General features: G+C 65.0%; 110 protein-coding genes and 7 tRNA genes (2 of these 117 only partly in view). 29 read left to right on the forward strand and 88 right to left on the reverse strand.

The features are described from left to right. On the forward strand, positions 1–638 hold the 3' portion of the coding sequence (locus ICJ04_RS14480) for an integrase (protein ID WP_223202909.1). The gene continues 547 nt to the left of window position 1, outside the view; 638 of the gene's 1,185 nt are visible here — the last part of the coding sequence; its start codon lies beyond the left edge, outside the window; its stop codon occupies positions 636–638. Positions 639–646: 8 nt separating this feature from the next. Here ICJ04_RS14480 and ICJ04_RS14485 read toward each other — a convergent pair whose 3' ends face one another. From ICJ04_RS14485 to ICJ04_RS14500, 4 genes are all read right to left on the reverse strand, one after another. Continuing rightward, positions 647–1,114: a hypothetical protein gene (locus tag ICJ04_RS14485; protein ID WP_188324897.1), complete on the reverse strand. Its 468-nt coding sequence runs from the start codon at positions 1,112–1,114 to the stop codon at positions 647–649. A gap of 105 nt (positions 1,115–1,219) precedes the next feature. Next, positions 1,220–1,993: a hypothetical protein gene (locus ICJ04_RS14490; RefSeq protein WP_188324898.1), complete on the reverse strand. Its 774-nt coding sequence runs from the start codon at positions 1,991–1,993 to the stop codon at positions 1,220–1,222. A 396-nt stretch (positions 1,994–2,389) separates the two neighbouring features. Further along, a tRNA-Arg gene (locus ICJ04_RS14495) sits at positions 2,390–2,466 on the reverse strand. A 41-nt stretch (positions 2,467–2,507) separates the two neighbouring features. Further along, positions 2,508–2,584: transfer RNA gene (locus tag ICJ04_RS14500), tRNA-Pro, on the reverse strand. A gap of 203 nt (positions 2,585–2,787) precedes the next feature. On the opposite strand from ICJ04_RS14500, the gene ICJ04_RS14505 reads away from it, so the two are divergent. Then, on the forward strand, positions 2,788–3,558 hold the full coding sequence (locus tag ICJ04_RS14505; protein ID WP_188324899.1) for a Bax inhibitor-1/YccA family protein: 771 nt from the start codon (positions 2,788–2,790) through the stop codon (positions 3,556–3,558). 664 nt (positions 3,559–4,222) lie between these two features. On the opposite strand, the gene ICJ04_RS14510 is transcribed toward ICJ04_RS14505, so the two are convergent. The 5 genes from ICJ04_RS14510 to grxC form a co-directional block, all read right to left on the reverse strand. Continuing rightward, positions 4,223–5,137, reverse strand: coding sequence for a LysR family transcriptional regulator (locus ICJ04_RS14510; RefSeq protein ID WP_188324900.1), 915 nt, complete (start codon positions 5,135–5,137; stop codon positions 4,223–4,225). A gap of 50 nt (positions 5,138–5,187) precedes the next feature. Then, on the reverse strand, positions 5,188–5,907 hold the full coding sequence (locus tag ICJ04_RS14515; protein ID WP_188324901.1) for an isochorismatase family protein: 720 nt from the start codon (positions 5,905–5,907) through the stop codon (positions 5,188–5,190). A 181-nt stretch (positions 5,908–6,088) separates the two neighbouring features. After that, on the reverse strand, positions 6,089–7,093 hold the full coding sequence (locus ICJ04_RS14520) for an isocitrate dehydrogenase (protein WP_188324902.1): 1,005 nt from the start codon (positions 7,091–7,093) through the stop codon (positions 6,089–6,091). 272 nt (positions 7,094–7,365) lie between these two features. Next, positions 7,366–7,755, reverse strand: coding sequence for a carboxymuconolactone decarboxylase family protein (locus ICJ04_RS14525; RefSeq protein WP_188324903.1), 390 nt, complete (start codon positions 7,753–7,755; stop codon positions 7,366–7,368). Beyond that, positions 7,752–8,048, reverse strand: a complete 297-nt coding sequence (gene grxC / locus ICJ04_RS14530; RefSeq protein WP_188324904.1) for a glutaredoxin 3 — start codon at positions 8,046–8,048, stop codon at positions 7,752–7,754. Before grxC ends, ICJ04_RS14525 begins: the two co-directional genes overlap by 4 nt. Before the next feature lie 141 nt (positions 8,049–8,189). Here grxC and ICJ04_RS14535 point away from each other — a divergent pair, with 141 nt between their 5' ends. The 9 genes from ICJ04_RS14535 to ICJ04_RS14575 all read left to right on the forward strand — a co-directional run bounded on the left by ICJ04_RS14535 (position 8,190) and on the right by ICJ04_RS14575 (position 20,140). Further along, positions 8,190–9,833 (forward strand): M48 family metalloprotease, encoded by a 1,644-nt coding sequence (locus ICJ04_RS14535; protein WP_188324905.1) that lies wholly within the window; start codon positions 8,190–8,192, stop codon positions 9,831–9,833. Between the two features lie 182 nt (positions 9,834–10,015). Next, complete coding sequence (gene phoB / locus ICJ04_RS14540) at positions 10,016–10,705, forward strand: phosphate regulon transcriptional regulator PhoB (RefSeq protein WP_188324906.1); 690 nt, start codon at positions 10,016–10,018, stop codon at positions 10,703–10,705. Between the two features lie 72 nt (positions 10,706–10,777). Further along, positions 10,778–12,106: a phosphate regulon sensor histidine kinase PhoR gene (gene phoR, locus ICJ04_RS14545; RefSeq protein ID WP_188324907.1), complete on the forward strand. Its 1,329-nt coding sequence runs from the start codon at positions 10,778–10,780 to the stop codon at positions 12,104–12,106. Positions 12,107–12,110: 4 nt separating this feature from the next. Beyond that, on the forward strand, positions 12,111–14,198 hold the full coding sequence (ppk1, locus tag ICJ04_RS14550) for a polyphosphate kinase 1 (protein ID WP_188324908.1): 2,088 nt from the start codon (positions 12,111–12,113) through the stop codon (positions 14,196–14,198). Positions 14,199–14,270: 72 nt separating this feature from the next. Beyond that, complete coding sequence (gene ppx, locus ICJ04_RS14555) at positions 14,271–15,794, forward strand: exopolyphosphatase (RefSeq protein WP_188324909.1); 1,524 nt, start codon at positions 14,271–14,273, stop codon at positions 15,792–15,794. Positions 15,795–16,152: 358 nt separating this feature from the next. Next, the gene (locus tag ICJ04_RS14560; RefSeq protein ID WP_188324910.1) at positions 16,153–17,292 is read left to right on the forward strand and encodes a glycosyltransferase family 1 protein; all 1,140 of its coding nucleotides are present in this window, start codon (positions 16,153–16,155) and stop codon (positions 17,290–17,292) included. Beyond that, a complete protein-coding gene (locus ICJ04_RS14565; protein WP_188324911.1) occupies positions 17,273–17,812 on the forward strand; it encodes a phosphatase PAP2 family protein in 540 nt (179 codons plus the stop codon). Before ICJ04_RS14560 ends, ICJ04_RS14565 begins: the two co-directional genes overlap by 20 nt. A gap of 62 nt (positions 17,813–17,874) precedes the next feature. Further along, positions 17,875–18,612 (forward strand): UDP-2,3-diacylglucosamine diphosphatase, encoded by a 738-nt coding sequence (gene lpxH, locus ICJ04_RS14570; protein WP_188324912.1) that lies wholly within the window; start codon positions 17,875–17,877, stop codon positions 18,610–18,612. Between the two features lie 64 nt (positions 18,613–18,676). Continuing rightward, positions 18,677–20,140: a DUF2235 domain-containing protein gene (locus tag ICJ04_RS14575; RefSeq protein ID WP_188324913.1), complete on the forward strand. Its 1,464-nt coding sequence runs from the start codon at positions 18,677–18,679 to the stop codon at positions 20,138–20,140. Positions 20,141–20,201: 61 nt separating this feature from the next. Here the strand turns inward: ICJ04_RS14575 and ICJ04_RS14580 are convergent, their stop codons facing one another. The 7 genes from ICJ04_RS14580 to ICJ04_RS14610 all read right to left on the reverse strand — a co-directional run bounded on the left by ICJ04_RS14580 (position 20,202) and on the right by ICJ04_RS14610 (position 28,827). Further along, on the reverse strand, positions 20,202–21,080 hold the full coding sequence (locus tag ICJ04_RS14580; RefSeq protein WP_188324914.1) for a ferritin-like domain-containing protein: 879 nt from the start codon (positions 21,078–21,080) through the stop codon (positions 20,202–20,204). A 32-nt stretch (positions 21,081–21,112) separates the two neighbouring features. Beyond that, entirely contained in the window at positions 21,113–22,579 is a 1,467-nt protein-coding gene (purF, locus tag ICJ04_RS14585) for an amidophosphoribosyltransferase (RefSeq protein ID WP_188324915.1), read from the reverse strand. A 68-nt stretch (positions 22,580–22,647) separates the two neighbouring features. Further along, entirely contained in the window at positions 22,648–23,412 is a 765-nt protein-coding gene (locus tag ICJ04_RS14590) for a CvpA family protein (RefSeq protein WP_188324916.1), read from the reverse strand. A gap of 40 nt (positions 23,413–23,452) precedes the next feature. After that, positions 23,453–24,484, reverse strand: coding sequence for an SPOR domain-containing protein (locus ICJ04_RS14595; RefSeq protein WP_188324917.1), 1,032 nt, complete (start codon positions 24,482–24,484; stop codon positions 23,453–23,455). A gap of 61 nt (positions 24,485–24,545) precedes the next feature. Beyond that, positions 24,546–25,847, reverse strand: coding sequence for a bifunctional tetrahydrofolate synthase/dihydrofolate synthase (gene folC, locus ICJ04_RS14600; protein ID WP_188324918.1), 1,302 nt, complete (start codon positions 25,845–25,847; stop codon positions 24,546–24,548). 27 nt (positions 25,848–25,874) lie between these two features. Further along, on the reverse strand, positions 25,875–26,516 hold the full coding sequence (locus ICJ04_RS14605; protein ID WP_188324919.1) for a histidine phosphatase family protein: 642 nt from the start codon (positions 26,514–26,516) through the stop codon (positions 25,875–25,877). Positions 26,517–26,664: 148 nt separating this feature from the next. Next, a complete protein-coding gene (locus tag ICJ04_RS14610) occupies positions 26,665–28,827 on the reverse strand; it encodes a S46 family peptidase (protein ID WP_188324920.1) in 2,163 nt (720 codons plus the stop codon). Positions 28,828–29,005: 178 nt separating this feature from the next. On the opposite strand from ICJ04_RS14610, the gene tdh reads away from it, so the two are divergent. Further along, complete coding sequence (gene tdh / locus ICJ04_RS14615; RefSeq protein ID WP_188324921.1) at positions 29,006–30,040, forward strand: L-threonine 3-dehydrogenase; 1,035 nt, start codon at positions 29,006–29,008, stop codon at positions 30,038–30,040. A 114-nt stretch (positions 30,041–30,154) separates the two neighbouring features. On the opposite strand, the gene ICJ04_RS14620 is transcribed toward tdh, so the two are convergent. Further along, positions 30,155–30,847 carry a TorF family putative porin gene (locus ICJ04_RS14620; protein ID WP_188324922.1) on the reverse strand — a complete coding sequence of 231 codons (693 nt, stop codon included), beginning with the start codon at positions 30,845–30,847 and terminating at the stop codon, positions 30,155–30,157. 198 nt (positions 30,848–31,045) lie between these two features. Here ICJ04_RS14620 and kbl point away from each other — a divergent pair, with 198 nt between their 5' ends. Beyond that, positions 31,046–32,248: a glycine C-acetyltransferase gene (kbl, locus tag ICJ04_RS14625; RefSeq protein ID WP_188324923.1), complete on the forward strand. Its 1,203-nt coding sequence runs from the start codon at positions 31,046–31,048 to the stop codon at positions 32,246–32,248. Between the two features lie 86 nt (positions 32,249–32,334). Here the strand turns inward: kbl and ICJ04_RS14630 are convergent, their stop codons facing one another. The 4 genes from ICJ04_RS14630 to ICJ04_RS14645 all read right to left on the reverse strand — a co-directional run bounded on the left by ICJ04_RS14630 (position 32,335) and on the right by ICJ04_RS14645 (position 35,354). Next, the gene (locus ICJ04_RS14630; RefSeq protein ID WP_188324924.1) at positions 32,335–32,589 is read right to left on the reverse strand and encodes a hypothetical protein; all 255 of its coding nucleotides are present in this window, start codon (positions 32,587–32,589) and stop codon (positions 32,335–32,337) included. A gap of 87 nt (positions 32,590–32,676) precedes the next feature. Beyond that, on the reverse strand, positions 32,677–33,489 hold the full coding sequence (locus tag ICJ04_RS14635; protein WP_188324925.1) for a pseudouridine synthase: 813 nt from the start codon (positions 33,487–33,489) through the stop codon (positions 32,677–32,679). 19 nt (positions 33,490–33,508) lie between these two features. After that, on the reverse strand, positions 33,509–34,024 hold the full coding sequence (locus ICJ04_RS14640) for a hypothetical protein (RefSeq protein ID WP_188324926.1): 516 nt from the start codon (positions 34,022–34,024) through the stop codon (positions 33,509–33,511). 229 nt (positions 34,025–34,253) lie between these two features. Next, a complete protein-coding gene (locus ICJ04_RS14645; RefSeq protein ID WP_188324927.1) occupies positions 34,254–35,354 on the reverse strand; it encodes an OmpA family protein in 1,101 nt (366 codons plus the stop codon). A 566-nt stretch (positions 35,355–35,920) separates the two neighbouring features. Here ICJ04_RS14645 and ICJ04_RS14650 point away from each other — a divergent pair. The 4 genes from ICJ04_RS14650 (at position 35,921) to ICJ04_RS14665 (ending at position 40,258) form a co-directional block, all read left to right on the forward strand. Next, a complete protein-coding gene (locus tag ICJ04_RS14650; protein WP_188327356.1) occupies positions 35,921–36,535 on the forward strand; it encodes a hypothetical protein in 615 nt (204 codons plus the stop codon). 226 nt (positions 36,536–36,761) lie between these two features. Beyond that, a complete protein-coding gene (locus ICJ04_RS14655; protein ID WP_188324928.1) occupies positions 36,762–38,792 on the forward strand; it encodes an NADPH-dependent 2,4-dienoyl-CoA reductase in 2,031 nt (676 codons plus the stop codon). Positions 38,793–39,096: 304 nt separating this feature from the next. Then, positions 39,097–39,555, forward strand: a complete 459-nt coding sequence (locus ICJ04_RS14660) for a cell wall hydrolase (protein WP_188324929.1) — start codon at positions 39,097–39,099, stop codon at positions 39,553–39,555. 91 nt (positions 39,556–39,646) lie between these two features. Next, the gene (locus ICJ04_RS14665) at positions 39,647–40,258 is read left to right on the forward strand and encodes a glutathione S-transferase N-terminal domain-containing protein (RefSeq protein WP_188324930.1); all 612 of its coding nucleotides are present in this window, start codon (positions 39,647–39,649) and stop codon (positions 40,256–40,258) included. A 37-nt stretch (positions 40,259–40,295) separates the two neighbouring features. Here the strand turns inward: ICJ04_RS14665 and ICJ04_RS14670 are convergent, their stop codons facing one another. The 4 genes from ICJ04_RS14670 to ICJ04_RS14685 all read right to left on the reverse strand — a co-directional run bounded on the left by ICJ04_RS14670 (position 40,296) and on the right by ICJ04_RS14685 (position 45,698). Then, positions 40,296–41,381, reverse strand: coding sequence for a suppressor of fused domain protein (locus tag ICJ04_RS14670; protein ID WP_223202910.1), 1,086 nt, complete (start codon positions 41,379–41,381; stop codon positions 40,296–40,298). A 156-nt stretch (positions 41,382–41,537) separates the two neighbouring features. Beyond that, complete coding sequence (gene prpE, locus ICJ04_RS14675) at positions 41,538–43,418, reverse strand: propionate--CoA ligase (protein WP_188324931.1); 1,881 nt, start codon at positions 43,416–43,418, stop codon at positions 41,538–41,540. A gap of 677 nt (positions 43,419–44,095) precedes the next feature. Continuing rightward, positions 44,096–45,082, reverse strand: a complete 987-nt coding sequence (locus tag ICJ04_RS14680) for a malate dehydrogenase (RefSeq protein WP_188324932.1) — start codon at positions 45,080–45,082, stop codon at positions 44,096–44,098. 118 nt (positions 45,083–45,200) lie between these two features. Continuing rightward, a complete protein-coding gene (locus ICJ04_RS14685; RefSeq protein ID WP_057687625.1) occupies positions 45,201–45,698 on the reverse strand; it encodes a peptidylprolyl isomerase in 498 nt (165 codons plus the stop codon). Between the two features lie 463 nt (positions 45,699–46,161). On the opposite strand from ICJ04_RS14685, the gene typA reads away from it, so the two are divergent. The 3 genes from typA to ICJ04_RS14700 are packed head-to-tail and all read left to right on the forward strand — an operon-like array spanning position 46,162 to position 50,113. Continuing rightward, positions 46,162–48,009: a translational GTPase TypA gene (gene typA / locus ICJ04_RS14690; RefSeq protein WP_188324933.1), complete on the forward strand. Its 1,848-nt coding sequence runs from the start codon at positions 46,162–46,164 to the stop codon at positions 48,007–48,009. Positions 48,010–48,017: 8 nt separating this feature from the next. Continuing rightward, a complete protein-coding gene (locus tag ICJ04_RS14695) occupies positions 48,018–48,485 on the forward strand; it encodes a DUF2127 domain-containing protein (RefSeq protein ID WP_188324934.1) in 468 nt (155 codons plus the stop codon). Between the two features lie 41 nt (positions 48,486–48,526). After that, positions 48,527–50,113, forward strand: a complete 1,587-nt coding sequence (locus ICJ04_RS14700) for an amidase (protein ID WP_188324935.1) — start codon at positions 48,527–48,529, stop codon at positions 50,111–50,113. Between the two features lie 67 nt (positions 50,114–50,180). Here ICJ04_RS14700 and ICJ04_RS14705 read toward each other — a convergent pair whose 3' ends face one another. From ICJ04_RS14705 to ICJ04_RS14940, 48 genes are all read right to left on the reverse strand, one after another. Then, positions 50,181–51,314 (reverse strand): mechanosensitive ion channel family protein, encoded by a 1,134-nt coding sequence (locus ICJ04_RS14705; protein WP_188324936.1) that lies wholly within the window; start codon positions 51,312–51,314, stop codon positions 50,181–50,183. Between the two features lie 135 nt (positions 51,315–51,449). Beyond that, a complete protein-coding gene (locus tag ICJ04_RS14710) occupies positions 51,450–52,808 on the reverse strand; it encodes a 3-deoxy-7-phosphoheptulonate synthase class II (RefSeq protein ID WP_188324937.1) in 1,359 nt (452 codons plus the stop codon). Between the two features lie 66 nt (positions 52,809–52,874). Continuing rightward, positions 52,875–53,378, reverse strand: a complete 504-nt coding sequence (locus ICJ04_RS14715; protein ID WP_188324938.1) for a disulfide bond formation protein B — start codon at positions 53,376–53,378, stop codon at positions 52,875–52,877. Between the two features lie 134 nt (positions 53,379–53,512). Then, entirely contained in the window at positions 53,513–53,899 is a 387-nt protein-coding gene (rplQ, locus tag ICJ04_RS14720) for a 50S ribosomal protein L17 (protein WP_042614208.1), read from the reverse strand. Between the two features lie 242 nt (positions 53,900–54,141). Next, positions 54,142–55,140 (reverse strand): DNA-directed RNA polymerase subunit alpha, encoded by a 999-nt coding sequence (gene rpoA / locus ICJ04_RS14725; protein WP_188324939.1) that lies wholly within the window; start codon positions 55,138–55,140, stop codon positions 54,142–54,144. Positions 55,141–55,195: 55 nt separating this feature from the next. Then, positions 55,196–55,825, reverse strand: coding sequence for a 30S ribosomal protein S4 (gene rpsD, locus ICJ04_RS14730; RefSeq protein ID WP_042614210.1), 630 nt, complete (start codon positions 55,823–55,825; stop codon positions 55,196–55,198). A 14-nt stretch (positions 55,826–55,839) separates the two neighbouring features. Continuing rightward, positions 55,840–56,229: a 30S ribosomal protein S11 gene (gene rpsK, locus ICJ04_RS14735; protein WP_042614211.1), complete on the reverse strand. Its 390-nt coding sequence runs from the start codon at positions 56,227–56,229 to the stop codon at positions 55,840–55,842. A gap of 9 nt (positions 56,230–56,238) precedes the next feature. Then, on the reverse strand, positions 56,239–56,595 hold the full coding sequence (rpsM, locus tag ICJ04_RS14740) for a 30S ribosomal protein S13 (RefSeq protein WP_188324940.1): 357 nt from the start codon (positions 56,593–56,595) through the stop codon (positions 56,239–56,241). A 360-nt stretch (positions 56,596–56,955) separates the two neighbouring features. Continuing rightward, on the reverse strand, positions 56,956–58,323 hold the full coding sequence (gene secY / locus ICJ04_RS14745; protein ID WP_188324941.1) for a preprotein translocase subunit SecY: 1,368 nt from the start codon (positions 58,321–58,323) through the stop codon (positions 56,956–56,958). 7 nt (positions 58,324–58,330) lie between these two features. Next, entirely contained in the window at positions 58,331–58,774 is a 444-nt protein-coding gene (gene rplO, locus ICJ04_RS14750; protein WP_188324942.1) for a 50S ribosomal protein L15, read from the reverse strand. A gap of 4 nt (positions 58,775–58,778) precedes the next feature. Further along, positions 58,779–58,970 (reverse strand): 50S ribosomal protein L30, encoded by a 192-nt coding sequence (gene rpmD / locus ICJ04_RS14755; RefSeq protein ID WP_188324943.1) that lies wholly within the window; start codon positions 58,968–58,970, stop codon positions 58,779–58,781. Beyond that, on the reverse strand, positions 58,963–59,505 hold the full coding sequence (gene rpsE, locus ICJ04_RS14760) for a 30S ribosomal protein S5 (protein WP_188324944.1): 543 nt from the start codon (positions 59,503–59,505) through the stop codon (positions 58,963–58,965). Before rpsE ends, rpmD begins: the two co-directional genes overlap by 8 nt. Before the next feature lie 160 nt (positions 59,506–59,665). Then, positions 59,666–60,019: a 50S ribosomal protein L18 gene (gene rplR, locus ICJ04_RS14765; protein ID WP_188324945.1), complete on the reverse strand. Its 354-nt coding sequence runs from the start codon at positions 60,017–60,019 to the stop codon at positions 59,666–59,668. An 86-nt stretch (positions 60,020–60,105) separates the two neighbouring features. Further along, positions 60,106–60,630, reverse strand: coding sequence for a 50S ribosomal protein L6 (gene rplF / locus ICJ04_RS14770; RefSeq protein ID WP_188324946.1), 525 nt, complete (start codon positions 60,628–60,630; stop codon positions 60,106–60,108). 17 nt (positions 60,631–60,647) lie between these two features. Beyond that, positions 60,648–61,046 carry a 30S ribosomal protein S8 gene (gene rpsH, locus ICJ04_RS14775; RefSeq protein WP_004145387.1) on the reverse strand — a complete coding sequence of 133 codons (399 nt, stop codon included), beginning with the start codon at positions 61,044–61,046 and terminating at the stop codon, positions 60,648–60,650. Between the two features lie 227 nt (positions 61,047–61,273). Then, complete coding sequence (gene rpsN, locus ICJ04_RS14780) at positions 61,274–61,579, reverse strand: 30S ribosomal protein S14 (protein ID WP_188324947.1); 306 nt, start codon at positions 61,577–61,579, stop codon at positions 61,274–61,276. A gap of 21 nt (positions 61,580–61,600) precedes the next feature. Next, entirely contained in the window at positions 61,601–62,143 is a 543-nt protein-coding gene (gene rplE, locus ICJ04_RS14785; RefSeq protein WP_188324948.1) for a 50S ribosomal protein L5, read from the reverse strand. A 10-nt stretch (positions 62,144–62,153) separates the two neighbouring features. Beyond that, complete coding sequence (gene rplX / locus ICJ04_RS14790; protein WP_188324949.1) at positions 62,154–62,471, reverse strand: 50S ribosomal protein L24; 318 nt, start codon at positions 62,469–62,471, stop codon at positions 62,154–62,156. A gap of 16 nt (positions 62,472–62,487) precedes the next feature. Next, on the reverse strand, positions 62,488–62,856 hold the full coding sequence (gene rplN / locus ICJ04_RS14795; protein WP_042614221.1) for a 50S ribosomal protein L14: 369 nt from the start codon (positions 62,854–62,856) through the stop codon (positions 62,488–62,490). A 13-nt stretch (positions 62,857–62,869) separates the two neighbouring features. Then, complete coding sequence (rpsQ, locus tag ICJ04_RS14800; RefSeq protein ID WP_188324950.1) at positions 62,870–63,139, reverse strand: 30S ribosomal protein S17; 270 nt, start codon at positions 63,137–63,139, stop codon at positions 62,870–62,872. 11 nt (positions 63,140–63,150) lie between these two features. Continuing rightward, positions 63,151–63,336, reverse strand: coding sequence for a 50S ribosomal protein L29 (rpmC, locus tag ICJ04_RS14805; protein ID WP_101098576.1), 186 nt, complete (start codon positions 63,334–63,336; stop codon positions 63,151–63,153). After that, positions 63,336–63,749 (reverse strand): 50S ribosomal protein L16, encoded by a 414-nt coding sequence (gene rplP / locus ICJ04_RS14810; RefSeq protein WP_042614224.1) that lies wholly within the window; start codon positions 63,747–63,749, stop codon positions 63,336–63,338. The genes rpmC and rplP overlap by 1 nt, the downstream gene beginning before the upstream one ends. Before the next feature lie 5 nt (positions 63,750–63,754). Beyond that, positions 63,755–64,486 (reverse strand): 30S ribosomal protein S3, encoded by a 732-nt coding sequence (rpsC, locus tag ICJ04_RS14815; RefSeq protein ID WP_038690288.1) that lies wholly within the window; start codon positions 64,484–64,486, stop codon positions 63,755–63,757. A 17-nt stretch (positions 64,487–64,503) separates the two neighbouring features. Continuing rightward, the gene (gene rplV / locus ICJ04_RS14820) at positions 64,504–64,839 is read right to left on the reverse strand and encodes a 50S ribosomal protein L22 (protein WP_017355410.1); all 336 of its coding nucleotides are present in this window, start codon (positions 64,837–64,839) and stop codon (positions 64,504–64,506) included. Positions 64,840–64,851: 12 nt separating this feature from the next. After that, a complete protein-coding gene (gene rpsS, locus ICJ04_RS14825; protein WP_188324951.1) occupies positions 64,852–65,121 on the reverse strand; it encodes a 30S ribosomal protein S19 in 270 nt (89 codons plus the stop codon). 6 nt (positions 65,122–65,127) lie between these two features. After that, positions 65,128–65,955, reverse strand: a complete 828-nt coding sequence (rplB, locus tag ICJ04_RS14830; protein WP_188324952.1) for a 50S ribosomal protein L2 — start codon at positions 65,953–65,955, stop codon at positions 65,128–65,130. Between the two features lie 10 nt (positions 65,956–65,965). Continuing rightward, on the reverse strand, positions 65,966–66,265 hold the full coding sequence (gene rplW / locus ICJ04_RS14835) for a 50S ribosomal protein L23 (RefSeq protein ID WP_042614228.1): 300 nt from the start codon (positions 66,263–66,265) through the stop codon (positions 65,966–65,968). Beyond that, positions 66,262–66,867, reverse strand: coding sequence for a 50S ribosomal protein L4 (rplD, locus tag ICJ04_RS14840; RefSeq protein ID WP_188324953.1), 606 nt, complete (start codon positions 66,865–66,867; stop codon positions 66,262–66,264). The genes rplW and rplD overlap by 4 nt, the downstream gene beginning before the upstream one ends. A gap of 12 nt (positions 66,868–66,879) precedes the next feature. Beyond that, positions 66,880–67,530 (reverse strand): 50S ribosomal protein L3, encoded by a 651-nt coding sequence (gene rplC, locus ICJ04_RS14845; protein ID WP_188324954.1) that lies wholly within the window; start codon positions 67,528–67,530, stop codon positions 66,880–66,882. 11 nt (positions 67,531–67,541) lie between these two features. Beyond that, entirely contained in the window at positions 67,542–67,853 is a 312-nt protein-coding gene (rpsJ, locus tag ICJ04_RS14850) for a 30S ribosomal protein S10 (RefSeq protein WP_010341589.1), read from the reverse strand. 331 nt (positions 67,854–68,184) lie between these two features. Next, positions 68,185–69,375, reverse strand: coding sequence for an elongation factor Tu (gene tuf, locus ICJ04_RS14855; RefSeq protein ID WP_188324955.1), 1,191 nt, complete (start codon positions 69,373–69,375; stop codon positions 68,185–68,187). Between the two features lie 51 nt (positions 69,376–69,426). Beyond that, entirely contained in the window at positions 69,427–71,568 is a 2,142-nt protein-coding gene (gene fusA / locus ICJ04_RS14860) for an elongation factor G (RefSeq protein ID WP_188324956.1), read from the reverse strand. Positions 71,569–71,705: 137 nt separating this feature from the next. Beyond that, a complete protein-coding gene (rpsG, locus tag ICJ04_RS14865) occupies positions 71,706–72,179 on the reverse strand; it encodes a 30S ribosomal protein S7 (protein ID WP_188324957.1) in 474 nt (157 codons plus the stop codon). 11 nt (positions 72,180–72,190) lie between these two features. Continuing rightward, entirely contained in the window at positions 72,191–72,565 is a 375-nt protein-coding gene (gene rpsL, locus ICJ04_RS14870) for a 30S ribosomal protein S12 (RefSeq protein ID WP_042615316.1), read from the reverse strand. Between the two features lie 260 nt (positions 72,566–72,825). Then, a complete protein-coding gene (gene rpoC, locus ICJ04_RS14875; protein WP_188324958.1) occupies positions 72,826–77,073 on the reverse strand; it encodes a DNA-directed RNA polymerase subunit beta' in 4,248 nt (1,415 codons plus the stop codon). Positions 77,074–77,161: 88 nt separating this feature from the next. Continuing rightward, on the reverse strand, positions 77,162–81,316 hold the full coding sequence (gene rpoB / locus ICJ04_RS14880; protein WP_188324959.1) for a DNA-directed RNA polymerase subunit beta: 4,155 nt from the start codon (positions 81,314–81,316) through the stop codon (positions 77,162–77,164). 329 nt (positions 81,317–81,645) lie between these two features. Next, a complete protein-coding gene (gene rplL, locus ICJ04_RS14885; RefSeq protein ID WP_188324960.1) occupies positions 81,646–82,014 on the reverse strand; it encodes a 50S ribosomal protein L7/L12 in 369 nt (122 codons plus the stop codon). A gap of 63 nt (positions 82,015–82,077) precedes the next feature. Next, on the reverse strand, positions 82,078–82,611 hold the full coding sequence (gene rplJ / locus ICJ04_RS14890) for a 50S ribosomal protein L10 (protein WP_188324961.1): 534 nt from the start codon (positions 82,609–82,611) through the stop codon (positions 82,078–82,080). 385 nt (positions 82,612–82,996) lie between these two features. Continuing rightward, positions 82,997–83,695, reverse strand: coding sequence for a 50S ribosomal protein L1 (rplA, locus tag ICJ04_RS14895; protein WP_188324962.1), 699 nt, complete (start codon positions 83,693–83,695; stop codon positions 82,997–82,999). 4 nt (positions 83,696–83,699) lie between these two features. Further along, on the reverse strand, positions 83,700–84,128 hold the full coding sequence (gene rplK / locus ICJ04_RS14900) for a 50S ribosomal protein L11 (protein WP_042615322.1): 429 nt from the start codon (positions 84,126–84,128) through the stop codon (positions 83,700–83,702). Positions 84,129–84,349: 221 nt separating this feature from the next. After that, complete coding sequence (gene nusG / locus ICJ04_RS14905; protein WP_188324963.1) at positions 84,350–84,913, reverse strand: transcription termination/antitermination protein NusG; 564 nt, start codon at positions 84,911–84,913, stop codon at positions 84,350–84,352. 10 nt (positions 84,914–84,923) lie between these two features. Then, complete coding sequence (secE, locus tag ICJ04_RS14910) at positions 84,924–85,337, reverse strand: preprotein translocase subunit SecE (protein WP_188324964.1); 414 nt, start codon at positions 85,335–85,337, stop codon at positions 84,924–84,926. Between the two features lie 46 nt (positions 85,338–85,383). Beyond that, a tRNA-Trp gene (locus tag ICJ04_RS14915) sits at positions 85,384–85,459 on the reverse strand. A gap of 105 nt (positions 85,460–85,564) precedes the next feature. Continuing rightward, a complete protein-coding gene (tuf, locus tag ICJ04_RS14920) occupies positions 85,565–86,755 on the reverse strand; it encodes an elongation factor Tu (RefSeq protein ID WP_188324965.1) in 1,191 nt (396 codons plus the stop codon). A gap of 40 nt (positions 86,756–86,795) precedes the next feature. Then, positions 86,796–86,871 (reverse strand) — tRNA-Thr (locus tag ICJ04_RS14925). Positions 86,872–86,924: 53 nt separating this feature from the next. Then, positions 86,925–86,998 (reverse strand) — tRNA-Gly (locus ICJ04_RS14930). Between the two features lie 35 nt (positions 86,999–87,033). After that, a tRNA-Tyr gene (locus ICJ04_RS14935) sits at positions 87,034–87,119 on the reverse strand. 136 nt (positions 87,120–87,255) lie between these two features. After that, entirely contained in the window at positions 87,256–88,311 is a 1,056-nt protein-coding gene (locus ICJ04_RS14940) for an isoaspartyl peptidase/L-asparaginase (protein ID WP_188324966.1), read from the reverse strand. A 194-nt stretch (positions 88,312–88,505) separates the two neighbouring features. Here ICJ04_RS14940 and ICJ04_RS14945 point away from each other — a divergent pair, with 194 nt between their 5' ends. Next, a complete protein-coding gene (locus ICJ04_RS14945) occupies positions 88,506–91,598 on the forward strand; it encodes an autotransporter outer membrane beta-barrel domain-containing protein (RefSeq protein ID WP_188324967.1) in 3,093 nt (1,030 codons plus the stop codon). A gap of 310 nt (positions 91,599–91,908) precedes the next feature. Here the strand turns inward: ICJ04_RS14945 and ychF are convergent, their stop codons facing one another. From ychF to ICJ04_RS14985, 8 genes are all read right to left on the reverse strand, one after another. Beyond that, on the reverse strand, positions 91,909–93,000 hold the full coding sequence (gene ychF, locus ICJ04_RS14950; RefSeq protein WP_188324968.1) for a redox-regulated ATPase YchF: 1,092 nt from the start codon (positions 92,998–93,000) through the stop codon (positions 91,909–91,911). Positions 93,001–93,126: 126 nt separating this feature from the next. Further along, positions 93,127–93,705: an aminoacyl-tRNA hydrolase gene (gene pth, locus ICJ04_RS14955; protein WP_188324969.1), complete on the reverse strand. Its 579-nt coding sequence runs from the start codon at positions 93,703–93,705 to the stop codon at positions 93,127–93,129. Between the two features lie 81 nt (positions 93,706–93,786). Then, positions 93,787–94,410, reverse strand: coding sequence for a 50S ribosomal protein L25/general stress protein Ctc (locus tag ICJ04_RS14960; protein WP_188324970.1), 624 nt, complete (start codon positions 94,408–94,410; stop codon positions 93,787–93,789). Positions 94,411–94,519: 109 nt separating this feature from the next. Continuing rightward, entirely contained in the window at positions 94,520–95,479 is a 960-nt protein-coding gene (locus ICJ04_RS14965) for a ribose-phosphate diphosphokinase (RefSeq protein WP_188327358.1), read from the reverse strand. A gap of 139 nt (positions 95,480–95,618) precedes the next feature. Continuing rightward, positions 95,619–95,695, reverse strand: a tRNA-Gln gene (locus ICJ04_RS14970). Positions 95,696–95,707: 12 nt separating this feature from the next. Further along, a complete protein-coding gene (gene ispE, locus ICJ04_RS14975; protein WP_188324971.1) occupies positions 95,708–96,580 on the reverse strand; it encodes a 4-(cytidine 5'-diphospho)-2-C-methyl-D-erythritol kinase in 873 nt (290 codons plus the stop codon). Continuing rightward, positions 96,577–97,233: a lipoprotein insertase outer membrane protein LolB gene (gene lolB, locus ICJ04_RS14980; RefSeq protein WP_188324972.1), complete on the reverse strand. Its 657-nt coding sequence runs from the start codon at positions 97,231–97,233 to the stop codon at positions 96,577–96,579. The genes ispE and lolB overlap by 4 nt, the downstream gene beginning before the upstream one ends. Continuing rightward, entirely contained in the window at positions 97,230–98,918 is a 1,689-nt protein-coding gene (locus tag ICJ04_RS14985) for a tetratricopeptide repeat protein (RefSeq protein WP_188324973.1), read from the reverse strand. The genes lolB and ICJ04_RS14985 overlap by 4 nt, the downstream gene beginning before the upstream one ends. 63 nt (positions 98,919–98,981) lie before the next feature. On the opposite strand from ICJ04_RS14985, the gene hemA reads away from it, so the two are divergent. Genes hemA through ppk2 form a run of 4 tightly spaced genes read left to right on the forward strand, consistent with a single transcriptional unit; the run spans position 98,982 to position 103,859 of the window. Further along, positions 98,982–100,265 carry a glutamyl-tRNA reductase gene (hemA, locus tag ICJ04_RS14990; protein WP_188324974.1) on the forward strand — a complete coding sequence of 428 codons (1,284 nt, stop codon included), beginning with the start codon at positions 98,982–98,984 and terminating at the stop codon, positions 100,263–100,265. Then, positions 100,243–101,328, forward strand: a complete 1,086-nt coding sequence (gene prfA / locus ICJ04_RS14995) for a peptide chain release factor 1 (protein ID WP_188324975.1) — start codon at positions 100,243–100,245, stop codon at positions 101,326–101,328. Before hemA ends, prfA begins: the two co-directional genes overlap by 23 nt. A gap of 3 nt (positions 101,329–101,331) precedes the next feature. Beyond that, positions 101,332–103,038 (forward strand): tetratricopeptide repeat protein, encoded by a 1,707-nt coding sequence (locus tag ICJ04_RS15000; protein ID WP_188324976.1) that lies wholly within the window; start codon positions 101,332–101,334, stop codon positions 103,036–103,038. A 47-nt stretch (positions 103,039–103,085) separates the two neighbouring features. Further along, positions 103,086–103,859 (forward strand): polyphosphate kinase 2, encoded by a 774-nt coding sequence (gene ppk2 / locus ICJ04_RS15005; protein ID WP_188324977.1) that lies wholly within the window; start codon positions 103,086–103,088, stop codon positions 103,857–103,859. Positions 103,860–103,918: 59 nt separating this feature from the next. Here the strand turns inward: ppk2 and ICJ04_RS15010 are convergent, their stop codons facing one another. Both ICJ04_RS15010 and ICJ04_RS15015 read right to left on the reverse strand, forming a co-directional pair. Then, a complete protein-coding gene (locus ICJ04_RS15010) occupies positions 103,919–104,515 on the reverse strand; it encodes a TlpA disulfide reductase family protein (RefSeq protein WP_188324978.1) in 597 nt (198 codons plus the stop codon). Then, on the reverse strand, positions 104,512–105,783 hold the full coding sequence (locus tag ICJ04_RS15015; protein ID WP_188324979.1) for a YihY family inner membrane protein: 1,272 nt from the start codon (positions 105,781–105,783) through the stop codon (positions 104,512–104,514). The genes ICJ04_RS15010 and ICJ04_RS15015 overlap by 4 nt, the downstream gene beginning before the upstream one ends. A gap of 77 nt (positions 105,784–105,860) precedes the next feature. On the opposite strand from ICJ04_RS15015, the gene wrbA reads away from it, so the two are divergent. The 3 genes from wrbA to ICJ04_RS15030 all read left to right on the forward strand — a co-directional run bounded on the left by wrbA (position 105,861) and on the right by ICJ04_RS15030 (position 107,354). After that, complete coding sequence (gene wrbA, locus ICJ04_RS15020; protein WP_188327359.1) at positions 105,861–106,451, forward strand: NAD(P)H:quinone oxidoreductase; 591 nt, start codon at positions 105,861–105,863, stop codon at positions 106,449–106,451. Next, entirely contained in the window at positions 106,451–106,792 is a 342-nt protein-coding gene (locus ICJ04_RS15025; protein WP_188324980.1) for a DUF2069 domain-containing protein, read from the forward strand. The genes wrbA and ICJ04_RS15025 overlap by 1 nt, the downstream gene beginning before the upstream one ends. 76 nt (positions 106,793–106,868) lie before the next feature. After that, positions 106,869–107,354: an asparaginase domain-containing protein gene (locus ICJ04_RS15030; protein WP_188327360.1), complete on the forward strand. Its 486-nt coding sequence runs from the start codon at positions 106,869–106,871 to the stop codon at positions 107,352–107,354. A gap of 85 nt (positions 107,355–107,439) precedes the next feature. Here ICJ04_RS15030 and ICJ04_RS15035 read toward each other — a convergent pair whose 3' ends face one another. The 4 genes from ICJ04_RS15035 to sufT all read right to left on the reverse strand — a co-directional run bounded on the left by ICJ04_RS15035 (position 107,440) and on the right by sufT (position 112,889). Further along, entirely contained in the window at positions 107,440–108,822 is a 1,383-nt protein-coding gene (locus tag ICJ04_RS15035) for a S8 family peptidase (RefSeq protein WP_188324981.1), read from the reverse strand. Between the two features lie 179 nt (positions 108,823–109,001). Continuing rightward, a complete protein-coding gene (locus ICJ04_RS15040; RefSeq protein ID WP_188324982.1) occupies positions 109,002–110,753 on the reverse strand; it encodes a S8 family peptidase in 1,752 nt (583 codons plus the stop codon). A gap of 423 nt (positions 110,754–111,176) precedes the next feature. Beyond that, complete coding sequence (locus ICJ04_RS15045) at positions 111,177–112,271, reverse strand: branched-chain amino acid aminotransferase (protein ID WP_188324983.1); 1,095 nt, start codon at positions 112,269–112,271, stop codon at positions 111,177–111,179. 66 nt (positions 112,272–112,337) lie between these two features. Then, the gene (gene sufT, locus ICJ04_RS15050) at positions 112,338–112,889 is read right to left on the reverse strand and encodes a putative Fe-S cluster assembly protein SufT (RefSeq protein ID WP_188324984.1); all 552 of its coding nucleotides are present in this window, start codon (positions 112,887–112,889) and stop codon (positions 112,338–112,340) included. Between the two features lie 121 nt (positions 112,890–113,010). Between sufT and ICJ04_RS15055 the strand changes: the two genes are divergently transcribed. After that, on the forward strand, positions 113,011–113,442 hold the full coding sequence (locus ICJ04_RS15055; RefSeq protein WP_188324985.1) for a hypothetical protein: 432 nt from the start codon (positions 113,011–113,013) through the stop codon (positions 113,440–113,442). 212 nt (positions 113,443–113,654) lie between these two features. On the opposite strand, the gene ICJ04_RS15060 is transcribed toward ICJ04_RS15055, so the two are convergent. Then, positions 113,655–114,085: the 3' portion of an NAD(P)(+) transhydrogenase (Re/Si-specific) subunit beta gene (locus tag ICJ04_RS15060; RefSeq protein WP_188324986.1), read on the reverse strand. 1,030 nt of this gene lie beyond the right edge of the window; 431 of the gene's 1,461 nt are visible here — the last part of the coding sequence; the start codon falls outside the window, past its right edge; its stop codon occupies positions 113,655–113,657.

Below are 114,085 nucleotides of genomic sequence, written 5' to 3' on the forward strand. Positions count from 1 at the left end.
ACCCGGCCACCGGCATCAAGCAGGTCAAAGAGAAGGGTGATCACCGCATGCCAGCGATCGACGTGTTCCGCAAGGTCCAAGCATATGCGAAGGAGTGCAGCGCGCGCGGACCTCGCGCTAGGGTCGCAGTGCCGGCGTACCTGTGGGCAGCAATGGAACTGGCGTATCAGGCGCGCCTACGCGGCATTGAGGTGCTGACGCTGACGGACGCTCACGTCGACGGCGAGGTTTCGCGCACGAACCGCCGGAAGGGCAGCCGAGACAATCTGGTGCGGAAGGGTGTCGAAACCGAGGAAGCTATCGACATGCTGCGGGCGCGTCGGGCGGCTATTTGGGGGCGAAACGGGGGAGTGATTCCGATCCGGGCCGAGGACCGCTATCTGTTCGTCAGCGAGGGCGGTGAGCGGTTGACCGAGGATGGTTGGCAGACCGCATGGGGGCGCATGATGCGCAATGCGGTGAAGGATGGAATTCTGAGCCAGGACGACCGCTTCGGCCTACACAGTCTGAAACATCGCGGAGTGACCGACACCAAGGGCGACAAGAAGGAAGCCAGCGGGCACAAGACGGACGCCATGATGCACGTCTACGAGCACTCGCTCCCTACAGTCGCTGAGTCTGGCTCCAACGACCGGTAACCCTGCCGTCAGTACTCTGGGCGATTTAGACGGTCCCCAAGATAATAAAGACCGAGACCCGTCGCAAAAACCAACTGCCAGAAAAGGCAAAGCAAGCCAAAAATAAACACCCACTTGCCATAAGACGCTAGCGAACCAAGAACGCTAAATAACCCCTGCGCAGTTAGACCCGCAAAAACGCAAAGTATTAGCAGAGCAAAGCTTTCCCAGCACAAGAAAGCAAACAAGTAGGCAAGAAACCGACGACGGGTCAGTTCTATTTTGTTTTCATGACCGCCGATGTCAACGTTCAAAGTTGGCGACGGCGAAGGCATCACAGTGTCAATGTCAGGTCGATTAAAGGTGGCGATTGCCGCGAGAGCTGCGATGTAAAATCCCGGCAAAACGGAAAAAACAATGATCAGCCTATCCAACAATCCCGACGTACCGGCGATCATACCAGGGCGCCCCAGCACCCATAACAGGAGGCTGGTCACGGCCGAAAAAAATCCTGGATAGAACCAGTCGAATACCCACTTCGACTGGTGCTTGATCTTGAGATAGGCGAGCGGCGAGAATATTAAAGAAAACACACCAAGACCTCACACCAGTTTTCGCATCAATCCAATGATAACCGGGTTAATTTGCGCAAACGCGGTAGGCAAATTACCAAGACCGGTCAACCTTTCTTTTCTAACATACAAGCCAGTAGACAAGAGCCCGTAGTTCTTAGACATCACGCTCACGGTGCGATTCACATCTGAATCAGTCTTAAATTTGATTCTGGCAAACTCGTAATCATTCGCCTTACCGGGAAGCACCGAATCCAAGAGAGCCTTTGCCTTTCCCAGAATTTTATTCGGATTGGGCTTGAGGATCACAGAGGCGCGATCTTCAATAATTTTGTCAGCCGCATCCCAGCTCGCTCCCTTCTTTTTCTGGGTGTACAACTCAACCTGTTGGAGCTCACCGCTTTTCAGATCCTTGATAAATTCAGAAGAAGGGTGACCTAGCAGTTCAATGCTTGGATACGCCTTCACCTTCAAAAAGTTTCCTGCGGCGTCCTTCTTTCCAACGGGGTCATCCACCCAGAAATCCTTGAACAACTTGCTGTAAGCACGAAACATTTTGTTCAAGAACACGACAACTTTGGATGCAGGAACGCCCGTCGCGGACTCAAGCAGGAAGGGGCATGGCGCGGAGTTTTTAGCGTTGCCATACTGCCAAACGATGTGGGCGGTGTGTTCAAGCCCTTCGTCGCCAACCTTGTTCTCAACCCGCCTAGCGCCCTTTAGCCAATCTGTGAACGTGGGGTCTGCCGCCTCGGGATCAGCAAAGCCAATCAGCATCTCGCAGCGGCTTGCACTGACTGTCATATCGGCAATGTAGAAGACCTGCTTTTTCGAATTAACGACGTAAGCTTTTTTGCATTGAAGAACTTAAGGACAGTCTGCGCCAGCTTTTCGTGCGGAAACGGCGCCAGTCCCTTGTAGCTTCTGCTCTTCGTCTCCGTCACAACATCAAAGAAGAAGACGTCCCGCTCATCCTTCTGCATCGCACTACCCCTGTCCCTAGATCATCTCGCACGATTTTCGCACAGGGCGAGACGGATATGAACAAAACGTAACTTCGTTATCGCGACCATTCCTTTGCAGCCTGCCGTCAGCTGGTCGTCGTCGCGCAAAGGATGGTCGGCAACCGCGTATTTCCGGAGCAATTTCCGGAGGGCGGGAGCGATGAACAAAAAAATAGCCTTAACCCATTGATTTCAATGGTGCGCCCGACAGGAATCGAACCTGTAACCGCCGGCTTAGAAGGCCGGTGCTCTATCCAGTTGAGCTACGGGCGCCCGAACCGGTTAACCAAACCGCTCTATCGAGGGCGATGGGTTGGTCGGGGTAGAGGGATTCGAACCCCCGACATCCTGCTCCCAAAGCAGGCGCGCTACCAGACTGCGCTATACCCCGGCGATGCATCCTGCCTGGGGCCGGGCCCACGAGCAGACGGGGATTGTGAACAACCGTGCGTTGTTCTGTCAAACAGAACGGTCGGTTCAGCCCCTTATCTGCAAGGCGCCGGGGCCCCTCAACGCCGTGGGCGCAGCGTGTCCGTTATGATCGTGCGCAGCGGCCGGATGGCCCCCTACCCCCTTCACGCACGGAGAACGCACATGCGCAGCGGCAACCCGGCTCTTTCCGAGTCCACCTTCCTCGACCTTGGCAGCGGCACCGTTTCGGCGCGCGGCGATCAGGTGATGACCCTCAATGGCACGGTCAACAAGACCGGCGTGCTGCTGCTGCTGACCGTGCTGACCGCGTCGTTTGCGTGGAGCCAGGCGCTGGTCACCAGCGGCGAGATGGCCGGCACGCTGTCGTCGGCGGGCATGGGCTACGCCATCGGCGGCGCGGTCGGTGGCCTGATCCTGGCCTTGATCACCGTGTTCAAGAAGACCTGGGCGCCGGTGACCGCGCCGATGTATGCGCTGGTGGAGGGTCTGTTCCTGGGCGCCATCTCCGCCGTGTTCGAGCAGCGCTTCCCGGGCATCGTGTTCCAGGCTGTGCTGGCGACGTTCGGCACGCTGGTTGCGCTGCTGGTCGCGTATCGCAGTGGGCTGATCAAGGCCACCGAGAACTTCAAGCTGGGCGTGGTGGCCGCAACCGGCGGTATCGCGCTGCTGTATCTGGCGTCGATCGTGCTGGGCCTGTTCGGCATCAACGTGCCGGTGATTCATGAAGCCAGCGGCCTGGGCATCGCGTTCAGCGTGTTCGTGGTGATCGTGGCGGCGTTGAACCTGGTGCTGGATTTCGACTTCATTGAAAGCGGTGTTGAGCAGGGCGCACCGAAGTTCATGGAGTGGTACGGCGCGTTTGGCCTGATGGTGACGCTGGTGTGGCTGTACGTGGAATTCCTGCGCCTGCTGTCGAAGATCCAGCAGCGCTGATCGCGCGCGTTGGGTTCTGCGTGATGCTGCTTTTGTAACGCCGAGCTGTGCTCGGCGGAACGGCAAAGGCGCCGCGCCGTGCGCTCGCCGAGCGTGGCTCGGCGCTACCCGGCTTCGGGTGTTCGTGATGCTGCTTTTGTAGCGCCGAGCCGTGCTCGGCGGAAAGGCAGAGGCGCCGCGCTGCGCGCTCGCCGAGCGTGGCTCGGCGCTACCCGGCTTCGGGTGTTCGTGATGCTGCTTTTGTAGCGCCGAGCCGTGCTCGGCGGAAAGGCAGAGGCGCCGCGCTGCGCGCTCGCCGAGCGCGGCTCGGCGCTACCCGGCTTCGGGTGTTCGTGATGCTGCTTTTGTAGCGCCGAGCCGTGCTCGGCGGAAAGGCAGAGGCGCCGCGCTGCGCGCTCGCCGAGCGCGGCTCGGCGCTACCCGGTTTCGGGTGTTCGTGATGCTGCTTTTGTAACGCCGAGCCGTGCTCGGCGGAAAGGCAGAGGCGCCGCGCTGCGCGCTCGCCGAGCGCGGCTCGGCGCTACCCGGCTTCGGGTCTGCGTGATGCTGCTTTTGTAGCGCCGAGCCGTGCTCGGCGGAAAGGCAGAGGCGCCGCGCTGCGCGCTCGCCGAGAGTGGATCGGCGCTACCCGCCCATTCACCGTCAATGTCGACCTGCCCATTCGTCAACGGGCGTCGAGGGAGGCCTGCAGTGCGGCGTAGTGGGTCTGCAGGTGCTCTACCAGGACGCGCACTTTGGCGGCCATGGCGCGTGCATGGGGATACAGTGCGAAGTAGTGGCGGCGGCCGCCGTTCCAGGCGGGCAGGATGCGGATCAGCCGTCCGGCGCGCAGGTCTTCCTGCACGGTCAGGGCGGTGAGCAGGGTGATGCCCATACCCGCCAACGTGGCGGCATACAGGGCCGGGGTGGCATCCACGCACAGCCGTTGGCCGGGTTCAACCGTCAGCGACACGCCGCGCGGTCCGTGCAGGTGCCACGCCGCACGCGCCGCGGTCGGGCTGAACGCCAACAGGGCATGCTGGTGCAGTTCGGCAGCCTGCCGCGGCAGTCCGTGCCGTGCGATATACGCCGGTGCGGCGACCAGCACGAGATCGCACCGCGCCAGCTCGCGCGCCACCATTTGGCTGTCGGGCAGTTCGTGGGCAATGCGCAGGGCAAGATCGAAGCCACCGCCCACCACATCCACCAGTTGGTCATCGGCGCACAGGTCCAGCGCGACATCCGGATAGCGGGTGAGGAACGCGGGCAGCCAGTGCGGCAATTCCTGGCTGGCCACCACCTGGGGCACGCTGATGCGCAGGCGTCCACTGGGCTGTACCTGGCCGGCCCGCGCCCGATTGTCGGCAAGTTCCAGTCGATCAAGCAGCTCGACCGCCTCGGCGTAATACTGCCGGCCGGCCTCGGTCAACGAGAAACGGCGGCTGTTGCGATCCAGCAGGCGGGCCTGCAGGTGCTCTTCCAACTGCCGCAGCTGCCGTGACATCGCCGAATGGGTGGTGCCCAGGCGCTCGGCGGCGGAAGTGAAGCTGCCCGCTTCCACGATCGAACGCAGCGCGCGCAGGGCAGCGAAATGGTCCATCTCAGCCAAGCTCCGGCCAGCGCCCGCGTGCTGCGGGCGCGGCCAGCTTATCAGCGCGCGACGGCGCTGGCCTTGTTGACCAGACCGATGATGGCGTCGGTGGTCATGACGTCGCCATAGGTATCTTCCAGCGTGGCCAGACTGGCTGCGTGCAGGGTCTTGTGGTCCACCTTGGCGCCGGTGGCCAGCTCCAGGTCACGGGTGGCCGTGGCGTCGGACGACACGATCGCGCGGTAACCGCGCGGGGCGGCCGCGGCATCACGGGCAGCGCCAGACACACAGGCGTGGGTCATCAGGCCGGTGATGATCAGGGTGTCGATGCCGGCATCCTTCAGAGTCTTGTCCATTACCGCGGCCGAATGGCCGGCGAACACGCTGACGTTGTCCTTCTGCACGACCGTTTCGCCCGCGCGCGGCTGCATGTCGGGGTGGAACTGCACGGTCTTGCCGCCTTCAGCGAACAACGGCGCACCGGCCGGCAACACATGCTGTACGTGGATCACCCGGATGCCTTTGGCATCGGCGGCGTCGATCAGGCGGCGGGTGTTCTTCAGGGCAGTGGTGCCGTCCGGGATGACCATCCGGCCGCCCGGAAAATATTCGTTCTGGAAATCGATGACGATGATGGCCGTCTTGTCAGCCTGCAGGGCATCAATGGCGGTGGCACCGGCCATCTGGCGGATGGTGGGGTGGGCCGGCTCGGCGGCGGCGACCGGGGCGACGGCGGCCATGCCGATCAGGCTGGCCAAGCCGAGTGCTGCAATGTTCATGAGGGTGTACCTGGATGGGGAGGAAGTGCGGCCATGGTGACCCTGCGGCCACGCACCAACCAGCCCCTTGGACGCACCCCATCTGTGCGAGATGCGCACAGATGGGCGCCCTGCCCTGCAAACGCAGCGAGGCGCCCGAAGGCGCCCCGCTGATCCCGCTCGACCCGATGACGCAGACCGCTTACAGGCGGCTGGCGATGGCCTGGGCGAAGCCCATGGTGTTGCCGGTGCCGCCGAGGTCGCCGGTCAGCGAATCCTTGGCTTCCATCGTGGCGACGATGGCCTTGCGCAGGCGCTCGGCATTTTCGGGCTGGCCGATATGGTCGAGCATCTGAGCCGCTGCCAGCAGCAGGGCGCAGGGATTGGCCTTGCCCTGGCCGGCGATGTCCGGCGCGGTGCCGTGCACGGCTTCGAAGATCGCCGCGTTCTCACCGATGTTGGCGCCCGGGGCCAGGCCCAGGCCGCCGACCAGACCGGCGCACAGGTCGGAAATGATGTCGCCGAACAGGTTGGTGGTGACGATCACATCGAACTGTTCCGGACGCATCACCAACTGCATGCAGCAGTTGTCGACGATCATTTCCTGGAACTCGATGTCCGGGTACTTGGCCGCCACTTCGCGCGCCACGGCCAGGAACAGGCCCGAGGTCGACTTGATGATGTTGGCCTTGTGCACCGCGGTGACCTTCTTGCGGCCGGTCGCGCGGGCCAGCTCGAAGGCGTAGCGCACGATGCGCTCGGAGCCCTTGCGGGTAATGCGGGTGCCCGAGAACGCGGTCTCGCCATCGGCCGACACTTCCTGGCCTTCGGCCAGGTAGGCGCCTTCGGTGTTCTCGCGCACGGTCACCAGGTTGACGTTCTCGAAACGCGACTTGGTGTTCGGGAAGGTATGCGCCGGGCGGACGTTCGCGTACAGGTCGAAGTGGCGGCGCAGGCTGACATTGATCGAGGTGAAGCCACCACCGATCGGCGTGCTGAGCGGGCTCTTCAGGGCGATCTTGTTGCGCGCGATCGACTCCAGCGTGGACGCCGGCATCAGGTCGCCGTGCTTCTCCAGCGCGACCAGGCCTGCGTCGGCGTCTTCGTATTCCAGGCCGGCGTTGAGCTTGTCCAGGACGTACAGCGTAGCGTCCATGATCTCCGGGCCGATGCCATCGCCGCGGATGACCGTGATTTTCTGCGTCATTGATCGATATTCCGAACTGGGGGAAAAACGCCGTCCGGGGGTGCCCGGTGCACCGGCGCAGGTAAGTTTCACCCGCAATTATGCCTCAGCCGGGTCGAAGGCCCCAAATAGACCAAAGTGTGAGCTGCCCCGGGTAGCGCCGATCCGTGATCGGCGAGCGCAGCGGAAAGCCGCCGAGCATGGCTCGGCGCTACCGGATCGAACGGAATGACGCGGCCTTGGTAGCGCCGATCCGTGATCGGCGAGCGCAGCGGAAAGCCGCCGAGCGTGGCTCAGTGCTCGTGCGCGGCGGGGGCGTCGGCGCCGGCTTCCAGCTGGTCCAGGAAGTCCACCGCGCGGCGCAGGTGCGGGATCACGATCGATCCACCCACCACCAGGCCCACCGAGAAGGTCTCGAAAAACTCTTCGCGACTGACACCGGCTTCCTTGCACTGGGCGACGTGGTAGCTGATGCAGTCATCGCATCGCAGCACCATCGAGGCCACCAGACCCAGCAGCTCCTTGGTCTTCACATCCAATGCGCCGGCCTGGTAGGTCTGCGTGTCCAGCGCGAAGAAGCGGCGCACCACCTGGTTGGGTTCGGCCAGGATGCGCTCGTTCATCTTCTTGCGGTAGGCGGTGAACTCGGCCAGCTTGTCCGCGCTGTCGTCGGCCGTGCTCATGCCTGCGCCTGCCCGGCCAGCAGCGGTTCCAGCTTGCCTGCACGGTGCAGGGCCATCATGTCGTCGTAGCCGCCCACGTGGACGTCGCCGACGAAGATCTGCGGCACGCTGGTGCGGCGGGTCTTGGCCATCATCTTCTCGCGCTCGACTGAATCGAGGTCGATGCGCACCTCGGTCCACTGCGCGCCCTTGCTCTTGAGGAAGTTCTTGGCGGCCACGCAGTACGGGCACACGGCGGTGGAATAAATGGTGATGGTGGGCGCGCCACCGGTAGGCTGTTCAACTTGGCTCACGGGAAACTCCACGACGGTTCGACTGTCTGTATATGGTAGCGGCCTGATGGAAAATCCACGCCACGGCCGCAACACTGTGGATTAACGATAGGTTTCCCCCCGGCCTGCCACGCTGTGGGACGCTGCCCGAGGACTGACCGCTTGCGACTGTTGCTGCTTTCCGCCGCCCTGACCCTCGCGCTGGCCGTGCCGCTGGCCCAGGCCCAGGAATCGCTGCCCGACATCGGCTCGTCGGCGGGTGAACTGCTGACCCCTGCACGGCAGGCCGAGTACGGCGGAATGATGCTGCGGGAGCTGCGCAACTACGGCTACCTGCTGGACGACCCGCTGGTCACCGAGTGGCTGCAGACCATGGGCACCCGGCTGGGCTCCAACAGCGCGCAGCCGCGGCAGTCCTACACGTTCTTCATGATGAAAGACCGGCAGATCAATGCCTTCGCCACGTTGGGCGGCTATATCGGGGTCAACGCGGGGCTGGTGCTGACCGCCGAGCGCGAGGATGAAGTGGCGGCCGTGCTGTCCCACGAAATCGCTCATGTGACCCAGCAGCACGTGCTGCGCGGTGTTGAACGGGCCCAGCGCGACCAGATCCCGATCCTGCTGGGCATGTTGGCCGCCGTGGTGGCCGCGCAGCAGGCCGGCGGCAATTCGGCCGGCAACGCAACCATGGCCAGTATCGCCTCGGGCATGGGCCTGATGCAGCAGCGGCAGATCGACTACACGCGCTCCAATGAATCCGAAGCTGATCGCCTGGGCATCCGCACCCTGGCCCGCAGTGGCTACGACGTGGATGCGATGGCCGGCTTCTTCGAGCGCATGAGCGCTTCGATGCGCGGCAACGACGGCGGCTACACCGTGCCGGACTTCCTGCGCACCCACCCGGTCAACACCACCCGCATCAGCGAGGCCAAGCTGCGCGCCGAGCAGATGAAGAAGGACACGGTGGTGCTGACCACCGAAGTCCCCGGTGGCGTGCGCCAGGAACGGGTGAATCCCAGCGACCCGGGGCTGTCTGATCCGATCTCGCGCCGGCAGAACCTGCTGCTGCCGCCAGGCATGCAGGTAGCGGTCGGCTCGCTCAGCCGCGGTGCCAGCGGCCAGTTCGACTGGGCCCGCGAGCGCCTGCGGGTGCTCAGTGCGCCCACGCCTTCCGAGCTGACGCGGGAGTACGAATCGCTGTCACGCAGCCAGAAAGGCGGCCTGACCCCGGCGCAGCGGTATGGGCAGGCGCTGGCCCAGCTGACCACCGGGACCGGTGGGGCGGCCGGCGCAGCGCGCGCCCTGGCTGAGCTGCACGATGCCGACCCGGCCAATCTGTGGGTGAGCCTGGCGCTGGGCGAAGCCGAATCGCGCTCGGGGCACCCGGCCCAGGCCAACGAGCGGTTCGAACAGTTGCTGCGGCAGCATCCGGGCAGCCGTCCGGTCGCCCTGACCTTCGCGCAGATCCTCAATGAACAGGGCGGCCAGGTCGCGGGCCAGCGTGCACAGGCGATGCTGCGGCCGCTGCTGTCACAAAGCGGCAACGATCCGGTCTTCCAGCAGCGTTTCGCGCGGGCCAGTGAATTGGCGGGCGATGGCCACCGGGCCAGTGAGGCGTATGCGGAGGCGGCCTATCTCAATGGCCGTCCGGAGCAGGCGCTGATGCAACTGCAGGCACTGAAGCGACAGCCGGAGCTGGACTATGTCAGCCGGGCGCGGGTGGATGCGCGTATCGAGACGATCACCCCCACGGTGCTGGAGATGCGGCGGCAGGGGGTGAATGACCCGGAGCTGGAACGGCGCTGAGTAGGTGGATTGGGGCGGAGATTGGGGCGGGGATTTGGGTAGCCGACTGAAGTCGGCTCTACCGTTCGGCTCTACCTCGCAGGGGGTTTTGTATGACATCTGCGCGCCGTGGGTCACAAACCTGTCATCAAATCGTAGTCTACTGACGTCATTCCCGATCTGATGAGCATTACGGTGGCCTTGTGCAGAAACGCATCCTGATCGTCGACGACGAACCCGCGATCCGCGAAATGGTCGCCTTTGCGCTGCGCAAAGGGGATTACGAGCCGATCCATGCGGGCGATGCCCGCGAAGCACAGACGGCCATTGCCGACCGTGTGCCGGACCTGATCCTGCTGGACTGGATGCTACCCGGCACCAGCGGCCTGGACCTTGCCCGCCGCTGGCGCAAAGAAGCGCTGACCCGCGAAGTACCGATCATCATGCTGACCGCGCGCGGTGAGGAAAATGATCGGGTGGGTGGGCTGGAAGCCGGCGTCGATGACTATGTGGTCAAGCCGTTCTCCGCGCGCGAGCTGCTGGCGCGTATCCGGGCCGTGATGCGCCGGGCCCGCGACGATGACGAAGACGGCAGCGTGGCGGTCGGGGTGATCCGTATCGACGGCGCCGCGCACCGCGTGTTCGCCAACGACCAGCCGGTGCCGATCGGCCCGACCGAATACCGCCTGCTGCACTTCTTCATGACCCACCCTGAGCGCGTGTATACCCGCACCCAGCTGCTGGACCATGTGTGGGGCGGCAGCGTGTATGTGGAGGAGCGCACCATCGACGTGCACATCCGCCGCCTGCGCAAGACGCTGGAACCGTTCAACGCGGAGAACATGGTGCAGACCGTGCGCGGCGCCGGTTATCGTTTTTCCACCTCTACCTGATCGCCTGTCGCGCCACCCCGCTACAGTGCGGGGCTGGGCGACCTTCTTCATTCACTTTCACTGGTACCTGCAATGCCGCGTCACATCCGTTCTGCCTGGTTGAAGACCCTGGCCACCCTGGCCACGGTGCTGGTGTTGGCCGGCGTGGTGGGTGCGTTGCTGGGCGATGTCTGGATGGGGCTCGCCGTGGCGGCGATCGGCGCACTGGGCTGGCATTACTGGCGTCTGCGCCGGGTGCTGGGCCGGTTGACCGCGCGCCAGCGCTGGGAGATCGCCGAGGGTGCCGGCGTTTGGAACGAGCTGGACCGCGTGGTATCGCGCAACCAGCACGAAATGCGCGTGCGCAAGCGCCGCCTGCTGGACATGCTGCGCAGCTACCGCGCCGCCGCCGCCGCCCTGCCCGACGCGGTGGTGGTGCTGGACCGCAACAGCCAGCGCGTGCAGTGGTTCAACGAAGCCGCCACCACGCTGCTCGGCCTGCACCATCCCGGCGATCTGGGCCAGGCGCTGGTGCAGCGCCTGCAACCGATGCCGCTGGCACATTGGCTGGCCGGCGGCCGCAATGCCGAACCCATTCTGGACGTCGCTTCGCCGGTCGATCCGGCGATCCGCCTCAACCTGCGCCTGATTCCGTATTCGTCCGACCACTGGCTGCTGATTGCCCGCGATGTCAGCAAGCTGCTGCGGCTGGAACAGGTGCGCCGTGACTTCGTGGCCAACGTGTCGCACGAGCTGCGCACCCCCCTGACCGTGGTGCACGGTTACCTGGACATGATGGACCCGGAGGATTTCCCGGGCACCGGGCCGATGCTGGAAGAAATGCGCAAGCAGAGCCAGCGCATGGCCCAACTGGTGGAAGACCTGCTGACCCTGTCACGGCTGGAATCGCAGGAAACCGGCGAGGCCGAGACCGTGGCCATGCTGCCGATGCTGGCCACCCTGCGGCGCGAAGCCGAAGCGCACAGCCAGGGCCGGCACAAGATCACCGTGGAAGACCTGGCTGGCGTGGACCTGAGCGGATCCATCAAGGAACTGCACAGTGCGTTCTCCAACCTGGTCACCAATGCCGTGCGCTACACCCCTGTGGACGGCCAGGTGCGGGTGACCTTCAGCCGCGAAGGCGACGGGGTGATGCTGGCGGTGCGTGACACCGGCTACGGCATCCCGGCCAACCACCTGCCGCGCCTGACCGAGCGGTTCTACCGCGTGTCCAGCAGCCGTTCGCGCGAAAGCGGCGGCACCGGCCTGGGCCTGTCCATCGTCAAGCACATCCTCGGCCTGCACCACGCCCGCCTGGAAATCCAAAGCGAGGTCGGCAAGGGCTCGACGTTTTCCTGCCATTTCGACGCCGAGCACGTACGCGTGCGTGAGACGGCTCCCCATCACCACGCCGAAGATTGACATCATGAGCAGCCTTGGATCCCTCCCCGTTCCCCTGAATCCGGAAGCCGATCCACTGCGGGATCCGGCGCTTTACATCAACCGTGAGCTGTCCCAGCTGGACTTCAACTTCCGCGTGCTGGCGCAGGCGCTGGACGCCCAGGTGCCGCTGCTGGAGCGTCTGCGCTTCATGTGCATTTCCTGCACGAACCTGGACGAATTCTTCGAGATCCGTGCTGCCGCCGTGCGCCACGCCCAGGAGTTCGGCCTGCCGCCGGCGCCGGACGGCATGAGCCCGCAGGCGATTCTCAACGCCATCCATGACCGCGCCGCCGAGCTGGTGGACCAGCAGTACCGTTGCTGGAACGACGTGCTGCGCCCTGCCCTGCAGGACGCCGGCATCGGCGTGCTGGGCCGCCACTCGTGGACGCACCGGCAGAAACGCTGGCTGCGCGCCTATTTCCGCAACGAGATCATGCCGGTGCTGTCGCCGCTCGGCCTGGATCCGGTGCATCCGTTCCCGAAGATCCTCAACAAGTCGCTGAACATCGTGGTGGTGCTCAAGGGCGTGGATGCGTTCGGCCGCAGTGGCCACCTGGCCATCGTGCGCGCTCCGCGCTCGCTGCCGCGCATCATCCAGCTGCCGGAGCGGCTGGGCGGTGGGCAGAACTTCGTGTTCCTGTCCTCGATGCTGTCGGCGTTCGTCGATGAGCTGTTCCCGGGGATGGAGGTCGAGGGCGCGTACCAGTTCCGCGTCACCCGCAATTCCGAGCTGGTGGTGGACGAAGAAGAAGTGGAGAACCTGGCACTGGCACTGCGCGATGAGCTGGTGGACCGCGGCTACCGGCCGGCGGTGCGCCTGGAGATCGCCCAGGACACGCCACGTGACATCGTGCGCACCCTGCTGCAGAACTTCGGCCTGACCGAGAACGCGGTCTATTACATCGATGGCCCGGTCAACCTCAACCGCGTCATCCAGTTGTATGACGTGCTGGCACGCCCGGACCTGAAGTACCCGCCGATGTCCCCGCGCACCACGCGCGAAGGGGACGGCATCTTCGAAACCGTGGCCCGCCAGGATGTGCTGCTGCACCACCCGTTCGACTCGTTCGGCACGGTGCTGGACCTGATCAAGCAGGCCGCGGTGGATCCGAACGTCCTGGCGATCAAGCAGACGCTGTACCGCACCGGCAAGGACTCGCTGATCGTGGAGGCGCTGATCCAGGCCGCGCACAACGGCAAGGACGTCACCGTGGTGGTGGAACTGCGTGCGCGCTTCGACGAAGAGGCCAACCTGGGCCTGGCCGATCGCCTGCAGGAAGCCGGCGTGCAGGTGGTGTACGGCGTGGTCGGCTTCAAGACCCACGCCAAGATGCTGCTGATCGTGCGTCGCGAAGGCCGCAAGCTGCGCCGCTACGTACATCTGGGCACCGGCAATTATCACAGTGGCACCGCACGCGCCTACACCGACATCAGCCTGATCACCGCCGATGCGGACATCGGCAATGACGTGCACCTGCTGTTCCAGCAGCTGTCCGGACTGGCCTCCAAGGCCAAGCTGAAGCACCTGCTGCAGTCTCCCTTCACCCTGCATACCGGCGTGCTCAAGCGCATCGAACGCGAGACCGCCATCGCCAAGGCCGGCCATCCCGCGCGCATCATCGCCAAGATGAATGCCCTCAACGAACCGCAGGTGGTGCGTGCGCTGTATGCCGCCTCGCAGGCGGGCGTGCAGATCGACCTGATCATCCGCGGTGCGTGCACGTTGCGGCCGGGCGTCCCGGGGGTGTCCGACACCATCCGCGTGCGCTCGATCGTCGGCCGTTTCCTGGAACACAGCCGGGTGTACTGGTTCGGCAACGACGGCGCGCCGGAACTGTATTGCGCCAGTGCGGACTGGCTGGAACGCAACCTGCTGCGGCGGGTGGAAACCGGCTTCCCGATCCTGGATCCGGCGCTGGCCCGCCGCGTGTACCGCGAGGTGCTGCAGAACTACCTGGATGACAACCTCAATGCCTGGGAACTACAGGCCGACGGGCGCTACGTGAAACTGGCACCGGCGCACGATGAGGCACCGCATTCGGCACAGATGGGGCTGATGCAGGGGCTTTGACGGCCGCTGCAGTGCAATGACGTGAAGGCGGTGCGGTGACGAGCAGCACCCGCCTTCGGCTACTATCTGCGCATGCCGCATACCACGACTTCCCCCGCGCTCAACGATGGTGACCTGCTGGCCGCCATCGACCTTGGCTCCAACAGTTTCCACATGGTCATCGCCCGTTACACGCTGGGGCAACTGCGTGTAGTGGATCGCCTGCGCGAGACCGTGCGCATGGCCGATGGCCTGGACGGAAAGGGCGGACTGTCCAGCGAGGCGCGCCAGCGCGCGCTGGAATGCCTGGCCCGTTTCGGCCAGCGCATCCGCGATGTACCACCGCACCGCGTGCGTGCACTGGCCACCAACACCGTGCGCCAACTGCGCTCGCCGCAGGCGTTCCTGATGCCGGCCGAGACCGCGCTGGGCCATTCCATCGAGGTGGTCAGCGGTCGCGAAGAAGCGCGCCTGATCTACCTGGGCGTGGCCCACGCACAGCCGCCGAAAGAAGGCCAGCGCCGCCTGGTGATCGACATCGGCGGCGGCTCCACCGAGTTCATCATCGGATCGGGCATGCAGACCCTGGAGCGCGAAAGCCTGCAGGCGGGCTGCATTGCCAGTACGCGGCGTTTCTTCCCCGGTGGCAAGCTCAGCCGCAAGCGCTGGAAAGACGCGCTGGCCGAGATCGGCCGGGAGTTCCAGCCCTTTGCCAGCAAGTACCGGGCGCTGGGCTGGGACGAGGCACTGGGATCGTCGGGTACGCACAAGGCGATCAGTGAAATCTGCGCGACGATGAAACTGAGCAAGGGCGCGATCACGGCCGAGGCCCTGCCGCAGTTGCGCGACGAACTGCTGAAGGCGAAGAAGATCGAGGACATCGTGCTGCCCGGACTGGGTGGCGATCGTCGGCCGATCATTGCCGGTGGCGTGCTGGTGCTGGAGGCGGCGTTCCAGGCCCTGGGCCTGCAGAAGCTGCTGGTCAGCAAGGCGGCGATGCGCGAAGGCATTCTGTACGACATCGTCGGCCGCGCCGGCGAGAACGATCCGCGCGATGTGTCGATCGACGCATTGACCGTGCGCTATGACATCGACGTCGCGCAGGCGGACCGCGTACAGGCCACGGCGTTGGCGTTGTTCGACCAGGTGCAGGACACCTGGAAGCTGGAAGCGGATGACGCACGCATGCTGTCCTGGGCGGCACGCCTGCACGAGATGGGCCTGATGATCGCGCACAGCGGTTACCACACCCACGGCAGCTATCTGCTGGAAAACTCGGATATCGCCGGGTTCTCGCGCCAGGAGCAGCACATGCTGGCGGCGCTGGTGCGCACGCATCGGCGCAATGTGCCCAAGAGTGCCTTCGAGGCACTGCCCGAGCGCCTGGTGGTGCCGGCGCGCCGGCTGGCCGCCCTGCTGCGGCTGGCGGTGCTGGTCAACCGCGCGCATGAGTCCACGCCGTTGCCGGCGCTGGAGCTCACCGCAGAAGAAGATCGGCTGTCGCTGATCGTCCCGCAGGCCTTCATTGATCCGCGGCCCCTGCTGCGCGCCGACCTGATCGGCGAAGTCGACGGCATGGCCGGACTGGGTATCCAGTTCAAGCCGTTCGTGGCCTGAGCAAGGTCGGCGGACTCTCCCGCCAACGGCCCGCTGCGCTCGCCGACCATGGGTCGGCGCTACCGCTTTGCTTCTTTTTTCATACGCGGCGGGCGGCCACGGAACCTGTCAGGGGCCGGGCGGTGGGGCTGGGCGGGGGCGTTGAGCGCCATGGATGGCGCGAAACGAGCGCTACATGGACGTACTTGTGCGCGTCCCCCGCACAGCCCCACCGCCCGGCCCAGCGTCAGATGCGGCTTTCCAGCCCGCCGCGAGGGGGTCCAACCCGTTCGACCCACCACCCGTCATGCGACGGTCGCAATGCGGTCACGGCAGGGACATGGCCAGCGCACAGCATGCCCACAAACGGGAGAGCCCCATGCGCTACGCGATCGTCACCGAGACCTATCCTCCGGAAGTCAACGGCGTGGCCCTGACCGTGCAGGGGCTGGAACTGGGCCTGCGCCAGGCCGGGCATGAGGTGGACCTGATCCGGCCTCGCCAGGTGGCCGACAGCGCGCCGCTGGACGGGACGTTCCTGGTGCCCGGTGCGGCCCTGCCGCGTTACCCCGGCCTGCGCTTCGGTCTGCCTGCACCGCTCCGGTTGGGGCGCCATTGGCAGGCACAGCGCCCCGATGCGATCTACATCGCCACCGAAGGCCCACTGGGCTGGTCAGCGCTGCGCTGCGCTCGGCGGCTGGGCATCCCGGTCGCCACCGGCTTCCATACGCGCTTCGACGAATACCTGCCCGACTACGGCGTGGCCTGGTTGCAGGCCGCTGCGCTGCGCTGGATGCGGCGATTCCATAACCAGGCGGACGCCACCCTGGTGCCCACCCGCGAGCTGCAGGAGTTCCTCACGGGCGAAGGCTTCGAGCGGGTTCGCCTGCTGGCCCGGGCGGTGGACAGCCAGCAGTTCGATCCGGCCAAGCGCGACCCGGCGCTGCGCGAAGACTGGGGCATCGACGGTACGGGATTCGCCGCCATCTACGTGGGGCGCATCGCCGCGGAAAAAAACCTCGGCCTGGCGGTGAAGGCGTTCCGGCGCCTGCAGCAGCTGCGTCCGAAAGCGCGCTTCGTGTTCGTCGGCGACGGGCCGGCGCGTGCCAAGCTGGCCCATGAGAACCCAGATTTCCTGTTCTGCGGCGTGCAGCGCGGCGAAGCGCTGTCGCGTCACTTCGCCAGCGGTGATCTGTTTCTGTTTCCCAGCCGCAGCGAAACCTTCGGCAACGTGACGCTGGAAGCCATGGCCAGCGGCGTCGCCACGGTCGCGTTCGACTACGGTGCGGCCCGCGAGTACCTGCGCAATGGCGAGAACGGGGCCTCGGTGGACACCGACGAGCAGTTCATCGAGGCGACGCTGCGACTGGCAGGCGACGATGCACTGCGCCGGACGTTGGGCGGCCAGGCCGCACGGGACATGAAACGCCTGCATCCCCAGCATGTTGTCGCTGAGTTCGATGCCCTGCTCGCCGAACTTGCCCACGCCCGGAGGCTCCATGCGCACCACGCCGCTTGATCTGTTGCTCGGCCGCGAGACCCGCTGGTGCCGGCGGGCCAATCTTTACTGCCGCCGTCGCCGCATCCGCTCCGTGTTCGCGTCGATCAGCCGGCTGGGCGATGGCGTGTTCTGGTATGTGCTGATGGGCGCGCTGGTGCTGGTGGACGGCATGGACGGACTGCGCGCCAGTACCCACATGGCGGCGACCGGACTGGCCGCCCTGCTGCTCTACAAAGGCCTGAAGCGCTGGACCCGGCGTCCGCGTCCGTACAAGGCCGACCTGCGCATCCGCGCATGGGTGGCGCCGCTGGATGAGTTCAGTTTTCCGTCCGGGCACACGCTGCACGCGGTGTCTTTCACCATCGTGGCGCTGGCGTACTACCCGTGGCTGGCACCGCTGCTGGTGCCGTTCACCCTGTGCGTGGCGGCATCACGCGTGGTGCTCGGACTGCACTACCCGAGCGACGTGTTGGCGGCGACCGGCATCGCCGGGCTGCTGGCGTGGGCCAGCCTGGCCTGGTTGCCGCTGTCGGTGTAGACGCACACCGGCTCCTGCGGGCATCCACTTCACGATCCAGCCACCGACGGTAGAATGACGGCATGACTACGTTGTTCATTGCCGACCTGCATCTGGATGCCAGCCGTCCGGCCATCACTGACCTGTTCCTCGCCTTCCTGCGCAAGGAGGCCATGACGGCCGACGCGCTGTACGTCCTGGGTGACCTGTTCGAGGCCTGGATCGGCGATGACACGCCCTCGCCTGCTGCGGATGCGGTGGCCATCGCGCTGAAAGCAGTGGCCGATGCCGGGGTCCCGGTCTACTTCATCCGGGGCAACCGGGACTTCCTGCTCGGCGAGGCCTATGCCGCGCGCGCGGGCATGCGGATACTGCCCGACCCCTGTGTGATCGATCTGTACGGCAAGCCGGTGCTGCTGCAGCACGGCGACCTGCTGTGCACCGATGACCTTCCCTACCAGCAGTTCCGTGCGCAGACCCGCGACCCGGCCTTCCAGGCGCAGTTCCTCGCGCAGCCGTTGGCGGCGCGCATTGCCTTCGCGCAGAAGGCGCGTGATGCCAGCCAGAGCCGGCAGTCGGAGATGAAGCAGGGTGACCGCGCGCAGTTCGAGACCGTCACCGATGTGGCGCCGGATGAAGTGCAGGCGACCTTCGTCCGCTACGGCGTGAGTACGATGATCCATGGCCACACCCACCGCCCGGCGGTGCATACGTTAGACGTGGGAGGACACCCATGCACCCGCATCGTGCTGGGTGACTGGTACGAGCAGGGGTCGGTGCTGCGCGTCACCGCGGGTGAGATGGCGCTGCAGCGCCTGTAATCCCGCTGGCGTTGAAGTTCCCTCCCGCGCGGCGCCGCGCTACTGTCGCGGTACGGAGGGGTCAATGATGAGCAACGACGGACACGCGCAGGCAGGCCTGCTGACGATCGGCCTGTTCTTCGATGGCACGCGCAACAACGCCCACAATCTTTCCCTGCGCCCCGCTGCGGCGCGTGCCCCGCCCACCGCGCTGCCGGCCAACCTGCGTGCGGATGATGCCTCGCCTTACAACAGCCGCCTCACCAGCAGCTTCGACAACGGTCTGACCAACGTCGCACGCCTGCATGCGCTGTATCCCGATGGACGGCACGCCGATGCCATCACCCCGAGCGTTGCGCTGTACACCGAAGGCACCGGTACCCGTGATGGCCAACCCGATGATCTGATCGGCTTGGCGTTCGGGGTCGGCGCGACGGGGGTGAAAGCCAAGGTCCGTCGCGCGCTGGAGACGCAACTGCCCACGGCGCTGGCGCAGCTCGCCGGGCGCTGGACCGCACCGGTGCAGGCCATCCGGGTGGACTTGTTCGGGTATTCGCGCGGCGCCGCTGCTGCACGCGATGTCGCCAACCAGATCGCGGGCTGGGATGCCGCGCACTGGCTGGGCCTGCTGCGCGAGGCCGGGCTGCGGGTGGATCCGGCGTTCGCGCTGCTGCGTCCGGTGATCGGCTTCATCGGTCTGTTCGACACCGTGGCGGCCATCCGCGGGCGGCGTACGGAGCAGCCGCCGCGCCTGTCCCTGCCCACCGGCATCGCCGGCAAGGTGCTGCAGCTCGTCGCACGCGATGAGCATCGCCACCATTTCGCCTTGACCACGGTGGCGCCGGAGCACGAAGAGCGGCTGCTGCCTGGCGTGCATGCCAACATCGGCGGCGGTTACGACCAGACTGAAGAAGGGCCGAAGCTGCTGACCCGGCCGCGCAGCGAACAGGTGCGACGGCATCCATTTGCCGATTTCGCCACGCCGGATCTGGCGTGGCTGCAGGCCACGGCCAGCCACCAGCGCGCCGAGCAGGCGGCTGCACGGTGGCGGCAACAGCTGCAACTGGATGCACGCACGATCTGGGTGGATACCTGGCACCAGTGGCTGCGCCAGCGCCAAGCGGGCAGCCGCAGCGCCCTGCCCACGCCAACCTTGTATGTGTACTCGGCCGTTGTGCTCAAACGTCCCATCGATTGGCGCTACCAGCTGGTGGCGCTGCGCGTGATGCATGCCCGCGCGGCGGCGGCGGACGTGCGCTGGGCGCGTTCGCCAGAGGACGTGGCGGCGTGGGCGCTGCCGACGGAACTGGACGGCATCGCCGCGACGCTGTTGCGTGGAGACCACCTGGATGCAGCACAGGAAACGCTGCTGAAACAGCGCTACGTGATGCAGTCCGCGCATTGGAACTTCGATGCGCTGGGAGACACCGCGCTGACCTATGCCGCCGATGCGGGAGTGAGCGAATTGCCGTACCGCCCGGGCCCAGGTCTGTTCTATATCAACCGGCCAACTGACGACGGCAAGCGCGTGGTGTTGCGCAACGCATGAGGCGCATACGCGGGGTGGGGGCGACGTACGCGGCCGGCACTCCGCCGAGCGTGGCTCGGCGCTACCGGGATAGCGGGTCTGGTAGCGCCGAGCCATGCTCGGCGAGCGCAGCGGGTTTCCCGACGTGGTCGGCCTGCTCGATCAGGTTCGCCAGCTCATCCGCATCGAAGCCCGCCAACAGGCGCGCTTCGATGTTGAACGGGCCATGCAGGTAGCCGCCGGCATATTCCTGCAGCAGTTCCTTGAAGCGCGAACGCGGCTCGACGCCTTCCTTCTCGCAGTACCAGCGGTACCAGCGCGACCCCGCGGCAACATGCGCCACTTCCTCGCGCAGGATGATCTCCAGCACGTCGGCGGTTTCATCGTCACCGGCCGCACGCAGCTTTTCCATCATCAGCGGCGTGACATCCAGGCCGCGCGCTTCGAGCACGCGCGGCACCAAGGCCATGCGCGCCAGGCCGTCGTGGGCAGTCTTTTCGCACATCTGCCACAGGCCGTTGTGCGCGGGGAAATCCGCATAGTCGTGGCCATTGGCCAACAGCCGCTCGCGCAGCAGCATGAAATGCCGCGATTCGTCGTCGGCGCAGCTGACCCAGTCGGCATGGAACGCAGCAGGCAGGCCCCGGAAGCGATACACCGCGTCCCAGGCCAGATCGATCGCATTGAGCTCGATATGCGCGATGGCATGGATGAACGCCGCGCGCCCCGCGCTGCTGCCGAGGCGCCGACGCGGCACCTCACGCGGCAGCACCAGCTGCAGGTGCGCCGGCCGACCCGGCATGCGGATCGGCGCCGGCGGTGCCGCATCGGCAGGGACCTTCAACGCACCCCGACGAAACGCGGCGGCGTACGCTTGGGTCAGCGCGACCTTGCGCAGCGGATCGGCCTCGGCCAGACACTGCTGCGCAGCGCGCAGCAGGTCACCGCCGACGTCGGGCATGCCGGTGCCCTGCAGATCCTCCGCCGTCACGTTCAGGCGCGGCGCATGTGCTTGGCGTCGTCCGAGCGCAACTGCTGGATGCGTTCGAAGTAGCCCGGCTCGATACCGGTCGGGTAATGCCCGTTGAAGCACGAGGAATCGAAGTTCTGCAGCGCCGGGTTGCCCTCGCGCACTGCCGCTTCCATGTCTTCGATGTCCTGGTAGATCAGCCAGTCGCAGCCCAGGTGCGCTTCGATTTCCGCCACGCTGCGGTTGTGCGCGACCAGTTCTTCGGCGGCCGGCATGTCGATGCCGTAGATGTTCGGGTAGCGCACCGGCGGTGCCGCGCTGGCCAGGTAGACCTTGCGCGCGCCGGCATCGCGCGCCATCTGCACGATCTGCTGGCTGGTGGTGCCGCGCACGATCGAGTCATCGACCAGCAGCACCACGCGGTTGCGGAACTCCAGGTGGATCGGGTTGAGCTTGCGGCGCACGGACTTCACGCGCTCGCCCTGCCCCGGCATGATGAAGGTGCGGCCGATGTAGCGGTTCTTGATGAAGCCTTCGCGGTACTTCACGCCGAGCGTGTTGGAAATTTCCAGCGCGGCATCGCGTGAGGTATCGGGAATCGGAATGATGGTGTCGATGTCGTGATCCGGGCGCAGGCGCAGGATCTTCTCGCCCAGCTTGATGCCCATGCGCATGCGCGCCTTGTGCACCGACACGTTGTCGATCATCGAATCGGGACGAGCGAAGTACACGTACTCGAAGATGCACGGGGTGTGCTCGGCCGGCTCGGAGCAGATCTCGGAGAACAGCTCGCCGCGCGCGGTGATCACCAGCGCTTCGCCCGGCTGCACATCGCGGATGCGCTGGAAACCCAGCACGTCCAGCGCGGCGGATTCGGAGGCCACGATGTATTCATCGCCTTCGGCGTGGCTGCGCTTGCCCAGCACCAGCGGACGGATGCCGTGCGGATCGCGGAAGGCCACCAGGCCCAGCCCCAGCACCACGCTGACCACGGCGTAGCCGCCCTTGCAGCGACGGTGCACGTGGGACACGGCACGGATCGCGGCTTCCGGCGTCAGCTGGCGCTGTGCATCCAGTTCGTAGGCGAACACGTTCAGCAGCACTTCGCTGTCCGAATCGGTGTTGACGTTGCGGCGGTCCTGCTCGAACACCTGGCGACGCAGGTCTTCGGTATTGATCAGGTTGCCGTTGTGGGCCAATGCGATGCCATACGGCGAGTTGACGTAGAACGGCTGCGCTTCGTCCATGCCCTCCGACCCGGCGGTCGGGTACCGCACGTGGGCGATGCCGACGCGCCCTTCCAGCGTGGACATGGTGCGCGCGTCGAACACGTCGCGGACCAGGCCATTGGCCTTCTGCACACGCAGGCGGGTGCCATCGACGGTGGCGATGCCTGCCGCGTCCTGGCCACGATGCTGGAGGACGGTCAGGCCGTCATAGAGCTGCCCGGCGACGTTCTGGTTGCCGACGATTCCGACGATGCCACACATGTTGCGTTATCTCCGCTGGGCGTTGCCCATCTACAGGGATGTTGGCCGTGCCTGGCCGGGGAGCCGCCTCACGGGACAGCGGCAGGATCTGGACGCTCAGGCGCCGACTCGATGTTCGCGGGCAGTGCCGGGGCGTTCGCGGACTCGCTCGCCGCGCCCCTGGCCGGGTCCACGTTACGCGGCCATCCGCGTCCCGCCACCACCTCGCCGAGGACGCCATTATCGCCTGTCGCGGTCGGCTTTCCCAACAGGCTCTGCATAGAAGGTGACAAACCGTCCTTCGGCAGGGACGGCAGCCCGGACGGCACCAGACCGTCAAGCGATGACGGCATGCCCTTGGGCACCATGCGCTCGAGGTTCTGCATCGGCCGCGATACGTCCGGCAGCTGCGCATCCATCCAGCCCACCACGGGCTGCAGTGCGCCACGCAGGTAGGACTGCTGCCATACCGGTTCAGCCGTGAGTGGGGTGAATGTGGCCATCAGCAGCAGTACGGCACTGATGAACCCACCGCGGACCAGGCCCAGCGCGCCGCCAAGCATGCGGTCGGCGCCGCCCAGCAGGGCCATCCGCAGGCCGGTGCGCAGCAGCATGCCGAGTACCGTCACCACCACCAGCACGGCCACGAAAACGGTCACGTAGCCCCCGACGAGATGGCCGTTACCGGGTGCCGCCGGGGCCGACCAGAGATGGGCGACCGGATTGCCGAACTGGAAGGCAGCCCACCCGGCCAGCAGCCAGGACAGCGTGCCCACGACGATGCCGACGAAGCCGCGCACGAACCCGAGCAAGGTGGAGATGGCGATCAGCGCAGCCAGCACGATGTCGATCATGCGATCGGGTTCCTGCAGGCGGGGCGCTGACGGTCCGTCATCAGGGGTGCGGTCTGACCATGCCGGCCACACCGATGCGGGAAGCCACCTGGGCCTTCAACTGATCGGCCTCGGCACGGCTGGCGACCGGACCGACACGTACCCGGCTGAGGGTGCCCTTGTCGGTGCGCACCTGGTCGACGATGGCGCTGAACCCTGCAGCGCGCGCCTTGTCGCGCAGCGCATTGGCGTCGGCGGTCTGCGCAAAGGCACCCAACTGCACCGCGAAGCCCACGCCATTGGCGGCAGGCGCGGCGGGCGCTTTCACTTCCGGTGCGGCGGCAGGCGCTGCCGCCGGCTTGGCAGCCGGCTTCGGCTCGACCTTCGCGGCGATGGCCTTGGTCTCTGCGGCAGGCGTTGGCGCCGGCTTGGGAGCGGGCGGCGGCGTCGCGGCGGAAGGGGCCGTTTCCGGCAAGGCCTGCGTCTGTACCGGATTGCCCGCCAACGGTGCGGTGGTCGCTGCGGCAGCCGGCGCCCGCGCGGCCGCCGTGGCGGCTGCCGGGCTGTCAGACGCTGCATCCAGCGTGACCACCTCAGCGCGAACATCGCTGCGGATCTTCACTGCCTGCAGGCGCGCCGACTCGGCCTGGGCGCGGTCGGCGAACGGGCCGACACGGACCCGCCAGGCCTGCTTGCCACTGATGGTGGTCTGTTCACTGAAGCCCGGCAGCTTCGCGCCCTTCAGGTGCGCGATCACCGCATCAGCATCAGCCTTGCTCGCATAGGCGCCAAAACTGACGGCAAAATCGCCCGCGGCAACGGCCGGGCTGGTATCGACGACAGGCGGCGCACCCGTGGCCGCTTCCTGCAACGGCGCAGCGCCGCCCAGGCCACTGTTGCCACCGGTGGGGGCGGCCAGGGGCAGCTCGCGCGTTTCAAACTGCGCATTGGCAGGCGCACCGGGCACCTCCAGCGGCACGCTGTCAGCGGTGCTGTTGCGGGCAGGGCCGGTCACCAGCATCGGCAGGAAAATCACGGCGAGGGCCACCAGGACGATGGCACCGATCAAACGCTGTTTCAGGGACGTATCCACGGATGGCAGGCAACAGGTGGGAACTGCCGATGATTATACGGCCGCGCGGTGACGCGGCGTCTCAGATGGCTGAATGAGCGCGTTCGGCGTGCTCAAACCACTGCAGCGCCTCGGCGGCGGTGTGGAACGAACCGAACACCAGGATGCGATCCTGCGCACCCGCCAGCGCGGTCACCTGCTGCAGCGCATCGGCCACGCGGGGCGCCTGCGCGGCATTGGCGGCAGCGGTGTCGGCCAAGCGGCCGGCCAAGGCGCCGGCGGATTGTCCGCGTGCGCCGTCCAGCCCGGCCAAGGTCCAGTGCGTCACCACCTCGCTCAGCGCCTGGACGACGCCGACTGCATCTTTGTCCTGCAGCGCTGCATAGACGGCAAACGTCTGTCCGGCAACGGGCATGGACGTCAGCGCGCGGGCCAGTACGGCGGCGGCCTGCGGGTTGTGGCCCACATCCACCAGCACCGTGGCGCCGTTGTGTTCGACTGCCTGCAGGCGGCCACGGATGCGCGCTGCTGCAACGCCTTCAGCGTACGCACTGCGCGGCAACGGCAGGCCGTCCGGGCGATCCAGCGAACGCAGGGCGGCGATGGCGGCACTGGCATTGGCCAGTTGCACGGGGCCGGCCAGCGCCGGCATTGGCAGCTGCAGACGTACCGCGACGTCGCGCCATGCCCACTGGCCGTCTTCCAACACTTCGCTGAAATAGTCGCTGCCGGCGCGGATCGCATTGGCGCCGATCAGGTAAGCCCGCCGCAGCACGCTGGACGGGGGATCGATCTCGCCCAGCACGGCCGGCTTCCAGGCCCGCAGGATGCCGGCTTTTTCGCTGCCGATCGCCTCGCGCTCGCTGCCCAGCCATTCGGCATGGTCGATGTCCACCGTGGTGATGACGGCCACATCGGCGTCGATGAGGTTGACCGCGTCCAGCCGCCCGCCGAGCCCGACCTCCAGCACCGCCAGGTCCAGCCCGGCCTGCGCGAACAGGTGCAGCGCGGCCAGCGTGCCGTATTCGAAGTACGTCAGGGTGGTCGCGCCACGGGCTGCCTCGACGGCTGCGAAGGCCGCCACCAGCGCGTCATCGCTGACCTCTTCGCCGTCGATGCGCACGCGCTCGTTGTAGCGCAGCAGGTGCGGCGAGGTGTAGGCCCCGGTCTTCCAGCCTGCGGCACGCGCGATGGCCTCGATGAAAGCGACCGTGGAGCCCTTGCCGTTGGTGCCGCCCACGGTGATCGTGCGCGTGGCAGGTGCGCCCAGCTGCATCGCCGTGGCGACGCTGCGCACGCGCTCCAGCCCCATGTCGATGGTGGCCGGATGCTGGCGTTCAATGTAGGTCAGCCAGTCGGCGAGCGTAGTGGGCAGTGCGGTCACGGTGGGACGTCCAGTTCAGTGCAGGTATCAGAGCGCGCGGTGCTTGGCTTCGCCGAAGAACGGCGTGTGGTGGGCGCAATCATTCATGCGGACCACCTCCAGCTGTTCGATGTCCGGCCCTTCGAGCAGGTTCAACGTGGTCGGTGCCTGACGGAAGCTCCACAGACGGCTGATCGGCAGCCCGAGGATGCGGCACAGGATCACCCGGTTCACCGCGTCGTGCGCGACCACCAGCAGGGTGTCTTCGTCGCCAAGGCCTTCGGTGGCACGGGCCAGGCCACGCCAGCTACGGTCCAGCACCAGGCGCAGCGACTCGCCGCCGGGCATCAGCACGGTGTCCGGCTCTTCACGCCAGGCGCGCAGGCGCGACGGATCTTTCTCATGGATTTCGCTGGCCAGCAGGCCTTCCCACTCACCGTGGGCGATTTCCTGCAGGTCCGGCTCGGTCAGCAGCATGTCGGCACGGGCACCGAGGGCAAGCTGTGCGGTGTGCTGCGCACGCGACAGCGGCGAGGCCACCGCGCGGGTGATGTCGATTGACTTCAGGCGTTCACCAAGGGCTTGTGCCTGGGCCTCACCGATCGGCGACAACGGGATATCGATCTGGCCCTGGTAACGGCCTTCGGCGTTCCACGGCGTTTCGCCATGACGGGCAAGCAGGATGCGCATGCGGATTTGACGTCCTTGGGGGGAGGAGGTCCGACGTTCGTTCACGTCCTGTGAAAGCACGCCGGAGCGCCATGATACCTGCTCTGCTTGAATGCAGGCCGCGCGCGACAGGCGGGCGGATCACCAGGATCCGCCGCGCCCTTCCCGGTTACTGCGCCAGGTTCAGTTCTTTCAGCAACTGCGGCGCTGGCGCCACTTCCTGCATGATCCACTGCATGTAGCGGCTGTCCACGGCGATCATGCGGGTCATGATCGGATCGAACACCCAATTCGAGCTGACCGACTCCCAGTTGCCATCGAAGGCCAGCCCGACCAGCTTGCCGTGCGCGTCCAGCACCGGCGAACCGGAGTTGCCGCCGGTGATGTCCAGGTTGGACAGGAAGTTGACCGGTACCGAGCCCAGCCGCTTGTCTTCCAGACCGCCGTAGCGCTTGGCCTTGACCGCGTCCAGCAGGGCCTTGGGCGAGTCGAACGGGTCTTCGCCGGTTTCCTTGGCGGCCACGCCTTCCAGGGTGGTGAACGGGGTGTAGTTCACGCCGTCCTTGCCGTAGCCCATCACGTTGCCGAAGGTGATGCGCAGCGACAGGTTGGCATCGGGATAGACGAACTCGCCCTGGCTCTTTTTGTAGTCCGCCACGGCCTGCAGGTACAGCGGACGCGCGCTCAGCGATTCGCCTTCACGGGTCTTTTTCTGTTCTTCCTGCTTGAGCAGCGCGGGCATCACCGCCACGGCGTACTGGATGGCCGGATCGGTGCTGGACTCGAACGCGGCGCGGTCGGCCTTCAGCCACTTCAGGCGCTCATCCAGGCTACCCAGGCGGGTGCCGCCCAGCTTGCCGACCAGCGCATTGACCGCGCTGGCATCGCTGCCGGCCAGCCACTGGTTCAACACCTCGTTGTCGCGCTGCGCCGCCGGCAGGGCCACGTACTGGCTCAGCCAGTACTGCTGCAGCTGCTGGTCCATCTTGGCTACGTAACGACGGTCCATCTGGCGCACGCCGCCTTCGATGGTCGGCAGATCGCGCTGCTGGTAACCCACTTCGCGCTCGGCATCCGGCTTGCTGCGCTCGATGGCGGTGCGGTACAGGGTGATGGCCGATCCGACGGCGGAGGTGCTGTTGAACTGGTTGACGAACAGGTCACGCTCGCGGGTACTGCGGCCGGCTTCCAGGTGCTTGATCAGCTGCGCATGCGCGGCCAGTGCCGGCTTTCCTGCGGTGCCCTGCTTCTTCAGCCACGCCAGCACCTCCGCCTCTTCGGCCTGTTTCTGGCCGGCCGCATCGATGCGCTTGAAGCCTTCCAGCTGACCGGCGTAGTTCTTCGCTACGTTGTTCATGCTGGCGGCGGTGGCGGCGTACTTCACCTTGACGTCGGCATCGGCCTTGCCGGCATCTTCGATCAGCTTCAGCACCGCGTTGTAGTGCCGGGCGATGGTCGGGTAGGTCCAGTCGGCGGTTTCGTTGAACTCGCCGGCCAGCGCATAGCGGTTGGTGCGGCCCGGATACCCGGCCACCATCACGAAGTCATCGGCGCCCAGCGGCTGGTCGGCGAACTTCAGGAAGTGCTTGGGCTGGTAGGGCACGTTGTCGGCCGCGAAGGCTGCCGGCTTGCCGTCCTTGCCGACATAGGCGCGGTAGAACGAGAAGTCACCGGTGTGGCGCGGCCACATCCAGTTGTCGATGTCGCCGCCGAACTTGCCGACGCTGCCCGGGGGCGCGTAGACCAGGCGTACATCCTTGATTTCCAGGTTGCGGAACAGCTGGTAGGTGTTGCCACCGGAGAAGCTGTACAGGCGGCAGCGGAAGCCGTCGTCGGCCTCGCACGCGGCAACCTGGGACTTGTCGAAGGCCTCCAGCGCGCGGGTGCGCGCCAGGGGGTCCTTACCGGCGGCGGCGATGGCGGCTTTGGCCTGCGCGGTGACGTCGGTGATCTGGTCCAGCACATACACGCGGGCGTTCGGGCCCGCGCTCAGCTCATCGCGGGTCGTCGGCGCATTGAAGCCGTCCTTGATGAGGTTCTTTTCGGCCGTGGAGTTCAGCTGGATGGCGCCATAGGCACAGTGGTGGTTGGTGACCACCAGGCCCTGCGGGGAGACGAAGCTGGCCGTGCAGCCCCCCAGCGCCACGACCGCGCCCATCGGGTCGCCGGTCAGGTCGGCCAACTGCTCGGCCGACAGCTTCAGCCCCGCCTTCTGCAGGGGGCCGGCGATTTCCGGCAGCTGCTGCGGCACCCACATGCCTTCGGCGGCATGGGCGACCTGGACCAGGCCAAGACTGGCGACGATGGAGAAAGCGAGCAGATTCGAGCGCATGCAGCGGCCCTTGGAGGATTGAACCGTCGATTCTAGCCGCCAACCTGCCCGGCGAAGACGCCCGGAGGTCATGGGTGCCGCCCTGCGGACCCGCGCCAGCCAGCCCGCGCTGCAACATGGCGCAGCGCGCGACCGCTTTATAATCCGCGCCATCTTTCCCCCTGTGAGTTCCGCCGCCATGGCACAAATGATGAAGGCGCTGGTCAAGCGCGAAGCCGCCAAGGGCATCTGGCTGGAAGAAGTGCCGGTGCCGGTGCCGGGTCCGAACGAGGTGCTGATCAAGCTGGAGAAGACCGCGATCTGCGGTACCGACCTGCACATCTACCTGTGGGACGAATGGAGCCAGCGCACCATCAAGCCCGGCCTGACCATCGGCCACGAATTCGTCGGTCGCGTCGCCGCGCTCGGCAGTGCGGTGACCGGCTATGAGATCGGCCAGCGGGTATCGGCCGAAGGCCATATCGTCTGCGGCCATTGCCGTAACTGCCGTGGTGGCCGCCCGCACCTGTGCCCCAACACCGTCGGCATCGGCGTCAACGTCAATGGCGCGTTCGCCGAGTACATGGTGATGCCGGCCAGCAACCTGTGGCCGATTCCGGACCAGATTCCGTCCGAACTGGCGGCGTTCTTCGATCCCTACGGCAACGCGGCGCACTGCGCGCTGGAATTCAACGTGATCGGCGAGGACGTGCTGATCACCGGCGCCGGCCCGATCGGCATCATCGCCGCCGGTATCTGCAAGCACATCGGCGCACGCAACGTGGTGGTGACCGACGTCAACGATTTCCGCCTGAAACTGGCCGCCGACATGGGCGCTACGCGCGTGGTGAACGTGGCCAACCAGTCGCTGAAGGACGTGATGAAGGACCTGCACATGGAGGGCTTCGATGTCGGCCTGGAAATGAGCGGCAACCCGCGCGCGTTCAACGACATGCTGGACTGCATGTACCACGGCGGCAAGATCGCCATGCTGGGCATCATGCCGCGCGGCGCAGGCTGCGACTGGGACAAGATCATCTTCAAGGGCCTGACCGTGCAGGGCATCTACGGCCGCAAGATGTATGAGACCTGGTACAAGATGACCCAGCTGGTGCTGTCCGGCTTCCCGCTGGGCAAGGTGCTGACCCACCAGCTGCCGATCGATGACTTCCAGAAGGGCTTCGACCTGATGGAAGAAGGCAAGGCCGGCAAGGTCGTGCTCAGCTGGAACTGATCGGACGCGCGAAGCGCGCCGATCACTCCAGCCGCATGAAAAAAGGCGCCCGCAAGGGCGCCTTTTTCGTTGTGCATGACGTTCGCTGCAGCTGCGCCCGCAGGCGCCGCGTGCTTACTTCCCGATGGCGACCGTGAACACCACGCGGTTGTCGGCCAGGTCGCCGTTGTTGTCGCGGCCTGCACCGTCGGTGCCGTGATACCCCAGGCCCAGGTTGAACAGGCCGAACTGGCGGCTGACGCCGATGTTGAAATCGGTGTAGTCCTTGCCGTAATTGGTTTCAAGCGAGGTGCGGCCGACATTGGCGGCCAGGGTGACGTCCTGCGGCAGCGCCCACTCACCGCCCACGGCGTAGTACCAGCTCTTGGTGTCCGAACCCGACAGGTCGTTGGTATAGGCCACGGTGAGCTTGTACTGCTCGGCGAAGGTGGTGGTGGTGATCAGCTCGTTGTAGTTGAGCTCGCTGGCACCGGGATAGGTGTAGCGGTTGAACAGCACATCGAAATTGACGTTGTCCGATACATCCAGACCATACCCAATCAGGAAGTCGACCTCGGTGCTCGGGTCGCCCGGCCCGAAGTCCACACCCGACCCCCACACACCGGCATAGAGACCGACCGGGCTGGTGTAGGTGAAACCTGCCTGCAGCGTCGGGTCTTCATCCGTCTGCGAAACGCCACGGAAGACGTAATCGGACACGGCGGTGACGTTCCAGCTGTAGGGCGATTCAGCTTCCTGGGCGCTGGCGGCGAATGAGGCGAGGGACAGGGCGGCAGCAGCGGCAAGACAACGAACGGCGTGCTTCATGGGCGTCTCCGGGGGGGGCGATGGCGGGAGGAGGGACATGGGGCGTGGCGCGGACCAGTGGTGGGAAAACAACCGGTTCACGGTTTTTTAACCTGTTTGATATTGCAACGCAACACGTGCGTGATCCAGCCCCGACCGCCGCTACCGGGGCGAGGCAGGTAAAATCCCGGTTTTCCTGTGTTGAGCCGCGCCGCTGCCATGACTGAATCTTCGTCCGACCTGACCCGCCACTACACCGACGAACTGGATGCCATCCGCGCGCAGGGCCTGTTCAAGTCCGAGCGCATCATCACCAGTCCGCAGTCGGCGGAGATCACCCTGGCCGACGGCCGCACGGTGCTGAACTTCTGCGCGAACAATTATCTGGGCCTGGCCGACCACCCCGACCTGATCCAGGCCGCGAAAGACGCGCTGGACAGCCACGGGTTTGGCATGGCCTCGGTGCGTTTCATCTGCGGCACCCAGGATCTGCACAAGCAGCTGGAAGCGCAGATCGCCGGTTTCTTCGGCAAGCAGGACACGATCCTGTATGCCGCGTGCTTCGACGCCAACGGCGGCCTGTTCGAGCCACTGCTCGGCGAACATGACGCGATCATCTCCGACAGCCTGAACCACGCTTCGATCATCGATGGCGTGCGCCTGTGCAAGGCCAAGCGCTTCCGCTATGCCAACTGCGACATGGCCGACCTGGAAGCCCAACTGCAGGCCGCTGACGCTGCGGGCTGCCGGACCAAGCTGATCACCACCGATGGCGTGTTCTCGATGGACGGCTTCATCGCGCCGCTCGACGAGATCACCGCACTGGCACAGAAGTACGGCGCGCTGGTGCACATCGACGAATGCCATGCGACCGGTTTCCTGGGCAAGACCGGCCGCGGCTCGGCCGAGGTCAAGGGCGTGCTGGACAAGATCGACATCATCACCGGCACGCTGGGCAAGGCCATGGGCGGCGCACTGGGTGGTTTCACAACCGCCCGGGCCGAAGTGATTGAACTGCTGCGCCAGCGTTCGCGTCCGTATCTGTTCTCCAACTCGCTGCCACCGCACGTGGTGGCCGCCGGCATCAAAGCCTTCGACATGCTGGCCGCCGCCGATGACCTGCGCGAGACCTTGGTGAGCAACACCACCTATTTCCGCGAGCAGATGGTCGCTGCCGGATTCGACGTGAAGCCGGGCGTGCATCCGATCAGTCCGGTGATGCTGTACGACGCACCGCTTGCGCAGAAATTCGCCGAGCGCCTGCTGGAAGAAGGCATCTACGCGATCGGATTCTTCTTCCCGGTGGTGCCCAAAGGCCAAGCGCGCATCCGCACGCAGATCAGCGCCGCCCACACCCGCGCGCACCTTGATCGTGCCATCGACGCCTTCACCCGCATCGGCCGCGAACTCGGCGTGATCTGACCCGACAAAAAGGGGACGGAGGGGATTAAGTCGTTTTCGGCCTGCGATGCGGCCGAAAACGACTTAATCCCCTCGGTCCCCTTTTTTTACCTGGAGATCCGGATGCCGTTGGCTTTCATCCAGGCGTCGAAGTCGTCGGCGGACAGGGTCTTTTCGCCGTCGGTCATCGTGAAACGGTAGCTGCCGCGGGCGTCCAGGTCGGGCACGGTGATGGTCACCACGTCGTCAGTCGTCAGGTCCGGCGCTTTGACCCGCTCTTTCTTGCTGCTGCACGCGGCCAGCAGGCCCAGGGGCAGCAGCAGCGCGGCGGTTCGAATCAGCGGGGTGCGGTGGCGGTTCATGCGGTGACTCCTGTTGCAGGGTATGCGAATAGCCGGGCGCCCCCCTGCGCCCGACACGGGGCCGACGTCGCGCGCCGGCCGCGGGTCTCAGCCCGGAACCACGACGGCCTCCAGTTGCCGCCGATCTTCTTGCTGCAGTTGTCGCCACTGGCCTTTGGGCAGGTCGCCGAGCACCAGCCCGCCGATGCCGGTCCGCACCAGCCGCAGCACCTGCAGGTCAAACGCCGCCAGCAGGCGACGGATATGCCGATTGCGCCCTTCTTCGAGCACCACTTCCAGCCAGGCCGTCTTCTCTCCCGTGCGCAGCACCTGCACCGCGCGCGCGGCCAGGAACTCGCCGTCGTCGTCGATGCCTGCACAGAACGCCGCCAGCATCGACGCATCGGGAATGCCATCGACCTGCACGTGATAGGTCTTGTCGGGGCCGGTGGCCGGATCCATCAGGGCCGCAGCCCACTGCGGGTCATTGCTGAAAAGCAGCAGGCCCTCGCTGGCCTTGTCCAGCCGTCCGACCGGGGCCAGCCACGGCAGGCCGGCGCCATCGAAGCAGCGATACACCGTGTCGCGCCCCTGCTCGTCCTGGGCAGTCGTGACCAGCCCACGCGGCTTGTTGAGCATGAGGTAGATGCGCGGCGCGGCATCCAGCGGCTGGCCGTCCACCTTGATGTGGTGGCGGCCGGCAAGGATCGGAAACTCCGGGTCATGGACCACGCGCCCATCCACGCTCACGCGTCCGGCGGCGATCCAGCGCGCGGCCTCGGTGCGTGAGCACACACCGGCCTTGGACAGCACACGCGCCAACCCATGGCGCACGCCGCCTGTAGTGGCAGCGGATGTCGCACGCCCACGCGGTGCGTGGGTGCGGGCAGCGGGGGTGGCAGGCGGGCGTCGTGGCCGCATGTCCTGCTCCCCTCCGTGCTTACTTCTTGTCGACCGGCTTGGTCTCGGCAGCCGCTTCCACCGGAGCAACCGGGGCGACGGCGGTGGCAGCAGCCGCACGCGGCTTGACCACGCGCACACCGCGCGACTTCATCCAGGCGTCGAACTCATCGGCGGTCATCCGCTTGCCGTTCTGGCTCATGTCAAAGCGCCAGGGCGTGTTGTCGAACGCGGTCTGCGGCTTGTAAGCCGCCGGATCGTTCGGCTTCACTGCCGGCGCGCTCGGCATGGCATTGGCGACGTTCTGGCAGCCTTCGATGCGCAGGCGCTGCAGCACACTGTCCAGCGACTGGGTCTGTTCGTAGGTGCTGGTCAGCACGCCAGCGGGCATGCCCAGCTGCGAACTACGGGTAAACAGCTCGCTGGCTACCGGCGCGATGGCCGTAGCAGGCAGCGGCAGGGGCGCCGCGCTGGCACCGATCGAGCAATCGACGGCGGCATGGGCAGCGGGAACCAGGGCCAGCGCCAGGACGGCGGCCGATGCAGTGCGCAGCATGAGGAGCATCCAGAAAGGAGGTAAGTGCGCCGAGTTTAACAGCGACACAACGGCTTTCAAGATCCTACATTCAATGAATACGGCAACTTGTTGGTTTTTTTGCGGTTTTCTGACGAATGGTGGTGCAGGAGCCAGCGCAGGCGAACCGACCTGCCGCTGCGGACCCCACAAACAACAAGACCCGGCCGAAGCCGGGTCCTGCTGTGTCTTGCCGGTGAAGCGTCAGAACTTAGTTCTGGACGTTCAGCTCGGTACGACGGTTCTTCGCACGGCCTTCCGGGTTGTCCGAACCATCAGCATTGGTGTTCGGAGCAATCGGGCGGCTCTCGCCATAACCGATCGGGCCGGTCAGACGCGACGCCGAGACGCCGTTGGAGGTCAGGTAGTTGTACACAGCGGTAGCACGACGCTCGGACAGCTTCTGGTTGTACGCGTCGGTACCCTTGGAGTCGGTGTGACCAGCGACTTCAACGCGCAGATCCGGGTAACGGGTCAGGATCTGCGAGGCTTCGCTCAGGATCGCAACCGCGTCAGGACGCAGGTTGGCCTTATCGAAGTCGAAGTTCACGCCCTTCAGATCGATGGAGACCGGCACCGGGCAACCGTCCGGACCGATGGTCTGGCCAGGCTGCGAATCCGGGCACTTGTCGTCGCAGTTGTTGACGCCGTCACCGTCGTCATCCAGGTCGGCGCAGCTCGGAGCAACCGGGGCCGGAGCCACGACTGCAGCGACCGGAGCCGGTCCCAGCGGAATCACGACGCCGACCGAAGCCAGCACGTCGCCGAACCAGTCTTCCGACGGAGCAGCGGTGCTCTTGTCGTCGAAGTCAGCGCGGTAAGCCACTTCGGCACGCACGGCAACGCGCTTGTCGAAGGTGGTCTGCAGGCCGACACCGGCCTTGGCGGCGAAGTTGCCGTCCTTACGCTCGTTCGGACCGTTCACGCTGGTGGCAGCCGACTCTTCTTCCGACTTCTGGTAGCCCAGGCCGAACAGCAGGTACGGGTTCCAGCCACGGCCTTCCTGGATGAAGTGGCGACGCAGGTCAACGGACGCGCCGTACTGCGACCAGTTCAGGTCCTGGTTGGCATCGAAGTTCGGGTTCTGGTAGTTCAGCTCACCGTCGAGCGACCAGTTCGGGCTGATGAACTTGCCCAGGCCCAGGGTCACGAACGGAGCATCGTTGGTGGTGCGGTCGCTGTCCTGGAAGTTGAAGCCAGCCGAACCGGTCAGGTACCAGCGGTCGTCAAATTCCTGGCCGGACTGTGCGGATGCAGCCTGGGCGAAAGCCAGGCCGCCCAGCAGCGCGGCGGTAAGAATCTTCTTGTTCATTGAGTACAGCTCCTATATCGGGGGTATGAAACCGGTAGAGGCATGGGCCAGCACTACGACAGCCGATTCAGCACGCCACCGCCGCGAACATTATGCTCAGGCGAGTGAAGGTCATGTTAACAGTCCCGTAACATGTGAAACCGGGTGCCGGGCCTCTACCGGACCGGCGGTTGCACCCTATACAGGATCATGAAAAACCGCAACAGGCAGGCAGGGCAAGGGTTTTCCCGAGCTTCAGGGTTGCAGCGGGGGATTCTGCCTTCCCAGGATGTCAAGCGTTCAGCGCGCAGGCGGTGCGGTGAGGAACTTTATCGCGCGCTTGCAGCTGAACCGTGTTGCGGTGCTGATCACGTCCAATCGACGCGCCAGTTCACATTTGTCAGGCGCGCTGCGTCCCGTTCTGTGATGCGTTTTGCTTGGATTTCCGCGGCATGCACGCGCATGCCTCTCCTGCCGATACGGCTGTGGCCGGTTGGACGCTGTCTCGTCATATTCGCCACTGTCTGTATCTGTTGCTGCATGAGGGCAGCGCCTATTGTCGCTACAGCTCTCCGGATACGGTCCCCATGCCCTCCTCTCTTCTGATGCGCTTGATCCAACTCGTGCTCGGCTTGTTTCTGTATGGCATCGGCATCGCACTGATGGTGCGTGCCGGCATCGGGGTAGCGCCGTGGGATGTCCTCTCACAAGGCATCGCCGCACATTCACCGCTGTCGTTTGGCTTGGCGACCAATGTGATCGGTGCCGTGGTGCTGGTGCTGTGGTGGCCGCTCAGGCAGAAGGCCGGAGTGGGCACGGTCCTCAACGTGCTGCTGATCGGCCCTTCCGCACAGGTGGGCCTATGGCTCCTGCCCCCGGTGGACACGCTGTGGCTGCAGCTGCCTCTTTTCTTGTCCGGTCTGCTGCTCGTAGCCATCGCCACCGGTTTCTACATCGGCGCGCGGCTGGGGCCCGGCCCTCGCGATGGCCTGATGACAGGACTCCACACGCGTACCGGCTGGCCAATCTGGCAGGTGCGCAGCCTGATTGAAGGCAGCGCCCTGCTGTTGGGATGGCTGCTGGGCGGCGATGTCGGGGTGGGCACACTGGCGTTCGCGCTGCTGATCGGCCCCCTGTGTGGCGTAACCCTGCGATGGTTCGGCATCGGCCGACCGCTGCCCGCCGCCGCCGCATCACGGTAGAGCCGACTTCAGTCGGCTGCGGTTTGAACGGCAGCCGACTGAAGTCGGCTCTACCCTGCCCTCCACCCGCACGTGATGCGGCAACGGATGACATAGCCCCACCCACCCGCACGTGATGCGGCGTCGCGGGGGCACCCCTCCTCCGCGCAGGCGATGCGGCGTCGCATCTTGCTACCTGCGGCGTTTCCCGGCACGCTGACTGCTTCCGTACGCAAGCGTATCCACGATGACGCCAGCCAGCGACAGCGCCTATCCCCACCTGTTCACCCCGCTCGACCTGGGCTTCACCCAGCTGCGCAACCGGGTCTTGATGGGATCCATGCATACCGGGCTCGAAGACCGTGCGCGCGATTTCCCGCGCCTGGCCGCCTATTTCGCCGAACGGGCCGAAGGCGGTGTGGGCCTGATCGTCACCGGCGGCTTTGCGCCGAACGTGGTCGGTTGGTTGAAGCCGTTCGGCGGCAAACTGTCCTGGCCATGGGAAGTGCGCCCGCATCGCCAGCTCACGGCGGCCGCCCACCAGCATGGTGCGAAGATCTGCCTGCAGTTGTTGCATGCGGGTCGCTATGCCTATCACCCGCTCTCGGTTGCACCGTCGAAGCTCAAGGCACCGATCAATCCGTTCATCCCGCGTGCCCTGTCTGCGCGTGGCGTGGAGCGCCATATCGGCGACTACGCGAACAGCGCACGGCTGGCACGTGAGGCCGGTTATGACGGCGTGGAAGTGATGGGGTCGGAGGGCTACCTCATCAACGAATTCATCGCCCCGCGCACCAATGCGCGTACCGATAAATGGGGCGGCGACGCCCGCCAGCGCATGCGCTTCGCGGTGGAAATCGTGCGCCGCATCCGCGAAGCCTGTGGGCCCGACTTCATCATCATCTATCGTTTGTCGTTGGTTGATCTGGTGACCGACGGCAGCGACTGGGAGGAGATCGTCCTGCAGGCAAAAGCCATCGAGGCGGCGGGCGCGACGATCATCAATTCGGGCATCGGCTGGCATGAGGCGCGCATCCCCACCATCGCGACATCGGTACCGCGCGGCGCGTTTGCCGGGGTGACCGCCAAGCTGAAGCCGCACGTAGGCGTTCCGGTGGTCGCCAGCAACCGCATCAACATGCCCGACGTGGCCGAGCGCATCCTCGCCGGCGGTGGGGCCGACCTGGTGTCGCTGGCGCGGCCGCTGTTGGCCGATCCGCAGTGGGCGAACAAGGCCCGCGCCGGACGTCCGGATCGCATCAACACCTGCATCGCCTGCAACCAGGCGTGCCTGGACCATGTCTTCGAGAACAAGCTGGCCAGCTGCCTGGTGAACCCTCGCGCCGCGCATGAAACCGAACTGGTCTATCGCCCCACCACGAGCCCGAAAAAGGTGGCCGTGGTCGGTGCCGGCCCCGCCGGCCTGGCCTGCGCCACGGTGGCGGCCGAGCGCGGCCACCGTGTCACGCTGTTCGATGCGGGCGACGAGATCGGCGGCCAGTTCAACGTCGCCAAGCGCATCCCGGGCAAGGAAGAGTTCCACGAGACCCTGCGCTACTTCCGCAACCGGCTGGACGAAACCGGCGTCGAGGTGCGGCTGGGCACCCGGGCCGATGCCGACCAACTGGCCGGCTTCGACGAGATCGTGCTGGCCACCGGCATCACCCCGCGCCGGGTCGACTTCCCGGGGGCCGACCACGCCAAGGTGGTGGACTATCTGGACGTGGTGCTCGGCCGCGTCACGGTGGGCCCGCGCGCGGCGATCATCGGCGCCGGTGGCATCGGCTTCGATGTGGGCGAGTTCCTCAGCCATGCCGGCCCGTCGCCGGCGCTGGACGTCAAGCGCTGGATGACCGAATGGGGGGTGGATGCGACGTACGAATCCCGTGGTGCGCTGTCCCGCCCGCATCCCGAACCGTCGCCGCGCAAGCTGTGGCTGCTGCAGCGCAGCCCAGGCCGACCGGGTGCGCGGCTGGGCAAGACCACCGGCTGGATCCATCGCGCCACGCTGAAGGCCAAGGGCGTGACGATGCTGGGCGGCGTCGAATATCTGGGCGTCGACGATGCAGGATTGAACATCCGCTTCGAGGGCGTGGAACAGCGGCTGGACGTCGACCATGTGGTCATCTGTGCTGGCCAGGAATCGAACCGCACACTGCTGGATTCGTTGACGGCCGCGGGCATCCGCACACACGTCATCGGCGGTGCGGATGTGGCGGCGGAGCTGGATGCCAAGCGTGCGATAGATCAGGGCAGTCGCGTCGCAGCGGCACTATAGAAAAACTGAATAGGGGCATCCGTGAAGCTATTCCGGCACTGCCCCGAACCTGAATGTCAACCGGCGCGGTTCAGGACGCGTTGGGAAATACCCCCTTACCTTGCGCCAACTTTCCCGCTCACCACCCAGTTCCGGTGAGCAGGTGCGGCCCCCCGGATCGATTCATCGATCTTCTCGCTCGGGGCTGCCCACGGGGCGACCCCGATGGTTGCCTCCCCATGACGCCAAGTCGCGCCTTCGCCCCTCCCCCGGCCCCCATGCCGGCGGACATGGCAGGTGCGGCCCACACGGAGCAAGGAGTGATATGAAACTGGCCTGGATTCTCTGGCTGTCGCAGTTGTTGCCGCAGCCGGCCGCCGATTCGTTGTGCCTGAGCACGACGGTGTACCTGGAAGCACGCGACCAGACCGTTCGCGGACAGCAGGCCGTTGCCGAGGTTGCCCTACGGCGCCGTGACAGCGGGCTGTGGGGTGATTCGATGTGCCAGGTGGTGACCGCGCGCAAGCAGTTCGCCCCGACCATCGTCGCGCCCGGCACGCAGTTGGCCAACGACGCGGCATGGCGGGAAGCCATGACGGTCGCCTTCGATGCTGAACGCAACTGGGCCCTGCCGCTGAACCAGCGCAAGGAAATCGTGCCCGGTGCGAGCCATTTCGCGGCGCTGTCCATCGCCAGCCCGAGCTGGCGCAACGCCTACCAGGTAGCAACGATCGGCGACCACACCTTCTATAAGGTGCAGAGTCTGAAGCCGCGCTCGTCGTAACAGACTGTTGCCCCCGCGCGCCATTGCTCCGCGCGCCGGGCTCCGCGATAGTGACGGCCCCAGAGCCATCACCCCCGTGCGGAGACCTTCCATGAAGCTGTACAGCAAGCCAGGCGCCTGTTCCACCGCTGACCACATCGCGCTGCGCTGGACCGGCCAGCCGTTCGAGGTCGAGCTGCTGACGCGGGAAACCCTGAAGGGCGCGGAGTTCCTGAAGATCAATCCCGCCGGCTCCGTGCCCGCGCTGGTCGATGGTGATTTCGTGCTGACCCAGAATGCGGCCATCCTGGGATACATCGCCGATACGCATCCGCAGGCGGGTCTGGCGGGCGATGGGAGCCCGCGCCAGCGCGCGGAAGCCACACGCTGGCTGGCATTCGTCAACTCGGATCTGCATCCGGCGTTCAAGCCGCTGTTCGCGCCCGCCGCCTTCATCGCCGACGAAGGGCAGAAAGGCGCGCTGGCCGATGCCGCGCACAAGCGCCTGCGCAGCCTGTTCGAACAGGCCGACCGACAGTTGGCCGACAAGCCCTGGCTGGCCGGCTTCCGCAGCTACGCTGACCCCTACTTCTACATCACCCTGCGCTGGGCTGCCGGCCTGAAGGTGGATCTGTCCGGCCTGGACAACCTGGCGGCGTACACCACCCGCATGGAAGCCGACAGCGGCGTGCAGTCCGCGCTGAAGGCCGAAGGCCTGGCGTAAGGCACCGCGCCGGGCCCGCGACAGCGGGTCCGGCCGATCACCCGATTTCGCGGACGACCCGGCCCTGCGCGTCGCGCAACAGCGTCGGCACGATCTCCAGCACCACCTGGGTACCCGGAACGGGATAGCGTCCGCAGGGCTGCTCCAGGCACGCCAGCAGCGCGCGCAGGCCCGCCGCATCCAGCGTGCAGCGCGCACTGTCATCGCCGGGCTCCAGCGCTTCCTGCGCGCCGGCCAGGAACTCCCACTGGCGTGCGCCGCTGGCCAGCACCAGTGGCCTGCCATGCCCCAGGCGCAGTCCCAGCAACTCGCGCACACTGGCCACTTGGCCGACACCGAGCACCAGCGTCGTCGTATCGCCGTCGACGCGCCAGTCCAGCGTCTCCAGCAGCAGCAGGCCGGTGCTGGACCCGTGCTGCTCGCTCCCCTGCGCGGCCACGGCCGACAGCGCCGGATCATCCAGCAATGAAGAACGCGCGATGTCGGTGATCCACAGCGGCATGGCCGCTGCCATGGCGTGCAGCATCGCCTCGCTGTTCCAGCGCCGCATGGCCTCGACCTCGTCCGCCGTCAGCCCCACCACCTGCAGGAACGCCAGGCGACCATTGACCGTGTCGCGGGCAGGCAACTGCGGGTCTTCGATGAAGGCAACATGGTGCAGCAGGGTGGCCCGATCTGCGGCGATCGGTCCGTGCGCATCAAGATGATGGCCCGCCTCGAAGGTGTTGCCGGTCTGGAACACATAGCGGGCAAGATTCTGCAGCAGGTTCATCGGCCACGTGGGCGGCGGATCGGCCGGGCCGGCACCGGCAGGCGCGGCGAGCCGGAAGGTCAACTCGAAGCCGAAGCCACTGACGTCCGGATCCTCACTCTGCTTGTCGAACAACTCCGACAGCCCGTAGCTGATGTAATGCCAATGCGGTCGCCCGGCCTCGCTCCAATAGACACTGATCCCATCAAGCGGGTCCTTCCCGCCCAATGTCCATGCCAATGCGGCACCAAAGTGCCGCGCCTGTTGGTCAGCGTAAAGGGAGCCGAGCGCACCGTTGATGGCGTCCCAACCGGGCGTCGCGTCGTCCACCGGCATTGTCGTAACCACTTCGCAAGAGGAAAGGGTCTTCACGGATCAACCTGTGCCGCTGGGTGCGCCCACTTTAGCTCACGCGCGCCGCTTTTCCATGTCGGAACTGGCTCATGTCGATTCAACAATACCGCATGTCGTGCCAGCACGATTTACACCGTGCACGGGACCGGCCACGAATGACCGGTCTCCGGCGCATCAGGTGCGCAGCACGCGCCTGATCTCATCCAGCGCGGCAGGGTCGTCCAAGGTGGACAGATCGCCCGGGTCACGTTCCTCTGCCAAGGCCTGCAGCGAGCGTCGCAGCAGTTTGCCGGATCGTGTCTTCGGCAATGCATTGACCAAGTGGATGTGCGCGGGCCGTGCGATGGCGCCGAGCGACGCCGTCACCGCGGCCATCATTTCACTGATGACCTGCGCCGGGTCCTCGCCTGCCAGTCCTTGCTTCAGGGTGACGAACACCAGCGGCACCTGTCCCTTGAGCTCATCCTTGACGCCGATGACCGCCGCTTCGGCCACGCGCGGGTGACCGGAGATGGCCTCTTCGATCTCGCGCGTGCCCAACCGGTGCCCGGCCACGTTGATCACATCGTCGGTGCGGCCGAGGATGAAGGTGTAGCCGTCCTCGTCGCGGATCGCCCAATCCAACGAGCTGTACAGCAGTTCCTTGAAGTGGCTGAAATAGCTTTGCAGGAATCGGGCGTCGTCGTTCCATACCGTGGTCATGCACCCCGGTGGCAACGGCGGCGACATCACCAGCACGCCCTTCTGCCCCGCCGCTACTTCGGCCCCGGTGTTTTCATCGATGACCTTCATCCGGTAGCCCAGGTTGGGGAAACCGGGCGAGCCGAACCGCACCGGCTTCATGTCCAGCCCCGGCAGCAGGGTCAAGGCCGGCCAACCGGTTTCGGTCTGCCAGTAGTTGTCGATGATCGGCTTGCCCAGCGCATCGTTGGCCCAGTGCGCGGTGGGCTCGTCCAGCGGCTCGCCGGCGAGGAAGATGTACTTGAGCGCCTGCAGGTCATGGCGACGGATGAAATCGACATCGTGCTTCTTCAGCACGCGGATGGCCGTCGGCGAGGAGAACAGCGTGCGCACGTTGTACTGCTCGCAGAGCGCCCACCAGATGCCCGGATCCGGACGGGTCGGCAGGCCTTCGTACAACAGCGACGTGCAGCCTCCGATGAGCGGCCCGTACACGTTGTAGGAATGCCCCACCGCCCAGCCGACATCGGAGGTGGAGAACATCACCTGGCCGGGCTGGCAATCGAACACGGTCTGCATCGACTGCGCCATGGCGACCGCATAGCCGCCCACGTCCCGCTGCACGCCCTTGGGCTTGCCGGTGGTACCGGAGGTATACAGCAGATAGCTCGGCTCGCTGGATTCCAGCCACTGCACGGGCACCTCTGTCCCACCGTGCTCGGCGCGCAGGCTGGCGTAGTCGACGTCGCGGCCTGGTATGCGCGGCTCTGCCGGGTCCAGACCCCGCGATACGATCAGTACGTGCGGCGGTGGATTGTGTGCCTCCGCGCAGGCGGCATCGACCAGCGCTTTATACGGAATCACCTTGCCACCGCGCATACCGGCATCGGCGGCGATCAGCAGCTTGGGTGCGGCGTCGTCGATGCGCAGCGCCAGGTTATGGGCGGCGAAGCCACCGAACACCACCGAGTGCACCGCCCCGATGCGGGCGCACGCGAGCATGGCGAATACGGCTTCGGCCATGTTGGGCATGTAGATCACCACACGGTCACCGTGGCCCACGCCGAGATGCTTCAGCACGGCAGCGAAGTCGTTGACCTCGCGATAGAGCTGCCGGTAGGTGATCTCGCGGGTCACCCCGGTTTCGGTGGACACCGCCACCAACGCGAGCTGCTCGCCGCGCTCGTCGAGATGGCGATCGACGGCGTTGTAGCAGAGGTTGGTTTCACCGCCGACATACCAGCGCCGGAATGGGGGGTTGCTGTAGTCGAGCACCTGTTGCGGTTTCTTGTGCCAATAGATGCGATTGGCTTCCTCGCCCCAGAATTCCTCCGGTTCGTCGATCGAACGGCGGTAGGTTTCTTCGTAGTCCATGACACAGCCCTCCCAGACGAAGTCATGGGATCGAGCATAGTGCGCCAGCAGCGGCGCGAACGCCCCGACCTTGGTCGTAGGGGGTGAGTTTGCCGGGCTGCGCCCGGCACCCGCAGAGGCAACAGCAACAGCAACGGCAAAGACAAAGGCAACGGCTGCAGGGCTGCAGGGCTGCTTGTTGGCGGGGCGGGGTGGGATGGCGGGGGACGGCAAAAGCTGCATCCATGCGTGCCTTGTTTCGCGCCATCCATGGCGCTCAACACCCCCGCCACCCCACCCCGCCCCGCCTTCGACAGGTCCATGGTGGCCTTTGAATCTGTAGCGCCGACCCATGGTCGGCGGAATGTTCCCGCCAACGGCCCGCTGCGCTCGCCGACCATGGGTCGGCGCTACCGCTTTTCTTCTTTTTTCATACGCGGCGGGCGGCCACGGAACCTGTCAGGGGGCCGGGCGGTGGGGCTGGGACGGGGGCGTTGAGCGCCATGGATGGCGCGAAACGAGGCCCGCATGGATGCGGCTCTTGCCGTCCCCCGTCCCAGCCCCACCGCCCGGCCCCAAGCAAGCAGCCTGCTGTCAGAGCCCGCCGCGAGGGGGTCTCACCCGTTCGCCTACACCCGACGACGCGCAAAAAAAAACGCCGGGACAGGCCCGGCGTCTTCTCATTACGCAGCGATGGCTCAGCCCAGCAGGTGGGCCACGGCCGAACGCTCTTCTTCCAGCTCGGCCAGGGTCTTGTCGATGTACTTCTTGCTGAAGTCGTCGATCGGCAGATCCTTGACCAGGGTGTATTCGCCGTTCTCGGTGGTCACCGGGAAGCCGAAGATCACGCCTTCCGGGATCCCGTAGGAGCCGTCGGACGGCACTCCCATGGTGACCCACTTGCCGTTGCTGCCCAGCACCCAGTCGCGCACGTGGTCGATGGCCGCGTTGGCTGCCGACGCGGCCGAGGACGAGCCACGCGCTTCGATGATCGCCGCGCCGCGCTTGCCCACGGTCGGGATGAAGGTGCTGGCGTTCCAGTCCTGGTCATTGATCGCTTCGCCGATGGACGCGCCATCGGCAGTGGCGAAGCGGTAGTCCGGGTACATGGTCGGGCTGTGGTTGCCCCATACCACCAGCTTTTCCATGCCGCCGACCGGCTTGCCGATCTTGGTCGACAGCTGGCTCAGGGCACGGTTGTGGTCCAGGCGCAGCATGGCGGTGAAGTTGCGCGGGTTGAGGTCCGGCGCCGACTTCATCGCGATGTAGGCGTTGGTGTTCGCCGGATTGCCGACCACCAGCACCTTCACGTCGCGCTTGGCGACCTTGTTCAGCGCAGCGCCCTGTGCGGTGAAGATCTTCGCGTTTTCCAGCAGCAGGTCAGCGCGCTCCATGCCCGGGCCACGCGGACGGGCACCGACCAGCAGGGCCACGTCGATGTCCTTGAACGCCACTTCGGCGTCATCGGTACCGACGATGCCAGCCAGCAGCGGGAACGCGCAGTCTTCCAGCTCCATGATCACGCCCTTCAGCGCGGCCTGGGCCTTTTCAACGGGCAGTTCCAGCAGCTGCAGGATGACCGGCTGGTCCTTGCCGAGCATTTCGCCGGAGGCGATGCGGAACAGCAGGGCATAGCCGATCTGGCCGGCAGCGCCGGTCACGGCAACACGAACAGGTGCTTTCATGGGGGGTTTCCTCTAGCTTGCGAGCGTTGGAGATGAACCGCGGGCGTGGCCGGGCGGCCTGGCAGGCGGCGGGGATCATGAAAACGGCCACCGCAGGGGTGGCCGTTTCAAAAGGGGATCAGGCGCGCGAGGGAATCGACTTGTTCCACTCGGCGACGCGGTCGGCCTTGGCGGCCAGCACGGCATCGGTATCGCCTTCCAGGGTGATCGAATGGATGACGTCGCCCTGCTTGACCGAATCCACGATGGCCTGGCCTTCCAGCACCTGGCCGAACACGGTGTGCTTGCCGTCCAGCCAGTCGGTCTTGATGTGGGTGATGAAGAACTGGCTGCCGTTGGTGTTCGGGCCGGCATTGGCCATGGACAGCGAACCCACCTGGTGCTTCACGCCGTTCTTTTCATCTTCGAACTTGTAGCCTGCGTCGCCGGTGCCCTGGCCGCGCGGGCAGCCGCCCTGGATCATGAAGTCGGCGATGACGCGGTGGAAGACCAGGCCGTCGTAGAAGCCGTGCTTTACCAGGTTCACGAAGTTGGCGACGGTCAGCGGTGCCTTGTCGGCGAACAGCTCGACCTTGATCGGGCCCTGGGTGGTGTCGAACGTAGCGATGAGGGACATGAAGATCCTTGGAATTCGGGTGGGAAAGGTCCAGCTCCCAAGTTTACACCCGTCCCGTTTCGCTCGCGGGTACGACGATCGTTGAAGGTTTTGCAGCGGTTCTGTCTTCTTGGAGGGCGAGGTGGGAGGGGCCGGTGCGGGGCACGCCGTGAATACCTCCCTGTAGGCTCGTCGCCGCATCCATGCGGCTCTAACGGCCCCGCACCGCCCCCTCCCACCCCGCCAGACAGATGGCCGCTGCGGTGGGGAGGAAAAAGCCAGGGCGAAAGCAGAAGCGAGGGCAAGGGCAAAGGCGAAGGCAAGGGCGAAGGCCACGGCTGCGGAGCCTGTGCTGGGGTGGCCGGTGGCCTTGGCTGAATGGGCATCTGGGGAAGACTGAAACGGGTTTTTCGCGAAACGGTCAGTTCGAGGTATGATGATGGACTTCTTTTTCCAAATCCGGCGCCGACTGGCCCCCTTTCGCATGTCCATCGAAAATCTTCGCAACATCGCCATCGTCGCGCACGTCGACCATGGTAAGACCACCCTGGTCGATCAGCTGCTGAAGCAGTCCGGCACCCTGTCCGAACGCACCGTCCTCGCCGAGCGCGTGATGGACAGCAACGATCAGGAAAAGGAACGCGGCATCACCATCCTGGCCAAGAACACGGCCATCACCTGGGAAGACAAAAAGACCGGCGTCAAGAACCGGATCAACATCGTCGATACCCCCGGACATGCCGACTTCGGCGGCGAAGTGGAGCGCGTGCTGTCGATGGTCGACACCGTGCTGATCCTCGTCGACGCGATGGACGGCCCGATGCCGCAGACCCGCTTCGTCACCCAGAAGGCCTTCGCGATGGGCTTCAAGCCGATCGTCGTGGTCAACAAGGTCGACCGCCCGGGCTCGCGTCCGGAGTGGGTGATCGACCAGGTGTTCGACCTGTTCGACAAGCTCGGCGCGACCAATGAGCAGCTGGACTTCCCGATCGTTTACGCGTCGGCCCTGAACGGCTACGCCGGTCTGGAAGACACCGTGCGCGACGGCGACATGACCCCGCTGTACGAAGCGATCATGCAGCACGCGCCGATGCCGGAAGTCGATCCGGACGGTCCGTTCCAGATGCGCATCAGCCAGCTGGACTACAACAACTTCGTGGGCGTGATCGGCATCGGCCGCATCCAGCGCGGCACCCTGAAGAAGAACATGCAGGTCGCGGTGATCGACCGTGAAGGCAAGAAGCGCAACGGCAAGGTAGCGCAGGTACTGGGCTTCCTCGGCCTGGAGCGCATCGAGCAGGACACTGCCGAGGCCGGTGACATCGTCGCCATCTCCGGCATCCAGGAACTGACCATCTCCGACACGCTGTGCCATCCGGACACCCCGGAAGCGCTGCCGGCGCTGACCGTCGACGAGCCGACGATCTCGATGACCTTCCAGGTCAACAACTCGCCGTTCGCCGGCAACAAGGACCTGTCCGGTGGCAAGTTCCTGACCAGCCGCCAGATCAAGGACCGCCTGGACCGCGAGCAGGTGCACAACGTGGCCCTGAAGGTGGAACAGCTGGAAGACGCCGACAAGTTCCTGGTCTCCGGCCGTGGCGAGCTGCACCTGTCGGTGCTGATCGAGAACATGCGTCGTGAAGGCTATGAGCTGGCCGTGTCGCGCCCGGAAGTCATCATCAAGCAGATCGACGGCCAGGCCATGGAGCCGATCGAGCAGCTGGTGGTGGACATCGAAGAACAGCATCAGGGCGGCGTCATGGAAAAGCTGGGTACCCGCAAGGGCCAGCTGAAGAACATGGAACCGGACGGCAAGGGCCGTGTGCGCCTGGAGTACCAGATCCCGGCCCGTGGCCTGATCGGCTTCCAGAACGAGTTCAAGACCCTGACCCAGGGTTCGGGCCTGCTGTTCCACGTGTTCGACCACTACGGTCCGAAGGAACAGGGTTCGATCGCCAAGCGCCAGAACGGCGTCATGATCGCCAACGCACCGGGTGCCACCCCGGCGTATTCCCTGGGGCCGCTGCAGGAACGCGGCAAGCTGTTCGCTGCTGAAGGCGACAACGTGTATGAAGGTCAGTTGATCGGTATCCACTCCAAGGACAACGACCTCACCGTCAATGCCATCAAGACCAAGCCGCTGACCAACATGCGCGCTTCGGGCAAGGACGATGCGATCCAGCTGACCCCGGCGATCAAGTACTCGCTGGAACAGGCACTGGACTTCATCGAAGACGACGAGCTGGTTGAAATCACGCCGAAGGAAATCCGCCTGCGCAAGAAGGGGCTGACCGAAAGCGACCGCAAGAAGGCATCGCGCGGCGGCTGAGCCGACTCGTGAGCCATCCTGCTTACAACCCGGATCCGCAACGGCATCCGGGCCTGCATGTCATCGCTCTGCTCGAAACGGGCAAAGCGGTGCTTGCACTGTTGGCCGCGACCGGGCTGGAAATGCTCGGTCCGCAGCCACTGCGTGATGGGATCAATGCCCTGATCCGGCGTTTCAGCCTGGACCCGGATCACGGCACCCTGCCCTCCCTGTTGAACATGATCAGTCCAGATGTCGTCCACCTTGCGGCGGCCGCGATGCTGGGCTATGCCCTGCTCCACCTGGTGGAAGCCTGGGGTTTGTGGCGGGCCAAGGCCTGGGCCTCGTGGCTGGGCTGCGTGTCTGCCGGCATCTACCTGCCCTTCGATGTCTACGCCATTTCCCGCCATCCAGGCTGGGCCTCCTGGACCGTGCTGGTGTTGAACCTGCTGGTGGTCTACGTGCTGGCGCGCGATATCCTGAAGCGGAAACCCTGAAGGCGTCGCGATACACTGGTTAGGTGCCCAAGCCGCCCACCATGCGCAACGCTCTATCACCAACGCGTCTTCTCTTCCTGTCCGTCGTGCTCGCCACGGCGCTGGTCGGCTGTGCGTCACCTGTGCGTGCGGCCGATGACGCACCTCCTGCGGCGGCGCCGTTTCCCTACGCCGAGGCCGAGATAAGCGACCTGCAGGCCCGTATGGCGGCCGGCGAACTGGACAGCGGGACGCTGACCCGGGCCTATCTGGAGCGCATAGCCGCGCTGGACCGCGAAGGGCCGCGATTGCGTGCGGTGATCGAGCTCAACCCGAATGCCCTGAAGGAGGCCGCACAGCGCGACGAGGAGCGCCGCCGTGGTCACCTGCGCGGTCCGCTGCACGGCATCCCGGTGCTGCTCAAGGACAACATCAACGCCTTGCCGATGAGCACCACGGCCGGCTCGCTGGCACTGGCCGGCTTCCGCCCCGGCGACGCGTTCCTGGTGACGCGCCTGCGCGCTGCCGGCGCGGTGATCCTGGGCAAGAGCAACCTGAGCGAGTGGGCGAACTATCGCGGACTCGGATCCACCTCCGGATGGAGTGCGCGCGGCGGCCAGACACGCAATCCCTACCGCCTCAGCCACAGCCCCTGTGGTTCGAGCAGCGGCAGCGCCGTCGCCGTCGCGGCCAACCTGGTGACCGTCTCCATCGGCACCGAGACAGATGGCAGCATCGTCTGCCCCGCTGCCGTCAACGGCGTGGTCGGCCTGAAACCGACCGTGGGCCTGGTCAGTCGCGATGGCATCATCCCGATCTCGTTCAGCCAGGACACGGCAGGCCCGATCGCCCGCACGGTCTCCGATGCGGCGGCGGTACTGACGGCCATTGCGGGCCGCGATGCAGCCGACCCTGCCACCGCCGCGATGCCAGGCCGCGCGGTCTATGACTACACCGCGCGCTTGAATCCCAACGGGCTGCGCGGCGCGCGCATCGGGGTGATGGACAATCCGCTGTCCCAACGTCCCGGCATCGGCGCGTTGATGCAGCACGCCATCGAGACCCTGCGGCGCGCCGGGGCCACTGTCGTGACGGTGCCAGCGCCGGACGAGAGTGGCTGGTCGGATGCCGAACAGATCGTGCTGCGGCATGAGTTCAAGGCGGGCATGGAGCGCTACCTCCGGCAGTGGAAGGCCCCGTGGCGCACGCTGCCGCAGTTGGTCGCCTTCAACGAAAAACATACCGCGCAGGAACTGCCGCTGTTCGGCCAGGAGCTGCTGGTCGCATCGGCACACGCCGGATCGCTGGGCGACCCTGCCTACATCCAGGCGCGCAGCCAGGCACGTCGCATGGCCGGCGAACAAGGCATCGATGCCCTGCTTCGCGCCTATCAGCTGGACGCCCTGGTGGCCCCCACCACGGGCACTGCATGGCCGATCAACAGCCCTGGCGGCGATGCGTTCCCGGGGGGCAACTACAGCGCCGCCGCGGTGGCCGGCTATCCCAGCCTGAGCGTACCGATGGGCCACGTCGATGGCTTGCCCGTGGGACTGCTGTTCGTGGGCACGGCCTGGGCCGAGCCGCGCCTGATCGAGCTGGCCTATGCCTATGAGCAGCGCACCATGGCGCGGCGACCGCCCCCCCTGTAACGACCGCGTCACCCCAGGCGGGAGTAGCTGCGAGGCGTCAGGCAGGGCCGTCGCGCATGACGCGGCGCTACCCTGCCGTGGGCTGGACGGCCGGTTCGCCATCCTCGGCACCGGGTGAGCGCACCTCCTGCTCCGGTGCCGGCGCGACGCGCCGCTTTGGCGTATCGGCACTTTCCTCCAGCTGCGCACGCAGGCGCGGCAACGCCTGTGGATGTTCACGCGCGAGGAAGTCCAGCATCCGCTCGCGCACCAGGCAACGCAGGTCGAACGCATCGCCCGAGTTGCGTGCACTGACCAGCAGGCGGACCTGCAGCGTGTGTTCGGTGGTCTCGGTGACCTGGGTCACGCAGACACGGCCGTCCCACAGCGGTGCGTCCTTGCAGATGCGCTCCAGCTCGGCGCGGATGGCGGGAATCGGCGCACGGTAATCCAGCCACAGGAAGGCGGTGCCCAACAGGTCCGCACTGCGCCGGGTCCAGTTCTGGAACGGGTTTTCGATGAACCACGTCAGCGGCACGACCATCCGCCGTTCGTCCCAGATGCGCACCACGACGTAGCTGCTGCCGATCTCTTCAATACGCCCCCACTCGCCTTCCACGATCACCACGTCATCCAGCCGGATCGGCTGTGTCACGGCGATCTGCAGGCCGGCGATCAGGTTGCCGAACACGGGCTTGGCGGCGATACCGGCCACCAGGCCGATCAGGCCGGCCGAGGCCAGCAGGGCGGAGCCGATCTTGGCCACCATGTCGAACTGCAGCAGCACCAGCGATATCCCCAATACGATGATCGCGCCCATCAGCACGCGGCTGAGGACACGGGTCTGGGTCTGCACGCGGCGCGCTTCCAGATTGTCGGCCACTTCGATGGGATGGTTGCGCAGGATCGCCTTCTCGCCGGCGGCGACGGCCCGTACCAGCAGCCAGATGAAGCAGGCGGTCAACCCGATGTGCACCAGCCGCTGCGCCTGGTCCAACCAGCGGTCGTGCAGTGGCGTTGCCTGCAGCGCAGGCACCAGCAGGAGCAGCGGGAACGCCAGTGCAAGCGGCGGGCCGAGCATGCGCCCGATGCGCGCGCGCCGCCGGTCGCGACCTTCCAGTCGCCGATACAGCGCGAGGATCACCCAGGCGCCGAGCGCCCCCACTGCCAGCGCGATGCCCAACGGCACCACGTACGCCTGCGCTTGTTCCCACCTCGACACTGCTGCACCTCCACGACCACGCGAAAGAACCAGCGTGTCGCAGAAGCCATGAGCGTCATGTCAGGCGTTCGTAAAAAAGGGGTCAGATCCCGCTCGCTGTGCGCGCGGGATCCAACCCCCTCAGCAGCGATCGGATCAGCCGTTCTGCTTGCGCACGATCGCCATGGCGATTTCCAGCGACTGTTCGTAGTTGAGTCGCGGATCCACGCTGGAGCGGTAGGCACGTTCCAGATCGCGCTCGGTGAGCTCACGCGCGCCACCGGTGCATTCGGTCACGTCTTCGCCGGTCATCTCCAGGTGCACGCCACCCAGGCGCGTACCCGCGGCCGCGTGCAGATCGAACGACAACTCGACTTCACCGCGTATGTTGTCGAAGCGGCGCGTCTTGTAGCCGTTGCCCGTGCTCTCCGTATTGCCATGCATCGCATCGCACACCCACAGCACCCGGCGACCGTCGCGCTTCACCGCATCCAGCAGCGGCGGCAGCTTGTCGGCGATGTGCGCCGCGCCCATGCGATGGATGAAGCTCAGCCGGCCGGGTTCGTCGTCTGGATTCAGCACATCGATCAAGCGCAGCAGCTGGTCCGGCTGCACCGACGGCCCCACCTTGATCGCGATCGGATTGCGTACGCCGCGCAGATACTCCACGTGCGCGCCATCGAGTGCAGCGGTGCGCATGCCGATCCACGGATAGTGCGTGCTCAGGTTCAGCCAGCCCTGCTGACGCGGCACCTGGCGTGTCAGTCCCTGCTCATACGGCAGCAGCAACGCCTCGTGCGACGTATAGAAATCCACCCGCTTGAGGTTGTGCACGCGCGCGCCGGAGATGGTCTCCATGAAGCCGATGGCATCCTCTATGGACGTCACCATCTTCTGGTACTCCACCGCCAGCGGGGAATGCCGCACCCACTCGAGGTTCCAGTACTCCGGGTGATGCAGATCGGCGAATCCCCCGTCGATCAGCGCCCGAACGAAGTTCATCGTCATCGCCGAATGCGCGTGTGCCTGCAGCATCCGCTTGGGATCCGGCAGGCGTGCCGCTTCGGTGAAGGCCGGCGCATTGATCACATCGCCGCGGTAGCTGGGCAGCGTGACCCCATCGCGTGTCTCGGTGTCTGCCGAACGCGGCTTCGCGTACTGCCCGGCGAAGCGTCCGACGCGGATCACCGGCTTGCGCATGCCATGCACCAGCACCAGGCTCATCTGCAGCAGCACCTTGAGCCGGTTGGAGATCATCCCGGACTCACAGTCGCTGAAGTTCTCTGCGCAATCGCCGCCCTGCAGCAGGAAACGCTTACCTTCCTGCGCATCCGCCAACTGCTGCTTCAGTGACAGGATTTCCCACGAGGTGACCAACGGCGGCAGCCGCTTCAACTCGTGCAACGCCGCGTCCAAGGCAACCGGATCCGGATAGGTCGGCAACTGGAGGGCAGGCTTTGCCCGCCAGCTCTCCGGCGACCAGTCAGCGGGCGACAATGAATCAACGGACGACATGGCGGACTCCAGGACCTTCGGGGGCGCGCCGAGCCATGCCCGGCGCATCAAGTACAACGTTCAACATCAGCGAATACGGCGCACGGACACCCACAACGCCCAGCCCGCCAGCAACACGAACCACACCAGCGACCACATCGGCATGCTCAGGCCCAGGAAGGCCCAGTCGATGTCGCCGCAGTTGCCGGTACCGGTCAGCACGGTGCGGAACACCTCGAACGGGCCCATGGTTTCACTGAGGAAGCTGAGTGGCGGGCCGCAGGTCGATCCGAACTCCGGCGGAATCATCTGCACATACACGTGGCGCGCGGCGATGCCCACGCCCACGGCCGCCGCGATGAAGGCCAACACGCCGTAGGTGATGCGCCCCGGTCGATTGGAGGGACCGTGCAGCGCACCGATCAGGAACACAAGGCCCAGCGCGGCAAACGCCAGTCGCTGGAAAATGCACAGCGGGCATGGCTCGAGGCCCATCTTCAACTGCAGGTAGATCGCGAAGCCAAGCAGCCCCGCGCAGATCAGGAACCCCAGCAGGAACTGGGCGCGGAACGGCCAACGGAACGGGTTCATCAGCAGGACTCAGTGCAGGCAGATGCAAAGCGTAACCCATGCGACGGCGGGCGCGATGCCCTACGCACGGGTGCTGTAACGCAGAAGCCCGGCACAAGGCCGGGCTTCTGACGGTGCTGCAGGGAACGGTCCGATTACTCGGCCACTTCCTCGGCAACAGCGGCCGGACGGTCGACCAGCTCGACGTAGGCCATCGGTGCATTGTCGCCAGCGCGGAAGCCGCACTTCAGCAGACGCAGGTAACCACCCGGACGCGACGCGTAACGCGGGCCCAGGATGGTGAACAGGTTGCCGACCGCTTCGTTGTCACGCAGGCGGGCGAACGCCAGGCGACGGTTGGCGACGGAGTCGACCTTGGCCAGGGTGATCAGCGGCTCGGCAACGCGGCGCAGTTCCTTGGCCTTCGGCAGGGTGGTCTTGATCAGCTCGTGCTTGAACAGCGACGCGGCCATGTTCTTGAACATTGCTTCGCGGTGAGCGCTGGTACGGCTGAACTTACGACCGGATTTCTGATGACGCATGGTGATGATTCCTTTGCAAGATTGAGACTTTGGGGATCGTTGTCGCCATCCTGGCGCTGTATTCGGACTGCGGATGGTCCTGGCCGCCCCTCCTGGTCGGCCTGTCCGCGGACTGATCGTCCGTCGGTTGTTGTAGAGCCGAGCTTGATCGACTGCAGGGGCTGCAATCGCGCAAGCTCGGCTCTACGGTGCGAAGGCCCCACCGTTACCGGTGAGGCCTTTGCAGTACTGCAGGGGGCTTATCAGCCCAGCATGCCGTGGCTGGCGACGCCGGCCGGCGGCCAGTTCTCCAGCTTCATGCCAAGCGACAGGCCACGCTGGGCCAGCACTTCCTTGATCTCGGTGAGCGACTTCTTGCCCAGGTTCGGGGTCTTCAGCAGCTCCACTTCGGTCTTCTGGATCAGATCGCCGATGTAATAGATGCTTTCCGCCTTGAGGCAGTTGGCCGAACGCACGGTCAGTTCCAGGTCGTCGATCGGGCGCAGCAGCACCGGATCCACGCCGTTGTTGGCCGGCTTGGCCGCACCGCGGTCGCGGTGGGTGAAGTCACCGAACACCGACAGCTGGTCGCTGAGGATGTCGGCGGCGGTGCGCACGGCTTCCTCGGCGTCGATGGTGCCGTTGGTCTCGATATCGATGACCAGCTTGTCCAGATCGGTACGCTGCTCGACACGTGCCGCTTCCACGGCATAGGCGACACGGCGGACCGGCGAGAACGAGGCATCCAGGACCAGACGGCCGATGGCACGGGTTTCTTCGTCCGGACGACGACGCGCGGCAGCCGGCTGATAGCCGAAACCACGCTCGATCTTCAGACGCATGTTGATTGCCGTATCCTTGGTCAGGTTGCAGATCACGTGGTCGCCGTTGAGGACCTCCACGTTATGATCAACCTTGATATCGGCAGCCGTGACGACGCCCGGACCCTGCTTGGACAGGGACAGGGTGGCGTTGTCGCCGGAATGCATACGGATGGCCACATCCTTCAGGTTGAGCAGGACTTCAAGCACGTCTTCCTGCAGACCTTCGACCGTGGTGTACTCATGCAACACGCCGTCGATTTCGACTTCCGTGATCGCGAAGCCCGGGATGGACGACAACAGGACGCGACGCAGGGCATTGCCCAGCGTATGCCCATAACCACGCTCCAAGGGTTCGATAACGACCTTGGCGCGTGTGTCGGTAAGGCGTTCGATCTGCGGGCCACGAGGACGCAGAACCTGGTTGGCGGTAACCGTCATGTTGCGGGTTCTCCTAGTGAACCCCCGGCCGTCGCCGGGGGCTCTCCAATGTGAATTACTTCGAATACAGCTCGACGATCAGCGCTTCATTGATGTCTGCAGGCAGGTCCGAACGATCCGGAACCGCCTTGAAGACGCCGGCGAACTTGCCGGAATCCACTTCAATCCACGACGGACGCATGTCGTGCGTGGCCGAAACGGTCAGGGCTTCCTGAACGCGCAGCTGCTTGGCAGCCTTTTCGGACAGCGCAACTGCGTCGCCAGCCTTGATCTGGTACGAAGCCAGGTTGACCGACTTGCCGTTCACGGTGACACCGCGGTGCGAGACCAGCTGACGAGCAGCCGGACGGGTCACAGCGAAGCCCATGCGATAGACGACGTTGTCCAGACGGGTTTCCAACAACTGCAGCAGGTTCTCGCCGGTGTTGCCCTTCTTGGTCGAGGCCTTCTTGTAGTAGTTGCGGAACTGACGCTCCAGCAGACCGTAGATACGCTTGACCTTCTGCTTTTCACGCAGCTGGGTAGCGTAGTCGGACAGCTTGCCCTTACGGGCGGTAGCGCCGTGCTGGCCGGGCTTCTGCTCCAGCTTGCACTTGGAGTCCAGCGCGCGCGCCGGGCTCTTGAGGGAGAGGTCGGCGCCTTCGCGACGGGCGAGCTTACAGGTAGGACCGATATAACGAGCCATTTCTTATCGCTCCCTTAGACGCGACGCTTCTTCGGCGGACGGCACCCGTTGTGCGGGATTGGCGTCACGTCGATGATGTTGGTGATCTTGTAACCGACGTTGTTCAGCGAACGAACGGCGGACTCACGACCCGGACCCGGGCCCTTGATGCGGACTTCCAGCGACTTCACGCCGTAGTCGAGCGCAGCACGGCCGGCCTTTTCGGCGGCGACCTGGGCAGCGAACGGGGTCGACTTGCGCGAACCGCGGAAGCCGGCGCCACCGGAGGTCGCCCACGACAGGGCATTACCCTGACGGTCGGTGATGGTCACGATGGTGTTGTTGAAAGAAGCGTGGACGTGGGCGACGCCATCAGTGATGACGCGCTTGATCTTCTTCTTGGTCTTAGCAGCGGGCTTAGCCATTTTTGTCCCTTACTTCCTGATCGCCTTGCGCGGACCCTTGCGGGTGCGGGCGTTGGTACGGGTACGCTGGCCACGCAGCGGAAGACCGCGACGGTGACGCAGACCGCGATAGCAGCCCAGATCCATCAGACGCTTGATTGCGATACCGATTTCACGGCGCAGATCGCCTTCCACGATGAACTTGCCGACTTCGGCGCGGAGGCGCTCGATTTCCGGCTCGGACAGATCGCGGATCTTGGTGGTCGAAGTAACGCCTGCGGAGTCGCAGACCTTCTTCGAACGGGTACGGCCGATGCCGTAAATGCTTTGCAACCCGACCCAGACGTGCTTCTGGGCTGGCAGGTTGACGCCTGCAATACGCGCCATGACGCGGTTCTCCAGCTGAGTGATGGCCGACAGCGCACCATGAAGGCGCGCCAATCCGGCAGGATAGATCAATAAAGTGAACTAGCGAATCTTACAAGGTTCCGGTGTACTGGAAGTTTCTGAGACCGTGAGGTTTCAAAAACCCGGCCCGGGGAGTGTGCCCAGGCTCCGGCGCCGGATCAGGTTGGTCGCGGCGCCATATCCGAAGACATGCCGCCGTGGCCGCCCGCGCTACTCCTGCGCAGGACCACCAGATCTCACCCCCACCCGGAACCGCTGCGGGGGCCGCCCTTCTTTGGATAGCCGAGTCCGCGAAGCGGAGGACCATCACATCAGGAAGACGATAGTGTAACAGGCAGATCAGCCGCGTGCAAAACCGCCGCGATTGCCACCCTTCAGGTTTGCCTTCTTCAACAGGCTTTCATACTGGTGCGACATCAGGTGCGCCTGAACCTGGGCGATGAAGTCCATCACCACCACCACCACGATCAGCAGCGAGGTGCCGCCGAAGTAGAACGACGCGTTCAACTGGGTGCGCATCAGTTCCGGCAGCAGGCAGACGATCACCAGATAGGCCGAACCCGCCGCGGTCAGCCGCGTCAGCACGCCATCGATGTAGTCAGCGGTCGCCTTGCCCGGACGGATGCCCGGAATCAGCGCGCCCGACTTCTTCAGGTTGTCCGCGGTTTCCTGCGAGTTGAACACCAGCGCGGTATAGAAGAACGCGAAACCGGTGATCAGTCCTGCAAACACGATCATATGCAGCGGCTCACCCGGCCCGAGGGCATTGGCGATCTTCTGCAGCCACTGACCGGTGGCGCTCTGGTTGGCCGCCTGGCCTGACCACATCGCCAGCGTCGCCGGGAAGGCCAACAGGCTGGAGGCGAAGATCGCGGGGATCACGCCGGCCATGTTGAGCTTCAGCGGCAGGAACGAGGTCTGGTTCATGTACGCGTTGCGGCCACCCTGGCGACGTGCGTAGTTCACCGTGATGCGGCGCTGGCCGCGTTCGACGAACACCACGAAGAAGGTGAAGGCCAGTACCACCAGCGCGATCAGCAGCAGCTGGATGAACTGGATGTTGCCGTCGCGGTACGCATCGAACGTATGGATGATCGCGCCCGGCAGACCGGCGACGATACCGGCGAAGATGATCAGCGACACACCGTTGCCGATGCCGCGCTCGGTCACCTGCTCACCGACCCACATCAGGAAGATGGTGCCTGCGGTCAATGCGATCACGGCAGTGAGCACGAAGCCCATGCCCGGCGCATACACCACGGCCGTGCCACCCGGCGACACCTGGTTCTGCAGTGCCAGCGCGATGCTGCCGCCCTGCACCACCGCCAACAACACGGCGCCGATGCGGGAATACTGGGTGATCTTGCGGCGTCCAGACTCACCTTCCTTCTGCAGCGCCTTCAGCGCCGGGAAGATGTGGACCGCCAGCTGCATCACGATCGATGCCGAGATGTACGGCATGACGTTCAGCGCGAAGATCGAAAAACGGTGCAGGGCGCCGCCCGAGAACATGTTGAACATGTCCACGATGCCGCCGCCCTGCTGTTCCATCATGGCAAGCATGGCATCGGGGTTCACGCCCGGAACCGGCACATAGCACCCGATCCGATAGACGATCAACGCCCCGACGACAAACAGCAGACGCTGGCGAAGTTCAGTGAACTTGCCCATTCCACCTGCGAGGTTACCGATGCCAGCTTGCGCCATGATGCTATTACTCCGTTACGCTGCCGCCGGCAGCTTCGATCGCAGCCTTGGCACCAGCCGTGGCAGCGATGCCCTTCAGGGTGTACGCCTTGGTCAGCTCGCCCTTGACGACGATCTTGGCCTTCTTCGCGATGCTCGGAACCAGCTTGGCTTCACGCAGGATGGCGAAAGTGATTTCGCCAGCCGGCAGCTTGTCCAGCTGATACAGCAGCACTTCAGCGGTGTCCTTGGCGATCGGCGAGTTGAAGCCGATCTTCGGCAGACGACGCTGCATGGGGGTCTGGCCGCCTTCGAAGCCAGCCTTGATCTTGCCGCCACCCTTACGGGCGAACGAACCCTTGTGGCCGCGGCCGCAGGTCTTGCCCAGGCCGGAGCCGATGCCACGACCGACGCGGGTACGCGGGGTACGCGCGCCCGGTGCCGGGTTCAGTTCATTCAGATGCATGGTCATTGGATTATTCCTCAACCTTGACGAGGTAGTGAACCTTGTTGATCAGGCCGCGAACCTGCGGGCTGTCCTTCAGTTCACGCACATCGTTGAGCTTGCTCAGACCCAGGGCACGCACCGACAGGCGGTGACGGGACTGGGCACCACGAAGGCCGCGCACCAGGCGCACCTTGACAGTCTTGCTGGTCGAATCAGCCATGATTCAGATCCTCTACCTTCTTGCCGCGCTTGGCCGCGATGCGAGCCGGCGACTGCACAGCAGCCAGGCCCTTCACGGTGGCACGCACCAGGTTGATCGGGTTGCGCGAACCAACAGCCTTGGCCAGCACGTTCTTCACGCCAACGGCTTCCAACACGGCGCGCATGGCGCCACCGGCGATGACGCCGGTACCTTCAGACGCGGGCTGCATGAAAACGCGTGCTGCACCGTGACCGTCCTTGATGGTGTGCCACAAGGTGCCGTTGTTCAGATCAACGCTGACCTGGTTCTTGCGCGCCTGCTCCATCGACTTCTGGATGGCGACCGGCACTTCGCGTGCCTTGCCATAGCCGAAACCGACCTTGCCTTCGCCATCGCCGACCACGGTCAGTGCGGTGAAGGTGAACTGACGACCGCCCTTGACGGTCTTGCTGACGCGATTGACCGCGACCAGCTTCTCGATCATGCCATCGTCGACTTTTTCTTCGCGGTTACGGTCGCGATCGCGACCCCGCTGCGGACGTTCTTCTGCCATCTTGATTCCTTGGTTGTTTAGGTATGTACGGCTCGAGGCCGCTTATGGTTGTGGAGTGGTGCGTTGTTCCGGTACGCCGTTGCATAAGAACGGGACCGTCCGGCCACCCTCTGGCCGGCGAGCAGGCGGAAAGGAGCCCATGGGCTCCTTTCCTTATCCCTTAGAACTGCAGGCCAGCTTCGCGAGCAGCGTCAGCCAGGGCCTTGATGCGGCCATGGTAACGGTAGCCCGAACGATCGAAGGCAACCTTCTCGATGCCGGCGGCCTTGGCGCGCTCTGCAACGATACGGCCGACCTTGGCAGCAGCTTCGGCGTTCTTGCCGCTCTTCAGGCCTTCCTTGACGTCGGCCTGGGTGGTGTTGGCAGCAGCCAGCACCGTGGAGCCGTCGGCGGTGAAGACCTGTGCGTACAGATGCTGACCGGTGCGCAGCACCGACAGACGGGCGACGCCGAGCACACGGATGTGGGCACGGGTCGACTTGGCGCGGCGCAGGCGGGCGATGTTCTTGTTCATGATTTTTTGTCCTGGAAAGCTGAAGGTTGGGCTTTTCCCCGGGGAGTCCGCACACGGAGGTGCGGGCTCCTGCAAGGAACTCGCGCTTACGCCTTCTTGGCTTCCTTGCGAATGATGACTTCGTCGGAGTACTTCACGCCCTTGCCCTTGTACGGTTCCGGCTTGCGGTACGCACGGATCTTGGCGGCAACTTCACCGACGATCTGCTTGTCAGCACCCTGCACCAGAATTTCGGTCTGCGTCGGGGTGGTGATGGTGATGCCTTCCGGCGCCACATACAGGATCGGATGCGAGTAACCGAGCGCCAGGCTCAGGTCCTTGCCCTGCATGGAAGCACGGTAACCGACGCCGACCAGCTCAAGCTTGCGCTCGAAGCCATCGGTGACGCCCTTGACCATATTGGCCAGGATCGCGCGGACGGTACCGGTCAGCGGCACGAGGGCTGCGTCTTCGGTGCTCAGGGTGGCAACGCCGTTCTCGACATTGATGGCAATGCCAGCCGGCTTGGCCAGCGACAGGGTGCCCTTCGGGCCCTTGGCGGTGACACTGTCGGACTGGACGTTCAACTCAACCTTACCCAGGTCGATCGGCTTCTTGGCTACACGGGACATGGTCTACTCCTTTCGCCTTAGGCCACGAAGCACAGGACTTCGCCGCCGACGCCCAACTGGCGCGCCTGCGCATCAGTCATGATGCCCTTGGAGGTGGAAATGATGGAAATACCCAGGCCGTTCATGACCTTCGGCAGCTCGCTCTTGCCACGGTACTGACGCAGACCCGAACGCGAGAAACGCTTCAGGGTCGCGATGACCGGCTTGCCTTCGAAATACTTCAGCACGATTTCGAGCTCGGACTTGTTGTTCTCGAGCGCGGTAACGCGCAGGTCGGTGATGTAACCCTCGTCCTTCAGGACCTGGGCGATCGCAACCTTGATCTTGGACGACGGTGCTTTCACCGTCTGCTTGCCAACCGCTGCCGCATTCTTGATGCGGACCAGCAGGTCGGCGATGGGATCAGTCATGCTCATATGAGTACCTTTGAGTGCACCGATATCCGCTTTCGCGAATTCTGTTTTTGTAGTCCTGGGATGGGCCAGGCCCCCTCCCCCGCAACCAGCGCAAGGCAAGACGCGGGATTATACGCCAAAAGAGCCCGACTTGCGTCGGGCTCTCTGGTTTTTTCTGCAGACGGGCGAACCCGCCTCGGCTGGACCTGCCCTCCCCGTTCAGGGAGGGCAGTCGCAGGACCGGCTGATTACCAGCTGGCCTTGCGCAGGCCCGGCACGTCGCCACGCATGGTGGCTTCGCGGAGCTTGTTACGGCCCAGGCCGAACTTGCTGTACACGCCACGCGGGCGGCCAGACAGTTCGCAACGGTTGCGATGGCGGCTCGGCGACGAATCGCGCGGCAGCTTCGACAACTTGGTGGAGGCTTCGATCTTCTCTTCGTAAGACGCGGTCGGCGAGGACACGATCTTCTTCAGAGCAGCGCGCTTGTCAGCGAACTTCTCAGCCAGCTTCTTCCGCTTGATGTCGCGGTTGACCATGGAGGTCTTTGCCATTTTCGGATATTCCTCGACGTATCAGTTACGGAACGGGAACTTGAACGCTGCCAGCAGCGCCTTCGCTTCCGCATCGGTCTTCGCCGTGGTGGTGATGGCGATATCCATACCGCGGATCGCATCGACAGCGTCGAAATCGATTTCCGGGAAGATGATCTGTTCCTTCACACCCATGTTGAAGTTGCCGCGACCGTCAAAGGAACGACCGGACACACCACGGAAGTCGCGCACGCGCGGCAGCGAGATGTTGATCAGGCGGTCCATGAACTCGTACATCTTTTCACGGCGCAGCGTGGTCTTGCAGCCGATCGGCCAACCATCGCGGATCTTGAACGACGCAACCGACACACGCGACTTGGTGATGACCGGCTTCTGGCCGGCAATCTTGGTCATGTCGCCGACGGCGTTTTCCAGGATCTTCTTGTTGGTCGCTGCTTCACCGACACCCATGTTCAGGGTGACTTTGACCAGCTTCGGCACTTCCATCGGATTCTTGTAGCCGAACTGCTTCATCAGCGCCGGGACTACTTCTTCCTTGTAAAACTTTTCGAGACGGGTATTCATCAGCGCATCCTCAGGCGTCGAGCGCCTCACCGCTGGAGCGGAACACACGCAGTTTGCGTCCATCCTCCAGCACCTTGAAGCCAACGCGCTCGCCCTTGCCCGTTGCCGGGTTGACGACGTTTACGTTGGAGATATGGATCGACGCTTCACGCTCGACCACGCCGCCGGCAACGCCTGCCTGCGGATTCGGCTTGGTGTGGCGCTTGACGATGTTCACGTTGGCGACGACCACACGGTCGCCGTCCACGCGGACGATTTCGCCCTGCTTACCCTTGTCCTTGCCAGCGGTGACGACAACCTGGTCGCCCTTCTTGATACGGTTAGCCATGATTATCTCCTGTCGCTCACAGCACTTCGGGAGCGAGCGAGACGATCTTCATGAACTTCTCCGAACGAAGTTCACGCGTCACCGGTCCGAAGATACGGGTGCCGATCGGCTCCTGCTTGTTGTTCAGCAGTACGGCAGCATTGCCGTCGAAGCGGATCAACGAACCGTCCGGACGACGAACACCCTTGCGGGTACGGACAACAACGGCGTCGTAAACTTCGCCCTTCTTGACCTTGCCGCGCGGAATCGCGTCTTTGACGGTGACCTTGATGATGTCACCAATGTGCGCATAACGGCGCTTGGAACCACCAAGCACCTTGATGCACATCAGTTCCTTGGCACCGGAATTGTCCGCGGCGTCAAGGTAGCTCTGCATCTGGATCATGAGTCAGATCTCCTTATTCAGCCGCACGCGTGATGACTTCCACCACGCGCCAGTTCTTGGTCTTGGACATCGGAGCAATTTCGGTCACGCGCACGACATCGCCTTCGTTGCAGGCATTGTCGGCATCATGGGCGTGCAGCTTGGACGAGCGCTTGATGTACTTACCGTACAGCGGGTGCTTGACCTGGCGTTCCACCAGAATGGTGACCGTCTTGTCCATCTTGTTGCTGACGACACGGCCTTCGACCGTGCGCAGCGCTTTGTTTTCAGTGTTGTCGCTCATAGCGGCCATCCTTACTTGGTGCTGCCGAGCAGGGTCTTCGTGCGAGCAATCTCGCGACGGACCCGGCGGATATCGTGAGTCTTCGGCAGCTGGCCGGTGACCTGCTGCATACGGACAGAGAACTGTTCCTTACGCAGGTCGATCAGGTGGGCCTTCAGTTCGTCAGCCGACTTTTCACGGAGTTGTTTGAGGTCCATCAGCGCACCGTCCGGGTTACGAAAGTGGTGGTGACCGAGAGCTTGGCGGCGGCCAGGCGGAATGCCTCGCGTGCCACGTCTTCGGTAACACCCTCGATTTCATAGATCATGCGGCCGGGCTGGATCTGGGCCACCCAGTATTCCACGTTGCCCTTACCCGAACCCATTCGAACTTCGATGGGCTTCTTGGTGATGGGCTTGTCGGGGAACACACGGATCCACATCTTGCCACCGCGCTTGACGTAGCGGCTGATCGAGCGGCGGGCCGCTTCGATCTGACGCGCGGTCAGCTGACCGTGGGCGGTTGCCTTCAGGCCGTACTCGCCGAAGCTGACAGCGTTTGCGCTCCAGCTCAGGCCGTCGTTACGCCCCTTGTGTACCTTGCGGTATTTGGTTCGCTTGGGTTGCAACATTGTCGTTACCTCGCTTCACGAGCCGGGCGCTGACGGTCACCGCGGTCGCCGCGATCGTTACGATCGTTGCGCGGGGAGTCGTCCTGCTTTTCCTGGCCAACCTGGGAGAAATCGAAGACCTCGCCCTTGTAGATCCAGACCTTGATGCCGATGATGCCGTACGTCGTCTTGGCTTCAGCGAAGCCGTAGTCGATGTCGGCACGCAGCGTGTGCAGCGGCACGCGGCCTTCGCGGTACCACTCCGAACGGGCGATTTCTGCACCGTTCAAGCGGCCACCGACGTTGACCTTGATGCCCAGGGCACCGAGGCGCATCGCGTTGCCGACCGAGCGCTTCATTGCACGGCGGAACATGATGCGACGCTCAAGCTGCTGCGCGATGGACTCGGCAACCAGCTGTGCGTCCAGCTCGGGCTTGCGCACTTCAGTGACGTTGATGTGCGCCGGGACGCCCATCATCTCGCTCACTTCCTTGCGCAGCTTCTCGATGTCCTCACCACGCTTGCCGATCACTACGCCCGGACGGGCGGTGTGGATCGTCACGCGGGCGGTCTTGGCCGGACGCTCGATGAGGATCTTGCTGATGCCGGCCTGCGCAAGCTTCTTGCGCAGCATTTCCCGCACCTTCAGGTCGGCCGCCAGATAACCAGCGAACTCGCCCTTGTTGGCGTACCACTTGGAGTTCCAATCCTTGGAAATACCGAGGCGGATACCAATCGGATGAACTTTATGACCCATGGTCTTTTCCTTTCCGCTTACTTGCCGGCGCCCACAACCACAGTGATGTGGCTGGTGCGCTTGAGGATGCGGGTACCGCGGCCTTTCGCCCGCGCCATGAAACGCTTCAGGGTCGGACCTTCATCTACCATGATGGTCTGGACCTTCAGCTCGTCGACGTCAGCGCCCTGGTTGTTCTCGGCATTTGCAATAGCCGACTCCACCACCTTCTTGATCAGGTGTGCAGCCTTCTTGTCCGAGAACTTCAGCAGGTTGACCGCACGCTCGGCCGGCAGGCCGCGCACCTGGTCAGCGACCAGGCGGGCTTTCTGCGCAGAGATGCGCGCGGAGCGCAAAATGGCTTTCGCTTCCATTGTCATCTCTCCTTACTTGCCGGACTTCTTGTCACCACCGTGACCCTTGAAGGTCCGGGTGATGGCAAATTCGCCAAGCTTGTGGCCGACCATGTTCTCGTTGATGAGAACCGGGATGTGGTTTTTGCCGTTATGCACGGCAATGGTGACGCCTACCATGTCAGGCAGGATCATCGAACGACGCGACCAGGTCTTGATCGGACGCTTGCTACCCGCAGCGGCTGCCACCTTGACAACAAGGTGGTGATCGACAAACGGGCCCTTCTTGAGTGAACGTGCCATGGTCGATTAGCCCCTACGATCGCGGACGATGAACTGCTGAGTGCGCTTGTTATGGCGCGTCTTGTAACCCTTGGTCGGAACACCCCACGGGGTGACCGGATGCGGATTACCCTGGCCGGCCTTCGCCTCACCACCGCCGTGCGGATGGTCAACCGGGTTCATGGCTGCACCACGAACGGTCGGGCGGACACCGCGCCAGCGCTTGGCGCCAGCCTTGCCCAGCTTTTCCAGGTTGTGCTCGTCGTTACCGACTTCACCGATGGTGGCGCGGCACTCGACCGGCACCTTGCGCATTTCACCCGAGCGCAGGCGCAGGGTGGCGTAGATGCCTTCACGAGCGACGAGCTGCACGGCGGCGCCGGCGGCACGAGCGATCTGTGCACCTTTGCCCGGCTTCAGTTCGATGCCGTGAATGGTGGTACCGACCGGGATGTTGCGCAGCGGCAGCGTGTTGCCTGCCTTGATCGGCGCATCCGAGCCTGCAATCACCTGGTCACCGGCCTTCAGGCCCTTCGGTGCGATGATGTAGCGACGCTCACCGTCGACGTAGCACAGCAGGGCGATATGGGCAGTGCGGTTCGGATCGTATTCGATGCGTTCCACGCGTGCCGGAATGCCTTCCTTGTTGCGCTTGAAGTCGATGACGCGGTAGTGCTGCTTGTGACCACCACCAACGTGGCGGACCGTGATGCGGCCGTGGTGGTTACGACCACCCGACTTGCTCAACGGCTCCAGCAACGGTGCGTGCGGTGCGCCCTTGTGCAGATCGGGAGTAACCACGCGCACGGCCGAACGACGGCCGGGGGAAGTGGGTTTGAATTTCATCAATGGCATGGGATGGACCTCAGGCCTTGGCCGTTACATCGATGGACTGGCCATCGGCCAGGCGCACGTACGCCTTGCGCCAATCGCCACGGCGGCCAGCGCGGTTACGGAAGGACTTGTTCTTGCCCTTGACGTTCAGCACGTTGACGGCCTCGACCTTGACGTCGAACAGCTGCTCTACCGCGGCCTTTACATCGGCCTTGGTGGCTTCGTTCGAAATCTCGAAGACATACTGGTTGGAAAGTTCCTGCAGGCGCGCGGTCTTTTCAGAGACTCGCGGAGCGCGCAGCACGCTGAAGATTTTCTCGTTGCTGCTCATGCCAGCCACTCCTCGACCTTCTTGACCGCATCAGCGGTAATGATGACCGTATCGGCACCGACCAGCGACACCGGGTCCAGACCCTGCACGTCACGCACTTCCACGTAGGGAATGTTGCGCGCCGACAGGTACAGGTGCTCGGAGGCTTCTTCAGTGACGATCAGCGGGCGCTTGCCCACTTCCAGGCCGGCCAGCTTGGCGATCAACGACTTCGTGTTGGTCGCTTCGACATCGAAGGCCTCCACGATCGTCAAACGGCCCTGACGGTTCAGCTCGGACAGGATCGCGCACATGGCGGCACGGTACTGCTTACGGTTGACCTTCTGCTCGAAGCTACGCGGCTTGGCCGCGAAGGTGACACCACCGCCGATGAAGATCGGAGCCGTCAGCGCGCCATGACGCGCACCGCCGCCCTTCTGCTTCTTCGACTTCTTCGTGGTACCAGCCACTTCAGAACGCGTTTTCTGCGCCTTGGTACCTGCGCGACCGGCGTTGCGATAAGCGACGACAACCTGGTGGACCAGATCACCGCAGAAATCGCGACCGAACACGGCATCGGAGACCGAGACCTTGTTATTGCTACCCGTGATAACGAGTTCCATCGTCATCTCTCCTTATGCCTTGCTCGCCGGACGGACGATCACGTCGCCACCCGCCGCGCCAGGAACGGCGCCGCGAACCGCGATCAGACCGCGCTCGACGTCGACCTTGACAACTTCCAGATTCAGGGTGCTCTGCTGCACGGAACCCATGTGACCGGACATCTTCTTGCCCGGAAACACGCGACCCGGCGTCTGGCGCTGGCCCAGTGAACCCGGCGCGCGATGCGACAGCGAGTTACCGTGGGTAGCGTCACCCATGCGGAAGTTGTAGCGCTTGATGGTGCCCTGGAAGCCCTTGCCCTTGGTGACACCCTGGACGTCGACGATCTGGCCGACTTCAAAGATGTCCGCCTTGACTTCGCCGCCAACGGCGAAATCGCCGAGCTGCGCGTCTTCAACGCGGAATTCCCACAGGCCACGGCCCGCTTCCACTTTCGCCTTGGCGAAGTGGCCGGCTTCCGGCTTGTTGACCAGGGCAGCGCGACGCGCGCCGACGGTCACCTGCACGGCGCTGTAGCCGTCAGCTTCGACGGTCTTGATCTGCGCGATGCGGTTCGGGGAGGCTTCAATCAGGGTCACCGGGATGGACTGGCCATCTTCAGTGAAAACGCGGCTCATGCCAGCCTTGCGGCCCACGAAGCCCAACGAATATTTCTTCGTCATGGTCGTAGTCCTCAGGTCAGCTTGATCTGAACGTCGACGCCGGCAGCCAGTTCGAGCTTCATCAGCGCGTCCACGGTCTTGTCGTTCGGATCAACGATATCGAGCACGCGCTTGTGCGTGCGGGTCTCGTACTGGTCACGCGCGTCTTTGTCGACGTGCGGGGAGACGAGGATGGTGTAGCGTTCAATCTTGGTCGGCAGCGGGATCGGGCCACGCACTTGCGCGCCGGTCCGCTTTGCCGTTTCTACGATCTCGCTGGCCGAACGGTCGATCAAACGATGATCGAACGCCTTCAGCCGGATACGGATCTTTTGGTCCGCCATGACGGTGGTTCCTTCGTTAAAAGAGCGACGAGCCAGGCCTCTGGGTTGCCTAGCCCCGTGAATATCCTGAATACAGACGGCCCGCACTCCTGCAGGCCGACAAGGTCAATCCATTAACCTCAAAAACGTAGGCAGGTCGGTTTCCCGGCCTGCCCAGACGTAGAAGCATAGCGCACATACAAAAAGCCTGTCAACACAGTGTGTTGACAAAGCCTGAATGGCGCGACCGATCCTGGTCCGGGGAACACGAAACACGTCCTGTGTTTCTTTTCCCTTTTAAAAGCGCCCCGATGCCCTACCCAGGCAACATCGGGGCGCAAAGTCTAACAGATTACTTGATGATCTTCGACACCACGCCGGCGCCGACGGTACGGCCGCCTTCGCGGATCGCGAAACGCAGGCCTTCGTCCATTGCCACCGGGTTGATCAGGGTGACAACCATCTTCACGTTGTCGCCCGGCATCACCATCTCGACACCTTCCGGCAGCTTGGCAGCACCGGTGATGTCCGTGGTACGGAAGTAGAACTGCGGACGGTAGCCGTTGAAGAACGGGGTGTGACGGCCGCCCTCATCCTTCGACAGCACGTACACTTCGCCTTCGAACTCGGTGTGCGGCTTGATCGAACCCGGCTTGCAGAGGACCTGGCCACGCTCGACGTCGTCACGCTTCGTGCCGCGCAGCAGCAGACCGGCGTTGTCGCCTGCCTGACCCTGGTCGAGCAGCTTGCGGAACATTTCCACGCCGGTCACGGTGGTCTTGACGGTGTCGCGGATACCGACGATTTCGATTTCTTCGCCGACCTTGATCACGCCACGCTCGATACGACCGGTCACCACGGTGCCGCGGCCCGAGATCGAGAACACGTCTTCCACCGGCATCAGGAACGGCTTGTCGACAGCGCGCTCCGGCATCGGGATCCAGGTGTCCAGCGCCTCGACCAGCTTGATGACAGCCGGCACACCGATGTCGCTCTGGTCGCCTTCCAGCGCCAGACGCGCCGAACCGGCGATGATCGGGGTGTCGTCGCCCGGGAAGTCGTACTTGCTCAGCAGCTCGCGCACTTCCATTTCCACCAGCTCAAGCAGCTCGGCGTCATCGACCATGTCTGCCTTGTTCAGGAAGACGACGATGTACGGCACGCCGACCTGACGCGACAGCAGGATGTGCTCGCGGGTCTGCGGCATCGGGCCGTCAGCAGCGGAACAGACCAGGATCGCGCCGTCCATCTGCGCTGCACCGGTGATCATGTTCTTGACGTAGTCAGCATGGCCCGGGCAATCAACGTGGGCGTAGTGACGCTCGGTGGATTCGTATTCGACGTGTGCGGTCGAGATCGTGATGCCACGTGCCTTTTCTTCCGGCGCGGCGTCGATCGAGGAGTAATCCTTGAACTCGCCACCGAAGCGCTCCGCACCGATCTTGGTCAGTGCAGCGGTCAGCGTGGTCTTGCCGTGATCGACGTGACCGATGGTGCCGACGTTGACGTGCGGCTTGGTGCGCTCGAACTTACCCTTTGCCATTTCTATCTACCTTTTAGTTTCTAAAGTGGTTGGGAGGACCTGAGCTTACGCTCAGGCCTTCTTCATGACTTCGTCGGCGATGTTGGTCGGCGCCGGCTCGTAGTGATCGAATTCCATCGTGAACGTGGCGCGGCCCTGGGTCTGCGAACGCAGCGAGGTGGCGTAGCCAAACATCTCGCCCAGCGGAATCATCGCATTGATGATTTCGGCCGAACCGTCACCGGTCATGCTCGAACCCTGCAGCATGCCACGACGACGGCTGACGTCGCCCATCACGTCACCCTGGTAATCGCTCGGGGTCACGATCTCGACCTTCATGATCGGCTCCAGCAGGACCGGCTTGGCCTTGCGGAAACCTTCCTTGAACGCCATCGAGGAAGCCAGCTTGAACGCCATTTCCGAGGAGTCGACGTCATGGTACGAGCCGAACACCAGCTTGACCTTGACATCCACGACCGGGAAGCCAGCCAGCGGACCGCTGGTGATGGTTTCGCGCAGGCCCTTTTCTACCGACGGAATGAATTCCTTCGGGATCACGCCGCCGGCGATGTCATTGATGAAGAGGAAATCATCCTTGATCGCAGCGGACAGCTTCGGATCGGCACGATCGGCAGCGGTGATCGGCGACAGCTCGATCACGACGTGACCGTACTGACCCTTACCACCGGACTGCTTGGCGTGCTTGTAGTCCGACTTGACGTCGGCCAGGGTGATCGTTTCGCGGTAAGCCACCTGCGGCTTGCCGACGTTGGCTTCAACGTTGAACTCGCGCTTCATGCGGTCAACGATGATGTCCAGGTGCAGCTCACCCATGCCCGAGATGATCGTCTGGCCGGATTCCTGGTCGGTCTTGACGCGGAACGACGGATCTTCCTGGGCCAGACGGCCGAGGGCGAGACCCATCTTTTCCTGGTCGGACTTGGTCTTCGGTTCGACGGCCATCGAGATGACCGGCTCCGGGAACACCATGCGCTCCAGGATGATCGGATGCTCCTGCGAGCACAGCGTGTCACCGGTCGTGGTGTCCTTCAGACCCACGGCAGCGGCGATGTCACCGGCCAGCACTTCCTTGATCTCTTCGCGATCGTTGGAATGCATCTGCAGGATGCGGCCGATGCGCTCCTTCTTGCCCTTCACCGAGTTCAGCAGCTGGTCGCCAGCATTCAGCGTGCCCGAGTAGACACGGAAGAAGGTCAGCGCGCCGACGAACGGATCGGTGATGATCTTGAAGGCCAGCGCCGAGAAGGGCGCCTTGTCATCGGACTTGCGGCTCAGTGCGACGGTTTCGTCGTCCACGTCGGTACCGGTGACGTCCGGCACGTCGATCGGCGACGGCAGCAGCTGCACCACGCCGTCCAGCATGGCCTGCACGCCCTTGTTCTTGAAGGCCGAACCGCAGTACATCGGCACGATGTCGGTGGCCAGGGTGCGCACGCGCAGGGCCTCCACGATCTCGGCCTCGGTCAGCTCTTCGCCGCCCAGGTACTTTTCCATCAGCTCTTCGCTGGCTTCAGCCGCAGCTTCGATCATGAAGACGCGGGCTTCATCAGCCTCTGCCTGCATGTCGGCCGGGATCTCCAGGTACTCGAACTTCATACCCTGGGACGCTTCATCCCAATGGATCGCCTTCATCTTGATGAGGTCGACCACGCCCTTGAAGTTTTCTTCAGCGCCGATCGGCAGCTGCATCGGCACGGCAACCGCACCCAGCTTGGCCTTCAGCTGGCCAACGACCTTGGTGAAGTTCGCGCCGGTGCGGTCCATCTTGTTGACGAACGCAATGCGCGGCACCTTGTACCGGTTGGCCTGACGCCACACGGTTTCGGACTGCGGCTGCACGCCACCAACGGCACACAGCACGAACACCGCACCATCGAGCACGCGCAGCGAGCGCTCGACTTCGATGGTGAAGTCGACGTGTCCGGGGGTATCGATGATGTTGAAACGATGCTCCGGCAGGGACTTGTCCATGCCCTTCCAGAACGCAGTGGTGGCAGCGGACTGGATCGTGATGCCACGCTCCTGCTCCTGCTCCATCCAGTCCATGGTGGCAGCGCCGTCATGCACTTCACCGATCTTGTGGCTCTTGCCGGTGTAGAACAGGATGCGCTCGGACGTGGTGGTCTTGCCGGCATCGATGTGAGCCATGATGCCGAAGTTACGGTAACGCTCGATGGGAGTGTTGCGGGCCACGGGGAGCCTCTCGATTTCTTGGATTTCGGATGGCCGAACGCCGCCTTTCGGCGGCCTTCGGATTGGCGCGACCCTTCCGGGGTCGCGGGGCAGCACTCAGATGGTGCTGCCCTGCCTGTTTTACAAGGCCGTCAAACTCACCAGCGGTAGTGCGCGAACGCCTTGTTGGCTTCGGCCATACGGTGGGTTTCTTCGCGCTTCTTGATCGCGCCGCCACGGTTTTCCGAGGCATCCAGCAGCTCGGCCGCCAGCTTCTTCGGCATGGTGTTCTCACCACGCTTGCGCGCGGAGTCGATCAGCCAACGCATGGCCAGTGCCATCTTGCGCGACGAACGCACTTCGACCGGCACCTGGTAGGTGGCACCACCGACACGGCGGGACTTGACCTCGACCGACGGAGCGACGTTTTCCAGCGCCTTCTGCACCAGTTCCACCGTATTGGCGGCGGCGTTCTTTTCGCTGATGACGTCCATCGCGCCGTAGACGATCTTCTCGGCTACGGACTTCTTGCCGCTCAACATCACCATGTTGATGAAGCGGGCGATGGTTTCACTTCCGTGCTTGGGATCGGGCAGGACGGAACGCTGCGGAGTATTACCTTTACGCGACATGTGCTCTCTCCTTATGCCTTCGGACGCTTGGCGCCGTACTTCGAACGGGCCTGGCGACGCTTGGCGACACCGGAGGCATCGAGCGAACCGCGAACAGTGTGGTAACGCACACCCGGCAGATCCTTGACGCGACCGCCGCGGATCAGGACCACGGAGTGCTCCTGCAGGTTGTGGCCTTCACCACCGATGTAGCTGATGACCTCTTCCTGGTTGGTCAGGCGGACCTTGGCAACCTTGCGGAGGGCCGAGTTCGGCTTCTTCGGGGTGGTGGTATAGACGCGCGTGCAGACGCCACGGCGCTGCGGGCACTTCTCGAGCGCCGGCGAGGCACTCTTGTAGGTGGTAGCTTGCCGCGGCTTGCGGACCAGCTGGTTGATCGTCGCCATCAGTAGGTTCTTCTGATTGGGGCCAGTAAAAACTGACCAGAGATGCGGAAATGTTAAAGCAGGCCTGAAAACGGGCCTGCTGAGACAGACGATTGTAGCAACCTGTCAGAAAGGCAGTCAAACGCGCTCCTGTCAAGCCCTCCCTGATCCAGGGAAGTTACCGGGGGGCCTCCATGTACCCCGTTCAGACTGGCAGGCGAAACCCGAAGGCCTCGCCTGCCCTTTTCCGTGCCCACCCCCGAGGGGGCGGACCGTATTTCTTACTCTTCCCCCGAAGCCTGTTCAGCTTCGACGGCGGCCACCGGAGCCGGCGCCGGAGCAGCCGGTTCTGCGGCTGCAGCGGCCGACGTACCGGTCAGCGTCAGCATCTCCGAATCGGTCAGGCCGGTAGCGCCGCGACGGCGGTTGGCGTGATAGGACAGGCCGGTACCGGCCGGAATCAGGCGACCGACGATGACGTTTTCCTTCAGGCCGCGCAGGTTGTCCTTGGTGCCGCGAACGGCGGCTTCGGTCAACACGCGGGTGGTTTCCTGGAAGGACGCCGCCGAGATGAACGATTCGGTTGCCAGCGAAGCCTTGGTGATGCCCAGCAGGACCGGATCGTACTGGGCCGGCAGTTCGGTACGGGCACCGAGGCGTGCATTCTCCTCGATAACGCGCTGACGTTCCACCTGTTCGCCATTCAGGAACTTGCTGTTGCCCTGGTCGGTGATCTCGACCTTGCGCAGCATCTGACGGGTGATCACTTCGATGTGCTTGTCGTTGATCTTCACGCCCTGCAGGCGGTACACGTCCTGGATTTCCTTGACCAGGTAGGCAGCCAGCGGTTCGACACCCAGCAGACGCAGGATGTCCTGCGGGCTCGGCTCGCCGTCCACGATGGTTTCGCCCTTGGTCACGTGCTCGCCTTCGAACACGATCACCTGGCGGTACTTCGGAATCAGCTCTTCGTGTTCCGTCCCGTCAGTGTCCTTGATGATCAGACGCTGCTTGCCCTTGGTGTCCTTGCCGAAGCTGATGATGCCCGAACGCTCGGCCAGCACTGCCGGATCCTTCGGCTTGCGGGCTTCGAACAGATCGGCCACACGCGGCAGACCACCGGTGATGTCGCGGGTCTTGGACGCTTCCTGCGGGATCTTGGCGACCACGTCGCCCACGCCGACGGCGGCGCCGTCCTGCAGGTTGACGATGGAGCGCGGCGGCAGCAGGTACTGGGCCGGCATGTCGGTGCCCGGGATCAGCAGGTCGGCGCCCTTGGCGTCGACGATGCGGATCAGCGGACGCAGATCCTTGCCCATCGAACCGCGACGCTTCGGATCGGTGATCTCGCGCGAGGCAAGGCCGGTCAGTTCGTCGGTCTTTTCGATGACGGTGATGCCATCGACAAAGTCGATGAAGCGCAGGAAACCGGCCACTTCCGAAACGATCGGGTGGTTATGCGGATCCCAGTTCGCCACGGTCTGGCCAGCCTTGACCGAGTCGCCATCCTTGGAGGCGATCATCGAGCCGTAGGGCAGCTTGTAACGCTCGCGCTCGCGGCCATGGGCATCGAGCACCGAGATTTCGCCCGAGCGGGACACCGCCACCAGCGAACCGTTGGCATGCGACACCGACTTCAGGTTGTTGAACTTCACCGAACCGGTGGTCTTCACCGTGATGTTGTCCACTGCTGCCGCACGCGATGCCGCACCACCGATGTGGAACGTACGCATGGTCAGCTGGGTACCCGGCTCACCGATCGACTGCGCGGCGATGACACCGACCGCTTCACCGATGTTGACGATGTGGCCACGCGCCAGGTCACGACCGTAGCAACGGCCGCAGACACCGAACGGCGAGGCGCACGAGATCGTCGAGCGCACCTTGATGCTCTGCACGCCGGCATCTTCCAGCTTGGCCACCCAGGCTTCGTCGAGCAGCGTGTTGCGGGTGACGATCGGATCTTCGTCGTTGCCCGGCAGGAACACGTCCTCGGCGACGACACGACCCAGCACGCGGTCCTTCAACGGCTCCACGACATCGCCGCCTTCCACGATCGGCGTCATGGTCAGGCCTTCAGTGGTACCGCAATCCACCTCGGTGATCACCACGTCCTGCGCGACGTCCACCAGACGACGGGTCAGGTAACCCGAGTTGGCGGTCTTCAGCGCGGTATCGGCCAGACCCTTACGGGCACCGTGGGTGGAGTTGAAGTACTCCTGCACGTTCAGGCCTTCACGGAAGTTCGCCTTGATGGGCGTTTCGATGATCGAGCCATCCGGACGCGCCATCAGGCCACGCATACCGGCCAGCTGGCGGATCTGCGCCTGCGAACCACGCGCACCGGAGTCGGCCATGATGTACAGCGAGTTCATCGACTTCTGGTCGATGATGTCACCGTTGGAATCGGTGACCTTCTCGGTACCGATGGTGTCCATCATCGCCTTGGCGATGCGTTCGTTGGTGCGCGACCAGATGTCGACCACCTTGTTGTAGCGCTCACCGGCGGTGACCAGGCCCGACTGGTACTGCTCCTGGATTTCCAGCACTTCGGCTTCGGCCTCGGTGAGGATGCCGCGCTTCTCGTCCGGGATCAGCATGTCGTCGATACCGATCGACACACCCGCACGGGTTGCGTAGGCAAAGCCGGTGTACATCAGCTTGTCGGCGAACACGACCGTGTCCTTCAAGCCCAGCTGACGGTAGCTGGAGTTGATCAGGCGGCTGATGTTCTTCTTGGTCAGCTCGGTGTTGGCCAGCGCGAACGGCAGGCCTTCCGGCAGGATTTCAGCCAGCAGGGCGCGACCGATCGTGGTTTCCACGATCGAGGTCTTGTTCTGCTTGTTGCCTTCCTCGTCGGTCACCACTTCAGTGATGCGGACCTTGACGCGCGCATGCAGTTCCACCACGCGGTTGTCGTAGGCACGCTTGACTTCGGCGATGTTGGCGAAGGCCATGCCCTCGCCCTTCTTGTTCACCAGCGAGCGGGTCATGTAATACAGACCCAGCACGACGTCCTGCGACGGCACGATGATCGGCTCGCCGTTGGCCGGCGACAGGATGTTGTTGGTGGACATCATCAGCGCACGCGCTTCCAGCTGGGCTTCCAGCGAGAGCGGCACGTGGACGGCCATCTGGTCACCGTCGAAGTCGGCGTTGAACGCGGTGCAGACCAGCGGATGCAGCTGGATGGCCTTGCCTTCGATCAGCACCGGCTCGAACGCCTGGATGCCCAGACGATGCAGGGTCGGCGCACGGTTCAGCATCACCGGATGTTCGCGGATGACCTCTTCCAGGATGTCCCAGACTTCGGCTTCTTCGCGCTCGACCAGCTTCTTGGCGGCTTTGATGGTGGTGGCCAGGCCACGACGCTGCAGCTTGGCGAAGACGAACGGCTTGAACAGCTCGAGCGCCATCTTCTTCGGCAGGCCGCACTGGTGCAGGCGCAGGTACGGGCCGACCACGATGACCGAACGGCCCGAGTAGTCGACGCGCTTGCCCAGCAGGTTCTGGCGGAAGCGACCCTGCTTGCCCTTGATCATGTCGGCCAGCGACTTCAGCGGGCGCTTGTTGGTGCCGGTGATGGCACGGCCGCGACGGCCGTTGTCCAGCAGCGCATCGACCGATTCCTGCAGCATGCGCTTTTCATTGCGCACGATGATGTCCGGCGCGCTCAGTTCCAACAGGCGACGCAGGCGGTTGTTGCGGTTGATGACGCGGCGGTACAGGTCGTTCAGGTCGGAGGTCGCGAAGCGGCCACCGTCCAGCGGCACCAGCGGACGCAGGTCCGGCGGCAGCACCGGCAGCACGGTCATCACCATCCACTCCGGACGGTTGCCCGATTCCAGGAAGGCTTCGATCAGCTTGATGCGCTTGGTGAGGCGCTTGAGCTTGGTTTCCGAACCGGTGCTGGCGATCTCTTCGCGCAGGCGGGTCATTTCCGACTGCAGGTCGATCGTGCGCAGCAGCTCGTAGACGGCCTCGGCGCCCATGGCGGCGTCGAAGTCATCACCGTGCTCCTGACGCGCGGTCAGGTACTGCTCTTCGGTCAGCAGCTGGCGGCGCTCCAGGGCGGTCAGGCCCGGCTCGGTCACCACGTAGGCTTCGAAGTACAGCACGCGCTCGATGTCACGCAGGGTCATGTCCAGCATCAGGCCGATGCGCGAAGGCAGCGACTTGAGGAACCAGATGTGCGCGACCGGCGACGCCAGGTCGATGTGGCCCATGCGCTCGCGGCGCACCTTGGCCAGGGTCACCTCGGTGCCGCACTTTTCGCAGACCACACCACGGTGCTTCATGCGCTTGTACTTGCCGCACAGGCACTCGTAGTCCTTGACCGGTCCGAAGATGGCGGCGCAGAACAGGCCGTCACGCTCCGGCTTGAAGGTACGGTAGTTGATCGTTTCCGGCTTCTTCACTTCGCCGAACGACCACGAACGGATCAGGTCGGGCGAAGCCAGCGCGATCTTGATCGCGTCGAAGTCCAGCGTCTGGCGCTGCTGGTTGAAGAGGTTGAGCAGGTCTTTCATGGTGTTCTCCAGAAGGAGGAATGCTGTGTCGATGGGCTGTCAGGAGCGAAGCAGCGGCGCTGCTGCCGGGGCAGCAGCGCCTGCGCGATCAGCTGTCTTCCAGTTCCATGTTGATGGCCAGCGAACGGATTTCCTTCACCAGCACGTTGAAGGATTCCGGCATGCCGGCCACCATCTCGTGCTCGCCATCGACGATGTTCTTGTACATCTGGTTGCGGCCCTGCACGTCATCGGACTTCACCGTCAGCATTTCCTGCAGGGTGTAGGCCGCGCCGTAGGCTTCCAGCGCCCAGACTTCCATCTCACCGAAGCGCTGCCCGCCGAACTGCGCCTTACCACCCAGCGGCTGCTGGGTGACGAGCGAGTACGGACCGGTCGAACGGGCATGCATCTTGTCGTCGACCAGGTGGTTCAGCTTCAGGTAGTGCATGTAGCCGACGGTGGTCTGGCGATCGAACGCCTCGCCGGTGCGGCCGTCATACAGCTGGGTCTGGCCGCTGGTCGGCAGGTCTGCCAGTTCCAGCATGCGCTTGATCTCCGCCTCGGTGGCACCGTCGAAGACCGGCGTTGCCATCGGCACGCCGTCGGTCAGGTTGCCGGCCAGGCGCAGCAGTTCCGCATCGCTGAACTGGGTCAGGTCGACGTGGGTGGCCACGTTGGTGCTGTCGTGGTTGTACACCTCGTCCAGGAAGATCCGCAGCTGCGACACCGCGGCCTGGGCTTCCAGCATGCCCTGGATCTTGCGACCCAGGCCCTTGGCGGCCCAGCCCAGATGCACTTCCAGGATCTGCCCGATGTTCATGCGCGACGGCACGCCCAGCGGGTTCAGCACGATGTCCACGGTTTCGCCCGACGACATGTACGGCATGTCCTCGACCGGCACCACGTTGGAGACCACACCCTTGTTGCCGTGGCGGCCTGCCATCTTGTCGCCCGGCTGGATGCGGCGCTTCACGGCCATGAAGACCTTGACCATCTTCAGCACGCCCGGTGCGAGGTCATCGCCCGCGGTGATCTTGCCGCGCTTGTCGGCGAAGCGACGCTCGAATTCCTTCTCGTGCGCCTGGATCTGCTTCTGCGCGCGCTCGATGGATTCCGAAGCGTCTTCGTCCTTCATCCGCAGCACGAACCAGTCAGCCTTCTTCAGGCCGTCCAGGTAGGCGTCGGTGATGACATCACCCTTCTTCAGGTTGGCGCCGCCGTTGACCACCTTGCCGACGATCTGCGAACGCAGACGGGCGTAGATGGCACCTTCCAGGATGCGGTACTGGTCGTCGAAGTCCTTCTTGACGCGCTTGATCTCGGATTCTTCGATCTGGCGCGCACGCTTGTCCTTCTCGATGCCGTCGCGGGTGAAGACCTGCACGTCGATGACGGTGCCGTCCATGCCCGGCGGCACGCGCAGCGAGCTGTCCTTCACGTCCGACGCCTTCTCGCCGAAGATCGCGCGGAGCAGCTTCTCTTCCGGGGTCAGCTGGCTTTCGCCCTTCGGCGTCACCTTGCCGACCAGGATGTCACCGGCGCGCACTTCCGCACCGATGTACACCACGCCGGATTCGTCCAGGCGGTTCAGCGCCTGCTCGGACACGTTCGGGATGTCGGCGGAGATTTCCTCCGGCCCCAGCTTCGTGTCACGGGCAACGCAGGTCAGCTCTTCGATGTGGATCGTGGTGTAACGATCTTCTTCCACCACGCGCTCGGAGAGCAGGATGGAGTCTTCGAAGTTGTAGCCGTTCCACGGCATGAACGCGATCAGCATGTTCTGGCCCAGGGCCAGCTCGCCGATGTCGGTGGACGGACCGTCGGCCAGCACGTCGCCACGCGCCACCACGTCACCCACGTTCACCAGCGGACGCTGGTTGATGCAGGTGTTCTGGTTGGAGCGGGTGTACTTGACCAGGTTGTAGATGTCCACGCCGGCGTCGGTTGCACCGATGATTTCTTCTTCGACGATCTTGACCACGATGCGCGCGGCGTCGACCTGCACCACTTCACCACCACGACGGGCGTTGACGGTGACGCCGGAGTCGCGGGCCACGGCGCGTTCGATACCGGTACCCACCAGCGGCTTCTGCGCACGCAGGGTCGGCACGGCCTGGCGCTGCATGTTGGCGCCCATCAGTGCACGGTTTGCGTCATCGTGCTCCAGGAACGGAACCAGCGCGGCAGCGACCGACACGGTCTGCATCGGCGAGACGTCCATGAAGTGGACTTCCGCCGGCGGCTTCAGCAGCGATTCGCCCTGGAAGCGGCACGGCACGAACTGCTCGGTCAGCACGCTGTCGGCATTGGTCAGCGCGTTGGCCTGGGCAATGACGTACTCGTTTTCTTCGATGGCCGACAGGAACTCGACCTCGTCGAAGACCTTGCCGTCCACGACCTTGCGGTACGGGGTTTCAAGGAAACCGTACTCATTGGTGCGGGCATACACGGCCAGCGAGTTGATCAGGCCGATGTTCGGGCCTTCCGGCGTTTCGATGGTGCAGACGCGGCCGTAATGGGTCGGATGCACGTCGCGCACTTCGAAGCCGGCGCGTTCGCGGGTCAGGCCGCCCGGGCCCAGGGCCGAGACGCGACGCTTGTGCGTGACTTCCGACAGCGGGTTGTTCTGATCCATGAACTGCGACAGCTGCGAGGAGCCGAAGAATTCCTTGATCGCGGCAGCGACCGGCTTGGCGTTGATCAGCTCCTGCGGGGTCAGGCCTTCGGACTCGGCCATCGACAGGCGCTCCTTGACCGCGCGCTCGACGCGGACCAGGCCCACGCGGAACACGTTCTCGGCCATTTCGCCGACCGAACGCACACGACGGTTGCCCAGGTGGTCGATGTCATCGACGACGCCACGGCCGTTGCGGATCTCGGTCAGGACCTTGATCACGTCCAGGATGTCGGACGACTCGCCATGCGCGGCGACCAGGCGCTTGGACTCTTCGTCATTACGCTCGCCGTAGTACTTGCGGTCGTAGAGCACGGCTTCGCCGGTGGTTTCCTTGCGGCCCACGCGACGGTTGAACTTCATCCGGCCGACCGTGGACAGGTCGTAGCGCTCGAAGGTGAAGAACAGGTTGTGGAACAGGTTCTGTGCGGCGTCCTTGGTCGGCGGCTCGCCCGGACGCATCATGCGGTAGATCTCGACCAGGGCTTCCAGCTGGGTCTTGGTCGGATCGATGCGCAGCGTGTTGGACAGGTACGGACCACGATCCAGATCGTTCACCCACAGGGTGCCCACGGCGTCCACGCCGGCCTTGCGGAAGGCCTGCAGCTGGTCGTCGCTGATCTCGTCGTTGGCCTGCGCCAGCAGTTCGCCGGTGGACGAATCGACCACGTCGTGCGACAGGATGCGGCCGACGATGTAATCGTCCGGCACGGCCAGGGCGGCGATGCCCGAGGCTTCCAGTTGCTTGACGTGGCGCGCGGTGATGCGCTTGCCGGCTTCCACGATGACCTTGTCACCGTCGGCCAGGTCGAAGCCCAGGGTTTCACCACGCAGACGCTCGGGCACCAGCTCCAGCTGGACACCTTCGTCGGGATTGATGTGGAACGTGTTGATCTCGAAGAACTCGGCCAGCATTTCTTCGTTGCTGTAGCCCAGTGCGCGCAGCAGGATCGACACCGGCAGCTTGCGGCGGCGGTCGATACGGGTGAACAGCGCGTCCTTCGGGTCGAACTCGAAGTCCAGCCAGGAACCGCGGTACGGGATGATGCGGGCGCTGTACAGCAGCTTGCCCGAGCTGTGGGTCTTGCCGCGGTCGTGGTCGAAGAACACGCCCGGCGAACGGTGCAGCTGCGAGACGATCACGCGCTCGGTGCCGTTGACGATGAAGGTACCGTTGTCGGTCATCAGCGGGATTTCACCCAGATAGACCTCCTGCTCCTTCACGTACTTGATGGCCTTGGTCGACGACTCACGGTCGTAGATCACCAGGCGCACGGTCACGCGCAGCGGGGCGCCGTAGCTCATGCCACGCTGGCGGCACTCGCGCTCGTCGAACACCGGATCGCCCAGCTTGTAGCCGACGTATTCCAGCGCCGCGTTGCCGCTGTAGCTGGAGATCGGGAAGACGGACTTCAGGGCGGCGTGCAGGCCGTGGTCCGTGCGCTTGGCCGGATCCACGTTTTCCTGCAGGAACTCGCGGTACGAGTCCACCTGGATGGCGAGCAGGAACGGCACTTCGAGAATCGCGCGCGACTTGGCGAAATCCTTGCGGATGCGCTTCTTCTCGGTGAACGAATAGGACGTCATGATGTCTTCCACCTTGTTGTGAGGGGCGTGCGTCCACGACCCAAAAGGAAACTTGAAATTGTCAGTTGGAAGTCGCTGGTATTGCCGGCACCAGCACGCCTTCTCTTGCTACTTCCAACTGCCAACTTGACTGCATCTGTTGACCGCCGCCGCGCTGCGCGCTGGCTGGACGGGCCTTTTGACCGCAGCCCGTGTTGGGCTTTTTTCGTTTGTCTTGCAGCCGACTGAAGTCGGCTCTACCGCGCGTGGTGAAACGACCAAAGGCCGGGGGCTTACGCCCCCAGCCTTGGCTGCATCGCCCGAAATCGATGGCGACGCAAGGGATCTGCTTACTTGACTTCGACAGTCGCGCCAGCAGCTTCCAGGTCCTTCTTGATCTTCTCGGCTTCGTCCTTCGACGCGCCATCCTTCACGACGCCGCCGGCTTCGGTCAGGTCCTTCGCTTCCTTCAGGCCCAGGCCGGTGATGGCGCGGACGGCCTTGATCACTTCGACCTTCTTGTCGCCCGGCGACTTCAGGGTCACGGTGAACTCGGTCTGCTCTTCAACAGCAGCAGCCGGGCCAGCAGCGGCAGCTGCAGCAACCGGAGCAGCGGCGGAGACGCCGAACTTCTCTTCGATGGCCTTGACCAGCTCCATCACTTCCATCAGGGACTTCGAGGCGATTGCGTCGACGATCTGTTCGTTGGTAAGGGACATGATTGATACCTTTCAATAATATTCTGGATGTAGGTTCCGTCAGGAACCACGGTAGGTCGAAACTCAGGCGGTCTCGGCGACCGGCTCGTCAGCAGCAGCGGTTTCACCGCCACCCAGCTGATCGGCCAGGGCCTTGTTGGCGCGCGCGAACATCGTGACCGGCTCGGTCAGGACGCGTGCCAGCATTGCCAGCGCCTGGTTGAGGGTCGGCAACGAGGCCAGCACATCAACGTGGCTTGCCGGGAACACTTCGCCGCCGATGGCGACAACCTTGGGCTGCAGCTTATCGTTGCCCTTGGCGAATTCCTTGATCAGGCGACCGGCTGCGCCGGGCTCCTCGAGCGAAAACGCGTACAGCAGCGGACCGACCAGCTTGTCCTGTGCACATGCGAATTCGGTGCCTTCAACGGCGCGCGAAGCCAGGGTGTTCTTGACAACTTTCAAGAAAACGCCGGTTTCACGAGCCTGCTTGCGCATCGCGGTCATCTGGGAGACCGTGGTGCCAGCATATTCGGCTGCGATCAAGGAGTGGGCCTTGGCGGCGATGTCTGCCAGCTCCGCGACTACTTCTTGCTTCTGGGACAGATTGAGAGCCATTGCACTCCTCCGATTGAACTCCGCTTACGGCTCCTGCCGTGTGCGGTCCTGGGCGGCGTCCGTCCTGGACACCGGGAACATCAGGCTGATGTTCCGGGGGGTGGGCCGTTCCAGACCTGGATCCAACCTGGGTTACCCCAGACTTGCATGACCAGAAAAAACTCCAGAAGGGCACCATCTACGCAGGGTGATCCACGAAGGATCGATTAAGCGTTCGTGACTGCTCCGGCGGCGACTCCTTGCCAAATCGAGCTTCCGTGCCCGTCGCCGGCATACCACGACCGCACCTGCGGTCTTTGACGGCTGCCACCGGCGATGGATGCCGGCGGACGCCTTCAAAAGAGACGGACAAGGAACCCGAAGGCGCCCTGCCCGCTTGAATCACTTACTTCAGGGTCAGCGTCGACTGGTCGACCGTGACGCCCGGGCCCATCGTCGAGCTGACCGACACCTTCTGCAGGTACAGGCCCTTCGAGGTGGCCGGCTTGGCCTTGATCAGGTCGAGCAGCAGCGCCTGCAGGTTCGACTTCAGCGCTTCGTCTTCGAAGCTGGCCTTGCCGATGGTGCAGTGGATGATGCCGGCCTTGTCAGTGCGGTAACGCACCTGACCCGACTTTGCGTTCTTGACGGCTTCGCCCGGGTTGGCCGAGACGGTGCCGACCTTCGGGTTCGGCATCAGGCCGCGCGGGCCGAGCACGGTGCCCAGCTTACCAACGACGCGCATGGCGTCCGGGGTCGCGATCACGACGTCATAGTTCAGATCACCGGCCTGCATCTTCTCGGCCAGATCGTCCATACCGACCGCTTCCGCACCTGCGGCCAGGGCTTCGTCAGCCTTGGCACCGGCCGGAGCGAACACTGCGACGCGGACCGACTTGCCGGTACCGGCCGGCAGCACGGTGGAACCGCGCACCTGCTGGTCGGACTTCTTGGCATCCACGCCCAGGCGCACGGCCACGTCGATCGACTCGACGAACTTGGCGGTGGCGGTGGTCTTCAGGATCTTGATTGCTTCTTCGAAGCCGTACGACTTGCCGGCGACGACTGCGGCCTTGGAGGCCTTCTCACGCTTGGTCTGTGCCATCTTATTAACCCTCCACCACGATGCCGATCGAACGCGCAGAACCGGCGATCGTACGCACGGCGGCGTCCAGATCGGCGGCAGTCAGATCCGGTTCCTTCGCCTTGGCGATCTCTTCCAGCTGCTTGCGGGTGACCTTGCCGACCTTCTCGGTGTTCGGGCGCTTGGAGCCCGACGAGATGCCAGCAGCCTTCTTCAGCAGGGTGGTCGCCGGGGTGCTCTTGGTGATGAAGGTGAACGTACGGTCCGAATAGGCCGTGATGATCACCGGAACCGGCAGACCCGGCTCGAGCTTCTGCGTGGCGGCATTGAAGGCCTTGCAGAATTCCATGATGTTCAGACCACGCTGACCCAGCGCAGGACCGACCGGCGGCGAGGGATTGGCCTGACCGGCCTTCACCTGCAGCTTGATGTAACCGACAACTTTCTTTGCCATGACTATGCTCTCCGGGTGCTAGCGCCTTACGACTACAGGCTCCCCATCGGACCGGGAATCTCGCGTCCCGGCATCGCGTTTTTGAATACATGCCGAAGGCCACCTTGCGGCGGCCTTCACTTTTGCCAGGTTCCTGGCAGGAAGCCGGGCACTATACCAGTGCTTTGACGTAACGTCCACACCAGGGATCCTGAACGCCGGGCTTCGCCCGGCGCCGTGGATCAGCCGTTGGCTTTTTCGACCTGGCCGAACTCGAGCTCCACCGGGGTGGCGCGACCGAAAATCAACACCGAGACGCGCAGACGGCTCTTCTCGTAGTTGACTTCTTCCACCACACCGTTGAAGTCGTTGAACGGACCGTCGGTGACGCGGACCATCTGGCCCGGCTCGAACAGCACCTTCGGACGCGGCTTCTCGATACCGTCCTGAACGCGGTTCAGGATGGCTTCGGCTTCGGAATCGGCGATCGGCAGCGGGCGATCCGCGGTGCCACCGATGAAGCCCAGCACGCGGGACGTATCCTTCACCAGATGCCAGCTTTCGCTGTCGATGCGCGGGATGCCGCCTTCTTCGTGGGTCTCGATCTGCACCAGCACGTAGCCGGGGAAGAACTTGCGCTCGGAACGACGCTTCTGGCCTGCGCGCATTTCGACCACTTCTTCGGTCGGAACCAGCACATCACCAAACAGCTCTTCCTTGGCGTCACGGACGATGCGATCGCGCAAGGCCTGCGCAACCGACTTCTCGAAGCCTGAATAGGCGTGAACAACGTACCAGCGCTTCATGGGTTACTCCTTACCGGCCCAGGAACCACTGGGTCAGTTTCTGAATGACGAAGTCGAATCCACCCAGCAGCAAGCTGAGGATGATCACAACCACGATAACGACCCAGGTCATCCGGATGGCTTCCTGGCGCGTCGGCCAGACCACCTTGCGCAGCTCGAAGCGTGACTCGGACAGGAAGTCGCGGGTATCGCGACCCTTTCCGGTCAGCATGAAAACGGCAATACCGCCCGCCAGGCCGACAATCACGGCAAGCGCGCGGATCTGGCCAGCCCACGCACCCAGCTGGGCGGCGCGACCGGAGTCTGCAGAGAACCAGAACCAGACGAACAGTCCTGCCAGCACCAGCAACGATGCGGCGACGTACTTGACGAGGTCTCCACCAGAGGTGGACGTATCCTTGGAGTGTTCGATCTTGCTGTTCATCCGGCTCGGGCTGCTTTAGCGGCGGACCGCTGGTTAGGAAGGCAGATGGCACGCCAGGAGGGACTCGAACCCCCAACCTGCGGTTTTGGAGACCGCTGCTCTGCCAATTGAGCTACTGGCGTACGTAGGTAAACTTTGCCTTGCCTTAGACGGCGAAGGCGGACCGAGGTTCCCGGCCCGCCAATCGCGCGACCGGCAGTCTTGCACAAACTGCCGGAACTGCGGGATTACTTGACGATCTTCGACACCACGCCGGCGCCGACGGTACGGCCGCCTTCGCGGATCGCGAAACGCAGGCCTTCGTCCATTGCCACCGGGTTGATCAGGGTGACAACCATCTTCACGTTGTCGCCCGGCATCACCATCTCGACACCTTCCGGCAGCTTGGCAGCACCGGTGATGTCAGTGGTACGGAAGTAGAACTGCGGACGGTAGCCGTTGAAGAACGGGGTGTGACGGCCGCCCTCATCCTTCGACAGCACGTACACTTCGCCTTCGAACTCGGTGTGCGGCTTGATCGAACCCGGCTTGCAGAGGACCTGGCCACGCTCGACGTCGTCACGCTTGGTGCCGCGCAGCAGCAGACCGGCGTTGTCGCCTGCCTGACCCTGGTCGAGCAGCTTGCGGAACATTTCCACGCCGGTCACGGTGGTCTTGACGGTGTCGCGGATACCGACGATTTCGATTTCTTCGCCGACCTTGATCACGCCGCGCTCGATACGACCGGTCACCACGGTGCCGCGGCCCGAGATCGAGAACACGTCTTCCACCGGCATCAGGAACGGCTTGTCGACAGCGCGCTCCGGCATCGGGATCCAGCTGTCCAGCGCCTCGACCAGCTTGATGACAGCCGGCACACCGATGTCGCTCTGATCGCCTTCCAGCGCCAGACGCGCCGAACCGGCGATGATCGGGGTGTCGTCGCCCGGGAAGTCGTACTTGCTCAGCAGCTCGCGCACTTCCATTTCCACCAGCTCAAGCAGCTCGGCGTCATCGACCATGTCTGCCTTGTTCAGGAAGACGACGATGTACGGCACGCCGACCTGACGCGACAGCAGGATGTGCTCGCGGGTCTGCGGCATCGGGCCGTCAGCAGCGGAACAGACCAGGATCGCGCCGTCCATCTGCGCTGCACCGGTGATCATGTTCTTGACGTAGTCAGCATGGCCCGGGCAATCGACGTGGGCGTAGTGACGGTTCGGGGATTCATATTCGACGTGTGCGGTCGAAATCGTGATGCCACGTGCCTTTTCTTCCGGCGCGGCGTCGATCGAGGAATAATCCTTGAACTCGCCACCGAAGCGCTCGGCACCGATCTTGGTCAGTGCGGCGGTCAGCGTGGTCTTGCCGTGGTCGACGTGACCGATGGTGCCGACGTTGACGTGCGGCTTGGTGCGCTCGAACTTACCCTTGGCCATGGCTGCTTATCTCGAATTCGTCTTGGGGTGATGCTTAAGATGGTGCTCACGAAAGGAATCGAACCTTCGACCTCTTCCTTACCAAGGAAGTGCTCTACCGACTGAGCTACGTGAGCGAGTTTTGCATTATGGCATGAACCGAAATATCTTCAAAGTTCTAAACATTCAATGGAGCGGGAGACGGGAATCGAACCCGCACAATCAGCTTGGAAGGCTGAAGTTCTACCATTGAACTACTCCCGCACCGGGAATTGCCACAACGTGAAACTACGTGAAACTGGTGGAGGGAGGTGGATTCGAACCACCGAAGGCGTAAGCCAGCAGATTTACAGTCTGCCCCCGTTGGCCGCTTGGGTATCCCTCCTTACCACCCCATGCCGTGGCGCCGAAGCGTTGCGGTGTGTGGTGGTGAGCCCGCAATTCTGCTTATCCGCCGCAGGTCTGTCAACACGTTTTTTCTTTTTTTTCACATGCTGTCGCAAACCCGTTGATACGCAAGGTTATCGGCCGGCGACCTCGAGTGGCTCGTCGGCGAAGATCGCAACATGCGGCACACCGTCGGCGCCTATCCAGCCCCGATACATGCCCTGGGTGTTGAAGGGCAGCCCGATCTGCCCGTCTGCGGTCAGGACGATGGCGCCCCCGTCACCGCCCATGGCAGGGATCATTTCATTGATGACCTCGCGCCCGGCCTGGGCGGCCGGGGTGCCAGACAGACGCACGCGTGCGCAGATTTCATGCGCTGCCGCGGTGCGCAGGTAGAACTCACCCCAGCCGGTGCTGGATACCGCACAGCGCGCATCGGCCCAGGTGCCAGCACCGATGACCGGCGAATCGCCCACGCGCCCGTAGCGCTTGTTGGTCATACCGCCCGTCGACGTGCCTGCCGCCAGCCTGCCCTGCACATCCAGCGCGAGCGCGCCGACCGTGCCGAAATGCCGGGCGGTCTCCAGATCGGCATGCGCCGTGCCCGCTCGCTCTTCCTGCAAGGCCCGCTGCAGCTGCTGCCAGCGCTTGTCCGTGCGGAAGTACGACGGATCGACCAGCGTGACACCCTGCTCGGCAGCAAAGGCTTCAGCGCCCTGACCTACCATCATCACGTGCGCAGAGTGCTCCATCACCGCCTGCGCCAGCAGGATCGGATTGCGCACCCGCTGCACGCCGGCTACGGCACCGGCACGCTGGGTCGCGCCGTCCATCAACGATGCATCCAGCTCGTTGCGACCGTCATGGGTAAAGACCGCGCCACGCCCCGCATTGAAGGTGGGGTCGTCCTCGAGCACGGTGATGGCGCGGGTGACCGCGGCCAGTGCCGGGCGTCCGGCAGCGAGCTCGGCATGCCCCGCGCGCAAGGCGGCCGTCAGCGCCTGGCGGGCGGCACGCTCTTCTGCTGTGGACAGATCCTTGCGCTGCACCCCAGCCCCGCCGTGGATCACCAGCAACGGATCGGCCATCACAGCCGGCGCCACCCCCGGTTCGCCGGGCGTGGCGGCGGCCGCAACGGCAGCAAGGCTCAGCGACAACAGCACGGCGGCACAGCACAGGCGCAACGTCATCCAGGCATCTCCCACAGGTCGGTAAACGACCACGCTGCGCGCGTGCGGCTCGCTTGGCAAGCACCTCGCCGAGCGCGCCGCGCTTTTCAGCCGGAGTCGATGGAGCCCACCGGAACGCTGCCCTAGCGTCGGGCGCTGCGGCCGATCACGCGCCGCCGCACCCCACCCCTGCGCCACCCCGCAAGCGAGACCCCATGAATCTTCCCACCCCGCCCCGTGCGGCCACCCCGGCGCGTGCGCGCCGCCCTCTCTGCCCTACCCTGCTCAACCTGGCGATGGCCGCCGCGCTGCCCGCCGCTGCGGCGGACTACAGCGGCCCGATCACCGTGGATGGCGGACAGGCACGGCACTTCGAAGACGACCGTATCGTGCAGGACCGCGCCGGTACGGCGTTGAGCGTGCGCGGTACGGGCAGCGAGGTCAGCGTGGTCGATTCCACCATCGCGCTGGGCGACGCCGCGACCACCGCGCAAGCCGTGCAGGCCAGCGCCGGCGGCCGCGCCAGCCTGGGCCGCAGCATCCTGGAACTCTCCCCCGGCAGCACCGCCGCTGCGCTGCTGGCCACCGGTACCGGCAGCCGGATCGACGGCAGTGACCTGCAGCTGCACGGTGGCGGACGCCTGGAAGCGCACGACAACGCCGTGCTGACGCTGGTCGACAGCCGGTTCGACGCCAGCGACAGCAATCCGCGCATCGGCGGGCTACGTGCGACGACGGGTGCCCAGGTGCTGCTGCGGAATGTGGACTACCTCAACGGCTTTCTGGACGTAGCCAGCGGCGCGCAGGTCGAGGCCGACAACGTCACCCTTACCGGCACCATCGGCAGCGCGCGCCTGCTGGGAAATGCGGCGACCGGCGACTACGCGACGTTGCACATGGTGGGTGGCCTGTACGACTCCAGCGGAGATATCGGCTTCAACATCAACAGTGGCGGCCGCCTGCTGGCCGAAGGCACCCGCATCCGAAGCGCCCCGGGCACGGGCAGCGCGGCCATTTGGCTCTCCAGCGACAGTTCCGACCTGCAGTTGCGTGGCAGCCAGCTCGACGTCTTCGGCGAGGGCCGGTACGCCGTGGAGCTGTTCGGCGGCAACGCGCTGCTGATTGACGACGTGATCAACGTCCACGGCGATCGCGGCCAGGGACTGCGCGCGACCGGCTCCACCGGCAGCACCCGTACGCGCCTGCAGGCCAGCGGCAGCCGCATCGAGCTGCTGGGCAACGACGCCACCGGGGTGTTCGTTGGCGGCGGCGCCACGCGCGCATCCCTGCAGGACGTGCGCATCGACAGCGATGGGCTGCGGGTTTCCGGCGTGGTGCAGGTGAACACCGCCACCCTGGACCTGGCGAAAGGCCTGCACATTGACCTGCGTGGCGCGCAGTCCATCGGCTGGCGCTCGTACCTGACGGCCGACGGCGACTACTGGAATCGCGCCCTGCTGCAGGACGGCACGTTGCGCACACCGGCCGGCACCGCCTTCTGGCTGCAGGGCGGAAACCACGAGCTGCAACTGCACGGCATGCAGGTGAATGAAGCGGCCCCGGCGGGCGCGCTGCTGCGTGTCGGCGACACGGTGTTCAACGATGGCTCACGCATCGCGGCAGGCACGGTGCAGGTCGCGGCCCTCGACAGCATCCTGAGTGGTGATATCACCGTGGAAAGCCCCACGGCCGCCGTGGATATCAGCCTGGCCGGTGCAAGCCTGTGGCGCGGCGCCTTGCGCGAGGTCGATGGACGGCATGCGCGCTCGATGCACGTAGCGGCGGGCAGCCACTGGATCGTCACGGGAGACTCGGCCGTGGAGACGCTGGACCATGCGGGCACGATCGCCTTCATCGCGCCCGCCGCGCAGCCGTTTGCGCAGCTGACCGTGCATGGCGACTACGCGGGACACGGCGGACTGCTCGTGCTCAACACGCGGCTGGAAGGTGACGATGCCCCCAGCAATCTTCTGCACATCGAAGGCGACAGCAGCGGCAGTACCCGCCTGCAGGTGGAGAATGCCGGCGGCGGCGGCGCGGCGACGGTTGAGGGCCTGCGCGTGGTGCAGGTGGACGGCACATCGGGCGCAGCCTTCGCACTGGAAGGACGCGCGGTGGCTGGTGCGTACGAGTACTTCCTGCACCAGGGCAGCGCCGCCGCACCGGGCGACGGCGACTGGTACCTGCGCTCGCAGCTGCCGTCGGACCCGCTGAATCCCTGCGAGCAGGATCCTGCTGCGCCGGGATGTACGCCGGTGACGCCACCGATCACGCCGCCGGTGATCACCCCGCCCGTGACACCGATCACGCCGCCGGTGATCGTCCCGCCCGTGACACCGATCACGCCGCCGGTGATTCCGCCGACGGCCTCCCCGCTCGTACAGCGGCCGGAGGTGGGCGCCTGGTTGGCCAACCAGGCGGCGGCGCTGCATCTGTTCGACATGACCCTGCACCAGCGCAGCGGCGACCCCTCGCTGCCCGCAGCGCAGGACGGCATCACGGCGTGGTTGCGCATGCCCAGCGAAAACGCGCGCATGGACGTCACCGACCAGCTGCAGGGTCGACGCCAGCAGCGCGTGGTGCAGGCAGGTGCGGACCTGCTGCGCTGGGGCCACGGCAGCCACGGCGTGGCCGGGGTGATGGCCGGCAGCGGGCGTGTCGATCAGCAGGTGATGTCCACGCGCACCGGCTACAGCGCGGACGGACGGATCGATGGCCGCAGCGTGGGCGTGTATGCCAGCTGGCTGCAGGAAGCGCGCTACATCGATAGCTGGCTGCAGCACGCCGACTTCCGCGGCAGTGTGCAGGGCGAGGCACTGGCACGCGAGCATTACCGCGCCCGCAGTACCAGCGCGTCAGTGGAAGTGGGCCAAAGCCTGGCGGTGCTCCAGTCCGGCGCGCACGCGCTTTATCTGGAGCCGCAGGTGCAGGTGACGTGGAACAGCTGGGCCATGACCGGCGGCCCGCACATCGAACAGAACGGCACCCGGGTCAGTGTCGCCGATGCCGGCGGCCTGCAGACGCGGGTCGGCCTGCGCCTGCATGGCCGTCCGCTGCCCGATGCCAGCGCGGGGGTGCAGCCGTTCCTCACCGTCGACTGGATCACGCGTCACGGCGCAGGCAACGCAATGCGCTTCGACGATGCGAGGGTGTCCGGCGGCGATCCACGCACGGTGTACCAGGTGCGTGCCGGCGTGCAGGCGCAGCTGAGCGAACGGGTAGCCGCATGGGGCGAACTCGACGTCGCGCGCGGCGCATCGAACTTCCGCCAGTACGGGGCACTGATCGGCATCCGGTATGGATTCTGACAGCCCGCATGTTCTCCACACCCACGCGGGAAACCCGTGGGGGTTAGATGTGGACAAGTAGGTGTGAGCGCGGTGTGGCAAGCGTTTCCAGCACTGGCTGTTTTTTCGCCACTGAAGATCGCCTGCGCGCTGCGGTTTTCCACATGCCGCGTGGAAAGCGATGGGGGTTACGTGTGGACAACTCACCGTAAGCCTTTCGCCGCAGGCATCTCCGGGCGTGGTGATTTTTTGTCCAGATACAACAACGCCCCGCAGGACGGGGCGTTGCAGGTTCGACGCGGTGACGACCCTCGGTCGTCACCGCTCGCGATCAGACGTTGAAGCGGAAATGCAGGATGTCGCCTTCCTGCACACGGTATTCCTTGCCTTCCAGACGCAGACGACCGGCTTCCTTCGAACCTGCTTCGCCCTTGTACTTGATGAAGTCGTCATAGGCGATGGTTTCAGCGCGGATGAAGCCCTTCTCGAAATCGGTATGGATCACGGCGGCCGCCTGCGGCGCGGTCGCACCCTTGCGTACGGTCCAGGCACGCACTTCCTTGACGCCTGCGGTGAAGTAGGTCTGCAGGCCGAGCAGCTGGTAGGCCGCGTTGATCACGCGATTCAGGCCCGGCTCGCTCAGGCCCAGGTCGGCCAGGAAGGTATCGCGATCGTCATCGTCGAGCTGCGACAGTTCTTCTTCGATGGCCGCCGACACCGGCACCACCTTCGCACCCTCTTCGGCCGCGCGCACGCGCACGGCATCCAGGTGCGGGTTGTTCTCGAACCCGTCTTCAAGCACGTTCGCGATATACATCACCGGCTTGAGGGTCAGCAGGAACAGATCGCGCACCAGCGCCTTCTCTTCCTCGTCCAGGCCCGCCGCACGGCCGGCCTTGCCGTCGGCCAGCGCCGCCTGCAGCTTGGCCAGCACCGGCTTGCGTGCCGCCGCTTCCTTGTCGCCGCCCTTGGCCGAACGCTCGGCCCGGTTCAGCGCCTTTTCAACGCTGTCCAGATCGGCGAGGGCCAGCTCGGTATCGATGGTGTCGATATCCGAAAGCGGATCCACCTTGTTGTTGACGTGGATCACGTCAGCGTTTTCGAAGCAGCGCACCACGTGGGTGATCGCATCCACTTCGCGGATATGCGCCAGGAACTTGTTGCCCAGGCCTTCGCCACTGGCCGCACCGGCAACCAGGCCGGCGATGTCGACAAACTCGACCGCGGTCGGGATGACCTTCTGCGGGTTGATGATGGCCGCCAGTTCGTTCAAGCGCGGATCCGGCACCGGCACGATGCCCACGTTCGGCTCGATCGTGCAGAACGGGAAATTGGCCGCGGCGATACCTGCCTTGGTGAGCGCATTGAACAGCGTCGACTTGCCCACATTGGGCAGGCCGACGATTCCGCATTTGATACCCATGTTCGACAACCTTTGGGGTGAAAGTGATTGGCGAAAGAGCGCACGCGCTGTTTGGCTAATCATTCTCTTCGTACGGCCGCCGAGCATGGCCCGGCGCTACCTACCGCTGCCGCGAGGGTCCGCGGATTACTTCGGGGTGTGCAGACGCTTCATCGCTTCGCTGAAATCGCCCTGCACCGCCAGCGGCAGCACATCGATCGCATCGTCGATGGCACGCGCGATCAGGATGTCGTCATCCTTCGACGCCCGTCCCAGCACCCACGGCACGACCCGATCCTTGTGGCCTGGATGGCCAATACCCACACGCAGCCGGTGGAACTGGCCGTGGCCGAGCAGGCGGATGGTATCGCGCAGGCCGTTCTGCCCGCCGTGGCCGCCGTCGAACTTCAGCCGTGCCGCACCCGGCGGCAGGTCCAGCTCGTCGTGCGCCAACAGGGTTTCTTCCGGCTCGATCTTCCAGAACCGCTGCGCTGCGGTCACCGATTTGCCACTGAGGTTCATGAAGGTGGCCGGCTTCAGCAGCCAGACCGGCTGGCCCGCTATATCCACCTTGGCGGTCTCGCCGAACAGCTTGCTGTCCACGCTCCAGCGCGCACCTGCTTTTTCCGCAAGGGCCTCAACAAAATGAAACCCAGCATTGTGCCGGGTCCGGGCGTGCTCTGGTCCGGGGTTGCCGAGACCAACGATCAGTCGCAATCCTGCCATTGTTTCTTCCAGATGCTGCCCGTGCCTCACGCACCGGCAGGTACGGCGCCCGCCCCCGCAGGGACAGGCGCCGCGAAGGCATTACTCGGCAACCGGTGCTTCTTCGGCGGCGTCGGCAGCGTCTTCCTTGCCGTGCTTGGCGGTGACCACGGCATCGTCGTGATCCTTGCCCAGCGCCAGCGCCGGCAGCTCAACGCCCTTCGGCAGCTTGAGGTCGGACAGGTGGATCACGCCACCGGCTTCCAGGGCGCCCAGGTCGACTTCGATCGACTCCGGCAGGTCCTTCGGCAGGCAGCTGACGGTCACTTCCTTCACTTCGTGGGTGACCACGATGTCCGACGCCTTGCCAGCCGGCGAGGTGTCTTCGTTGATGAAGTGCAGCGGCACGGCAGCGGTCAGCACTTCATTCTCGTTCACGCGCAGGAAATCGAGATGCAGGATCAGCTGCTTGAAGGGATGGCGCTGCATGTCACGCAGCAGCACGCGCTCGACCTTGCCATCGAGGTTCAGGTCCAGGATGGACGAGTAGAACCAATCGTTGTACTGGGCCAGCCAGATTTCGTTGTGGTCAAGGCTGATGGCGACCGGATCGGCGCTGCCCCCGTACACGATCGCCGGGATCACGCCAGCGTGACGCAGGCGGCGGCTCGCACCCTTGCGCTGCAGTTCACGCTTGGTGACCTTGATTTCATGGGTCTTCGACATTTTCTACTACCTGTTGGATGCCCTGCCGGGTGGCGGGGCGGATGAAGGTACTTCCGCGACCAGAAGTACCCTTGGAGGTCCCCGCCGTCGCCGGCAGGGACAAAAAAAATCAGTCCACGTACAACGAGCTGACCGACTCACCGAAGGCGATGCGACGCATCGTTTCGGCCAGCATTTCCGCCACGCTCAGCTGGCGGATCTTGCTGCACACCCGCGCGGCGTCCTTCAGCGGGATGGTGTCGGTCACCACCAGCTCATCGAGCTGGGAGTTGTTGATGTTGTCGACCGCCGGGCCGGACAGCACCGCGTGGGTACAGTACGCGGCGACCTTGAGCGCACCGCGCGCCTTCAGGGCAGCGGCAGCGGCGCACAGGGTGCCGGCGGTATCGACGATGTCATCGACCATCACGCAGGTCTTGCCTTCGACGTCACCGATGATGTTCATCACGGTGGACACGTTGGCACGCGGCCGGCGCTTGTCGATGATCGCCAGGTCGGCATCATCCAGGCGCTTGGCCACGGCGCGCGCGCGCACCACACCGCCCACGTCCGGAGACACCACGATCAGGTTCTCGGTGCCGTACGCGCGCCAGATATCGGCGAGCAGCAGCGGCGAGGCATACACATTGTCCACCGGGATGTCGAAGAAACCCTGGATCTGGTCGGCGTGGAGATCCACGGTCAACACACGATCCGCACCGGCCGTACTGAACATCTTTGCCGCCAGCTTGGCGGTGATCGGCACGCGCGACGAGCGCATGCGGCGATCCTGCCGCGAGTAACCGAAATACGGCACCACGGCGGTGACGCTGGCCACCGATGCACGCTTCAACGCGTCGATCAGCACCAGCAGCTCCATCAGGTTCTCAGCACTGGGCGCGCTGGTCGGCTGGATCACGAACACGTCCTGCTTGCGGACGTTTTCCTCGATCTCGACCTGGACTTCACCGTCGGAGAAATGCGAGACCAGTGCCTTGCCGGGACGTACCCCCAGCTCCTTGCAGATGCTCTGCGCGAGGGGTTTGTTGGCGTTGCCGGAGAAGACCAGCAGGTTGGGCGACGCTTGCATCATGATTGTCTCGAGCGGGGGCGAGTGACGGAGATCGGGTGACTGCAGGCACCCGGAGGCCCCTGCAGCTGATATCACCGCGACGGTTTCCACGTCCCGCGCAGACGCATGCGCTGGTTGGCGCGGACACAGCCGCAAGTGGCAGGGGCGGGAGGATTCGAACCTCCGAATGCCAGGATCAAAACCTGGTGCCTTGGGCCTCTTGGCGACGCCCCTGCATCAAATGAATCAGTTACGCTCGAGTGCATCCAGCAGCGGTGAACGGGCTACCCCTTCCACCACCCACGCCCGCAACTCCTCAGGCAGCTCCGCCTTCGCAGCCATCGCGGCATGCTGCGATGGAAACTCGACGAAGCACCCGCCCCCCGACCCTGTAAGACGCGCCAGACCAATGTCGCTCAACGCAGCAAGCGCGGCCTCTACGGCAGGCTCACGGCGGCGCAGCACCGGTTCAAACGCATTGCCGGACAGGGATCCGGAAACGAAGTCCTCTATTTTCGCTATTGCGCTGTCCCGCGTCAAATCCGGATCAGCGAAAAGTGCCGGCGTCGGCACGTGCACTCCCGGATCAACGATCACATACCACGCAGGAGCAAGCTCCAGCGGCCGCAGGAGCTCGCCGATTCCTTCAGCCCATGCCGTGTGGCCGCGCACGAATACCGGAACATCTGCGCCAAGACGCAGCCCCAGCGCGGCCAGCGCATCGTCATCGAGGCCGGTGCGCCAGAGAACGTTGAGCACCTTCAACACCGTGGCGGCATCAGACGACCCGCCGCCGAAACCACCTCCCGCCGGTATCGATTTTTCAACGACGATGTCCGCACCTTGAGCGCTTTTGGTCGCCTTTTGAAGCAGCATGGCCGCACGTACCGCGAGGTCATCCGCCTCGGCTACGCCGGGCAGCGAGTGGCCTTCACGCCGGATGACCCCGTCATCCCGCAGACGTATGCCGATCCGGTCACCCCAGTCCAACAGGCGGAACACCGTCTGCAGCGCGTGGTAGCCATCGGGACGACGGCCGACGATGTTCAGGAACAGATTCAGCTTCGCCGGCGCGGGCCACCAGGACCAGCCAGCCGCGTCAACATGGTGCGCGATCATGGTCCCGGCGTGCCCCACTGGTCGATCACCAGTTTGACTTTGGCATCCCCATTGGTGGCCTCGATCCGGCGTGGCAGCACCTGCTGATCGCCTTCGCCTGAGTGCCAGTCGAGATACTCCACGACCCACCCCGCCTGCTGCAGCCGGCGCGGACGACCCTCCGCATCGCGCTGCAGCCCGTTTTCATCGGTGCCCTGCAGCACCAGGCCACGCGTCCAGTCCGGCAGCTGGTTGACCGGAATCTCCCAGCCGGTAGCGTCCTGCACTACCTGCGCGGCGTCAGCCCCTTCACGGGGACCGCCATCGAGTCCCTCGAGCCGCCCAGCGCCCTGCAGCGTGTTGCCCTGCAGCCGCCAGCTCTGGCGGGTCACCGGCGCGCTGAGCTGCACCTGGTAGTCCGCACCCTGCTGCGACCAGTCGATCCGCCCGCTGCCGCCGTTCTTGCCCTTGCTGACCGCTACACGGCCCTGGAAGGTCCAGTCCGGCTGCGCGCGCAGCGCTTGCACACGTGCGGCTTCGGCCCGCTCGGCAGCGGGCGGGACGGTGTAGGCCACATCCGGGACAGGCGTCTTCTGGTTGCCCACCGAGGTGCAGGCTGCCAGCGCGAGCGGCAGCGCGGCCAGCAACAGCGGACGCAAAAAAGCAGGCTTCATGGGCTGAACTTCTCGCGGGCGCGCTGCAGCGCGCGGTTGTCGGGGTCCAGCTTGGCGGCTTCATCGAAGTAACGCCTTGCCTCGTCCTGGCGACCCAGCACCCACAGCACTTCACCCAGGTGTGCGGCAATTTCCGCGTCCTTGGCCAAGGCGTAGGCGCGGCGCAGCTGGACGGCGGCCTCTTCGTTGCGACCCAGGCGATACAGCACCCAGCCATGACTGTCGACGATGGCCGGATTGTCCGGATCGGCGACGCGCGCCCGGTCGATCAGTTCAAGCGCCTCCTGATAGCGGTGGGTGCGGTCGGCGAGGGTGTAGCCCAGTGCGTTCAGGGCAGCCACGTTTTCGGGCTCGGTGACCAGCACCTTGCGCAGGTCGGCCTCGGCGCGCGGGATGTCATCGCGACGCTCCCAGGCCAGGGCGCGCGCATACAACAGCGCGTTTTCGTCCGGGTAGGCGGCCAGCCCGCGGCCCAGCGCGTCCAGCTCACCGGCTTCATCACCCGCACGCAGGCGCAGCTCGGCCTCCAGCAGGTACGCGTCACGTCGGGCCTCTTCAGCCAGTACGGCATCGGACTGCACCGCGCGCACTTCTTCCAGTGCCTTGGCCTGGTTGCCCAGCAGCCCCTGCGCATTGGCGGCACGCAGGCGTGCCTCGCTCAACTCGTCGCCACCCGGCACGCTGTGATACCAGTCAACGGCTTCCTGGTAACGCTTGAGGTACTCGGCGATCTTGCCCAGCAGCAGACGCTGCGCGGGATCCGGCTTGCTGGCCGCGCGTGACAGCTCGGCATACAGCGCGGCAAGCGCGGTGGCATCCTCCTGCTTGGCCAGCAGCGAGGCACGCATGCCGTAGGTCTGCGTGTCCTGTGGCCCTGCGGACAGCACCCGTTCGGCGGCCATCGGCTGATTCATCGCGTCGTAGGCGATGGCCACCGCATTGCGCAGGTCCGGGGTGGCGCGGGCAGCCGGTTCCAGCGCCTGCAGCACACTCATTGCTTCGGCGGTCTTGCCGGCCTGCTGCAGCTGGCTGACGCGCAGCAGCGCCACGCGGGGGTCATCGGGGAAGCGCCGCACGACCTGATCGACCATGCGCTGGGCCAGGTCCGGTTTTTCCATGCGCATGGCCACCCGCCCGAACTCCTGCCAGACCTCGATCCGGTTGGGGATCGCATCGGCGGCAACCAGCGCTTCCAGTACCTGCGCCGGCACGGTCGGCTCGCGCCCACCGCCAACCAACGCGGCCAGTGTCAGGCGCCAGCCTTCGTCGCCCGGCGTGGTCAGCAGCGCCTTGAGTTCGGTCACCGCCTGCTCCGGCCGGTTCTGCCGCATGGCCAACGCCGCCGCGGCGCTGCGCATGGTCAAGGAGGTCGGCGCGCGCTGCTGCCACAAGGCCAGTGCCTGTCCGGCGCGTGCGTCGTCGTTGGCCAGCATGGCAATGCGGGTGGCCCGTTCGGCCAACCCGGCATCGCCCTCGCTGGCCTGCGCGGCCTGCAGGTACTGCGCGGCCGAATCACCCAGCTTGCCTGCCTGCAGGGCGAATTCGCCCACCAGTGCAGGCTCCAGCGACGGCTCCTGGGCCGCCTCGGCCCGGTCCAGCACACGTGAGGTGGAAGGGGCTGCCAGGGTCGGTCCAGCCATCAGGCTGAGCAGCAGAACACTGGAGATGCGAATCAATGCGGGCATCGATGGCATTGGGGCCTTAAAATGTGTGCCTATGGCCAGCAGCTTATCGCAAGCAACTGAACAATGACCCTGTGGGTGCTCGGACTGAATCACCAGACCGCACCGGTGGATCTGCGCGAACGCGCAGCCTTCGCCGGTGAGGCGCTGCCGCGCGCGTTGCTTTCCCTGCGCGGCACCCCTCAGATCGCCGAAGCCGTGCTGCTGTCCACCTGCAACCGCACCGAGCTGTACGCCGTCGCCGAATCGGAAACCGCGCTGAACCAGTGGCTGCATGACCAGGCCGGCGATCTGCAGGGCTATCTGTACCAGCACGCCGACGCGGAGGCCGTACGCCATCTGTTCCGTGTCGCCACCGGGCTCGACTCGATGGTGCTGGGGGAGCCGCAGATCCTCGGCCAGGTGAAAGAGGCGTGGACCGTGGCGCGCGAGCATGGCCTGCTCGGCCAGCGCCTGGACCGGCTGTTCCAGCAGACCTTCTCGGTCGCCAAGCGTGCGCGCACCGATACCCAGGTGGGCGCCAACCCGGTGTCTGTGGCATCGGCGGCAGTGCGCCTGGCACAGAACTCGTTCGCCCGGCTGGACGACTCCACCGTGCTGCTGGTCGGCGCCGGCGAAACCATCGAACTGGCGGCGCGCCACCTCAGTGACGGCAAGGTGCGGCGGCTGCTGATCGCCAACCGCACGCTGGCCCATGCGCAGGATCTGGCCACCCGCCACGGCGGTGTCGCGCTGCCGCTGGCCGAACTGGACCGGCACCTGGCCGAGGCCGACATCGTGTTCTCCGCCACCGCCGCACGTGAGCCGGTGATCCATCGCGCCACCGTGGCGGCTGCGCTGCGCGCGCGCCGGCACAAGCCGATGCTGTTGTTCGACCTGGCGGTGCCGCGCGATATCGAAGCGTCGGTCGCCACCCTGGACGATGCCTTTCTGTACACCGTCGACGATCTGGAGCGGGCGGTGGAAGACAACCGCCGCGGCCGTCGTGAAGCCGCTGCGGAGGCCGAGGCGATCATCGACCTGCAGGTGGCCCGCTTCATCGAAACCCAGCAGGCCGGTGCCCACCACGCGCCGCTGAAGCAGCTGCGGGCCTTCGGCGAAGCCACCCGCGCCGAGTTGCTGGAGCGCGCCCGCCAGCAGCTGGCGCACGGCAAGCCGGCCGACGAAGTGCTGGAATTGTTGGCGCATGGCCTGACCAACCGCCTGCTGCATCCACCCACGGCGGCGCTGCGCGCTGCTGCGCTGAGCGGTGATGCCGAACTCACCCGCGCTGCCGAGCGCCTGTTCCCGGCCGTGCCGGGATACCACCACCCGACTGTGAGACCTGATGACGCCGACCCTGCGCCGTAAGCTGGAAGCGCTGGCCGAGCGCCGCGAAGAACTCGAACGCCTGCTGTCCGATCCTGCGGTGGTCGCCGACAACAAGCGCTTCCGCGATCTTTCCCGCGAGTTCTCCCAGCTGGAGCCGGTCGCACTGGCCTTGGCCGATGAGAACCGCGCCAAGGCCGATCTCGCGACGGCCCAGGCCATGCGCGCGGATCCGGATCTGCGTGAGCTGGCGGATGAGGAAGTCGACGCCGCGCAGGCCCGCCTGCTGCAGCTGGAACAGGAACTGGCCCTGCTGCTGGTGCCGCGCGACGTGCGCGACGATGGCAACCTGTTCCTGGAAGTGCGTGCCGGCACCGGTGGCGACGAAGCGGCGATCTTCGCCGGTGATCTGTTCCGCATGTATGCACGCTACGCCGAGCGCCAAGGCTGGAAGGTCGAGGTGGAATCGGACAGTCCCGGCGAGCACGGCGGCTACAAGGAAGTCGTGGCGCGCGTGGTCGGCCGGGGCGCGTTCTCGCGCTTGAAGTTCGAATCGGGCACCCACCGCGTGCAGCGCGTGCCGGCGACCGAATCGCAGGGCCGCATCCATACCTCGGCAGCGACCGTCGCGATCATTCCCGAGGCCGACGAGATCGACGAGGTGCAGATCAATCCCGCCGACCTGCGGGTGGATACGTACCGCTCGTCCGGCGCAGGCGGCCAGCACGTCAACAAGACCGAGTCGGCCATCCGCATCACCCACATGCCGACCGGCGTGGTGGTGGAATGCCAGACCGAGCGCAGCCAGCACGCGAACCGGGACAAGGCGATGAAGCGCCTGAAGGCGCAGCTGCTCGACGCCGAGCGATCGCGCCAGGACGCCGCGCAGGCCGAATCGCGTCGGTTGCAGGTGGGCAGCGGAGACCGCAGCCAGCGCATCCGTACCTACAACTTCCCGCAGGGACGCATCACCGACCACCGGGTCGAAGGGCTGACCCTGTATGACCTGCCCAACGTGATGACCGGCGACATGGATGCGTTGCTGCAACGCTTGGCGCAGGAACACCAGGCCGACGCGCTGGCCCAGTTGTCCGCGACGGTCTGACCGATGCAGGCAGGCAGCCAGCGGCAGCAGTTGCAGCAGGCGGTGCGCCGCCAACCGACCGATTTCATCGCCTGGGTGATGCTGGCCGATGCCGAGCTGGAAGCGGGCGACCTGGCGGCTGGCGAGCACGCTGCACGGCACGCCCTGCAGCTGCGTCCGGGTCATCCCGAAGCGCTGGCACGGCTGGGACGCGTGGCGTGGATGGCCGGCGCCCATGCCGATGCCGCGCGCCTGCTGGGCGAAGCCTCGGCCCGTGCGCCGCAGCACCCCGGTATTGCCCTGTGGCTCGGCCACGCCCTTGAAGATGCGGACGATGCCGAAGGCGCTGCCGCCGCGTATCGCCGCGCCCACGCCCTGCAACCGGACGAACCGTACATCGCCGCGCAGCGGCTGGCCTGGCAGCGCCGCCTGTGTGACTGGCAGGACCTCGACGTGTTGTCGCGCCAGGTGCGCGAGGCGGTGGCGCGCGGGCACGGCGCGGTCGAACCCTTTGCCTTCCTCAGCGAAGACGCCAGCGCGACCGAGCAGTTGGCCTGCGCGCGCCTGCGCGCGGCGCATGTCGGCGCTGCCGTGCGACCGATGGCGCCGGCTGTGCCGAGGCGGCAGGGCCCGTTGCAGGTAGGCTTTCTGTCCAATGGGTTCGGTGCGCACCCGACCGGCCTGCTGACGGTGGCGCTGTTCGAGCAGTTGCGCGTCGATCCGTCGCTGCAGGTGCATCTGTTCGCCCTCAACCGCGACGATGGCAGCCCGATCCGTCGTCGCCTGGCGACGGCGAGTGAACTGCACGACGTTGCGGGCATGCGCCATGCCGATATCGCCGCGCGCATCCGGGCAGCGGGCATCGACATGCTGTTCGACCTGCGCGGCTGGGGCGGCGGCGGCACGCCGGAAGTGCTGGCGATGCGCCCTGCGCCCCTGCAGGTGAACTGGCTGGCGTTCCCGGGCACCTCCGGCGCCCCCTGGATGGACGTGGTGCTGGCCGACGAGTTCGTGCTGCCAGCGACGATGGAAGCCGACTTCAGCGAGCGCGTGCTGCGCCTGCCACGGGCGTTCCAGCCATCGGACACGACCCGCGCGCTGGCGCCGCCGCCCTCGCGAAGTGCGTGTGGCCTGCCGTCGGACGGCGTGGTGTTCTGCTGTTTCAACAACAGTTACAAGCTCAATCCACGCAGCATGGCGCGTGCCTTCCGCATACTGCATGCGGTGCCGGGCAGCGTGTTGTGGCTGCTGTCCGGGCCCGGCAACGCCGACGCGCGGCTGCGTGCGGCAGCCCATGCGCAGGGCCTGGATCCGGCGCGCCTGGTGTTCATGCCGAAGCTGCCGCACGCGCAGTACCTGGCCCGATTCGCACTGGCCGACCTGTTCCTGGACACCCACCCGTACAACGCGCACACCACCGCCTCCGATGCGCTGTGGGCGGGTTGCCCGGTACTTACCTGCCCCGGTGATACGTTCGCCGCACGCGTGGCCGGCAGCCTCAATCACCACCTTGGACTGCCCGGCATGAATGTGGCGGACGATGATGCCTTCATCCGCGTGGCAAGCCACCTGGGCAACGATCCCATGGCCTTGGCCGCGGTGCGCGCGGAACTTGCAGCCGCCCGTGCGTCCAGCGGCCTGTTCGACATGGCCGGGTTCGCCACGGACTTCGCAATCCTCATCCGCGGGCTCGCCACCGAACACGGCTGGCAGGGTCCGCACGCGGCCTGAACCGGCACGCGCGCAGAATGCGGGTTCCCTCTACTGCGGAGCCGCCGATGGGCAAGCTCAAGCGCAAGGCGTACAACGCCCTGCTGGAACCGATGCAACTGGAACTGGCGACGATGGCCCGCTGGGTCCAGGTGACCGGGCAGCGCGTCCTGGTGCTGTTCGAAGGCCGCGATACCGCGGGCAAGGGCGGGGCCATCCAGGCGATCAGCGAACACCTCAACCCGCGCCAGTGCCGGGTCGTTGCCTTGCCGAAGCCAACCGACCGCGAAGCCACGCAGTGGTATTTCCAGCGCTACACCAGCCATCTGCCTGCGGCGGGTGAGATCGTGCTGATGGACCGCAGCTGGTACAACCGCGCTGGCGTCGAGCACGTGATGGGCTACTGCAGCGACGCGCAATACCGGCAGTTCCTGCAACAGGCACCGGTGTTCGAACAACTGCTGGTGGACGATGGCATCGTACTGTTCAAGTACTGGCTGGCCGTCGACCAGGCACAGCAGGAGGAGCGCTTCGCCGAGCGTCACCTCGACCCCCTGAAGGGCTGGAAACTGTCGCCGGTGGACCTGCAGTCACGCGACAAGTACGAGGCCTACACCAAAGCCCGTGAGGCCATGCTGCAGGCCACCCATCGCACACACGCGCCCTGGACACTGGTGGATTTCAACGACCAGCGCGCGGGTCGGCTGACCCTGGTGCGCGACCTGCTGGACCGCCTGCCCGATACCCACCTCGATGAGGCCCTGCCCGACCTGCCAGCCTTGCACGGCAAACTGCATCGCGAGCACTACGGCGAGTTGAAGCCGATCCCGCCGGTGGTCTGAACCGCGATGCGGTCAGGGCCCTTCCGCGTGAAGGGACCTGACCCCGGGCGTCCCGGACGTCAGGACTTGCCGGCGATGCGCGCTTCGATGTCCGCGGCGGTGACCGGGCCCACGAAGGAGTGCGCCAGCTTGCCCTGCGGATCGATCAGGTGGGTCAGCGGCAGGCCACGCGGCGTGGCGAAATCGGCCGGCGGGGCGTACGGATCGACAATGGCGATCGGATAGGTCACCGGTCGTGTCTTCAGGAAGGCCTGCATATCGGCCGGCTCGATCTCTTCGTACGCCAGGCCCACGACCTCGATCTGGCTGCGCATCGCATGCAGCGCGGACAGCTCCGGCATTTCCTTGCGGCAAGGCGCGCACCAGGTCGCCCAGAAGTTGACGACCACCCACTTGCCGCGGTGCGCGGCCAGGTCATAGTCCGCTCCGTCGATGGTCTTTACCTTCAACGTGGGGAACTCGGCGGTGACCCGTTCGGCTGGCGCAGCCCCGTCCCCTTCACCCAGCGCCGCGTCCGGATCGGGCGGCGTCGCGGGTGTTTCCTGCGCGGTCGGCGCAGACGCGGCAGGCGCTGCATCGGATGCCGGCTCGGCGGCGGGCTTGCAAGCGCCCAGCAGCAGCGCGGCGCAGGCCACGACCAGTACGTTTACTTTCATCGGGTCTCTCCGGGGGGATAGATGTCGCTGACGCGGCGTTTGAGTTTCTCACGCAGCGGCAGTCGCAGTTCGTCCAACGCGGCCATCGCCGCCTTGCCCAGGCTGTCCTGGCGGTAGGGCAGCAGCTGCTCGGACACGGGAATACGCAGCTGGGTGGATTCGTACAGATCAGAAAGGGTCAACTGATCAAGGTCGCGCGCAAGCATCCAGTTTCCGTTCTCGGCGCGGGTGACCAGCTCGATGCGCTCCATGTCGCACAACAGCTGGTGCAGCAGCGAGTCGGTCATCATCGGCTCGTGCTGCAGGATGTCATCGTCGGCCAACCCGCGCCCGTGCGAACGCGCCTGCTGGAAGCGGCCCAACAGGCGCAGCAACGCATAGAACTCGTAACCCTGCGGCAAGCGCATCTCGGCCGGCTGGTAGCGGAAGGCGGCCATCGACGAGGCCAGCGACGCACCCAGCAGCACGGCGACCCAGCACAGGTAGATCCACAACAACAGGATGGGCACGAAGGCCACGGTGCCATACAGCTTCTGATAGGACTGGAAACTGCCGAGATAGGCGCCAATGCCCCACTTCACTATTTCCAGCAGCACCGCCGCGAGGATCGCACCGGGCACGGCATGGCGCCATTTGACCGTGTGGTGCGGCACGACCCGGTAGACCAGCGTGATACAGACGAATTCGATCAACACAGGGGCCAGGGTCAGCGACAGATCGGCCAGCCAACGCCCCTCCTGCGTGCCGAACAGGGGCAGTGCGAACACCCGCGCCGAGACCGCCAGCGATGCGGCGGCCAGCATGGCGCCCAGGGTCAGCACGGTCCAGTAGACGAGGAACCGCGTCAGCTTCGGCCGCGTTGAGCCCACCCGCCAGATCTGGTTGAAGGTTTCTTCCACACTGTTGAGGGTGATCAACAGTGAAATGACCAACGCGATGAAGCCGGCCGCGGTCAGCTGTCCGGCACTGGCGCTGAATTGGCGCAGGTAGCCCTCTGCCGCACGCGCCGCACTGGGCACGAAGTTGGAAAACACATAGTCACTGAGCTGATCGCTCCAGCGGTCAAAGACCGGGAACGCCGACAGCACGCCGAACACGACGATGGCCAAGGGCACCAGCGCGAACACCGTCGTGTAGGCCAGCGCAGCGGCGGCCTGGAACAGGCGGTCATCGAGGAAGCGACGCCACAGGAAGCGACCGAAGCTTGCAGCACGCGGACGGTCGCGAACGCGTTCCATCCACAGGTTGAGCGTATTCAAGGGTTCCATCGGCGCAAGGGTACCCGATGCAGGATGGGCGCAGGATAGCCATACTGATGTCTCCTGAACGAAAAAGCGGGTCGATGATGGGCGAGATCCTGGTGCTCTACTACAGCCGAGGCGGTTCGGTGGCACGGCTGGCGCGGCAGATAGCGCGGGGCATCGGCGAGGTCGCCGGCATGAGCGCGCGGCTGCGCACGGTACCGGCCGTGGCACCGGTGACCGAGACCGCGCGCCCGCCGGTGCCCGAAGAGGGCGCCCCTTATGTGAGCATCGCTGACCTCGTCGAATGCGACGGCCTGCTGCTCGGCAGCCCTACCCGCTTCGGCAACATGGCCGCCCCAGTGAAGTACTTCCTGGATACGCTGGGCGCGGAGTGGGTCAACGGGACGTTGGCCGGCAAGCCGGCCGGTGTGTTCACGTCCACAGCATCGATGCACGGGGGGCAGGAATCCACCCTGCTGTCGATGCAGTTGCCGCTGCTGCACCATGGCTGCCTGATCGTCGGCATACCCTTCACCGAGGCGGCACTCAGCCACACCACGTCCGGCGGCACGCCCTACGGTGCAAGCCATGTGGCCGGCAGCAATGATGATCCGCAGCCCAGCGAGGATGAAGCGATCCTGGCCAGGGCGCTCGGGCGCCGTGTCGCCGATATCGCGCGGCGGCTGGCCTGATGGGCGCCTCGATGGCCCGCATCGTCCTGCTGCTGGCGCTGATGGGCCTGGCCGCCCTGTATGCCAGCTGGTTCATCAACGACCGCCATTGGCTGGCGGCGCAATTGGTGTTCACCGCCCCGCCGCTGGCATTGGCCATCGCCCTGCGCCTGGGGTGGCGCAAGGCCGGCTTCTGGTCGTCCGTACTCGCCCTAGGCTGGTTCAGCCATGGGGTGATGAGTGCCTGGAGCCACCCCGAAATCCGGGTGCTGGCGCTGGTCGCGATCCTGCTTTCACTGCTGGTCATCTTCGCCGCCAGCCTGCCGGGGCTGCGTGCCCGGTTCAGTCGGCGTCGTCCCTGACGCGCCCCTTCGCGCCCGGTATCATCCTGTTTCCTGTTCCCGCACTGCCGTTCCAGGCGCCGAAGACCTACCCATGATGGAAGACCTCCTGATCGTCACCACCGGTGGCACGATCGACAAGATCTATTTCGATGACAAGTCGGATTACCAGATCGGCGATCCGCAGATCGGCATGATCCTGCGCGAGCTGGGCGTGACGTTCCGCTTCAATGTCATCCCGATCCTGCGCAAGGACTCGCTGCACATCAGCGACGACGACCGCGAGCTGATCCGCGCGACCATCGCCGCGCAGCCTACCCGGCACGTGCTGGTCACCCACGGCACCGATTCCATGGTGGCCACCGGCAAGGTGCTGGCCACCATTGCGGACAAGACCATCGTGATGACCGGTGCACTGAGCCCGGCCCGCTTCCGCGGGTCGGACGCAGAGTTCAACATCGGTTGCGCGATCGGCGCGGTGCAGTCCATGCCCCATGGCGTCTACATCGCGATGAACGGCCGCATCTGGGATCCGCAGAGCGTGCGCAAGAACGTGGCGGAAAACCGCTTCGAAGCGGCCTGAGATTTTCCTGGAGAGGCACGGCGGTGACGGATCGCGTCCGTCACCCCCTCATCAACCGCTACAGCCCACCGCAACGCTTCAGCGGCTAGCGGGTAGCGGCTTCCAGTGCGCTGTCTACTGCACCCTTCGCGTTGGCGATACCGGCACCGCAGCCTTGACTGCAGGCTCCCGGCAGCGGCCGTGCCGTCGTCTTGAGAATGCCAACGACTTGGTCAGGGGTAAGCTTGCCATCAGCCGCCGATTGCATCAGCGCCACCACACCGGCAACGTGCGGAGCTGCCATCGAGGTGCCGTTGTAGACCGCGTAGCCCGGCCCCTCCGGTGTCGTGGTGCCGGTATTGAGCGTGGAGAGGATGCCCTCCCCGGGCGCCGCCAAGGTGATCCCCGCGCCATAGTTGGAGAAACTGGCCCGCGCACCGCGCGAGGTCGTGGCCGCTACCGCTACCACGCCGCGGCAGCTGGCCGGCGTGAACCGTGATACATCCGCATTGCTGTTTCCTGCCGCTACAACGACGGTTGCCCCGTTCCGGATCGCGGCGTCCACGGCAGCCTGCGAAGCACGATCGCAGGCCCCCTGCCCGCCCAGCGAAAGGTTCAACACCTTGGCGGGGTTTGCATTGCGCGGAACGCCTTCGACGCTACCCCCTGCGGCCCAGACCATGCCATCGGCGATGTCGGACCAGTAGCCGCCTCCCTTGCCGAGGACGCGGACATGCACCAGCTTGGCATTGAAGGCCGTTCCGGCCACGCCTTGCCCGTTGTTGGTGGCTGCAGCAACGGTGCCAGCGACATGGGTTCCATGCCAGCTGGACGGCGAGCCCCACTGACTGTCGCCGACGTCATCCGGGTTGTCGTCGCGGCCATTGCCGTCGCCTGCCATGCTCGCACTGCTAATGAAGTCGTATCCGGGGAGCGTATTGGCGTCCAGCTCCGGATGTCGGGTGCGTCCGGTATCGATGATCGCCACCACCTGCCCGGCGCCGGTCGCCTTGTCCCAGGCCTGCCGCACGTTGAGTGATGCGTTGCTGCTGGAAAACCCCCATTGCTCGTTCAGACGCGTGTCGTTGGGATCCAGCGCGGGCTGCAGGATGCGGTCCACCTGCACATGGTCCACGTCAGGATCACGGGCCATCGCCGCCATCCATGCGCCGGCCTCGGCACGATCCAGCGCCCGCTCGGCACGCACCACCATGGGCCCGGCGGCCATCTGCCGCAGCACCCTCATGTCGCCGGTTCCCAAGCGCAGCCGCGATCCGGCACGGCCCAGTGCCGCCTGCATCGTGCTTTCACTGTGCTGCAGTGAACGTCCTCCGCGCAGGTGGACGATGAACTGCTGTTGAGGCTCCGGCTGCTCCAGGCCGCTTGTATCCACATCGCCAGCAACGGCCGATGCGCTGCACGCAGCCGCCAGCAGGCTGGAGATGACAAGGGACAGCACCGTTTTCTTGGAAGGTAGTTTCATGGTCATGTTCCGTCGTTGTTGGGTGGGGTCTCCATGCTCTGCCAGCACGCCTGCAGCGGATATCAGGCTTCTGCGCGTCGGCCCACCGGGGCATGGCGCCATGCACCCTCCGATGTCGTGCCACCCACAAAAAACGCCCCGGACAGGCCGGGGCGTCAACGACGTTTTTTCCAGACAGGAACGGATCAGTACTGCGCGCGCACCGTCAATCCGGAGAAGGTGCTGTAGGCCTTGATCCGCACATGCCAGGTTCCGGCTGCGGGGCTGTTGATGGTGCAGGTTTCATTGTTGCCGCTCAGGTACGGCCGGCAGGTGTACACGGTGTCGGTCGGCGCACTGCCTTGGCGGACGTACAGATCCGCATCGCCACTGCCGCCACTGATCGCCACCCGCAACTGCGTGGCACCGCTGGGCACGGTCACGGTGTAGCTCAATGCCGCGCCCGATGCGGCCGACAGACCGCTCACCGCCACGTTGTTCTGCAGCACGGTGCCGGTGCCCGGATTCGGATTGCCGCCACCGCCACCCAGTGCAGCGGTGACCGCCGCATCGGCGTTGATGATGCCTGCGCCGCAGCCGCCGGAGCAGGCGCCGGGCAACGCACGCGCGGTGTTTTTGATGATGGTTTCCACCTGCGCCGGCGACAGCGGCGTCGGGGCGACCGACTGCACCAGCGCGACCACGCCGGCCACGTGCGGGGCCGCCATCGACGTACCGTTGTACGAGGCGTAGGTGGGGCTGGCCGGCACGGTGGTGCCGGTATTGAGCGTGGAAAGGATGCCTTGGCCCGGCGCGGAAATATCGATGCCGGCACCAAAGTTGGAGAAGCTGGCCTTCGCGCCGGTGCTGGTGGTCGCGGCCACCGCGATCACGTTGGCGCAGTTCGCCGGCACCGCCGAAGAGACGTTGACGGCGTCGTTGCCTGCAGCAACCACCACCGTGGTGCCCCGACCGACCGCGCCGTTGATCGCGTTCTGGTAGGTGGTAGAGCAGCTGCCGCCCCCGCCGAGTGACATGTTGATCACTTCTGCCGGGTTGGCGTTGGCCGGCACCCCGCTGACGGTACCGCCCGAGGCCCAGACAATGGCATCGGCGATATCGGAGGTGTAGCCGCCGCACTTGCCCAGCACACGCACCGGAACCACCTTCGCATTGAAGGCCGTGCCCGCCACCCCGGTGCTGTTGTTGGTTACCGCCGCAACGGTGCCGGCCACGTGGGTGCCGTGCCAGCTTGAATTGGAGGCCGGGTAGCCCGCGCCGCACTCATTGGCCGCGTACCAGTCACCCTCGTCGTTGGCGTTGCTGTCGCGGCCGCCGCCGTCGCGCGCCATCGCCGCATCGCTGATGAAGTCATAGCCGGGCAGGATGTTGGCGTTGAGGTCCGGATGGTTGGTGATGCCGGTATCGATCACCGCCACGACCACCCCGGTGCCGGTGGCCTTGTCCCAGGCTGGGCGCACGTTGATGGAGGCATTGGAGGTGCCGAAGCCCCACTGCTCGCCGAGCCGCGCATCGTTGGGCACCAGCGTCGGGCGCATGATCTGGTCGACTTCCACGTATTCCACGTTGGGGTCGGCGGCAAGCTTGCGCATCAGCAGCTCAGCCTGCGCGGCATCCAGTGCCTGGTCGGCACGCACGACGGTTGGGCCGATGGCCAATCGACGCACTTCCTGCAGCCCCAGCGCCCGGCCCTGGCTGACATTCAGGCCAGTGGCCGCCGCCTTGAGCGAGGTGGCCAGCGCGGTGCGCGTAGCCAGCGGCGCGCTGCCCTCGCGATATTTCACGATGAACTGCTTATGGCTGGGGGCGGAGGCCAGCCCGCTGAGATGGACATCGCCGGCGAAGGCCGGGGTGACGAGGAGCAGGGAGCCAAGCACGGACACTCCCATCACGACCAATGCACGCTGACGCAAACGCGGTTGCGAAACCTGGGACATCGGATTTCCTTTTCTGTTCTGGCATGGATGCCGGATTCGGCGATGGCCGGTCAGGTCCGCAGGCTGTACCACAATGGCGGGAACCGATGACCGGGGCGGGCAGCCCCCCGTGCACTGCCCACGTCTCGAAGCTAGTCGTTTCGAGCCATTCACGACAATGTTTCAGCCCCACTTCAGGGACATGAAATGTCTGAAATGAGACTTTTGGTGTGTAAAATTTGTGAAGGTGAAGGAGATTTCACATGAATTTAACGGTCACGGACTGTCCTTGGCCTGCCCCGCCGTGACCTTGCGGACAACAAAAAGCCCGTTGCGTGAACGGGCTTTCGGATGCAGGCCGCCGAGCGTGGCTCGGCGCTACCGTGGCGGCGCGCGGTACCGGTAGCGCCGAGTCATGCTCGGCGAACGGGTCCCGTCAGTCCATCAGGCCAGCTTGACCAGCCAGCCATGGCGGTCCGGCAAGCGACCGTACTGGATGTCGGTCAGCTCTTTACGAAGTGACAGCGTCACTTCACCGGCCGGTGCGGTGATGTCACCCACTTCGAAACCTTCGCCCTTCAACTGGCCGATCGGCGTCACCACCGCAGCGGTACCGCAGGCGAACACCTCGGTGATCTCACCGGAGGCCACGCCCTGCTTCCACTCGTCGATGCTGACCTTGCGCTCCTCGACCTTCATGCCACGGTCGCGCGCCAACTGCAGGATGCTTTCGCGGGTGATGCCTTCCAGGATGCTGCCCGACAGCTGCGGGGTCACCAGGGTGCCGTCCTTGTAGACCAGGAAGACATTCATGCCGCCCAGCTCTTCCAGGTACTTGCCTTCGGTCGGGTCCAGGAACAGCACCTGGGAACAGCCCTGTGCCTGCGCCTTCTGCTGCGGCAGCAGCGAAGCGGCGTAGTTGCCGCCGCACTTGGCGGCGCCGGTGCCGCCCTTGGCCGCACGCGCGTACTCGGTGGACAACCAGATGGCGACCGGCGCCACGCCCTTGGCGAAGTAGGGACCGGCCGGGCTGGCAATCACGTAGTAGCCGGCCTTGTGCGCGCCGCGCACGCCAAGGAAGGCCTCGTCGCCGATCATGAACGGACGGAAGTACAGGCTGGATTCGTCAGCCGACGGCACCCAGTCCTTGTCCAGCGCCACCAGCTGCTTCAGCGATTCAACGAAGATGTCGACCGGCAGCTCCGGCAGCGCCAGGCGCTGCGCCGAGCGCTGCAGGCGGCGACCATTGGCGTCGGGACGGAAGGTCCACACCGAGCCGTCGGCATGGCGGTATGCCTTGATGCCCTCGAAGATTTCCTGGCCGTAATGCAGCACGGCGGCAGCCGGATCCAGCAGCAGCGGACCGTACGGGCGCACATTGGCGTTGTGCCAGCCGGTGTCCTTGTCCCAGCGCACTTCCACCATGTGGTCGGTGAAGTGCAGGCCGAAACCCGGCTTTTCCAGGATGGCGGCGCGCTCATCGGCGCTGCGCGGGTGGGCCGAGCGGGTGACGTCGAAGCTGAGGTTGGACTGGGACACCGGATGTTTCCTGTTCTGGTTGCGGTTGTTGCCGGAATTCCACCACGCGGGCGGGGTACGGTCGGGTCAGAGCATGCCGGTTTCCAGACGCGCCGACTCGGACATCATGTGGCGGCCCCATGGCGGGTCGAACACCAGCTCCACGTCGGCCTGCGCCACGGTCGGAATGATTTCCAGCTTGCTGCGCACGTCATCGACCAAGATGTCGCCCATGCCGCAGCCGGGTGCGGTCAGGGTCATCTTGACGTCCACCTCGCGGCGGCCGTCGTCCAGATGCTTCAGGTCCACTTCGTAGACCAGACCCAGATCCACGATGTTGAACGGGATCTCCGGATCGAAGCAGGTGCGCAGCTGCTGCCACACCAGCTGTTCGACCTGTTCATCGCTGGCGTCGTCAGGCAGCTCCAGCGGAGCGGGGGCTTCCTTGCCGATGGCATCGCCATCCTTGCCGGCGATGCGGAAAAGATTGCCTTCGACGAACACCGTATAGCTGCCACCCAGGGCCTGGGTGATGTAGCCATAGCTGCCGGCGGGCAGGGTCACCGTTTCGCCCTGCGGGACCATGACGGCCTCGCAGTCGCGTTCGAAGTGGACTGGTTCACTGCTGCGGGAGTACATGAGGCTCGATGTGGGGGCTGCGGACGTGCCGCGCAAGCCGACATTTTAGCCCAGCGGCCCGGCGCCCGCCCGTGCACTGCGGCAAACCCAGTATCATGTTGGCTACCAACGGGAAATCCGCATGCACTCTGCTGCTGTACGCACCAGGACCGTAACCTGGCTCTGGCCCCTGATGTATCTGCTCGGGGCCGGCACCGCCCTGCTGGCCTGGGTGTTCCTGGCCCTGTTGACCGGCCGCCAGATGGGCTGGATGGCCGTGTTGGTCGCCTTGGACCTGGTGTTCATGTTGCAGCTGGGCACGCTGCGCGGCGGCGCGTTGCGCGCCGTCCTGGTGACCGTCGGCACGTTGCTGGTGACTGCATTGGCGTGGTGGTGCATCGCCAGCGCCTGGCTGGGCGGCTCGATGGGCTTGGCACCGGTAGCGTCCGCCCTGCGGATGGGACCCCACCTGGCCTGGACCCTGATCACCCTGGCCAACGAGGTGATGGACTGGGCGTGGCTGCCGGTCGCGATGCTGCTCGGCGCCTGGCTGGGCGCGCGCGTCCGCCGCTGACGCGGGGGCGGGTGTCCCCGGCTACCGGACACGTTCCGCCGAGCACGGCTCGGCGCTACCGGCCTTGCTGACCGCCGGACAGCATCTGCGTGCGGTGCGCTTCCGTAGCGCCGAGCCACGCTCGGCGGCTCTTCATCACGGCTACCGGACACGTTCCGCCGAGCACGGCTCGGCGCTACCGGACTTGCTGTCCGCCGGGCGGTTCCGGGCCCCTAGTGCCCGCCATCCAGCGCCTTCAATTCGCTGACCAGGCTGCTCGCCGCCGCTGCGCCATCGCCGTACAGCATCCGCGTGTTGTCCGCATAGAACAGCGCATTCTCGATCCCCGCAAACCCCGTCCCGCGGCCGCGCTTGATCACCACCACGTTGCGCGCGTTCACCACGTCCAGGATCGGCATGCCGTAGATCGGGCTTGCCGGATCGGTGCGCGCCACCGGGTTCACCACGTCGTTGGCGCCGATCACCAGCACCACATCGGTGTTGGGGAACTCCGGATTGATGTCATCCATGTCCGCGATCAGGTCGTACGGCACACCGGCTTCGGCCAGCAGCACGTTCATGTGGCCAGGCATGCGGCCAGCGACCGGATGGATGGCGAATTTCACTTTCACGCCGCGTGCGATCAGCCGCTGCGCCAGTTCCC

The sequence above is a fragment of the Stenotrophomonas sp. 169 genome (assembly GCF_014621775.1).
Lineage (GTDB): Bacteria > Pseudomonadota > Gammaproteobacteria > Xanthomonadales > Xanthomonadaceae > Stenotrophomonas.

Coding starts and splice junctions, on each gene's coding strand:
- ICJ04_RS14490 (WP_188324898.1), bottom strand. CDS start 1,993: ATGACAGTCAGTGCAAGCCGCTGCGAGATGCTGATTGGCTTTGCTGAT.
- ICJ04_RS14505 (WP_188324899.1), top strand. CDS start 2,788: ATGCGCAGCGGCAACCCGGCTCTTTCCGAGTCCACCTTCCTCGACCTT.
- ICJ04_RS14510 (WP_188324900.1), bottom strand. CDS start 5,137: ATGGACCATTTCGCTGCCCTGCGCGCGCTGCGTTCGATCGTGGAAGCG.
- ICJ04_RS14515 (WP_188324901.1), bottom strand. CDS start 5,907: ATGAACATTGCAGCACTCGGCTTGGCCAGCCTGATCGGCATGGCCGCC.
- ICJ04_RS14520 (WP_188324902.1), bottom strand. CDS start 7,093: ATGACGCAGAAAATCACGGTCATCCGCGGCGATGGCATCGGCCCGGAG.
- ICJ04_RS14525 (WP_188324903.1), bottom strand. CDS start 7,755: ATGAGCACGGCCGACGACAGCGCGGACAAGCTGGCCGAGTTCACCGCC.
- phoR (WP_188324907.1), top strand. CDS start 10,778: ATGCCGCGTCACATCCGTTCTGCCTGGTTGAAGACCCTGGCCACCCTG.
- ppk1 (WP_188324908.1), top strand. CDS start 12,111: ATGAGCAGCCTTGGATCCCTCCCCGTTCCCCTGAATCCGGAAGCCGAT.
- ppx (WP_188324909.1), top strand. CDS start 14,271: ATGCCGCATACCACGACTTCCCCCGCGCTCAACGATGGTGACCTGCTG.
- ICJ04_RS14560 (WP_188324910.1), top strand. CDS start 16,153: ATGCGCTACGCGATCGTCACCGAGACCTATCCTCCGGAAGTCAACGGC.
- ICJ04_RS14565 (WP_188324911.1), top strand. CDS start 17,273: ATGCGCACCACGCCGCTTGATCTGTTGCTCGGCCGCGAGACCCGCTGG.
- lpxH (WP_188324912.1), top strand. CDS start 17,875: ATGACTACGTTGTTCATTGCCGACCTGCATCTGGATGCCAGCCGTCCG.
- ICJ04_RS14575 (WP_188324913.1), top strand. CDS start 18,677: ATGATGAGCAACGACGGACACGCGCAGGCAGGCCTGCTGACGATCGGC.
- ICJ04_RS14580 (WP_188324914.1), bottom strand. CDS start 21,080: ATGCCCGACGTCGGCGGTGACCTGCTGCGCGCTGCGCAGCAGTGTCTG.
- purF (WP_188324915.1), bottom strand. CDS start 22,579: ATGTGTGGCATCGTCGGAATCGTCGGCAACCAGAACGTCGCCGGGCAG.
- ICJ04_RS14590 (WP_188324916.1), bottom strand. CDS start 23,412: ATGATCGACATCGTGCTGGCTGCGCTGATCGCCATCTCCACCTTGCTC.
- ICJ04_RS14605 (WP_188324919.1), bottom strand. CDS start 26,516: ATGCGCATCCTGCTTGCCCGTCATGGCGAAACGCCGTGGAACGCCGAA.
- ICJ04_RS14610 (WP_188324920.1), bottom strand. CDS start 28,827: ATGCGCTCGAATCTGCTCGCTTTCTCCATCGTCGCCAGTCTTGGCCTG.
- tdh (WP_188324921.1), top strand. CDS start 29,006: ATGGCACAAATGATGAAGGCGCTGGTCAAGCGCGAAGCCGCCAAGGGC.
- ICJ04_RS14620 (WP_188324922.1), bottom strand. CDS start 30,847: ATGAAGCACGCCGTTCGTTGTCTTGCCGCTGCTGCCGCCCTGTCCCTC.
- kbl (WP_188324923.1), top strand. CDS start 31,046: ATGACTGAATCTTCGTCCGACCTGACCCGCCACTACACCGACGAACTG.
- ICJ04_RS14630 (WP_188324924.1), bottom strand. CDS start 32,589: ATGAACCGCCACCGCACCCCGCTGATTCGAACCGCCGCGCTGCTGCTG.
- ICJ04_RS14635 (WP_188324925.1), bottom strand. CDS start 33,489: ATGCGGCCACGACGCCCGCCTGCCACCCCCGCTGCCCGCACCCACGCA.
- ICJ04_RS14640 (WP_188324926.1), bottom strand. CDS start 34,024: ATGCTGCGCACTGCATCGGCCGCCGTCCTGGCGCTGGCCCTGGTTCCC.
- ICJ04_RS14645 (WP_188324927.1), bottom strand. CDS start 35,354: ATGAACAAGAAGATTCTTACCGCCGCGCTGCTGGGCGGCCTGGCTTTC.
- ICJ04_RS14650 (WP_188327356.1), top strand. CDS start 35,921: ATGCCCTCCTCTCTTCTGATGCGCTTGATCCAACTCGTGCTCGGCTTG.
- ICJ04_RS14655 (WP_188324928.1), top strand. CDS start 36,762: ATGACGCCAGCCAGCGACAGCGCCTATCCCCACCTGTTCACCCCGCTC.
- ICJ04_RS14660 (WP_188324929.1), top strand. CDS start 39,097: ATGAAACTGGCCTGGATTCTCTGGCTGTCGCAGTTGTTGCCGCAGCCG.
- ICJ04_RS14665 (WP_188324930.1), top strand. CDS start 39,647: ATGAAGCTGTACAGCAAGCCAGGCGCCTGTTCCACCGCTGACCACATC.
- prpE (WP_188324931.1), bottom strand. CDS start 43,418: ATGGACTACGAAGAAACCTACCGCCGTTCGATCGACGAACCGGAGGAA.
- ICJ04_RS14680 (WP_188324932.1), bottom strand. CDS start 45,082: ATGAAAGCACCTGTTCGTGTTGCCGTGACCGGCGCTGCCGGCCAGATC.
- ICJ04_RS14685 (WP_057687625.1), bottom strand. CDS start 45,698: ATGTCCCTCATCGCTACGTTCGACACCACCCAGGGCCCGATCAAGGTC.
- typA (WP_188324933.1), top strand. CDS start 46,162: ATGTCCATCGAAAATCTTCGCAACATCGCCATCGTCGCGCACGTCGAC.
- ICJ04_RS14700 (WP_188324935.1), top strand. CDS start 48,527: ATGCGCAACGCTCTATCACCAACGCGTCTTCTCTTCCTGTCCGTCGTG.
- ICJ04_RS14710 (WP_188324937.1), bottom strand. CDS start 52,808: ATGTCGTCCGTTGATTCATTGTCGCCCGCTGACTGGTCGCCGGAGAGC.
- ICJ04_RS14715 (WP_188324938.1), bottom strand. CDS start 53,378: ATGAACCCGTTCCGTTGGCCGTTCCGCGCCCAGTTCCTGCTGGGGTTC.
- rplQ (WP_042614208.1), bottom strand. CDS start 53,899: ATGCGTCATCAGAAATCCGGTCGTAAGTTCAGCCGTACCAGCGCTCAC.
- rpoA (WP_188324939.1), bottom strand. CDS start 55,140: ATGACGGTTACCGCCAACCAGGTTCTGCGTCCTCGTGGCCCGCAGATC.
- rpsD (WP_042614210.1), bottom strand. CDS start 55,825: ATGGCTCGTTATATCGGTCCTACCTGTAAGCTCGCCCGTCGCGAAGGC.
- rpsK (WP_042614211.1), bottom strand. CDS start 56,229: ATGGCTAAGCCCGCTGCTAAGACCAAGAAGAAGATCAAGCGCGTCATC.
- rpsM (WP_188324940.1), bottom strand. CDS start 56,595: ATGGCGCGTATTGCAGGCGTCAACCTGCCAGCCCAGAAGCACGTCTGG.
- secY (WP_188324941.1), bottom strand. CDS start 58,323: ATGGCGCAAGCTGGCATCGGTAACCTCGCAGGTGGAATGGGCAAGTTC.
- rplO (WP_188324942.1), bottom strand. CDS start 58,774: ATGACCATGCATCTGAATGAACTGAACCCGGCACCGGGCGCGCGTACC.
- rpmD (WP_188324943.1), bottom strand. CDS start 58,970: ATGGCTGATTCGACCAGCAAGACTGTCAAGGTGCGCCTGGTGCGCGGC.
- rpsE (WP_188324944.1), bottom strand. CDS start 59,505: ATGGCAGAAGAACGTCCGCAGCGGGGTCGCGATCGCGACCGTAACCGC.
- rplR (WP_188324945.1), bottom strand. CDS start 60,019: ATGAACAAGAACATCGCCCGCCTGCGCCGCGCCAAGTCGACCCGTGCC.
- rplF (WP_188324946.1), bottom strand. CDS start 60,630: ATGTCCCGTGTAGCCAAGAAGCCGATCGACCTGGGTAAGGTTGAGTTG.
- rpsH (WP_004145387.1), bottom strand. CDS start 61,046: ATGAGCATGACTGATCCCATCGCCGACCTGCTGGTCCGCATCAAGAAT.
- rpsN (WP_188324947.1), bottom strand. CDS start 61,579: ATGGCAAAGACCTCCATGGTCAACCGCGACATCAAGCGGAAGAAGCTG.
- rplE (WP_188324948.1), bottom strand. CDS start 62,143: ATGAATACCCGTCTCGAAAAGTTTTACAAGGAAGAAGTAGTCCCGGCG.
- rplX (WP_188324949.1), bottom strand. CDS start 62,471: ATGGCTAACCGTATCAAGAAGGGCGACCAGGTTGTCGTCACCGCTGGC.
- rplN (WP_042614221.1), bottom strand. CDS start 62,856: ATGATCCAGATGCAGAGCTACCTTGACGCCGCGGACAATTCCGGTGCC.
- rpsQ (WP_188324950.1), bottom strand. CDS start 63,139: ATGAGCGACAACACTGAAAACAAAGCGCTGCGCACGGTCGAAGGCCGT.
- rpmC (WP_101098576.1), bottom strand. CDS start 63,336: ATGGACCTCAAACAACTCCGTGAAAAGTCGGCTGACGAACTGAAGGCC.
- rplP (WP_042614224.1), bottom strand. CDS start 63,749: ATGTTGCAACCCAAGCGAACCAAATACCGCAAGGTACACAAGGGGCGT.
- rpsC (WP_038690288.1), bottom strand. CDS start 64,486: ATGGGTCATAAAGTTCATCCGATTGGTATCCGCCTCGGTATTTCCAAG.
- rplV (WP_017355410.1), bottom strand. CDS start 64,839: ATGGAAGCGAAAGCCATTTTGCGCTCCGCGCGCATCTCTGCGCAGAAA.
- rpsS (WP_188324951.1), bottom strand. CDS start 65,121: ATGGCACGTTCACTCAAGAAGGGCCCGTTTGTCGATCACCACCTTGTT.
- rplB (WP_188324952.1), bottom strand. CDS start 65,955: ATGCCATTGATGAAATTCAAACCCACTTCCCCCGGCCGTCGTTCGGCC.
- rplW (WP_042614228.1), bottom strand. CDS start 66,265: ATGAGCAGCAACGAGAAAATCTTCAGCGTGCTGCGCGCTCCGCGAGTC.
- rplD (WP_188324953.1), bottom strand. CDS start 66,867: ATGGAACTCGTTATCACGGGTAGCAATAACAAGGTCTCGGTCTCCGAT.
- rplC (WP_188324954.1), bottom strand. CDS start 67,530: ATGACGAAGAAATATTCGTTGGGCTTCGTGGGCCGCAAGGCTGGCATG.
- rpsJ (WP_010341589.1), bottom strand. CDS start 67,853: ATGGCGGACCAAAAGATCCGTATCCGGCTGAAGGCGTTCGATCATCGT.
- tuf (WP_188324955.1), bottom strand. CDS start 69,375: ATGGCAAAGGGTAAGTTCGAGCGCACCAAGCCGCACGTCAACGTCGGC.
- rpsG (WP_188324957.1), bottom strand. CDS start 72,179: ATGTCGCGTAAAGGTAATACTCCGCAGCGTTCCGTCCTGCCCGATCCC.
- rpsL (WP_042615316.1), bottom strand. CDS start 72,565: ATGGCGACGATCAACCAGCTGGTCCGCAAGCCGCGGCAAGCTACCACC.
- rpoC (WP_188324958.1), bottom strand. CDS start 77,073: ATGAAAGACCTGCTCAACCTCTTCAACCAGCAGCGCCAGACGCTGGAC.
- rpoB (WP_188324959.1), bottom strand. CDS start 81,316: ATGACGTCCTATTCGTTCACCGAGAAGAAGCGCATCCGCAAGGATTTC.
- rplL (WP_188324960.1), bottom strand. CDS start 82,014: ATGTCCCTTACCAACGAACAGATCGTCGACGCAATCGCCTCGAAGTCC.
- rplJ (WP_188324961.1), bottom strand. CDS start 82,611: ATGGCTCTCAATCTGTCCCAGAAGCAAGAAGTAGTCGCGGAGCTGGCA.
- rplA (WP_188324962.1), bottom strand. CDS start 83,695: ATGGCACAGACCAAGCGTGAGAAGGCCTCCAAGGCCGCAGTCGTCGCC.
- rplK (WP_042615322.1), bottom strand. CDS start 84,128: ATGGCAAAGAAAGTTGTCGGTTACATCAAGCTGCAGGTGAAGGCCGGT.
- nusG (WP_188324963.1), bottom strand. CDS start 84,913: ATGAAGCGCTGGTACGTTGTTCACGCCTATTCAGGCTTCGAGAAGTCG.
- secE (WP_188324964.1), bottom strand. CDS start 85,337: ATGAACAGCAAGATCGAACACTCCAAGGATACGTCCACCTCTGGTGGA.
- tuf (WP_188324965.1), bottom strand. CDS start 86,755: ATGGCCAAGGGTAAGTTCGAGCGCACCAAGCCGCACGTCAACGTCGGC.
- ICJ04_RS14940 (WP_188324966.1), bottom strand. CDS start 88,311: ATGACGTTGCGCCTGTGCTGTGCCGCCGTGCTGTTGTCGCTGAGCCTT.
- ICJ04_RS14945 (WP_188324967.1), top strand. CDS start 88,506: ATGAATCTTCCCACCCCGCCCCGTGCGGCCACCCCGGCGCGTGCGCGC.
- ychF (WP_188324968.1), bottom strand. CDS start 93,000: ATGGGTATCAAATGCGGAATCGTCGGCCTGCCCAATGTGGGCAAGTCG.
- pth (WP_188324969.1), bottom strand. CDS start 93,705: ATGGCAGGATTGCGACTGATCGTTGGTCTCGGCAACCCCGGACCAGAG.
- ICJ04_RS14960 (WP_188324970.1), bottom strand. CDS start 94,410: ATGTCGAAGACCCATGAAATCAAGGTCACCAAGCGTGAACTGCAGCGC.
- ICJ04_RS14965 (WP_188327358.1), bottom strand. CDS start 95,479: ATGCAAGCGTCGCCCAACCTGCTGGTCTTCTCCGGCAACGCCAACAAA.
- ispE (WP_188324971.1), bottom strand. CDS start 96,580: ATGATCGCGCACCATGTTGACGCGGCTGGCTGGTCCTGGTGGCCCGCG.
- lolB (WP_188324972.1), bottom strand. CDS start 97,233: ATGAAGCCTGCTTTTTTGCGTCCGCTGTTGCTGGCCGCGCTGCCGCTC.
- ICJ04_RS14985 (WP_188324973.1), bottom strand. CDS start 98,918: ATGCCCGCATTGATTCGCATCTCCAGTGTTCTGCTGCTCAGCCTGATG.
- hemA (WP_188324974.1), top strand. CDS start 98,982: ATGACCCTGTGGGTGCTCGGACTGAATCACCAGACCGCACCGGTGGAT.
- prfA (WP_188324975.1), top strand. CDS start 100,243: ATGACGCCGACCCTGCGCCGTAAGCTGGAAGCGCTGGCCGAGCGCCGC.
- ICJ04_RS15000 (WP_188324976.1), top strand. CDS start 101,332: ATGCAGGCAGGCAGCCAGCGGCAGCAGTTGCAGCAGGCGGTGCGCCGC.
- ppk2 (WP_188324977.1), top strand. CDS start 103,086: ATGGGCAAGCTCAAGCGCAAGGCGTACAACGCCCTGCTGGAACCGATG.
- ICJ04_RS15010 (WP_188324978.1), bottom strand. CDS start 104,515: ATGAAAGTAAACGTACTGGTCGTGGCCTGCGCCGCGCTGCTGCTGGGC.
- ICJ04_RS15015 (WP_188324979.1), bottom strand. CDS start 105,783: ATGGAACCCTTGAATACGCTCAACCTGTGGATGGAACGCGTTCGCGAC.
- wrbA (WP_188327359.1), top strand. CDS start 105,861: ATGGGCGAGATCCTGGTGCTCTACTACAGCCGAGGCGGTTCGGTGGCA.
- ICJ04_RS15025 (WP_188324980.1), top strand. CDS start 106,451: ATGGGCGCCTCGATGGCCCGCATCGTCCTGCTGCTGGCGCTGATGGGC.
- ICJ04_RS15030 (WP_188327360.1), top strand. CDS start 106,869: ATGGAAGACCTCCTGATCGTCACCACCGGTGGCACGATCGACAAGATC.
- ICJ04_RS15035 (WP_188324981.1), bottom strand. CDS start 108,822: ATGACCATGAAACTACCTTCCAAGAAAACGGTGCTGTCCCTTGTCATC.
- ICJ04_RS15040 (WP_188324982.1), bottom strand. CDS start 110,753: ATGTCCCAGGTTTCGCAACCGCGTTTGCGTCAGCGTGCATTGGTCGTG.
- sufT (WP_188324984.1), bottom strand. CDS start 112,889: ATGTACTCCCGCAGCAGTGAACCAGTCCACTTCGAACGCGACTGCGAG.
- ICJ04_RS15055 (WP_188324985.1), top strand. CDS start 113,011: ATGCACTCTGCTGCTGTACGCACCAGGACCGTAACCTGGCTCTGGCCC.